The sequence below is a fragment of the Cupriavidus nantongensis genome, assembly GCF_001598055.1.
GTDB classification, from domain to species: domain Bacteria; phylum Pseudomonadota; class Gammaproteobacteria; order Burkholderiales; family Burkholderiaceae; genus Cupriavidus; species Cupriavidus nantongensis.
In genome coordinates this window covers 1-111,383 of the sequence record NZ_CP014844.1, presented here as the reverse complement: position 1 = coordinate 111,383, position 111,383 = coordinate 1, and the positions used below count along the sequence as shown (strand labels likewise).

The window sequence follows — 111,383 nt, the reverse complement described above, 5'->3', positions numbered from 1 at the left end:
CCAACGTTAGCGTGTCGAAGAAGTTGTCGTTGGTACGTGCGAAGCCGAGCGCCTGCAGGCCGGCGGCCAGCGTCGCGGTCAGGCGATGCACACGCTGCGCGATGCGCTTCAGGCCCTGCGGGCCATGGTAGACCGCGTACATCGACGCCATCACCGCCAGCAGCACCTGCGCGGTACAGATATTGGAGGTGGCCTTCTCGCGGCGGATATGCTGCTCGCGCGTCTGCAGCGCCAGGCGGTAGGCCTTGTTGCCCTGCGCGTCGATGGTCACGCCGACCAGGCGCCCCGGCATCGAGCGCTTGAACGCATCCTTCACCGCCATGTAGCCGGCGTGCGGGCCGCCAAAGCCCAGCGGCACGCCGAAGCGCTGCGAGTTGCCCACCGCCACGTCGGCGCCCCATTCGCCCGGCGCGGCGATCAGCGTCAGCGCCAGCAGGTCGGCGGCGGCGACCACCAGGCCGCCGGCGGCGTGCACGGCGTCGGCGATGGCGCGGTAGTCATTGATGTCGCCGTTGACGCCCGGGTACTGCAGCAGCACGCCGAAGGCGCCCGCTGCGGCAGCGTCGGCCGCGGGGCCGACCTTGACTTCGATGCCCAGAGGCAGCGCGCGCGTGCGCACCACTTCCAGCGTCTGCGGCAGCACGTCGTCGGCAACGAAGAAGATATTGGAGTCATGCTTGTTCACGCGCTGCAGCAGCGTCATCGCCTCGGCCGCGGCGGTGCCTTCGTCGAGCATCGACGCATTGGCGATGTCGAGTCCGGTCAGGTCGGTGACCATCTGCTGGAAATTCAGCATCGCTTCCAGCCGGCCCTGCGAGATCTCGGGCTGGTACGGCGTGTAGGCGGTGTACCAGGCCGGGTTCTCGAAGATATTGCGCAGGATGACGCCGGGCGTGATGGTGTTGAAGTAGCCCTGGCCGATAAAGCTCTTCAGCACCTTGTTCTTGCCGGCCAGCGCGCGCAGCTTTGCCAGCGCGGCCTCTTCGCTCAGCGGCTCGGTGAACTCGCCCATCGGCATGCCGTCGCGGCGGCGGATGGCGGCGGGGATGACGGCGTCGATCAGCGCGGCGCGGCTGTCATAGCCGAGCACCTTCAGCATGTGCTGCTGCTCGGGGGTATCGGGGCCGATATGGCGGGCGGCGAAGGCGTCGCGCGCCTCCAGTTCGGCCAGCGTGGGCCGGTTCACTTGGGCGGCTTTCATGGGCAGCGGGGCGTTCATGGGCAAGAACCTCGTGGGAAGCGCTGCGGCAGGTGGTCAGCCGTGCCGCGGCGCTGCAATTTCGCTTGTCATTCCCGCCTGCGCGGGAATGACGAAAATCAGGCGCCGACGCTGGCCTTGTAGGCGTCGGCCGACATCAGGCCGTTGACGTCGTCGCCATTGGCCGGCTTGAGCTTGAACAGCCACGCGTCGAAGGCGTTGGCGTTGACGCTTTCCGGCGCCGCGGTGGCGGCCTCGTTGACGGCGATCACTTCGCCGGCCACGGGTGCGTAGATGTCGGAAGCGGCCTTCACCGATTCCACCACGGCCAGCGCGTCGCCGGCACCGACCGACTTGCCCACTTCGGGCAGTTCCAGGAAGACGATGTCGCCGAGCGCATCCTGTGCGTGGTCGGTGATGCCGATGGTGAGCGTGCCGTCGGCTTCGACGCGCACCCACTCATGCGACTCGGTGTACTTGAGGTCAGCGGGGAAATTCATGAAGGTTCTCCGGATTCAGATCTGTTTCTTGTTTGGGTGATGCCTGCCCGGCAACGCTGCCGGCAGGCGAGGGCGACCGTTGGGTGAGCGGGGGCTTTCCCTTAGCTCACGAGTGCCTTGCCATGACGCACAAACGGCAGTTTAACCACAGTCGCGTTGAGTTTGCGGTCGCGGATCTCCACCTGCACGGTGTCGCCCACGTTCACGCCCACGGGCAGGCGCGCGAACGCGATCGATTGCGACAGCGTGGGGCTGAAGGTGCCGCTGGTGATTTCGCCGTCACCGGCGGGAGTAATGACTTTCTGGTGGGCACGCAGCACGCCGCCCTTGTCACGGAGGATCAGGCCGAGGAACTGCTGGCGCGATCCGGCCGCGGCCAGCGCCGCCTTGCCGGTAAAGTCGCGCTCGCTCTGCAGGTCGACCGTCCACGCCAGGCCCGCGTCCAGCGGCGAGACCTTGATATCCATGTCCTGGCCGTACAGGTTCATGCCGGCTTCCAGGCGCAGCGTGTCGCGCGCACCCAGGCCGGCCGGGCGCACGCCCGCGGCATTCAGTTTTTCCCACAGGCCGGCGACGCTGGCGGCCGGCACCACCAGCTCGAAGCCGTCTTCGCCGGTGTAGCCGGTGCGCGCCACCATCACTTCGCCGAGGGCGGGATCCTGCACCACCACGGCGTTGAACGGCTTGAGCGCATCGGAAGGCTGGGTCGACGGGAAGGTGCTCCACACCTTGGCGCGGGCGTTGGGCCCCTGCACCGCGACGATCGCCAGCGGCTCCACGCCGGCGGGCGCAACGTCCTCGCGGCGCGGCGTGATGGTCACGCCGCTGCCAGTGGCGTCGTTGCGGGCGCGGATCCAGTCGATATCGCCCACCGCGGTGCCGGCGTTGACTACCAGGCGGAAACGGTCCTCGGCAAAGAAATAGACGATCAGGTCGTCGATGACGCCGCCGTTCTCGTCGAGCATGCAGGAATAGAGCGCCTTGCCGGGCGTCTGCAGCTTGTCGACGTTGTTGGCCAGCAGGCCGCGCAGGAAGCTGCGGGTGTTGGCACCGGCGAGGTCGACCACACACATGTGCGAGACGTCGAACATGCCGGCATCGTTGCGCACCGCATGGTGCTCTTCGATCTGCGAGCCGTAGTTGACCGGCATGTCCCAGCCGCCGAAGTCGACCATGCGGGCGCCGAGGGCGCGGTGGATAGCGTTGAGGGGCGTGGCCTGGAGCGTCATGGAATCCTCGGGGGCAGTCTCGGTTGGCGAAAACAAAAAAGGGCCATCCGCCGCAACCATCGCTATGCCAATATGGCAAGCGATCCGCTGCGGCGGATGACCCCTCTGTCCTCGATACCTGAGAGATTACGAGGCGGATCCGGTGGATCCCATCCTCGCGCGCCCCTTCGGTGGGCACGCTCGCCACGAATGGCGGGTGCCGCTCTCCAGAGTGCGGCATGCATCGTGTGCATGTTGCATGCCGATCCGACCGGTCCGTGGTGCCTGAGAGTTTTCGGGTGATACCCCTTCGGCGGCGCAGGCGATGCGCGCTCTCCCGGTCGGATGCGCGCAATGTACGGGAGGGCCCGGTCTTTGTCAAACCACGGCAAAAGGGCCCGTACCCGCCGCTGCGCGCCCGGGCTTTACTTCTTCTTGTCGTCGGTGACGACGTTGCCGATCACGCCGCCCACGGCCGCGCCGCCCAGCGTACCCAGCGCGCTGCCATCGGTCAGGATGGCACCGCCGACCGCGCCGGCACCCGCGCCGATGGCAGTGTTACGTTGTTTCGGGGTCATGTCCGCGCAACCGGCAAAGGCCGCGACCGTCATGCCGATCAGGGTCACCTTGGTCAAAGTTTGCAGGGTTTTCATTGTTGGCTCCGATGTGATGATTCATGCATGCCCAGGCGATCCGGCGGACCGGGGGACACACTGTTTAGAGTGTCGCGTTATGCCATTGGCTCCGCGCTTTACGAAGTGTTACGCCAGTGACACAGCCCGGCCCGCGCGCGCGGCTTGCGCTGACTGACCCGTCGCGGCGCGCGTGTTAACATCGGCAGCTTTGCCGCACGCCCGGGTGACGGGATGCCGGCATTTCCCCGTTTTTCTGTCGATTCGCTGCCGCCCCCGAACACCTGCCCCGCATGACCCATGGCCTGAACCCCGCCCAATCCGAAGCCGTCCGCTACCTGGACGGGCCTTGCCTGGTGCTGGCCGGCGCGGGCTCCGGCAAGACCCGGGTGATCACGCAGAAGATCGCGCATCTGATCGAGGACAAGGGCTTCGAGCCGCGCCATATCGCCGCCGTAACGTTTACCAACAAGGCGGCCAAGGAAATGCAGGAGCGCATCGCCAAGCTGATGGAGGGCAAGACCACGCGCGAGGGCAAGCGCATTCCGCTCAGGCAGCTGACGGTCTGTACCTTCCACTCGCTGGGCGTGCAGATCCTGCGCATGGAAGCCGAGCACGTCGGCCTGAAGCCGCAGTTCTCGATCATGGATTCGGACGACTGCTTCGGCCTGATCCAGGAGCAGCTCGGCACCACCGACAAGAAGCTGATCCGCGGCGTGCAGAGCACGATCTCGCTGTGGAAGAACGGCATGGTCGACCCCGAGGCCGCGATCGCGCAGGCCGCCAATGCCGACGAGCACCAGGCCGCGCTGGTCTACCGCAACTACGTCGCCACGCTGAACGCGTACCAGGCGGTGGATTTCGACGACCTGATCCGACTGCCGGCGGAACTGTTCGCGCGCAATGAAGCGGTGCAGCTGAAGTGGCAGAACCGCCTGCGCTACTTCCTGGTCGACGAATACCAGGACACCAACGCCTGCCAGTACCAGCTGCTCAAGCTGCTGGCGGGCGGCTCGCACCTGCGCGCGCCGGCCTTCACCGCGGTGGGCGACGACGACCAGGCCATCTATGGCTGGCGCGGCGCCACGCTGGACAACCTGCGCGGGCTGCAGACCGACTTCCCCGACCTGAAGGTGATCAAGCTGGAGCAGAACTACCGCTCCACCGTGCGCATCCTGGAAGCGGCCAACGCCGTCATCGCCAACAACCCCAAGCTGTTCGACAAGAAGCTGTGGAGCGAGCACGGCATGGGCGACCCCATCGCCGTCCACCCGATGAACGACGAGGAGCACGAGGCCGAGTCGGTGGTGTTCCGCCTGTCCGCGCACAAGTTCGAGCGCCGCGCGCAGTTCCGCGACTATGCCATCCTGTACCGCGGCAACCACCAGGCGCGGCTGTTCGAGCAGATCCTGCGGCGCGAGCGCATCCCCTACGTGCTGTCGGGCGGCCAGAGCTTCTTCGACAAGGCCGAGATCAAGGACATCTGCGCCTACCTGCGCCTGATCGCCAACCCTGACGACGATCCCGCCTTTATCCGCGCCATCACCACGCCGCGGCGCGGCGTTGGCAACACCACGCTCGAAGTGCTGGGCACCTTCGCCGGCCAGGCCAAGGTGTCGCTGTTCGAGGCGGCGATGATGGGCGGCATCGAGGGCAAGCTGCAGCCGCGCCAGCTGGAGCCGCTGCGCGTGTTTTGCGAATCGATGGTGCGGCTGGCCGAGCGCGCGGCCAAGGACCCGGCCACCGAGGTGCTCGACGACCTGATGGCAGGCATCCACTACGAGGCCTACCTGTACGACAGCTTCGACGAACGGCAGGCGCAGTCGCGCTGGACCAATACGCTGGAATTCCTCGACTGGCTGAAGCGCAAGGGGACCAAGCCCGAGGGCGCGGACGGCGACGAAGCGACCGGCTTCGATACCGCCGACGGCTTCGGCAGCGATGGCAAGAACCTGCTCGAACTGACCCAGACCGTGGCGCTGATGAGCATGCTCGAGGGCCGCGAGGAAGACCCCGACGCGGTGCGGCTGTCCACGCTGCATGCGTCCAAGGGGCTGGAATATCCGCATGTGTTCCTGGTCGGCGTGGAGGAGGGCATCCTGCCCCATTGCCGCGAGGACGAGGACATGAGCGACGAGAAGATCGAGGAAGAGCGGCGCCTGATGTACGTGGGCATCACGCGCGCGCAGCGCAGCCTGCATGTCAGCTGGTGCAAGAAGCGCAAGCGCGCGCGAGAGACCTACTCGTGCCAGCCGTCGCGCTTTATCGGCGAGATGAAGCTGGAAGAGGCGCCCGCGCCGGTCGACGCGACTCCGGCGATGAGCCCCAAGGACCGACTGGGCGCGCTCAAGGCGCTGCTCGGGAACGGAGGCAGCGGCAAGGCGGCCGCCGGCTGAGCCGCGCGCTCGATCGAAGCCCTAGCGCGCGCCCGACACCGCCAGCGTGACGTACTGCGAGCCGCGCTGTCCGCGCGTGAAGTCGAGCGTGAAGTCGCCCACGTCGACGCGGCTCTGCAGCGCGCGCCGCAGTTCCGCCGCGCCGCCGGTGCGGACGCCCTGCAACGCCCGCGCCAGCCAGGCGGCGCCGATATAGCCGGCCAGCGTCGCAGGCGATGGCGGTTCGTCCAGGTACTGCTTCATGCGCGCCACGTGTTCCTTCACCACCCGCAATGTTGCCTGCTGCGGGCCGGGCGCAACCTGGGTCAGCACCATGCCGCCGGCGTAGCCGCGGCCCAGGATCTCGCGCGCGGCATTGGCGCTGACCGCGGACAGTCCGACCAGGAAGCCGTACCACCCCTGCGCCGCCAGCGCCCGGCCCAGCTCGGCATAGGCCAGGGTGTCGCCGGCGACGATCACCGCGCCGGGGCGCGTTGCGGCAATGCGCCGCGCCGCAGCTTCGCCATTGCCTTCCAGCAGCACCGCGCGGGTGCCGGTCTGCGCTTCCAGCCGGGCCAGCGACGACACCGCAAAGTCCGGCGCCACCGCCAGCGCGATCTGCGTCAGCCCGTAGCCGCGCAACTGTTGCGCGGCCGCGTCCAGTTCGGCCTGGTAGTCGGCCCGCGTGTACCAGACATTGTCCGCGGCCAGCGCCAGCCCCGACAGCGGCGCGACGATCTGCATGCCGCGCCGGGCCAGTTCGGTCGATGACGCCAGCACGGGCAGCAGCCGGTCGCCGGGGCCGAACAGCAGCCCCGCATGCTCGGTATCGGCCAGCGACACTGCCTGCGCCAGCGCGCGGCGCGGATCGGGGTCCGCATCGCGCACCACATGCTGGATCCGCACCGGTCCGCCGGCGGCGTTGACGGCGTCGAACAGGACCTTGGCGCCGGCCAGGTAGTCGCGCGCCAGGTCGGACTGCGCGCCGTTGCGGTCGACCAGATGCCCGACCACCACCGTGCGCGGCGCCTGGGCCTGAGGAGCCAACGCAGGCAGCGCCAGCACCAGGCCGGTCGCGGCAAGCAGCCGGCGCCGGCCGGAATGTGCCGGCGGGTGACAGCGCAGCGGTGGGTACGGCGTGGGCGGGTCGGGGCGGCGGGAACTGGGCATGGCTGGCACGGTGACGGATCGCGCGCGGGCGCGGTGGCGCGCAGCGTACCCGGCACCCATGACGCCAATGTGACGTACGCGCGCAGCCCGGCGGCAGCGGCGCCGCTCGGCTCAGGCGCGCCCTTGACGGCGGTCAAGCTGCAGGCGGCGGCCCGGTCCTACGATGACGTGTCGCATACCCATTCCCCCGCGCCCCCATGAACCCGCCTGCCATGACTTCCCCCGCGCTCGACCGTCGCGCACTCTCCGACTTCCGCGCGCTTGCCGGGCGCATCGACGGCAACGGCCCGCGCTATACCTCGTACCCGACCGCCGACCGCTTCCACAACCGTCCCGACCCGTCGCTGTACCACGACGCGCTGGACGCCTGCCGCGCCAACGCGCCGGCACCGCTGTCGCTGTACCTGCATATCCCGTTCTGCGAGAACATCTGCTACTACTGCGGCTGCAACAAGATCATCACCCGCGACCACGGCCGCAGCGCGCGCTACGTCAGCTACCTGGGCCGCGAGATGGCGCTGGTGGCGGGGCGGCTCGGCGAGCGCCGGCAGGTGATCCAGTCGCACTGGGGCGGCGGCACGCCGACCTTCCTGAACCCGGAGGAAATGCGTCGCGTGATGGCGCTGCTGAACACGCACTTCCTGCTGGCGGCCGACGGCGAGCACTCGATCGAGATCGATCCGCGCCGCGTCGACCAGCACCGCATGGCGCTGCTGGCCGAGCTGGGCTTCAACCGCGTCAGCCTGGGCGTGCAGGATTTCGACCCCGAGGTGCAGCAGGCCATCCATCGCATCCAGCCGTTCGCGGAGACCCGCGCCGTGGTCGATGCCGCGCGCGCGCTCGGCTTCCGCTCGGTCAGCCTGGACCTGATCTACGGGCTGCCGCACCAGACCGCGGCGCGCTTCGGCCGCACCATCGACCAGGTGCTGGCGCTGCGGCCCGACCGGCTTTCGGTCTACAGCTACGCCCACCTGCCGCACGTATTCAAGCCGCAGCGCCGCATCGACGAAAACGCGTTGCCGCCGGCCGGCGAGAAGCTCGACATCCTGGTCTCGACCATCGAGCGGCTGACCGCCGAGGGCTATGTCTATATCGGCATGGACCACTTCGCGCTGCCCGACGACGACCTTGCCGTGGCCCAGCGCGAGGGCCGGCTGCAGCGCAACTTCCAGGGCTATTCGACGCACGCCGGCTATGACCAGGTCGGCCTCGGCATCTCGGCGATCGGCGCGATCGCGGGTCGCTACGTGCAGAACGCACGCACGCTCGACGACTACTACGGCGCGCTCGACCAGGGCCGCCTGCCGCTGGCGCGCGGCGTGGCGATGACGGCCGACGACCACCTGCGGCGCGAAATCATCGGCGACCTGATGTGCAATGGCGTGCTCGAACTGCCGGCGATCGAGGCGCGGCATGGCATCGATTTCAACCGGACCTTTGCCGCGGAGCTGGCCGAGCTCGAGCGCCTGGCCGCGGACGGGCTGGTACGCCGCGAGCCCGGCCGCATCACCGTGACGCCGCTGGGCCGGCTGCTGGTGCGGCGCGTGGCGATGGTGTTCGACCGCTACCTGCGCGACGACGCCGCCCGGCCAGTCGACAACGGCGCGCGCGCCGCCAACGACGGCGCCCAGCCGATCCGCATCGTGCCGCGCTACTCGCGCGTGGTGTAAGCCGAAACATCGATCCCGGCAGCAGGGCGAAAAAAAACCCGCGCAGGATGCGCGGGTTTTTTGTTGCGGTCAGCCGGCTTACTTGGCGGCGTTGGCCATGTAGTCCGACGCCGCGATCACGTCAGCGTCCGGGCCGGCATAGCCGCCCTTGGGCGGCATCACGCCCTTGCCCTTGAGCGCGAAGTTGTGGACCGCGTCCATGCCTTCCTTCAGGCGCGGCGCCCAGGCGGCCTTGTCGCCGAACTTGGGCGCACCGGCCACGCCGGCGGCGTGGCAGGCGGCGCAGACCTGCTCATAAACCTTCTTGCCCACTTCGGCCGAGGCCGCGGCGGGAGCGGCAGCAGCAGCGGCCGGAGCCGGTGCGGCAGCGGCTGCCGGAGCCGCGGCGGGAGCCGGCGCTGCCGCGGCAGCCGGGGCGGCCGCATCAGGGGCTGCAGCCGTGGTCGGCGCGGCAGCGGCGGGGGCCGGGGCGGGCGGCTCGGGGAACTTGGCGCCGCCGGCGTCGGCCAGGTAGACCACGGCGCGGGCCAGTTCGTAATCGGTGTAGTCGTCAGGCGTGCTGCCGGCGCGCGGCGGCATCGCGCCCTTGCCGTTGAGCACCGACTTCATCAGGCCGTCGAAGCCCTGGCCGATACGCGCGGCCCAGTCGGCGGCGGCACCGTGCTTGGGCGCACCCGCCGCGCCGGTGGCGTGGCAGGCGGCGCAGATTTCCTTGTAGACCTGTTCGCCGGTCTTGAATACGCGCGGCGCGTTGGGATCCTTGATTTCGAGCGAGGCGACCGGCTTGATGCGGTCGTTGACGGCCTCGGCCGCGGTGTTCGCGCCGGCGCTTTCGGTCGAGCCGTGTCCGACGAAGTTGACCAGCAGGATGATCACGATGATCGGCACCAGGAACGCCGCGATCACGACTGCGATCAGCTGCTTCGGGGTTTTGATGGGAGACTCGTGCTCGGGGTGTTCGTTGTGGACGTCGCTCATACAGAACTCTCAGTTTTGCAGGAAACCTTCTGGCCGCTTACGCTCGGCTTGCTTTTTCTGGCCCTGGTGTGGCCCTTCGCTGACCACTATCCGGCCCCATCCGGACCGCCCGCGCTCCCCTGCGGCCCTTGCCTGACTTGGGTCTGTTGCCATTTGCGTACCTCGGACTGTCTCCCGGACCGGGGCCCGATTGTCGCCGACAACCAGCCGCCCGGATTTGACCCCGGTCGACTCGTTGCGTCGACGGCGCGACGGGCACGATTTGACGCAAATAGCTGGCGATTATAGCGCCAAAGCCCCCCTGCCAGTGCCAAAAAGCGGCGGTTGCGAGACGTTCCCCGGCGCCCGTTTCGGCCCCACATGGACGGCGCCGGGCAAAAGCGGTATCCTATGCGACTTTCCTGCGGCGGCATTCGCCCGCCGCAACCGCTGTACCCGCAAAACCGGTTGCAAAACCGTCCTGTGCGCCCGTAGCTCAATGGATAGAGTACTGCCCTCCGAAGGCAGGGGTTGCTGGTTCGATCCCAGCCGGGCGCGCCAATTTTCCTCCGATGTCCCACGCAGTGTCCGCGTCGCGGCGGGCACGCTTTAACTCGCCGACGAAAACTTTCAGCACGCCTTTGGCGGGTGGCGCGCCCCGGTGCTGATAGATTCACACATTCCACCAAACCGGGCGCGCCGATGGTGCCGCGCCGCAGACCGCCATGGCGATTCCGACGAACCTCCCACGCGGGCTGGCTGCACTGGTGCTGGCCGGCGCCAGCGCCGCAGCCATTGCCACGCCGCTGAGCCTGCCTGGCTCCCTGCCCAACATGGCCGGGCTCGGCATCGGCTCGACCACGGAATTCGCCGGCGGCAAGGACCGCATGGTCGGCGTAGTCCCCGGCCTGCGCTATGTCACGCCGGGCGGGCGGCTGCTGGAGTGGTACGGGCCCTATGCGCAGTTCAATTTCGGCGGGCTGACCGGGTTCCAGTGGGGGCCGGCAGTGGGCCTGCGGCTGGGCCGCAACGACGTGGATGACCCGGTGGTGGCGCGCCTGCACGAGATCGACACCACGGTCGAGGCCGGCGGCTTTATCGGTTATGAATACGTCAATGCGGGCCCCGTCCCGTGGCGGCTGCGCGGCGGCGTCAATGTGATGACCAATGCCGGCATCGTCTATGGCGGCGCGCGCGTCAACGCGACCGGCTCGCTATGGGTGCCGCTGCACCCGCGCCTGTATGCGGGTGCGGGGCTGGGCGCGACCTGGGTCAGCGGCAGCTTCAACCGCACCTATTTCGGCGTGACGCAGGCCGATGCGGCCGCCAGCGGCCTGCCGGCCTACAGCCCGGGCGGCGGGCTCGAGCAGTTCACCGGCTGGCTGGCGCTGATCTGGCAGCTCGACAAGCACTGGTATGGCGGCGCGATGGTGTACGGCCAGCGCCTGGCCGGCGCGGCCGCCGACAGCCCGATCGTGACCCAGCGCGGCACGCGCAACCAGATCACGTATGGCGTCGGCATCGCCTATGCGTGGCGCTAGCCCGGAGCGCGCTTGCTATGATCGAGGCATGACCGACGACCTCGTCATCCCCCATCACGAATACCTGATCACCGCGATCCGGGCCCAGGGGGCGGGCGGCCAGAATATCAACAAGGTTTCGAACGCCGTGCACCTGCGCTACGACGTGCGCGCGTCGTCGCTCGCGCCCGACCACAAGGAGCGGCTGCTGGCGCTGCATGACCATCGCATCACGCGCGACGGCGTGGTGGTGATCAAGGCGCAGCAGTTCCGCAGCCTGGACCAGAACCGCGACGAGGCGGTGCGGCGCCTGCACGAGCTGGTGCGCAGCGTGGCCACGCCGCCGCGCGTGCGCCGGCCGACGCGGCCGACGCTGGCGTCGCGCCAGCGCCGGCTCGAGAGCAAGAGCCAGCGCAGCCAGGTCAAGGCGCTGCGCGGCCGCGTGTTCGACTGAACGCTGGCTTCAGCGCGCCGACTGCAGCGCGGCGATGCGCTGCTCGATCGGCGGGTGGCTCGAGAACAGCGCCATCCACGACTTGCCGCCGGCGATGCCCATGGCCTGCATGTTCTGCGGCAGCCCGTCCGGATCCAGCCCGCCCAGGCGGCGCAGCGCCGCGACCATCGGCGTGGGGGTGCCCATCATGCCGGCGGCGCCGGCATCGGCGCGGAACTCGCGCCGGCGCGAGAACCAGGCCACGATGATGCTGGCCAGGATGCCGAACACGATCTCGCACACGATCACCGTGACCATGTAGCCGATGCCGGGGCCGCTCGATTCCTCGTCGTTCTTGCGCAGCATCGAGTCGACGAAGTAGCCGACCACGCGCGCCAGGAAGATGACGAACGTGTTGACCACGCCCTGGATCAGCGTCAGCGTGACCATGTCGCCGTTGGCGACGTGGGCGACCTCGTGCGCCAGCACGGCCTCGACCTCTTCGTGCGACATCGATTGCAGCAGGCCGGTGGACACCGCCACCAGCGAGCTGTTTTTGGTGGCGCCGGTGGCGAAGGCATTGGGTTCGCCCTCGTAGATGGCCACTTCCGGCATCGGCAGGCCGGCGCGCTGCGCCAGTTTTTCGACGGTCTGCACCAGCCACAGCTCAGTGCTGGTGCTGGGGTGGGTGATGACCTGCGCGCCGGTCGACCACTTGGCGATGGTCTTGGACATCAGCAGCGAGATAAAGGCGCCGCCGAAACCCATCAGCGCGGCAAACGCCAGTAGCATGCCCATGTTGAGCCCGTTGGCGGTCAGGAAGCGGTTCACCCCGAGCACGCTGGCGGTGATGCTGAGGACAAGCATGACGGCGAGGTTGGTCGCCAGGAAAAGCAGTACGCGTTTCATGTGTGTGTGGAGCAGTGGTGGGTCGCGCCTGGAGGCGCAAGGATGCGGTCGGACCGCAGGCGCGCGCCGCACTCGTGCGCGGCACGCGGGTTCGGGCGGGCGCGGCCGGGCCGCGCCGTGGGGATCAGGCGCGCGGCGGTCGCGGTAGCCGCGGCAGGTCGGGTTCGGGCAGCAGGGCGCCGGCATAGCGCGGCGGCCCGGCACGGCCGGCCCAGGGGGCCAGGCGCAAGGGCGTGGCGGGCAGCAGTTGCTCGGCCAGGTCGGCGCCGGGCTGCCATTGCGGCTCGGCAGCTTCGGGAAGCGGTAAAGGATCGCCGGCCGGGTCGCCGGTCACGGCGGCTTGATCCGCTTCGGCGGCATTGTCGGCGCTGTGCGCAGCAGAAGGTACAGCCGTCGCTTCGGTGGTGGACACCACCGCGTGCGCCAATGCGGCCGCCCAGCCCGGCAGGGGCAGGAAGGCCAGCATCATGACCAGCAGGAGCAGCCGCAGGGCGCGCACGAACAGGGGACGGCTTATCGGTGGAAGTGGAAGGAATTCTACAGGATGCCGCAAGGCGCTGGCGGCGCCGTGGCGGCGCTATCACACGGACGACACGGACGACACGGACGATACGGACGGTTCGGCAGCTTCGCCACCGTCTGCAGGATGCGGCCGGCTGGCCTACACTATCATCAACCCTGTAGTCGTTACAGGGTATGGCAAGGAGCAGGCATATGCGTATCGGCGAACTGTCACGGTCGAGCGGCTGCGATGTCGAGACCATCCGTTATTACGAGCGCGAAGGGCTGCTCGACGCCCCCCGGCGCGAGGCCAACGGCTACCGCCGCTATGACGAGGGCCATGTGGTGCAGCTGAACTTCGTGCGCCATTGCCGTTCGCTCGGGATGAGCCTGTCCGACGTCAGGCGGCTGCGCGAGTTCGAGCGCAACCCGTCGCAGGACTGCGACGACATCAACACGCTGCTGGATCGCCAGATCGCCCAGATCCACGCCCAGCGCGTGGCGCTGGAGGCGCTCGAAGGACAGCTGCGCGCGCTGCGCGAAACCTGCCGCCATCACCAGCCCGCCAGCGCGTGCGGCATCCTGCAGAACCTGCAGCAGGCGGCGGCGGGGGCGGGCTGTGAGTGCCATGCCACCAACGGGTGACGACCCCGAGCGCGGCGCTGTGCTACGATGGTTGCTCCGACTTCGCACCAGCACGGTGCACGAAGCGGGGCAGCAAGGCAGGTGAGCCACCACTTCCGGGCTCGCCGTTGCAGCAAGCCATCGGCTGCCGCTTATCCTTTTCCGCAATGACCATGACCGATCGCCTGACGCCGATGCCCGATGCGCCTGTCCGCCCGCTGCGGACCGGCCGCGCGCACGCGTCCGCGCTCGCCCTGGCCCCCAGTCTGCCCCAGCGCGCCAAGCGCGCGATGTCTCCCCGCCGGATCAGCGCACCGCCTGATTCCGCCCGGTTCCCAGCCTGATTCGTCTCCCATAGCGGGGCCCGGGCCGAACCGGGCCCGAGCCAGCGTTTCCGTTGTTGCCGGCGATCGCCGCAACGCTTTTGCCGATCCGTTGATGCGCGCGCCGCTGCGCGGCACGCCAACCCGCAAGACCTGACCGCCGCCGCCCGCCATCGCAGGCCGGCCGCGCCCACCCACGACTGCCGGAGGACCCGCCATGACGGCCACCAAGACCAAGACCCACCAGAATGCCACCCTGTACCTGACCGAACTCGACGTCACCCGCCTGGAGCGCATCGCCAGCCGCGCCGGCTCGGCCCAGCTCGAGGACATGCTCGACAGCCTGCTGGCGCGCGCCACCATCGTCGCGCCCGAAGAGATCCCGACCGACGTGGTCACGATGAACACGCGCGTGGTGTGCACGCTGCCGGGCGAGCAGGCGCCGCGCAACTGGACCCTGGTGTATCCCGACGCCGCCGACTTCGACGCCGGCCGGCTGTCGGTGCTGTCGCCGGTGGGCCAGGCGCTGCTGGGCGCGCGCGCCGGCCAGACCGTCAGCTACCGCCTGCCCGATGGCCGCGAGCAGCAGGTAAGCGTCGCCGAGATCGCGTTCCAGCCCGAAGCCAGCGGCCAGTACACGCTCTGAGCCCGCGCCACGCCCGCCCGGGCGTGCCCTCGCGGGTGCGGTTGCCGCCACGCGCACCCACCCGTGGCGGCGTATCGCCGGCGATCCGCGGACACCATTCATCGGCAAGCGAGTCGTTTCACGACTCGCAACGCACCATTCGTCGCAGCGGTATTTCTGCTCGCGCGGGCCGTGACTAATCTTCAGTCCGTGCTCGCATCGCAACATAGATTGCAGAGCGGCCGGAGTCCCATCCCGGACCGACAAGAAAGAACGACGAAATCAGTTGAAGGAGTCCCAAATGATCGCCAGACGTATCCTTGGCGGCGCGCTCGTGTTCGCGGCAGTGGCCGCGTCCGCTACGGCGATGGCTGCCCCCGCTGCCAGCAAGGTTGGCAAGTTCGATGTGTATGCCGACGCGCTGCGGGTCGGCAAGTACGATGTGTACACGGACGGCGCCAAGCAAGGCAAGTTCGACACCTACACCGACGGCGCCCGCACCGGTCGCTTCGACCCGTACTCGGAAGGCTCGCGCCGCGACGGCAAGTTCGACACCTTCAGCGAAGGGGCGCGCAGCTTCAGCGGCGAGATCTCGAAGCGCGACAAGTTCGATACCTTCAGCGAAGGCACGCACACCTTCACCGGTGACGTGGCCGAACGCGCGCTCGACAACTCGCGCTCCGGCGATGGTTCGCTGTACGGCTATCGCGTCTGATCCCCGGGTCTGCCCCAAGACCCGACGCGGCCACTGCGGTGGCCGCAAGTTTTCTCTCCCGCCTGCCCGGCCGACCTCCTCCTCCTTCTCTCTTCGCCTGGCAGGCGTTTTTCTATTCCGTAGCTGCCGCTGCCGCTTGTTCCGGCGCTTGTTCCGGCGCTGGCTGCGCGCGCTGCAAGCGGCGCGCGATCGCCGCGTACAGCAGCGGCACCGCCAGCGTGCCCAGCACGGTCGCGCCCAGCATGCCGCCCAGCACGCCGGTGCCGACCGCCTGCTGCGCGCCTGCGCCGGGGCCGGTGCTGATGGCCAGCGGCACTACCCCCAGCACGAACGCCAGCGAGGTCATCACCACCGGGCGCAGCCGCTGGCGCGCCGCGCGCGTGGCGGCTTCGACCACGTCCATGGCGCCGGCGGCCCCGCGCCGCAACTGCTCGGCATATTCGACGATCAGGATGGCGTTCTTGGCCGCCAGGCCCATGATCACCACCACGCCCACCTTGAAGTAGACATCGTTGGGCATGCCGCGCAGCCAGATCGCGGCGGCCGCGCCCATCAGGCCGGTCGGCACGATCGCAATCACCGCCAGCGGCAGGGTCCAGCTTTCATACAACGCCACCAGGCACAGGAAGATAAACAGCAGCGACAGCGCGAACAGCCACGGCGCCTGCGTGCCGGTCTGCTGCTGCTCGTAGGCACGCCCGGTCCAGCGCACGTCGAATTCGGGACCCAGCCCGCGCACCAGTTCCGTCAGCCGCGTCATCGCCGCGCCGGTGGTGTATCCCGGCGCCACTTCGGCATTGATCCGCACCGAGCTGAAGCCGTCGAAGCGCTCCAGCGTGACCTCGCCTTGCCCCCATTCCAGCGACGCGAACGCCGCCAGCGACACCATCGCGCCGTGGACGTTGCGCACATGCACGCGCGCCAGCTGGTCCGGCTGCATGCGGAACGGGGCATCGGCCTGCAGGATCACGCGCCGCACCCGGCCTTCGCGCGCGACTTCGTCGATATAGCGCGAGCCCAGCGTCGCCGACAGCGTGTGGTGCACGGCTTCGGCGTCGACGCCGAAGGCCTCGGCCTTGCGGTAGTCGATCTTCAGGTCCAGCGCCGGCACGGGCTGGCCGGTGGTTGCGCGCACCTCGCCCAGCACCGGGTCCTGTCTGGCGCGTTCGATCAGCTTGTCGCGCGCGGCGAACAGCGCCTCGCGGCCGACTGGCTGGCGCGCCACCAGCCGCATGTCCAGGCCGCCGATGCTGCCCAGTTCCGGCAGCGCCGAGCTGTTGTAGGCGAACAGTTGCGCCGCGCCGCGGCCAGACCAGCTTTCGAGGCCGGCCGCAAGCCGCTCCAGCACCGCCTGCGCGCTGTGACCGCGCCCGCGCGCCTTCCAGTCGGTCAGGCCGATAAACAGGCTGGCGCGCTGCTCGCCGCTGCCGCCGCTGGACCAGCCCAGCACGGCAAAGCTCGAATGCACCGGGTAGCGCTGGTCGCGCATCCACTGCTCGAGGCTCGCAACCAAACGCCGCGTGTCGGCCTGCGTGCTGCCGGCGGGCAGTTCCACGTCGACCACGATCTCGCCGGTATCCTCTTCGGGCAGGAAGCCGCTCGGCATCTTCCACAGCGCATAGCCGCACGCCAGCGTCAGCGCCAGGTACACCGCCAGCCAGCGCAGCCGGCGGCGCTGCAGCGCCTGCACCCAGCCGGCATAGCGTGCGGTGAACGCGGCAAAGCGCGCATCGAACCACGCCAGCGGCCCGCGCGCCGGCGCGGCGCTGTGGCGCAGCAGGCTGGCGCACATCGCCGGCGCCAGCGTCAGCGCAAAGAACAGCGAGAACGCGATCGACACCGCCAGCGTCACGGCAAAATGCCGGTAGATCACGCCCACCGCGCTGCCGAAGAACGCCATCGGCACGAACACCGCGCACAGCACCAGCGTTACCGCGATCAGCGCCCCGGAGACTTCGCGCATCGAGCGCGCCGCAGCCTGCATTGCACCGACGCCGTCGCTGCGCATGATGCGCTCGACGTTTTCCACCACCACGATGGCGTCGTCGACCAGGATGCCGATCGCCAGCACCACGCCGAACAGCGTGATCACGTTCAGCGACAGGCCCAGCGCGTACAGGCACGCGACCGTGCCCAGCAGCGACACCGGCACCACGATGCACGGAATCAGCGTGGCGCGCAGGTTGCCGAGGAACAGGTACAGGATCAGGAACACCAGCACCGTGGCCTCGATCAGCGTCAGCACCACGCGCGAGATCGACGCCTGCACGAAGGTGGCGCCGTCATACGAGATCTCGTAGCGCACGTCGCCCGGGAAGCCCTTGCTGGCGGCATCGAGCGCGGCGCGCACGGTGCGCGAGGTCTGCAGCACGTTGGCGCCGTCGGCCAGCTTCAGGCCGATCGACGCGGCGTTGCGCGTGTTCAGCGTGGAGCCGTAGCGGTAGTCGCTGGCGGCCAGTTCCACCCGCGCCACGTCGCGCAGCAGCACCGCCGAACCGTCGGTGGCGGCGCGCACCACGATGCGTCCGAACGCCTGCGCGTCGCTCATCGGCGCGGGCGGGCGCACGATCGCCTGGAACGGCTGCTCCGGCACGGCCGGCGCGCCGCCCAGCTGGCCCGGCGTGACGTTGCCGTTGCGCGCGCGGATGGCGGCCTCGACCTCGGCCGTGGTCAGGTTGAAGGCGTTCAGCTTGTCGGGGTCGAACCAGATCCGCAGCGCGTATTCGGCGCCGTAGGGCTCGGCCTTGCCGATGCCGGGCAGGCGGCGCAGCAGCGGCAGCACCGAGCCGGCGGCGAAGTCGCCCAGCGCGGTTTCGTCGAGCTGGCCGCTGTCCGACACCAGCGACACATACATGAAGGCGCTGCTGCTGGCCTGGTCGACATAGACCCCGCCGCGCCGCACCGCCTCGGGCAGCAGCGGCTCGGCCTGGGCCACGCGGTTGCGCACGTTGACCTGCGCCAGCTGCGGGTCGGTGCCTTGGCGGAAGCCGAGCGTCACCGTGGCGGTGCCGCCCTCGCTGCTGGAATCGAGGTAGAGCAGGCCGGGAATGCCGTGCATCTGCTGCTCCAGCACCGCGGTGACGCGGTCCTCCACCGTGCGCGCGGACGCGCCGGGGTAATCGGCGTAGATGATCACCGTCGGCGGCGCCACCGCCGGATACTGGGCGATGGGGATGCGGTTCAGGGCCAGCAGGCCCGCCACCACGGTCAGGATGGCCAGCACCCAGGCGAACGCCGGGCGCTTCAGGAAAAACGACGCCATGTCAGGTCAGGGCTGGCACGGGCGCACGGCAAGTGAAGATCGGCCGTGGCTCCGGTGCGGTTGGAACGGAACGGCTTGGGTGCGGAGACGCCGCAACGATTGCGGCAAGTTGGCGCGTACCAGAGGTACGGGGGTCCGGCGGGGAAGGACCCGGCGCTGCGGCGGGAAAGACCGGTGAGGATCGACGCCGGCGACCGGCCGTCATACTGCGGCCTTGCCGGCGATTATAGACAGGGAAGCGCGGCCCGGACAACGCAAACGTCACATTGTCGGCCCCCACCGAGGTTGGGGGCGGGACCGGGAACTACAGGTCGCGCGCGGCGAAGGCGTCGCACTTGCGGATGTCGCCGGACTCGAGGCCGCGGCGCAGCCAGCGCACGCGCTGCTCGCTGGAGCCGTGGGTAAACGCTTCCGGCACGACATAGCCCTGCGACTGGCGCTGCAGCCGGTCGTCGCCGATGGCGGCGGCGGCCTTCAGGCCTTCCTCGATATCGCCGGGCTCCAGCAGCTGCTGGTTGGCGCGCTGCGCGGTGGCGGCCCAGACCCCGGCCAGGCAGTCGGCCTGCAGCTCCATGCGCACCGACAGCTGGTTGGCCTGGGCCTCGCCCATGCGGCGGCGCGCGCTGTCGACCTTGTCCGAGACGCCCAGCAGGTTCTGCACATGGTGGCCGATCTCGTGCGCGATCACATAAGCCTGGGCAAAGTCGCCGCCGGCGCCGAAGCGCTGGCGCAGTTCGTCATAGAAGGCCAGGTCGATATAGACCTTCTGGTCGCCCGGGCAGTAGAACGGGCCCATCGCCGACTGGCCGGTGCCGCATGCCGTCGGCGTGGCGCCGGAGAACAGCACCAGCGTCGGCGGTGCATAGCGGCGGTTGAGCTGGGTTTCGAAGATGTGTTGCCAGGTGCGCTCGGTATTGCCCAGCACCTTGCGCGTGAACACCGTCATCTGGTCCGTCGCCGGCGGCCGGTCGGCCTGCTGCTGTTGCTGCTGCGGGCCGGAGCCCTGCAGCACCGACGCGCCCTGCATGATCAGCATCGGGTCGATGCCGAAGAAGTACGACGCCGCCAGCGCGATGATGACCGTGCCGATGCCGATCGACTTGCCGCCAAGGCCGCCGAAGCCCCCGCGGCGGTCTTCAACGTGCTGGCTTTCGGCTTCGTCATCGAGGCGCATGGGGGCTCCGGGCTTGGGGAATAGGTGGAGGAAGTGGAATTCAGTATAGCAATCCGCGCCTGGGCGCTCGTTGCAGCAGCGCGCCGTGCCCGCGGACGCGCGCCGCGGCACGCCAAAAAAAACACCGCCCACTCGCCCTGGAGACGGGCAATGCGGGCGGTGTGCGGCAAAGCGAAGAAACCGGGTTTGCACCCGGTTCCGTGATGGCCTGGAGGTTCCGGAGCGGGAACGCGCGAGCGCGCGCTCAGGCCAGTGCGGCCTCGCGTGCAGCAGGCGCGGCGGCCACCACGCTGGCGCTGACTTCGGCCACGCGCAGCAGGTTGGTGGTGCCGCCCTGGCCGAACGGCATGCCGGCGGCGATGGTGATCTGGTCACCCGGCGCGGCGTAGCCTTCGGCAACGGCGGCGCGCGTGGCGGCTTCGACCATTTCGTCCACGCTCTGCACGTCCGGGCTCACGGTGGAGTGGATGCCCCACGCGATCGCCAGCCGGCGCGCGATCTCCAGGTTCGGCGTGATGCTGACGATCGGTGCGCACGGCCGTTCGCGCGCGGCGCGCAGCGCGGTCGAGCCCGACGAGGTATAGGTCACCGTCGCGGCCGCGCCGATGATGTGCGTGACTTCGCGCAGCGCGGCGCAAATGGCATCCTGGCGCGTGTTCAGCGGGGTCTCGTGCTGGGCGTCGAGCAGGTTGCGGTACAGCGGGTCGCGCTCGACCTCGGTAACGATGCGGTTCATCATCGACACCGCCGGCACCGGGTAGCGGCCGTTGGCCGACTCGGCCGACAGCATCACCGCATCGGCGCCTTCATAGATGGCGCTGGCCACGTCCGACGCTTCGGCGCGGGTCGGCACCGGCGAGTCGATCATCGATTCCAGCATCTGCGTGGCGATCACCACCGGCTTGCCCAGCTGGCGGCACACGCGCAGGATGCGCTTCTGCACGCCGGGCACGCGCTCGGGCGGCAGCTCCACCCCCAGGTCGCCGCGCGCCACCATCACCGAATCGGACACCCGCACGATCTCTTCGAGCTGCTGCAGCGCGGCCGGCTTCTCGATCTTGGACAGGATGCCGGCACGGGTGCCGACGATCTCGCGCGCCTCGACGATGTCTGACGGGCGTTGCACGAACGACAGGCCGATCCAGTCGGCGCCCAGCGACAGCGCGAAGTCCAGGTCCTTGCGGTCCTTCTCGGTCAGCGCGGGGATGGGGATCACCGCGTCGGGCACGTTCACGCCCTTGCGGTCGGACAGCGAGCCGTTGTTGGCCACGCGCGTGGTAATGGTGCCGGTGGTGACCGACTCGATCGCCAGGCGCACCTTGCCGTCGTCGATCAGCAGCGACTGGCCTGGCTGTGCGGCCTGGAACAGCTCGGGGTGCGGCAGGTAGACGCGGGTGCCGTCGCCCGGGGTCGGGTCGCTGTCGAGCACGAACACATCCCCGGTGCGCACCGCGACCTTGCCGGCGGCGAAGGTGCCGATGCGCAGCTTGGGGCCCTGCAGGTCGGCCAGCACGGCGATGGGGCGGCCGGTCTCGGCCTCGACCTGGCGCACCGCGTCGTAGCGCGCGCGGTGGTCGTCGTGCGTGCCGTGGCTGAAGTTCAGCCGGAACACGTCGGCGCCGGCCTCGAACAGCGCGCGGATCACCGCGATGTCGGTGCTGGCGGGGCCGAGCGTGGCCACGATCTTCGCTTTGCGCTGGCGTCTCATGATGTCTCCTCTTCCATTCTCGGTAGCGGCGCGTCGGCGCCGCGAGTCAGTCGGTACTACTGTGCTATGCCACTCCGTCATTCCCGCGCATACCCAAAGGGCACGTGGGCGGGAATCCAGCGTCTTTGAACGTCACTGGGTTCCCTCCTGCGCGGGAACGACAAGAAATCAGGTGATCAAAATCGCGCGGAAATCGTTCACGTTGGTGCGGGTCGGGCCGGTGACGATCAGGTCGTCCAGTCCGGCGAAGAAGCCGTAGCCGTCGTTGTTCTCCAGGTGCGCGCGCGCATGCAGCCCGCGCGCGCCGGCGCGGGTCAGCGTGTCGGGCGACAGCAGCGCGCCGGCGTTGTCCTCGGAGCCATCGATGCCATCGGTGTCGCCGGCGATCGCATGCACGCCGGGCAGGCCGTCGAGCGCCACCGCCAGCGCCAGCAGGAACTCGGCATTGCGTCCGCCGCGGCCCTTGCCGCGCACGGTCACGGTGGTCTCGCCGCCGGACAGGATCACGCACGGCTTGCCGAAGGGCTGGCCGCGCTGCGCCACCTGGCGCGCGATCGCGGCATGCACTTCGGCGACTTCGCGCGCTTCGCCCTCGATGCAGTCGGACAGGATATGGGCCTCGAAGCCCAGTTCGCGCGCGCGCGCCGCGGCGGCTTCCAGCGCCTGCTGCGCGGTGGCCAGCGTCACGCTGCGGTGGCCGTGGAAGCGCGCATCGCCGGGCTTGGGGGTTTCGCCGGCACCGCTCTCCAGGTGCGCGCGCACGTTGGCCGGCACCTCGATGCCGTACTTGGCGATCACCGCCAGCGCGTCGGCGCAGGTGGTTGCGTCGGGCAGCGTCGGGCCGCTGGCGATCAGCGTCGGGTCATCGCCGGGAATATCGGAAATCAGCAGCGTTTCCACGCGTGCCGGCGCGCAATGCAGCGCCAGGCGGCCGCCCTTGAGCGCCGACAGGTGCTTGCGCACGCAGTTCATCTCGCCGATGCTGGCGCCGCTCCTGAGCAGCGCCTTGTTCACGGCTTGCTTGTCGGCCAGCGTCAGGCCCGGCGCGGGCGCCGCCAGCAGCGCGGAGCCGCCGCCGGAGATCAGGCACAGCACTAGGTCGTCGGCGGTGAGGCCCTGCACCAGTTCCACCATGCGCTGCGCGGCGCGCGCGCCGGCTTCGTCGGGAACCGGGTGGGCGGCCTCGACCACTTCGATGCGCTTGCAGTCGGCGCCGTGGCCGTAGCGCGTCACCACCAGGCCCGACAGCTCGCCTGGCCAGTTCGCTTCCACCGCCTGCGCCATCGCCGCGGCGGCCTTGCCGGCGCCGATCACCACGGTGCGGCCCTTGGGCGGCGCGGGCAGGTGCGGCGGCAGGCAGTGGCTGGCGCTGACGGAGGCGACCGCGGTATCGAACAGGTCGCGCAGCAGCGCGCGCGGTTCAGCGCTGGCTGCGGTGCGCTGGGGCGACAGCAGGGCGGCTTGGGGTTCGGTGACGAGCATGAAGAATCCTGGGTGCTGACGGGGAAAGCGAGTCGTCCCCGCGAGGCGGGGACGACAGGTTGCTGCTTACTTGGCGTTGGCGATCTGGTGGTTAGACATGATCTCGATCGCGCGGCACAGGGCCGAGTGGTCCTGCTTGCCCAGGCCGTTGGCCGAGCAGGTGTTGAACAGCTCCTGCGCGGTGGCGGTGTTGGGCAGCGCCACGCCCAGCGCCTTGGCACCCTGCAGCGCCAGGTTCAGGTCCTTCTGGTGCAGCTCGATGCGGAAGCCCGGGTCGAAGGTGCGCTTGACCATGCGCTCGCCGTGCACTTCCAGGATGCGCGATGCGGCAAAGCCGCCCATCAGCGCCTCGCGCACCTTGGCCGGATCGGCGCCGGCCTTGGAGGCGAACAGCAGCGCTTCGGACACGGCCTGGATGTTCAGCGCGACGATGATCTGGTTGGCCACCTTGGTGGTCTGGCCGTCGCCGTTGCCGCCCACCAGCGTGATGTTCTTGCCCATCAGCTCGAACAGCGGCTTGACCTGGTCGAAGGCCTCCTGCGGGCCGCCAACCATGATCGTCAGCGACGCGGCCTTGGCGCCCACTTCACCGCCCGACACCGGCGCGTCCAGGTACGAAGCGCCCAGCTTGTTGATGCGCGCGGCGAAGTCCTTGGTGGCGATCGGCGAGATCGAGCTCATGTCGACCACGATCTTGCTGTAGCTGGCTTCCTTGCCGGCCGCCTTGAACGCGGCGGCCACGCCCTTCTCGCTGAACAGCACCGCTTCCACATGCGGCGTGTCCGGCACCATGATGATGATGATGTCGGCACGCTTGGCGACTTCCTCGGCGCTGGTGCAGACGGTCACGCCTGCATCGACCAGCGCCTGCGGGGCCGGGTTGACGTCATGCACGAACAGCGTGTGGCCGGCGGCGCGCAGGTGGCCCGCCATCGGTGCGCCCATGATGCCCAGGCCGATGAAGCCGACGTTGCGAGTGGTTGCCATGTGATGTCTCCTAAGAATAAGAAAAATGAAATCGAAGCCAGCGGTGTCGGGTGCTCCCAAGCCGCCCGAGCTGGCCAAAGCAAGGTGTTCTCCCTCTCCCCTCATGGGGAGAGGGTTGGGGTGAGGGGTGGGCTAGCTGGGTGCCACATCAAGCGGGGCCAACGGTGTCAACCCACCGGCCTCAGCCTTTGAACCTCCTGCCCTCACCCCCGGCCCCTCTCCCGCAGGCGGGAGAGGGGAGCAAACAAGCGCTTACTGCACGCCGTGCGCGGCGCGCCAGCCCAGGCCCGCTTCGGTGGTGGCCTTCGGCTTGTACTCGCAGCCGATCCAGCCGCTGTAGCCGATCTCGTCCAGGAACTTGAACAGGTACTGGTAGTTCAGCTCGCCCGTGCCCGGCTCGTTGCGGCCCGGGTTGTCGGCCAGCTGGATGTGCTTGATCTTCGGCAGGTTGGCCTTGATGGTGTTGGCGATCTCGCCTTCCATCCGCTGCATGTGATAGATGTCGTACTGCACGTACAGGTTGGGCGCGTTGACCTGGGTGATCAGGTCCAGCGCCTGTTGCGTGCGCGACAGGAAGAAGCCCGGGATGTCGAAGGTGTTGATCGGCTCGACCAGCAGGTCGATATGCTCGGCGGCCAGCGCGCCGGCGGCGAAGCGCAGGTTTTCGACCAGCGTTTCCTGCGCCTGCTCGCGCCTGACGTTCTGCGGCAGGATGCCGACCAGGCAGTTCAGCTGGCGCACGCCCAGCACCTTGGCGTACTTGATGGCCTCGCCGACGCCGTCCTGGAACTCGCCGACGCGGTCCGGGTGGCAGGCAATGCCGCGCTCGCCCGCATCCCACTTGCCGGCGGGCAGGTTGTGCAGCACCAGGTCGAGCTGGAAGCGGTTCAGGCGGTCAGCGATCTGGTCCGCATGGAACGCATACGGGAAGAGGAACTCCACGCCGCGGAAGCCCGCGCGCGCGGCGGCTTCGAAGCGGTCGAGAAAGCCCGCTTCATTGAACAGCATCGTGAGATTGGCCGCAAGTTTGGTCATTTGTCATCTCCTGTGACTTGGTTTTTGTTTGTCGTTCCCGCGAGGGCGGGAACCCAGTGACTTTTTGAAGGACGCTGGATTCCCGCCCACGTGCCCTTTGGGTATGCGCGGGAATGACGTGCAGGACTGCAGGGCGCGATAGCGTCTTACGCCGTTTCCACTTCTTCCTTCAGGATCGCTTCCTCGATGTCCTCGAGGTCTTCGATCGGCTCGAACTCGTTGATGTTGTCGATCTCGGTGCCCATCGCGATATTGGTCACGCGCTCCAGGATCACCTCGACCACCACTGGCACCGAGAACTCGGCCATCAGGTCGCGCGCTTCGGCGAAGGCCGGGGCGATGTCCTCCGGCTTGAACACGCGGATCGCCTTGCAGCCCAGGCCCTCGACCACCTTGACGTGGTCCACGCCATAGCCGTTCAGCTCGGGGGCGTTGACGTTGTCGAAGGCCAGCTGCACGCAGTAGTCCATCTCGAAGTTGCGCTGCGCCTGGCGGATCAGGCCGAGGTAGGAGTTGTTCACCACCACGTGGATGTACGGCACCTTGAACTGCGCGGCCACGGCCAGCTCTTCGATCATGAACTGGAAGTCGTAGTCGCCCGAGATCGCCACCACGTCCGAATCCGGCGAGGCGGTCTTCACGCCGATCGCGGCCGGGATGGTCCAGCCCAGCGGACCAGCCTGGCCGCAGTTGATCCAGTGGCGCGGCTGGTTGACCGACAGGAACTGGGCCGCGGCGATCTGCGACAGGCCGATGGTGCTGACGTAGCGCACGTCGCGCGGGAAGTACTGGTTCATCTCGCGGTACACGCGCTGCGGCTTGACCGGCACGTTGTCGAAGTCGCTCTTGCGCTGCATGGTGCGGCGGCGCTTCTGCACGTCGGCGACCCAGCTCTTGCGGCACGGCAGGCGGCCGGCCATCTTCATTTCGCGCGCGACTTCGACGAACAGTTCCAGCGCGGCCTTGGCGTCGGAGACGATGCCCAGGTCCGGGCCGAACACGCGGCCGATCTGGGTGGGCTCGATATCGACGTGCACGAACTTGCGGCCCTTGGTGTAGACGTCGACGCTGCCGGTGTGGCGGTTGGCCCAGCGGTTGCCGATGCCCATCACGAAGTCCGAGGCCAGCAGCGTGGCGTTGCCGTAGCGGTGCGAGGTCTGCAGGCCGACCATGCCGGCTTGCAGCGGGTGGTCGTCGGCCAGCACGCCCCAGCCCATCAGGGTCGGCACCACCGGCACGTTGACCAGCTCGGCGAACTCGACCAGCAGTTCCGAGGCATCGGCGTTGATCACGCCGCCGCCGCACACGATCAGCGGGCGCTCGGCCGCGTTCAGCATGGCGATGGCCTTCTCGATCTGAGCGCGCGAGGCGGCCGGCTTGTACGGCTGCAGCGACTGGTACGTCTCCGGATCGAATTCGATCTCGGCAACCTGCACGTCGAACGGCAGGTCGATCAGCACCGGGCCCGGGCGGCCCGAGCGCATGATGTGGAAGGCCTGCTGGAACACCTGCGGCACCAGCGCCGGCTCGCGCACGGTCACGGCCCACTTGGTCACGGGCTTGGCGATCGATTCGATGTCGACGGCCTGGAAGTCTTCCTTGTACAGGCGTGCGCGCGGGGCCTGGCCGGTGATGCAGAGGATGGGGATCGAATCGGCCCAGGCCGAATACAGGCCGGTGATCATGTCGGTGCCGGCGGGGCCGGAGGTGCCGACGCAGACGCCGATATTGCCCGGCTCGGCGCGGGTGTAGCCTTCGGCCATGTGCGAGGCGCCTTCGACGTGGCGGGCCAGCACGTGGCTGATGTTGCCCGACTTGCGCATCGCCGAGTAGAACGGGTTGATGGCCGCGCCCGGCACGCCGAACGCGGTGGTCACGCCTTCCTTCTCCAGCACGGCGATTGCCGCGTCGATTGCTCTCATCTTTGCCATGATCTTGTCTCCGGTAATGGTGGGAATTTCGTTGGAGTCGATCCTATTCCCGCAGGCCGGTTGGGATAAACAGAAGGGCGATCAGTTGATTCGATACCTGTAGTACGCAATATGGGCTGGAAAGCCACGCCGGACGGTCGGCGCACGTACGCCGATGCATGCCATTGGATATGCGGTGTGACGGTACGGACACGCCGCGCAGCACTGGGTACGCCAGCGCTGCGGCAAAATGGCGGCATTTCCTGCCATCCGGGCCGACCATGTATTCCAGGCTGCCGTCCACCTATGAACTGCTGGAAGCGCTTGCCGCCGCCGCGCCCGAGGCTGCGCCCGCGCCAGACAGCCGGCTCGGGCGCGCGTTGTGGCTTGGCTTTATTGCGGCGCTGGTCGCGACGATCCTGTGCGGCGCCGGACTGGCGGTATGGCGCCTGGGGCTGAAGCAGGCCGTGCCGCCGTGGTCGCTGCGCGGCTTCGAGGCCCTGCTGGCGCTGGCGGCCGCGTGCTATGTCGGCGCCGGGCTGGCCCGCGCCGGCACGGTGCTGGCGCGGCTGCGCCATCCGCTGCGCTGGCAGGCCGCCGAGCTGGACCGCGACAGCGCCGCCGAAGACGCACTGCTGCGCCGGCTGGCGCGGATCCCGCCGCAGCAGCTGCAGGCGCGCCAGCGGCGCGTGGCGCTGCAGCTGCGGCTATGGGAGGGTGCGGCGCGCACGCTGGCGGTGCTGCTGGCGCTGGCGCCGGCCGCCGCGGTGCTGGCCGCGCTGCCGCGCCAGCAGGCCGTGGGCGGCACGCTGCTGTGGCTCTACGGCGTGATGGTGGTGACCGGCGCAGCCTGCTACCTGTATCTGCATCTGCAATGCAGCCGGCCGCTGCGGCGCCTGGCTCATGTGCTGGGCGAGGCGGCCGAACTGAACGCGCAGCTTGGCAAGCGCACCGCCGGCGCGGGCTGAACCTAGCCGCGCACCGGGTGCCGCCGCGTGCCCGTGGCGGGCCCGGGCAGCAGCCCTTATGCGGCCGCTTCGATCCGGTCCATCAGCCGCGCAGGGATGCCACAACCCCGGCGATGCCGCACAATGGCGCCCGGGAGACCAATATCCGATGGACAAACTCAAGCAAATCGAAGCCTTTATCGCCGTGGTGGAGCACGGCAGCATGGCCGCCGCGGCGCTGACGCAGAACGTCACGCCGGTGATGATCGGCCGCCGCATCAACGCGCTCGAAGCCCGCATCGGCGTCAAGCTGCTGCACCGGTCGACGCGCCGAATCGCCGTGACCGAGCAGGGCGCGGTGTTCATGGAGCAGTGCAAGAAGGCGCTGGCCGACCTCGACCGCGCCGAGATGCTGATCGCCGAGGGCAAGCACAAGGCCACCGGCCACCTGATCGTGTCGGCGCCAGCGGCGTTCGGGCGCAAGCACGTGGCGCCGCACGCGCCGGCGTTCCTGGCCAGCAACCCCGAGGTGCAGATCTCGTTCAACCTGACCGACCGCGTGGTCGACCTGGTGCGCGAGGGCTATGACGTCGGCATCCGCATCGGCGGCGCGATCGATCCGAACTTCGTCGCGATCAAGCTGGCGTCGAACAAGCGCGTGGTGTGCGGCACGCCGGCGTACTTCGCCAAGTACGGCGTGCCGCAGACGCTGGACGACCTGGCCCAGCACAACTGCCTGGCGTTCAACCTGCAGGGCGGCCAGCAGCGCGGCTGGTACTTCAGCCAGAACGGCAAGACCGTGACCGTGCGCGTCAACGGCAACCTCGACTGCAACGACGGCGAGCTGCTGCACCGCTGGACCGGCGAAGGCCTGGGCCTGGGCTGGCGTTCCACCTGGGAGATCCTGCCGCAGCTGGAGAGCGGCGAGCTGATCACGGTGCTGGACGAATACGCGCTGCCCGCCTACGACATCCTCGCCGTGTACCCGCAGCAGCGTCCGGTGCCGGCCAAGATCCGCTTCTTCATCGAGCACCTGAAGGCGCAGTTCGCGCGCCCGGGCTACTGGATGGACACGGCGGGCGGCAACTGAGGCCGCCGCCGCCGCCGCATACCGATACCGATGTCGATGCCGATGCCGATCGCCGCCTGGCTGGCCGACCTCGTCGTCATCGCGCACGCGCTGTTTATCGTATTCGTGGTGGCGGGCGGCCTGATGGTATTGCGCTGGCCGCGCGTCGCATGGGTGCACCTGCCCGCGGCGGTGTGGGGCGTGCTGATCGAATGGGCCGGCTGGATCTGCCCGCTGACGCCGCTGGAAAACACGTTGCGCCGGGCTGCCGGGCAGGCCGGCTACAGCGGCGGCTTTGTCGAGCGCTACCTGTTGCCGCTGATCTATCCGGCGGGGCTGACGCCCGCGGTGCAGCTCTGGCTGGGGCTGGTGGTGCTGGTGGTGAACGTCGCGATCTATGCGCTGTGGTGGCGCCGGCGGCGCCACCACTGAGAGCTGTTTTCAGCCTGCCTGCGTGAAGCGCGGCGCGCGTTTCTCCAGGTTGGCCAGCACCGCTTCGCGCTGGTTGGGCGAGCCCACCAGCCGGTCCTGCTCGTCGGATTCGGCCTGCAGGATGGCGGCGTGGTCGCCGCGCTCCGCCACGGCCATCAGGCGCTTGGCGGCGCGGATCGCATCCGGGTTCTTCTGCGCGACTTCGCGCGCGGCGGCCAGCGCCGCGGCGCGCGGGTCGTCGGCCAGGTAGGTGCCCAGCCCCAGCTCGCACGCCTCGCTGCCGTTCAGCACGCGCGCGCTGTAGATCAGCTCGCGCAGCACGTCGGGCCGCACCAGCCCGCGCGTCAGCACCATGCCCGCCATGTCGGGCACCAGTCCCCACTTCATTTCCATGACCGACAGCCTGGCGTCCGGCGCGACATAGCGGACATCGGCGCCCAGCGCCACCTGCAGACCGCCGCCGAAGGCCACGCCATGCACCGCGGCAAAGACTGGCACCGGCAGCTCGCGCCATACCATGCAGGCGTACTGCGGGCGATTGGAGATGCCATTGGTGCGCTTGCCGAGGCGGCCGGCGCCGATGCTGTCGTCGTGCGATCCGCCGCCATCGGACAACATGCCGGCCATGCGGCCCATGTCCAGTCCCGCGCAGAAGGCGCGGCCTTCGCCGGACAGCACCACCGCGCGCAGGTCCGGCAGGCGCGCGAGCTGTGCGCCGGTCTCGATCAGCGCATCGAACATGGCCTGGTCGAGTGCGTTCATCTTGTCGGGGCGGTTCAGGCGGACGTCGGCGACGCCGCCTTCGATCGTCATGAGGATACGTTCATTGCTGACGCTCATGCGGACTCCTGGAAGTAGTGGCAGTCGCCGCGCTCAGCGGCCCTTGAACTGTGGCTTGCGCTTCTCGACGAAGGCGGCCACGCCTTCCTGGCAGTCTTCGCTGCGGCTGGCGCGCGACTGCAGCGTGGCTTCGACTTCCAGCTGCGCGGCCAGGTCGTTGCCGAAGCTCTGGTTGAGCGCCTGCTTGATCATGGCGTAGGCCATGGTCGGCATGCTCGCCAGGTGGCGGGCCAGCTTGCCGGCCTCGTCCTGCAGCGCGGTGTCGTCATGCACCTTCCACACCAGGCCGATGCGGTGGGCTTCCTCGGCGTCGATCTTCTCGGCCAGGATGGCCAGCGCGCGGGCGCGCATCTCGCCGGCATAGCGCGGCAGGAAGTAGGTGCTGCCGGCATCCGGGATCAGGCCGATCTTCGAGAACGCCTGCAGGAAGCTGGCCGAACGCACCGCCAGCACCACGTCGCCCGCCAGCGCCAGGCTCATGCCGGCACCGGCGGCGACGCCGTTGACTGCGGTGATGACCGGCTTGGGCATCTCGCGCAGCGCCATGATGATCGGGTGGTAGCGCTCGCGCAGCAGCGTGCCGGAATCGGACACGCCGCCGCCCTGGCGCGCGGCCAGGTCGGCGCCGGCGCAGAAGCCGCGGCCGGCGCCGGTCAGCAGCACGGCGCGCACCTCGGCGTCGGCCGCGGCGCGATCGACGGCCTCGCGCAGTTCGCGCAGGATGTCGGCGTTCAGTGCATTGAGCACCTCCGGGCGGTTCAGGGTCAGCGTGGCCACGCCTTCGCTGGCCTGGTAGAGGACGGTTGCCGTCATGGTGGTTCTCCTGGTTTCTGGGTCGTTGCGGGTGCGGATATCCGGTGCAGCCAGGCTATTGCGGCTTCTTCAGCGCGTCGGCCGAGGCGTCGCCCAGCTTGCTGCCGCCGTCGCAGTCGAGGATGGTGCCGGTGACGTAGCTGGCGTTGTCGCTGCTCAGGTACATCGCGGCATCGGCGATGTCGTCCTTGGTGCCGTAGTCGCGCAGCGCCAGGCGCGCCTTGTAGCGGGCCTCGATCTCGGGCGTCGGCGCCAGCCGCGCCATGCCTTCGGTGTCGGCGATCGGGCCGGGCGAGATGCCGTTCACCCGCACGCCGGCCGGGCCCCATTCCATCGCCAGGCACTTGATCAGCATGTTGATGCCGGCCTTGGCGGCGCAGGCATGGGCCTGGAACATCATCGCGTTGACCGCCTGCGGCGCGGTGATCGCGATCAGCGACGCGCCCGGCTTGCTGAGGTGGTCGAAGCTGGCGCGGAACACGTTGAAGGTGCCAAGCAGGTCGATATCGACCACGGTCTTGAAGGCGTTGGCCGACATGCCGACCACGGGCGCGAGGAAATTGCCGGCGGCGCCGGAGATCACCACGTCGATGGGGCCCAGTTCGTCCTGCGCACGCGCAAAGGCGGCCTCGACCGCGGCGTAGTCGCGCACGTCGGCGGCCATGCCGATGGCGGTGCCGCCGGCCGCGGTGATGGTGTCGGCGGCGGCCTGGATGCGCTCGGCGGTGCGGCTGATCAGCGCCAGCCGCGCGCCGGCGCGCGCAAAGCCGTGCGCGATGCCAAGGTTGATGCCGGACGAGGCGCCGGCGACGAAGACGGTCTTGCCGGCAAAGGCGTCGGGGCGGAAGGCGCTGGGCATGGGAAGTCCTTTTCGATTTCGGTCGGGGGCAGGGCGGTGGCAGGCGAGCGCTAGCGCCGGCGGGGCGGCGGCACGGCAGGTATCGCGCGATGGCGCATGGCGGTCTCCCTGTGGTTGTTATCGTGTGCGGCTGCCACCGCAGCGAGGCGGGACGGCGCGGGCCTCTGGCGGGGCCTGCGGCATCCTAACCCGAAGGCGCGATTCGCTTTCACGCGTGCTGGCGCGACGGGGCGCCGCAAACGCGCCTGGCGCGACTACGCCAGGGCAGCGGCAACGTTGGCCGAAACACCGCAACCTGCTGTCGGGAAAGGGAAAAACCGGTGCCGGACGGCACGGGTGAGAGGCCGCGGGGCGCGCGCCATTCGGCGCCGCGGAACCCCGTCCTCAGAAAAAAGAAAGCCCGCACACCGTTGCAGCGTGCGGGCAGCCTGCCGACGATGAGGTGCCGGCAGGCAAGTGCTCATGAAGTGCGCCCCCGCGTCTTCATGGCGAGATGAAGTTTGCGCGCGGGCGGCGCGGGGTGCTTTGACTCACGTCAAGCGGCCGGCACCGGGGCGGAGAGAAGGGGGAAAGGGTGGCGCTGGCGCCTACGCCAGCAGTGCGGCGACGAGGTCCTTGCCGCGCGCCACCGGCGCGGTTTCCTCGAAATGCAGCGCGCCCTCGACGTGGCCCAGGTGGTCCACCATCAGCGTGACGGCGCGCTCGACATCGCCGGCACGGGCGGCCTCGATGAACTCGCGATGCTCGTCTGACGAGCAGGCCGCGTCGCGGCGCGACTGGTACAGCATGGTGATGACCGCGCTGCGCGCCGACAGCTCGCGCATCATCTCGGTCAGCACGCCGTTGCCGACCACCTCGGCCAGCACGATATGGAAGTCGCCCAGCAGCCGGGTGCGCACCTGGGCATCGTTGCCGGCCAGCGACTTACGTTCGGCCGCCAGGTGGCGGTCGATGCGCTTGTAGTCGGCGGCGGTGGCCTTGGCGACGAATTCGCGCGCCAGCGCGGCTTCGAGGATGCGACGCACGGCGAACACCTCGCGCGCTTCCTCGGCGCTGGGCTTGGCCACGAACGCCCCCTTGTCCGGCACGATCTGGATGACCTTGTCCTTGGACAGCATCAGCAGCGCCGCGCGCACCTTGGTGCGGCTGACGCGGTAGACGCTGGCCAGCGCCTCCTCGCGCAGCTTGGTGCCGGGCGGCAGGCGGTGCGAAACGATCGCCGCGACGATGTCGTCGGCGATCGCTTCGGCGGTCATGTCAGGATCGATATGCTCGGGCATGGCAGCGCACTTGCGCAGAGGCTGCGCGGTTGGGGAGATGCGTGATTCTAGCGCCCTGCGACCGGGCCCGGCACGATCGCCGGGGCGGCGGCGTCCTGCGCCATCGCGGCCAGGCCGGCATCGAGGTCGGACGCTTCGATGGTGCCGTTCAGCACCCCGTGCGCCCGGGCGCGGTCGATGTCCTTCTCCCATGCGGCCACCACCACCGTGGCGACGCAGTTGCCGATCAGGTTGCCGAGCGCGCGCGCGATGCCGATGAACCAGTCCACCGACAGCACCAGCACCAGGCCGATCGCCGGGATCGCCGGGTGTGCCGACAGCGTCGCGGCCAGGATCACGATGGCCGAGCCGGGAATGCCGTGCGCGCCCTTGGAGGTGATCAGCGCCACCGCCAGGATGCCGAGCAGGTCGGCCATCGCCAGCGGCGTGTTGGTTGCCTGCGCGATAAAGACCGCGGCCAGCGTCAGGTAGATCGAGAACGCGTCGAGGTTGAACGAGTAGCCGGTCGGAATCACCAGGCCCACCACCGACTTCTTCACGCCCATGAACTCGAGCTTCTTCATCACCTGCGGCAGCACGCTGTCGGACGAGGCGGTGCCCAGCACCACCAGCAACTCGGCGCGCAGGTAGCGGATCAGCTTGATCACCGAGAAACCGCAAGCGCGCATGATGCCGCCCAGCACCACCAGCACGAACACGATCACCGCGCCGTAGAACAGCAGCACCAGGAAGCCCAGCTGCTTGAGCGAGCCGATGCCGTACTTGCCGACCGTAAACGCCACCGCGCCCAGCACGCCCAGCGGCGCCAGCTTGATGATGAATCCCATCATCTTGAACAGCGTGTGCGAGAAGGTATCGATCAGGCTGACCAGCGGCCGGCCCGGCTCGCCCACCAGCGACAGCGCGCAGCCAAACAGGATCGACACCACCAGCACCTGCAGCACGTCGCCGTTGGCGAAGGCGCCGAACACGGTATTGGGGATCAGCTTGAGCAGGAAGTCGACCGTGCCCTGGTCCTTGACCTTGGTCGCGTTGTCGATAAAGCCGGCGATGGCCGAGGCGTCGAGCGAACGGGGATCGACGTTCATGCCCACGCCCGGCTGGAACACATAGGCCAGCAGGATGCCCAGCGCCAGCGCGATGGTGGTGACGACCTCGAAGTACACCACCGCCTTGATGCCGACGCGGCCCACCTTCTTCAGCTCGCCGGCGCCGCAGATGCCGGCCACCACCACGCAGAACACGATCGGGCCGATCAGCATCTTGATCAGCTTGATAAAGGCATCGCCGAGCGGCTTGAGCTTGGCGGCGAACTCCGGGAAGGCGAGGCCGAGCGCGGTGCCGATCACCAGGGCGATCAGCACCTGGCCGAACAGCGAGCGGGTAAAGCGGGTGTGCAGGCGGGGGCTGCCCGGGCGCTGCTGCGAGGGAACTGCGTGCTGCATGGTTGTCTCCGTGCGGGGCCGGTCCTGTGCGCCGGCCGGCCCATTTCGATCCAGGAATCACCGGCGGCCCCGTGCTGCTCTGACGGCTGGGTTGGGCTGCCGGCCTTACGTTCCGGGCGGGACTCCGGGTCGGGAGTACGCCACCGCGCGGGCAGCCCCCCTGTTGGGACGGATCCCGCGCCATCCGCTGTCCGGACCGGATTGTCCGCGGCGGATTGTCTGAACGTGGAACCGAATATAGTGCATATCATTTTTGTATGCAATTTTTGAATTCACTGTGCTACCATGAATCGCACAGAATAGAGCTTCGGCCATGGGCGTCCCAGCCCGCACTGGCACCCCGCCAGCCACGCCGCCGCGGCTTTCACGCACTTCCAGCAGGAGACACGCATGGCAGCAAATCCGTCGCCGTCCGCCGCAGAGACTGGCACGCGCATCATGGCCTGGGCCGACGCCCTGGCCGTCCACACTGAGCAGCCCGGCATGCTCACCCGCACCTACCTGACCGAGGCCCACCACGGCGCCGCCGCGCAGCTGACCGAGTGGATGCAGCAGGCCGGCATGACGGTGCGCCGCGATGCCGCCGGCAACGTGATCGGCCGCTACGAGGGCACCACGCCCGACGCGCCGGCGCTGCTGACCGGCTCGCATTTCGACACCGTGCGCGACGCCGGCCGCTATGACGGCAACCTGGGCGTGATCCTGCCGATCGCCTGCGTGGCGGAATGGAACCGCCAGGGCAAGCGCTTTCCGTTCGCGCTCGAGGTGGTGGGCTTCGCCGAGGAAGAGGGGGTGCGCTTCAAGGCCACGCTGCTGGGCAGCCGCGCCATCGCCGGCACCTTCGACAACAACGTGCTGGACAACCTCGACGACAGCGGCAAGACCATGCGCGAGGTAATGCGCGAGGCCGGCTTCGACGCCGCCGCGCTGCCCGCCGCCAGGCATGACCGCAGCAAGGTGGCGGCCTTTGTCGAGGTGCATATCGAACAAGGCCCGGTGCTGCTGAACGAAGGCCTGCCGGTGGGCGTGGTGACCGCGATTTCCGGCGCGACCCGCTTCCTGGTCGAGCTCGAAGGCCTGGCCGGCCATGCCGGCACCGTGCCGATGGACATGCGCCGCGACGCCGCCATGGCCGGCGCCGAAATCGGCCTCTATATCGAGAAGCGCTGCGGCGGCAAGCCGGGCCTGGTCGGCACCGTGGGCCAGTTCAACGTGCCCAACGGCGCCACCAACGTGGTGCCGGGCCGCGCCGTGTTCTCCATCGACATCCGCGCCGGCGAGGACGCCGAGCGCGAGGCCGCCGTCAACGACGTGTTGGCCGAGATCGAGCGCGTCTGCGCGCGCCGCAACGTGCGCGCACAGATCCGCAAGACCCACGAGGCGAAGAGCGTCCCCTGCGCCCCGTGGCTGCAAGAGCAATGGGCCGCCGCCATCGCCCGCCAGGGCGTGCCGGTGCGCCACCTGCCGTCGGGCGCCGGCCACGACGCCATGGCCATTGCCGCCATCGCCGATGTCGCCATGCTGTTCGTGCGCTGCGGCAACGGCGGCATCAGCCACCATCCCACCGAAACCATGACCGCCGAGGATGCCGCACTGTCCGCGCGCGTGTTCAGCGATTTCGTCGAGCACTTCCGGCTGCCGCAGTAAGCCAGCGCGCCCGGAAGCCCCACCCGAACCTCCTTCAGTTGTTACGAGAACAAGTCATGACCGCACGAGACAATATGAACCCCATCGAAACCACGCTGACGCAGTTCATCGACCAGCACCGTCCGCAGCAGGAAGCCTTCCTGGCCGAGCTGGTCAAGGTGCCGTCGGACAACCCGGCCGGCGATTGCGATGCGCACGGCAAACGCGCCAAGGAACTGCTGGAGGGTCTGGGCTTCACGGTGGAGGCCCACAAGGTGCCCGACGAGCAGGTCAAGGCCGCCGGCATGATCAGCGCCACCAATCTGATCGTGCGCAAGCAGTTCGGCACGGGCGGCCCGGTCATCGCCATGAACGCCCACGGCGACGTGGTGCCCCCCGGCCTGGGCTGGACCAAGGACCCGTACGGCGGCGAGATTGTCGATAGCGCCGACAGCGAGCACGGCCCGGTCATGTACGGCCGCGGCGTGGCGGTGTCCAAGTCGGACTTCGCCACCTACACCTACGCGGTGCTGGCGCTGATGGAAGCCGAGAAGCAGGGCGCGAAGATCAACGGCGCGGTCGAGCTGCAGTTCACCTATGACGAGGAAACCGGCGGCGACATCGGCCCGAAGTTCCTGCTCGACAACAACCTGAGCAAGGCCGACTACGCGATCTCGGCGGGCTTCTCGTACGGCATTACCTCGTCGCACAATGGCTGCCTGCACGTCGAAGTGACGGTCAAGGGCAAGCAGGGCCACGCCGCCATGCCGCACACCGGCGTCGACGCGATCGAGGCCGCCACCCATATCCTGCAGGCCATCTACGGCCTGCGCGCCGAGCTGGCCACGCGCAAGTCGAAGGTGCCGGGCATCGACACCGCCACGCTCAACGTCGGCCTGATCAAGGGCGGCATCAACACCAACGTGGTGCCGGACCTGGTGACCTTCCGCGTCGACCGCCGCATGATCCCCGAGGAAATCGGCTTCGACGCCGAGGGCGAGATCCGCGCCGTGGTCGAGAAGGCCGCCAAGGACCGCCCGGGCATCGAAGTGAAGGTCGAGCGCATCATCCTGGCCGAGCCGCTGTCGGAACTGCCGGGCGTGGAAAAGCTGATCGGCGCGCTGAAGAGCCGTGCCGAGTCCGTCTTCGGCGTCGAGATCCCGGTGCAGGGCGTGCCGCTGTACACCGACGCCCGCCACTACACCAAGCGCGGCATCCCCACCGTGCTGTACGGCGCGGGCCCGCGCACGCTGATGGAAGCCCGCGGCCACAACTCGGACGAGAACCTGCGCCTGAACGACCTGAACCGTGCCACCAAGGTGGTGGCGCTGGCGCTGTCGGACCTGATGCAGTAAGACGAGGCGATTTGCCGGAGCGCCGCCAGGCGCCCGGCTAATGCAAAACGCCACGGGTTTCCGTGGCGTTTTGCATTGTGTTGCGGCTATGACCGGGTGGATTGGTAAGGCTTTTCTGGCTGGCTATAAAGAACGCCGCGATGTGTGTGCGATCCCTATGATCCAGATCACTCCTTCATTGAGTTCGTAAATCAGTCGGTAGTGCTCGTGCGCCACGTACTCACGAGCTCCGGTACAGCGGCTCGCCGTTCCAAGTTCAGGAAAAAGCTGCAGCCGCGCAGCCGCCTCATTGAACCGCCGTTCCATTCGGACTGCGGCAACGGGATCATGCTGTGCGATGAAGCTCCGGATCGCTATACGCTGTTTCAATGCCTGTGGCGTCCATAGCAGCTTCAAGCCTGCCGTAACATCGCGGCACACCAGTCGGCGGATTCGGCTTCCACTTGTTCATTTGGAATGCCGATGCCGGCGCGCATGAAAGTCCTGCCCTGCTCGACCATCTGCCGGAACAGGGCGTCGTCGTCGCGCGACTTCTGGCATTGCTCGAGGTACTGACGTATCAATCCTTCAGCTACCTGCGAGATGGTATGGCCTTCCGCCTCAGCCGCGGCGACGAAGGCGTCACGCAGTTGGCGATTCAGTGTGACAGTGAACTGGATTTCTTCCGACACAAGCATTTCCGGTGTCCTCGTAATGACAAAGTATAGGCATTGTCGTTACCAGGACACCTGCACGGCGATAAGACCCGTCTGAACTTGCTGCAGCCGATTCCGCCTACGCCGGCAGCGTCGTCGCCCCCGCACCCAGCGCCCGCTGCATCAGCACCGTATCGATCCACTGGCCGTGCTTGAACCCCACCGCCTCCAGCCGGCCGACGGTGCGGAAGCCCAGCCGTTCGTGCACGGCCAGCGAGCCCGCGCCTTCGCCGGCGGCGGTGCATGCGATCACGGCGACCATCTGGCGCCACGGACCGTTTTCGCAGCGGGCGATCAGCGCCGCCAGCAGCGCCTGGCCCAGGCCTTCGCCGACGCGGCGGTGGTCGATGTAGATCGAGTCTTCGATGGCGAAGCGGTAGGCGCTGCGCGCGCGGTAGGCCGAGGCATAGGCATAGCCCAGCACCTCGCCGTCGCGCTCGGCGACCAGGTAGGGCAGGCCCTTGCGGTGCACTTCGGCCAGGCGCAGCTGCATCTCGTCGACGCTCGGCGACACTTCCTCGAACGAGGCGCGGCCGTGCTCCACGTGGTGGGCGTAGATGGCGTGGATGGCGGTAATGTCGGCGCGGGTGGCGTCACGCAGCGTAAAGGGCTGGTGCGTGCCATGGCCGCGCGGCGCGGTGGTGGCGTTGGTGGAGGTCATCGGAATTGGCGCCTGGGGCAAGAACCGGTGCAACGCAGGATGCGTGCCGGTGGCGATGCACCGCATGATGCTGCGCGCCGGCCGCGGTCTTGTATATAGTGCGGTTGGATTTGCACCGCATTAGTGCCGATGCCCCGCCGCGGGGCGCGGCCATGACAAGAAAGGACCTGCCATGATCACCATCTACCACAATCCCCGTTGCTCCAAGTCGCGCGAGACCCTCGCCCTGGTCCAGGCTGCCGCCGAGCGGCTAGGCGAGCCGGTGGAGATCGTGGAGTACCTGAAGGACCCGCCGTCGCTGTCGACGCTGCGCCAGTTGCATACCCTGCTGGGCGTGCCGGTGCGCGAGATGCTGCGCGACAACGAAGCCCCCTACGCCGAACTGGGCCTGGCCGACCCCGGCCTGACCGATGCCGAGCTGCTGGCGGCCGTGGCCGACAACCCGATCCTGCTGCAGCGACCGGTGGTGGTGCGCAACCGCCGCGCCGCGATCGGCCGCCCGCCCGAGAACGTCGCGCCGCTGCTGGCCTGAAACAGAACCGGCCCCCACGGTGGTGGGGGCCGGCCGGTCTGCGAGGCAGTCTGCTTCAGGCTGGGTCGTCTAATGAACACCCAGCCAGTGCATGGCCTCCTGACCGAAAGCGATGGCCGCCAGCACCACCAGCAGCACCACCAGCGTCACGGTGCTGACGTAGAGCGTGGCCTTGGCGACTTCGGCGTCCTCATCCGAGGAGTGGCGATGGGTGATGGGCGTGGCGTCGCGCGTGGCATGCGGCCAATGGATCCGGCCGGCCAGGTCTCTCAAGTGCAGGTCGGTAGGGAAACGCATGTTCGACACCTCCTCGGCAGGCGCCGCGCGGTCCGGGCAGGATGGCTCAAACGGCATATGGCGTGGCTGCGCAAGTGCGCCGGTTAGTCATGGCTCGTTTCGCCCGGTAACGCCATATCCGCTTCTACTATAGCCGGGCTGGCGCCAGATGCGAGCAGCGGCCTGCAAGGGACATGCCGCCGCGCTTGACGCGGCGCAACAGCTGGTCAGGGCTGGGCTGGCGGAGGTGAGGGCTCGCTCGCGCTGGTTCCTTCGTCGGGCGTGAGCGTTGCCAGCGCCGCTTCGCGCTCGCGCAGCGTCGCCAGCATGTTGCAGAACAGCGCGCCCTGTTCCATCGCATCGTCGAGCGCCACATGGGTGTGCGGCAGCGGATCCATCCATCCGGCCGGGAAGGCCGCCTTGACGGTCTTGCGATAGGGCCGCCCGGTCAGCGCGAAGCCCAGCGTCTTGACGTCGAGCGCGGCCCAGCCGAATGGCGAGCGCCCGGCGAAGCGCATCATGTACCAGAACATCCAGGTGAAATCGAAACCCGCCGGAAAGGCGACGAAGACCGGCTTGCCGGGCAGCGCCTCGACCCATTCGACATAGCGCACCATGGCGTCCTCGGGGCGCTGCAGGTCGCGCCGGCAGGCGCTCCAGGCTTCGGGCTGGGTTTGCCACCACTGCATCTGCACCGGGTGGCCGGCGGCGCCGGGCAGGGTTTCGAGATTGGCCGAGAAGGTGCCGAGCACGGTCTTGTCCGCCAGCATCGCCACCGAGGCAAAGGACAGCATCGAGTGCGGGCCCGGGATCGGGCCGTCGGCCTCGACGTCGGTGCTGACGTAGATCTCGGGACGGGTGTCGGGCGCCTGTTGCTTGGCCATGGCCTCAGGCCGCGTCGACCACGTGATCGGCGACGAACGGGTTGTTGCGGCGCTCGTCGCCGAAGGTCGAGACCGGGCCGTGCCCGGGGATAAAGGTCACGTCCTCGCCCAGCGGCCACAGCCGCGTGCGGATCGAGCGGATCAGGTCGGCGTGGTTGCCGCGCGGGAAGTCGGTGCGGCCGATCGAGCCGGCGAACAGCACGTCGCCGACCACGGCCAGCCGGTTGGGACGCGAGAAGAACACCACGTGGCCCGGGGTATGGCCGGGGCAGTGATAGACCTCCAGGGTTTCGTTGCCGAACTGCACGGTGTCGCCGTTCTCGAGCCAGCGGTCGGGCTCGAAGCTCTCGGCGTGGCCGAAGCCGAAGCGGCGCGTCTGCTCGGGCAGCTGCTCGATCCAGAAGCGCTCGTCCTGGTGCGGGCCCTCGATCGGGATGCCGAGTTCGCGCGACAGCGCCGCGGCGCCGGCGCAATGGTCGACGTGGCCGTGCGTCAGGAAGATCTTTTCCAGTGTGACGCCTTGCTCTGACACCGCCGCGCGGATGCGGTCGAGATCGCCGCCGGGATCGCAGACCGCGGCGGCGCCGGTGCTTTCATCGATCAGCAGCGAACAGTTCTGCTGGAAGGGCGTGACGGGAATGAGCAGGGCTTTCATGGAAATCTTATGTGGCCGGCGGGTATCGGATCCGGCCTTTTGGTGGCGCGATCGTGGCAGTGCTCAGCATTGTAGCGCCGCGAAGGTCGGGCACGCCCGGCAGCTCCGAAGTGATCGATGCGGCAGCTTCGCGGGCCGCGCCGCATCGGCCGGAATCCCTTGCCACAAGCGGGATCCCGGCCAATTAGGCCCCGATCGTGCGAAATCGCACAGATTTCGTAACAAATTGAAAGAGATAGTCCCAAACAGTCAATGTTAGACTGCCGCCCATGTTACGGATCTCCGCTCTCCCCAAGCGCTGGCAACAGCTGGCCAAGCTCGGCGCCTGCACCGCATGCGCCGTGGTGCTGGCCGCCTGTGCCACGCCGCCCGAAAGCGATATCGCCGGCACCGACGCCGGCGATGCCGTGCCCACGCGCGCGGCAAAAAACAGCAAGCCCGCCCGGACCGAGCGCGCCGAGGCCAAGCCCGCCGCGCGCGCGCCCGACACCGGCAGCTGGAACCTGTTCGGCTATGACCCCGACGAAGGCCGCAGCGGCAACTCGCTCGAAGGGCTGCGCGCCGACATCGGCACGTTCGAGCAGCGCGGCGAGGCCTCGTGGTACGGCAAGGGCTTCCACGGCCGCAAGACCGCCAACGGCGAGCGCTTCGACATGCGCGCCATGACCGCGGCGCATCCGTCGCTGCCGCTGGACAGCTGGGTGCTGGTGCGCAACCTGCGCAACAACAAGGTCGCGGTGCTGCGCATCAATGACCGCGGCCCGTACCACGGCAACCGCGTGCTGGATGTGTCCTACGGCGCGGCGCGCCGCCTGGGCTTTGTCGAGCGCGGTGCCACCAACGTCGAGATCCGCCGCCTGACCCGCACCGAAGTTGCCGCGCTGGGCCCGCAGGTCGATGCCGGCGGCACCGAGGCCGGCGACGGCAGTGGCGATGACGACGTGTCCGTGCCGGAACTGGCCAATTCGCTGGCGCCCGCCAAGGCGGGCAAGGCCAAGGCCAGCGGCAAGACCGTCAAGCGCAAGCGCCGCTGAGCGCGCCAGCGCCGCCGCATGCTGCCGCGCGCTGACACCTACTCCTTACATTCTGGCCTGCAGGCCCGCGCGCGGGCACCGGCATCAATCGTCGGCGTCGCCGGCACGCTGTGCCAGCGCCAGCTGATACAGCGCGCCGGTGTCCGCGCCGGTGATCGCGGCCGCCAGCTTGGCGGCGCGCTTGGCCGGCAGCTCGGCCAGCAGCAGCGCCAGCACGCGCTGCGCTTCGGCATCCGGCTGGCCGTCGGCGGCGGCGCTGCCGGCACCTTCCACCACGAGCACGAATTCCCCCTTGGCCCGGTTCGGGTCGGCCGCGAGCCAGGCCGGCGCCTGCGCCACCGGCATCACCGCGATCTCTTCGAACAGCTTGGTCAGTTCGCGCCCGACCAGCAGCCGGCGCTCGCCCGGCAGGCCCGCGGCCAGCGCCGCGAGGGTGTCGGCGATGCGGTGCGGCGCCTCGTAGCAGACCCAGGCGTGGTCCAGCGCCGCCAGCCGGGCGATGGCTTCGGCACGCGCCTTGGGCTTCGGAGGCAGGAAGCCGGCAAAGGTGAAGCGGCCCGCGCCGGCATCGAGCAGGTCGCCCGCTACCGACAACGCCGCCACCGCCGCACTGGGGCCGGGCAGCGGCACCACCGGATGGCCGGCGGCGCGCACCGCTTCGACGAGGCGCGCGCCGGGGTCGGAGATGCCCGGCGTGCCGGCGTCCGAGACATAGGCAATGCGCTCGCCCGCCGCCAGGCGTTCGGCGATGCGGCCCGCGGCCTCGCGCTCGTTGTGCTCGTGCACTGCCACCAGCGGGCGCTGCAGGCCGACGCGCGACAGCAGCTGGCCGGTATTGCGGGTGTCTTCGCAGGCCACCGCGTCGGCCAGCCCCAGCACATGCAGCGCGCGCAGCGACAGGTCGGCGACATTGCCGATGGGCGTGGCCACGACATAGAGCGTGCCGGCCGGGTACGACTGGCTTGCCGCCAGGGAGATCCAGTCACTCATGCTTGAGAACTTCCGTTGATGCCATCATTCAAATCCACCACGCAGGTGCCGCTCAGGCAGGCCCAGCTCAGGCAGGCGTCAGGCCGGCAGGCACGCGGCGCGCAGGCGGAGGACCGGGCCCTGGCCCACTTGCGGCGCCAGGGCCTGGAGCCCGTGGTGCGCAATTATCGCTGCAAAGGCGGCGAGATCGACCTGGTGATGCGCGCGCCGGACGGCACGCTGGTGTTCGTCGAGGTGCGCCAGCGCAGCGGGCGCGGCTTCGGGGGCGCCGCGGCCAGCGTCACGCCGGCCAAGCAGCGGCGCGTGCTGCTGGCCGCCGGGCACTACCTGGCCACGCTGGCCCGGGTGCCGCCGTGCCGCTTCGACGTGGTGGCGCTGGAGCCCGGCCGGCTGGAGTGGCTGCAGCACGCCTTTGACCTGGATGCCGCCGGGGCTGGGTCATAATGCACGGCAGACATCAGCGGTAGACATGAGCGGCGATTCGCGGATCGCCATGGCAACAGACAGGCCCCCAGAGCCATGAGTATCGACAGTATCCAGCAGCAATTCCTAGACAGTGCCGAGGCCAAGCGACAGGCCGCGGCGGTGATGGCCCCCTATATCGACGCCGCGGTGGAACGCATGGTCGGCGCGCTGACCAGCGGCAACAAGATCCTGGCCTGCGGCAATGGCGGCTCGGCAGCGCAGGCCCAGCATTTCGCCGCCGAGCTGGTCGGGCGCTTCGAGCGCGAACGGCCAGGCCTGGCCGCGATCGCGCTGAGCACCGACAGCTCGATCCTGACCGCGATCGGCAACGACTACGACTTCAGCAAGGTGTTCGCCAAGCAGGTCGAGGCGCTCGGCCAGCCCGGCGACATCCTGCTGGCGATTTCCACGTCGGGCAATTCCGACAACGTGATGGCCGCCGTCGCCGCCGCGCGCCAGCGCGAGATGGCGGTGGTGGCGCTGACCGGCAAGGGCGGCGGGGCCATCGCCGGCCTGCTCGACGAATTCGACATCCGCCTGTGCGTGCCCAGCGAGCGCACCGCGCGCATCCAGGAAGTGCACCTGCTGACGCTGCACTGCCTGTGCAACGGCATCGACGAGGCACTGCTCGGAGAGGCGTGATGCCGCGCATGCGCCGACCCTTTCATTCCCAACATCCCGACACAGCAAGGACCGCATGACCCATCTGCCCACTACGCAAGCCCCCCGCAACGGCGCGGACGCGCGCCATCCTTCCCGCCCCGCGGCCGGCTCCGGTCTCACCGGCTCCGGCCTGGGCCGCGCCGGCCTGGCCGCGGCCGCGCTGGTGTGTGCCACGCAGCTGGCCGGCTGCTTCCCGGTGATCGCCGGCGCCATGGGCACCGGCGTGGCCATGGCCACCGACCGCCGCCCGGCCGCCACCCAGACCATCGACCGCGGCTTGCAGCTCGAGGCCGAGAGCACCATCAACTCGCGCTTCAGCGGCCAGGCGCGCGTCAACGTGACCGTCTTCAACCGCAAGGTGCTGCTGACCGGCGAAGCGAAGAACGACAGCGTCAAGCAGCAGATCGAGCAATACGTGCGCGGCCTGCAGAATGCGCGCGTGGTGATCAACGAGCTGGAGGTGGTCAACTCGCCCGGCTTCATGACGCAGAGCCAGGACGCCTACCTGACCAGCAAGGTCAAGACGCTGCTGATGACCGCCGAAGGCGTGCCGTCCAACTCGATCAAGGTCACCACGGAAAAGAGCGTGGTCTACCTGCTCGGCGTGGTCACCAGCGCCGAGGGCGACCGCGCCACCGACGTGGCGCGCAATGCCTCGGGCGTGACCAAGGTGGTCAAGGCCTTCGACTACGTCAACGACGCCGAGCGCGCGCGCCTGGATGCGGCCTCGACCTCGCAGAACCCGTCGTTCGACGGCAGCGTCGGCACGCCGGCGCCGGTGCAGTCGGTGCCGGGCGTGGGCGGGCCGATCGATGCGCCGGCCGGTGCGGCAGCCGGTACCGCCGGCAGCGCGGGCGCCACCACCGCACCGGTCGCGGCCCCGGTCACTTCGCCGGTGGCGCTGCCGCCCGGCCGCAACCTGCCCTGAAGCGCAGCGCTCAGCCGGCTGGGCCGGCCAGGACGGCGCCCGACGGCGCCCGCATATGCGGGCGCCGTTTTTTGTTCTGCGGATTGCAACGCACACGGGCCCGGCCGATGTGCTACGGTTGCCACGCTGGCTGATGGTGATAACGCTGCGCCAGCCCCAGACGGAGCGAGACCATGACAACAACGACCCCCCGGCCTGCCTGGCGTATGCCCCCGCGATGGGTGCTGCTGGCAGCGATGCTGTGCGCGCAGCCTGCGCTGTCGGCCGAACCCGGCAGCGCGCCGGCCGCTGCCCCGGCCCAGGCCACCGATGCCGCGCTGCGCGCGCGCAGCCACGCCGCCGCCTGCACCAGCTGCCACGGCCCGGCCGGCCGCGCCCCGGCGGGCAGCACGATCCCGCCGCTGGCCGGCCGCCCGCAGGCGGAGCTGGCCGCGCAGATGCAGGCCTTCAAGGCCGGCACGCGCCCGGCCACCGTGATGCATCAGATTGCCAAGGGTTACAGCGACGACCAGATCGCCGCGATCGCGGCGTGGTTTGCCGCGGTGCGCTGACAGGAGCCAGCCATGCAAAGACGAAGCTTCCTCGGCGCCGCGGGCGCCGCAGTACTGGGTACGGCCGGGATCCGGCCGGCGCGCGCCGCGGCCCGCGCCAGGGTGGTGGTGGTCGGCGGCGGCTATGGCGGCGCCACGGCGGCGCGCTACCTGCGCGAATGGAGCGGCCAGGCAATCGAGGTGACGCTGGTTGAACCGAATCCGGCCTTTGTCTCATGCCCCCTGTCGAACCTGGTGCTGGGCGGCAGCCGCCAGCTCGGCGACCTGACGCTGCCGTACGACGCGCTGGTGCGCCGCCACGGCGTGCGGCTCGCGCGCGACACCGCAGTTGCCATCGACCCGGCCAAGCGGACCGTGCGCCTCGCGGGCGGCAGTGTGCTGCCCTATGACCGGCTGCTGCTGTCGCCCGGCGTCGAGATGATGCGCGACGCGCTGCCAGGGCTGAAGCGGCCCGGCGGCGACCAGATCCTGCATGCCTGGAAGGCCGGCCCCGAAACCGTCGCGCTGCGCCGCCAGCTGGAGGCGATGCCAGACGGTGGCACCTACGCCATCAGCGTGCCGCTGGCGCCTTACCGCTGCCCGCCGGGCCCGTACGAGCGCGCCTGCCAGGTGGCGCACTATTTCCGGCAGCACAAGCCGCGCAGCAAGGTGCTGATCCTCGACGCCAATGCCGACATCACCTCCAAGGCCGCGCTGTTCCGCCAGGTGTGGGCCACGCAATACCCGGGCATGGTGGAATACCGGCCGCAGCACGAGGTGGCCGATGTCGACCCCGCCACGCGTACGCTCAAGTTCGAGGTGCAGGACGATGTGCGCGCCGACGTGCTCAACCTGCTGCCGCCGCAGCGGGCCGGCGCGATCGCGGTGTCGGCCGGGCTGGCCACGGCCAATGGCAAGTGGTGCGAGGTGGACTTCGTCAGCTTCGAGTCGCGCGCCGCGGCAAATATTCATGTGATCGGCGACGCCATCCAGATCGCGCCGCTGATGCCCAAGTCCGGCCATATGGCCAACCAGCACGGCAAGGTCGCGGCGGCGGCGCTGGTGGCGCTGCTGTCGGGCCGCGCCCCGGACCCTGAGCCGCTGTACAACAACACCTGCTACAGCTTCACTTCCGACCGCGAGGCGGTGCATGTGTCCAGCGTGCATCGCTACGACCCGGCGCAGAAGACCATGGTCACGGTGCCGGGCTCGGGCGGGCTGTCACCGGCGCCGACGGTGCTGGAAGGTGACTACGCGCTGGCCTGGGCGCGGGGCATCTGGGCGGAGATGCTCGCCTGACACTGCCGGCGGTGCGGGCGGCACGGCTGCCCGCACAAAACCGCAAGAACGTGCAATGCCGCGCGCGCCGGCGCTGCTACGCTAGGCGTCCCGATCGAACTCGCGCGCCCGCGCCCGGCATCCCCCATGCAAGCCAGAGACCGTCTCCTCGCCCTCGCCATCGTCTGCGTCTGGGGTGTCAACTTCGTCGTGATCAAGGTCGGGCTGGCGGGCGTGCCGCCGATGCTGCTGGGGGCGCTGCGCTTCCTGCTGGTGGCGTTCCCGGCCATCTTCTTCGTGCCGCGCCCGCGCGTGCCGTGGCGGCTGCTGCTGGCCTACGGCGCCACCATCAGCCTGGGCCAGTTCGCCTTCCTGTTCTATGCCATGGCGGTCGGCATGCCGGCCGGCCTGGCATCGCTGGTGCTGCAGTCGCAGGCCTTCTTCACGCTGGCGATCGCCGCGCTGTGGCTGAGCGAGCCGGTGCGCTGGCACAACGTCGCCGGCATGGCGGTGGCGGCCGGCGGGCTGGCGCTGATCGGCGCCGGTGCGGGCAGCATGGGCGGCATGAGCGCGGCGGGCTTCGTGCTGACGCTGTGCGCGGCGTTCTGCTGGGCCAGCGGCAATATCGTCAGCAAGAAGATCGGCCCCGTGGACCTGCTCGGGCTGGTAATCTGGGGCGCGCTGGTGCCGATCGTGCCGTTCGCGCTGCTGTCGCTGTGGTTCGAGGGACCCGCGCGCATCGTGCAAAGCGTGACGCAGGTGTCGGGCATGGCGGTGTTCGCGGTGGCGTACCTGGCGTTCGCGGCGACGGTGTTCGGCTACACCATGTGGGGCCGGCTGCTGACGCGCTATCCGGCCAGCCAGGTGGCGCCGCTGACGCTGCTGGTGCCGGTGGTGGGGCTGGTGTCGGCGCACGTGCTGCTGGGCGAGGACCTGTCCGGCAAGCAGTGGATCGGCGCCGCGGTGGTGATGGCGGGGCTGCTGCTCAACGTGTTCGGCCAGCGCCTGTGGGCGGGCAGGGCGCTGGCGCGCCGCTGAGCCGGCGCGCAAGGGGTGCAAGGGGTGCAGCGAGGCAGCATGTTGTGCTGCATCAATGGGTAAACACTATATGCGCATTCACGCATATACGAATATATTAGACGGCATGGAAGAGCTGGATCGCGTGTTCGAAAAGGTATCGGGTTACTTCAGCCTGCTGGCGGAGCCGACGCGGCTGAAGATCCTGCACGCCTTGTGCGATGGCGAGAAGCCGGTCAGCACGGTGGTCGAGACGGTGGGTTCGTCGCAGACCAACGTGTCGCGGCATCTCAACGCGATGTACCGCTCGGGCGTGCTGTCGCGCCGCAAGGAGGCGAACCTGGTGTTCTACGCCATTGCGGACGAAAGCGTGATCGAGCTGTGCCGCACGGTCTGCGTGCAGGTGGCGAGCCGGCTGGAGGACAACGCCTTGCCCTCCGGCGTGGTCGACCGCTTTATGGCACAGCCCGCGCCGGAAACCCCGGCGCGCCGGCGGCGCACGGCAGGCTAGCCGCGCCACCACTCTTCCGGCAACAAACGGCGGCGCCGCACCCGATGCAGCGCCCGGTACAACAGGCACGCCGACCGGTCAGACCGACCGTGGCGAGCGCGCCGGAGGAGACCGCATTGCAGCAACGGAACCGGCCCGGGCGCATCGTGCCCGCGCCCGAGCACTTCGTCAGCGCATCGCTGCAGCAGGACATCGGCCGGCACGGCCTGGACGCGCCGCGGCGCGACTTCCTGCGCAAGAGCTTCCTGGGTGCCGCCGCGGGCATTGCCACGGCGGCGGCGGGCCGGCAGGCGCTGGCCGCGGACGGCGCGGACCGGGCAAATGGCGATCCCGCCATCCTGCAGCCGCAGCCCTGGGCCACGTCGCTGGGACAGCCGGTCGCGGCGCGCCCCTACGGCCAGCCCTCGGTCCATGAGAAGAACCTGATCCGGCGCGAATCGCCCGGCCTGACCCGGGTGTCGGCGGCCTCGGTCGCGTTCGCGCCGCTGCAGGGCTTCTTCGGCATCATCACCCCCAACGGCCTGCACTTCGAGCGCCACCACCAGGGCTGGCACGATATCGACCCGGCCCGCCACCGGCTGATGATCAACGGCCTGGTGCGCACGCCGCGGGTCTACACCATGGACGACCTGATGCGCCTGCCGGCAGTGTCGCGCATGCATTTCATCGAATGCGGCGCCAACACCGGCATGGAGTGGGGCAACGTCGCGGTGCCGACGGTGCAGTACACCCACGGCATGCTGTCGTGCTGCGAATTCACCGGAGTGCCGCTGCGGGTGCTGCTGGACGACGCCGGCGCCGACCTGCGCCGCGGCCGCTACCTGCTGGCCGAAGGCGGCGACGGCTCGTCGATGACGCGCACCATCCCGATGGAGCTGGCCGACGAGATCATCGTCGCCTGGGGCATGAATGGCGAGATGCTGCGCCCCGAGAACGGCTACCCGCTGCGGCTGGTGGTGCCGGGGGTGCAGGGCGTGTCGTGGGTGAAATGGCTGCGCCGGCTGGAGCTGGGTGACCAGCCCTGGAACGCCAAGGACGAGACCATCCACTACGTCGACATGATGCCGGACGGCAAGCTGCGCCAGTACACCTCGATCCAGGAGTGCAAGTCGGTCATCACCACGCCGTCGGGCGGGCAGCAACTGGTGGGCAAGGGCTTCTACAACATCAGCGGCCTGGCATGGTCGGGGCGCGGACGCATCAAGCGGGTCGATGTCTCGACCGACGGCGGCCGCAACTGGCGCACCGCGCGGCTGGAGGCGCCGGTGCTGTCCAAATGCCTGACGCGCTTCAACCTGGACTGGGTCTGGGATGGAGGGGACAGCGGCCCGGCCATCCTGCAAAGCCGCGCCATCGACGAGACCGGCTACGTGCAGCCGAAGCTGGCGCAGTTGCGCGCGGTGCGCGGCACGCGCTCGATCTATCACAACAACGCGATCCAGAGCTGGCAGGTCGCGGCCGGCGGCGAGGTGACCAATGTCCATGTGGGCTGAGCTCAAGGTCGCCGCGGCGCTGCTGCTGGCGGCGGGCTGCGCCGTGCCGGCATCCGCGTTGGCAGCCGCCGGCACGGGCGACGCGCGTGCGGCACTTGGCCGCACCGCCACGCCGGCGGAGGTGGCCGCGTGGGACATCGACGTGCGTCCGGACTTCAAGGGCTTGCCCAGGGGCAGCGGCACGGTCGCGCAGGGCCAGAAGGTCTGGGACGGCAAGTGCGCGTCATGCCACGGCGACTTTGGCGAATCCAACGAGGTGTTCACGCCGCTGGTCGGCGGCACCACCGCCGACGACATCAAGCGCGGGCGCGTCGCCGGCATGACCGGCAACCAGCCGTACCGCACCACGCTGATGAAGGTCAGCACCGTCAGCACGCTGTGGGATTACATCCACCGCGCAATGCCGTGGAACGCGCCCAAGAGCCTGAGCGTGAACGAGGTCTATGCGGTCACCGCCTACCTGCTCCACCTGGGCGAGATCGTGCCGGCCGACTTTGCGCTGTCCGACGCCAATATCGCCGAGGTCCAGCGGCGCATGCCCAACCGCGCCGGCATGACCACCGACCACGGCCTGTGGCCCGGTCGCGGGCGGCCGGATACCCGCAACACCGCGTGCATGTCGCGCTGCGCGGACCAGGTTTCGATCGCTTCGTCGATGCCGGACTATGCGCGCGATGCCCATGGCGACCTGGCGCAGCAGCAGCGCGCGTTCGGCCCGGTGCGCGGCATCGCAGCGGCCGGCGCGGCCAAGCCAGCCGGCGCTGCCGTGGCCGCGGCGGCGCCCCCGCCGGGCGCGCGCCTGGCCAGCCAGTACCAGTGCGTGGCCTGCCACGCGATGGACCGCAAGCTGGTGGGGCCGTCGTTCCTCGACATCGCTGGCAAGTACAAGGGGCAGGATGCGCATGCGGCACTGGCGCGCAAGGTCAAGGCGGGCGGGCAGGGCGCCTGGGGCGCGGTGCCGATGCCGCCGCAGCCGCAAATCCCGGATTCGGACGTGCAGGCCATGGTGGGCTGGATTCTTGAGGCAAAATAGCGGACTGGCCGCCGCAGTGCCCCCAGGCGGCGGCCGGTGTGTGCCGCCAGGCCATTGCAGCACGGCCGCGCGGCCTTTGCCGTCCCCACGGCTTTACAGAGCTTGGAGAGCTTAACAATGAAGCAGTTTGTCATCGCAGCGCTGATGCTGGGCGCCGCCGCATCGGCCCACGCGGTCGATGCCGCCAAGGCACAGGAGATCGCCAACAAGAACGCCTGCATGGGTTGCCACCAGGTCGACAAGAAGCTGGTCGGCCCGTCCTACAAGGAAGTGGCGACCAAGTACAAGGGCGACAAGAACGCCCTGGCGACCCTGAGCAAGAAGGTCAAGGGCGGTGGCTCGGGCGTGTGGGGCCCGGTGCCGATGCCGGCCAACGCCGCCATCAGCGACGCCGACCTGAAGACCGTGGTCGAGTGGGTGCTGGCAGGCGCCCCCGCCAAGTAAGACCGACTGCCATGGCGGGCAGTCCGCCGATGCACCGGGCCGGGCGGTGATTGCCGCGCGGCCTGGGACAACCAGCGGCCGGCCATGTACCGGCCGCATGCAACACCCTGGAACGGTCCACGACCGACTGGAACGGAGTAGCCGGAGAGCAAGCAATGAATTCCAAACGACGAGAAGTGCTGCGGGTTTCCGCTGTCCTGTCGCTGATGGCCGCCACCGGCCTGATCAGCGCAGCGCAGGCGGCCGAGTGGAACAAGAACGCCTTTGACGGCAAGAGCGTTGCCGACGTAATCAAGGCCCTCGGCGGCAGCGGCACCGAGAAAAGCACCGCCATCACCTTCACCGCCCCCGATATCGCCGAGAACGGCGCCGTGGTGCCGGTGGCCGTGACCAGCACCCTGCCGGATACCGAGCAGATCGCGATCCTGGTGGAAAAGAACCCCAACACCCTGGCCGCCGACTTCATCATCCCGGCCGGCACCGAGCCGTTCGTCTCCACGCGCGTGAAGATGGGCCAGACCTCGGTGGTGCACGCCGCGGTCAAGGCCGGCGGCAAGTGGTACGTGGCATCGAAGGAAATCAAGGTCACGCTGGGCGGCTGCGGCGGCTGACGCCGAGCCCCGGACCCCGGACCGAGATTCCCGCCAAACTGCAACAGGAGAAACACATGGCAGACCCGATGCGCGTACGCGCCACCGAAAACGGCGGCGTAGTGGACGTCAAGATTCTGATGAAGCACGACATGGAGACCGGCCAGCGCAAGGATGCGTCCGGCAAGGTCGTCCCGGCCTGGCATATCCAGACCGTGACCGCCCAGTGCAAGGGCAAGGAAGTATTCCGCGCCCAGTTCGGCCCGGCGGTGTCCAAGGACCCGTTCCTGAACTTCAAGTTCAAGGGCGGCGCCAAGGGCGACAAGGTTGCCGTGACCTGGACCGACAACAAGGGCGACAAGCGCACCGACGAGGCCACCATCGCCTGAGGCCGCCCGGCCGCGCTGGCATGACGCCGGCACGCCGCGCCGTCCTCTGCTAAGGTTCGGGGCGGAATGCCGGGACGGACCCGGCCCGAAGGAGCATTATGCGGCGAGCATTTATTCGAGCATCGGCGGCGCTGGCTGCCATCGGCCTGGCGGCGAAGGCCTCGGCGCAGTCCGGCCAGCCAGGGCCGGCCGGGGCGGGCAAGGGCGGGCGCGTGAAGGTGGTGTACCAGCTGTCGGAAGGCATCGACCAGGCGGTGCGCGCGATGGGCAACCTGCGCAACCACCTGAATGGCGCCCCCGGCACCAAACTCGTGGTGGTCGCGTTCGGCTACGGCATCGACTTCCTGGTGGAAGGGGCCAAGGATGCGCGCGGCAACAGCTTCGAGAGCCCGGTGGGCGCGCTGGCTGCCGAAGGCGTGGAGTTCCGCGTGTGCCGCAATACGCTGACCGCGCGCAAGATCAGTGAATCGCAGCTGTTGATGGAAGCCAAGGTGGTCCAGGCCGGCGTGGTCGAGATCGCCCGCCTGCAGGCCGAGGAAGGCTACGCGTATATCAAGCCCTGAGCCGGGCTGACGCGGCCTGACGGCAACACAACATAGAAGAATCGGCCCGTCCCGCAAGGCGCGGCCGCGAGGAGGAAGCCCCATGAAACCGATCCCAAGTCTGGCCCGGCGCGCAGCCCTGGCGCTGGCCGCCACCGCGGCGGCCGCGGGCGCCGCCGCCGTGTACGCGCAGGGCAGCACCGCCGACGAAATCGCCAAATACCGCCAGATGCTGGCCGAAGGCAATCCCGCCGAGCTGTGGGAAGCCGCCGGCGAAGAGCTGTGGAAAAAGCCCGCGGGGCCGAAGAACGCCTCGCTCGAGCAATGCGACCTGGGCAAGGGCCCCGGCGTGACCAAGGGCGCCTACGCCGAGCTGCCGCGCTACTTCAAGGACACCAACAAGGTGATGGACCTGGAGCAGCGGCTGGCCCACTGCCGCATCACGCTGCAGGGGCTGACCAAGGAAGAGGCCACCAAGAACCCGTTCTCGTCGTCGGGCAAGCCGTCCGAGATCGAACGCCTGGTGGCCTACCTGACCGGCGAGTCGCGCGGCGTGAAAATGAACGTGCAGCTCAGCCATCCGGAAGAGAAGCGCACCTACGCGCTGGGCGAGAAGATGTTCTTCTACCGCGGCGGCGCCTATGACTTTGCCTGCGCCACCTGCCATGCGGTGGACGGCCAGCGCATCCGCCTGCAGGACCTGCCCAACCTGCTGACCGACAAGGGCGCGCAGGCGGCCTACACCACCTGGCCGGCGTACCGCGTGTCGCAGGGCGAGGTCCGCACCATGCAGCACCGGCTGTACGACTGCCTGCGCCAGCAGCGCTTTCCCGAACCCGCCTATGGCTCGGACGTGATCACCGCGCTGACCATGTTCCTGGCCAGGAACGCCAACGGCGGCACCTACGACGGCCCGGCGATGAAGCGCTGACCAGTACGGGAGAGAAACCATGCAACGACATACCAAGGCAGTGGCCGTCGCGGCCCTGGCCGCCCTGCTGGCAACCGGCGCCTACGCACAGGACAGCGCCAAGGCCCGCCCCGCCAAGGGCAAGCCCGCTGTCAGCGGCGCCGACATGAAGCACCTGATCGAAGACTCGTTCTCGTCGCGCGGCCCGGCCACGGTCGAGGGCGTGCTGAACCAGGACAGCATGCAGCAGGCCTGCAGCCAGTACCCGGACCGCACCACGGTGCCGGCCAGGGTGGCGAAGAAGATCGAGGCGGCCGAGCTGAAGCAGATCAAGTACCCGGCCGACGACAAATGGCTCGGCGACTGGAAGGAAGGCGAGAAGGTCGCCCAGAACGGCCGCGGCATGCAGTTCACCGATCAGGTCGGCGGCACCAACGGCGGCAACTGCTACGCCTGCCACCAGATGACCAAGGCCGAGATCTCGTTCGGCAATATCGGTCCGTCGCTGTACCAGTACGGCAAGCTGCGCGGCAACTCGCAGGAAGTCATCAAGTACACCTGGGGCAAGATCTGGGATTCCAGTGCCTACGCCGCCTGCTCCAACATGCCGCGCTTCGGCCACAAGGGCATCCTGACCGAGGCCCAGATCCGCGACGTGATGGCGCTGCTGCTCGACCCGGCCTCGCCGGTCAACCAGTAACGCCGATGCGCGCGCCCGCGATGCTGCTGCGCGCGCTGCTGGCCGCAAGCCTGATGCTGGCCGCGGCCGGCGCCGCCGCGCTGGAAGTGGGCGACACCGTGCGCCTGCCCGAGGTCCGCACCCTCGACGGCCGCACGCTGAGTGCGGCCGCGCTGGCCGGCAAGCCGCTGGTGGTCGAATACTGGGCCAGTTGGTGCCCGTTCTGCGCGATGCAGAACCCGCGCCTGCAGAAGCTGTACGAGCGCACGCGCGGCACGCCGCTGCAGGTGCTGGCCATCAGCATCGACAAGGACCCGCGCGAGGCCGCCGACTACATGAAAAAGCGCGGCTACACCTTCCCCGCGACCATGGACTCGCCCGCGCTGCAGGCGGTGTTCGGCAAGCGCAAGGGGCTGCCGGAGCTATACGTGATCGACGCGCGCGGCCGCGTGGTGCAGAAGGAAGTGGGCGAAATGCTCGAGGAAGACGTGGCCGCGCTGGAGCGCTACGCAAAGCCATAGCCATGCGCTGCCGGCAGCCCCGCGCCCGCCGGCACGCACTTATCCACAGGAAGAGACATGAACCGACGCGAGTTCCTGCAGGTGCTGGCCATCGCCGGCGCCGGCGGCATGACGTTCCCCCACCAGGATGCGCACGCCGCGCAGGCCGCCGAGGCCATGTACGACCTGCCGCGCTTCGGCAACGTCCACCTGCTGCATTTCACCGACTGCCATGCGCAGCTGCGGCCGGTGTACTTCCGCGAACCCAACGTCAACCTCGGCATCGGCGACTATGCCGGCAAGCCGCCGCACCTGGTCGGCGAGGCGCTGCTGCGCCATTACGGCATCCGCCCCGGTACCGCCGAGGCGCATGCGTTCACCTATCTCGATTTCAGCGAGGCGGCGCGCCGCTATGGCAAGGTCGGCGGGTTTGCGCACCTGGCGACGCTGGTGAAGCGGCTCAAGGCCGGTCGCCCGGGTGCGCTGCTGCTCGACGGCGGCGACACCTGGCAGGGCTCGGCCACCGCGCTGTGGACCAGGGGCCAGGACATGGTCGATGCCGCGCTGGCGCTGGGCGTGGACGTGATGACGCCGCACTGGGAAATGACCTTGGGCGCCGAGCGCGTCAAAGAGATTGTCGACAAGGACTTCAAGGGCAAGGTTGCGTTCCTGGCGCAGAACATCAAGACCAACGATTTCGGCGACCCGGTGTTCGATCCGTACGTGATCCGCGAGATCAACGGCGTACCGGTGGCCATCATCGGCCAGGCGTTCCCATACACCCCGATCGCCAACCCGCGCTATTTCGTGCCGGACTGGACCTTCGGCATTCAGGAAGAGAACCTGCAGCAGGTCATCGACGCCGCGCGCGGCAAGGGCGCGCAGGCGGTGGTGCTGCTGTCGCACAACGGCATGGACGTCGACCTGAAACTGGCCTCGCGCGTGCGCGGCCTCGACGCCATCCTCGGCGGCCACACCCATGACGGCGTGCCCGCGCCGGTGGCGGTGAAGAACGCCGGGGGCACCACGCTGGTGACCAATGCGGGCTCCAACGGCAAGTTCCTCGGCGTGCTCGATTTCGACGTCAGGAACGGCAAGGTCGCCGACTTCCGCTACCGGCTGCTGCCGGTCTTCGCCAACTATCTGCCGGCCGATCCGGCCATGGATGCGCTGATCCAAAAGGTACGGGCGCCGTATGAAAAGAAGCTGTCCGAAGTCCTCGCCGTCAACCGTGGCCTGCTGTACCGCCGCGGCAATTTCAACGGCACCTTCGACCAGCTGATCCTCGACGGCCTGATGCAGGTGCAGGGCGCGCAGATCGCGTTCTCGCCCGGTTTCCGCTGGGGCACCACGCTGCTGCCGGGGCAGGCCATCACCATGGAGCACCTGATGGACCAGACCGCCATCACCTATCCGTACACCACGGTGACGCAGATGAGTGGCGCGACCATCAAGACCATCCTCGAAGACGTCGCCGACAACCTGTTCAATCCCGATCCGTACTACCAGCAAGGCGGCGACATGGTGCGCGTCGGCGGCCTGCAGTACACCATCGATCCCGCCGCCGGCATGGGCAAGCGCATCACCGACCTGCGCCTGGCGGGCAAGCCGCTCGAGGCCGGCAAGACCTACAAGGTGGCCGGCTGGGCCCCGGTGGCGGAGGAAGCGCGCGAAGCCGGCGGGGCGCCGGTCTGGGACGTGATGGCGCAGTGGCTGCGCAGCACCCGCGAAGTCAGCGCGCGCCCGCTGAACCTGCCGCGCGTGCGCGGCATGGACGGCAACGCCGGCATCGCGGCGTGATGTGGCAAACAGCACTGATGTGGCAAACAGCACGCATGGGGGCGCGGAGGATTGAAGCGCGCCGCCCAAGTACGTTACAATCCCCCGCGACGGGCCGATAGCTCAGCTGGGAGAGCGCTGCGTTCGCAATGCAGAGGTCGGGAGTTCGATCCTCCTTCGGTCCACCAGAATTCTTCGCAACATCCCGTCATTCGAACGAATACCCCGGAGCCGCCAGGCTGCCGGGGTTTTTTGTTGGTGTTCGACTGGGGCCCGGCTTGGGAAAATTCGGGCCCAAACAGCGAAAAAGCCATCTCCGGTTAGGAATTGTTCGATTGAAACCCGTGCCGATCTGAGCACAAATGCATACTTGGCTTCCGCTCACTGAGGTTGTCGGGTATGGACGTAAGCACGTTGTTTCGCAATCCTTATTCCCCGGCTCATCGGCTCTATGTGCTGGCGGGTGAAGGCCCACTCGACGAGTTGGCAGTCGAAGCCTGGATCGGCCGCGAAGCCATCTCGGCGCTGTTCGAATGGCGCGTCGTTGCGGTCAGCGCCAATGTCGATATCGCACTGGACAGTCTGATGGGCCAGCGCGTCACGTTGCTGACTACGCTTGCCGGCGGTGGTCAGTCACGCCGCACCGGCCTGATCCGGCAGGCCGAGAAGCTTGGTGCCGACGGCAGCCTCGCGCGCTATCGCCTGACCGTGATCCCCTGGCTGTGGCTGACCACGCAGCAGCGCCACAGCCAGGTGTTCCAGCACCGCACGCTCGACAGCATCATCGAAGCCGTTCTGCAGGACTATGCGCCGTATGCCCACTGGCGTTACGCCGCCGGAGCCGAAGCCCGCATCGCCGCGTTCGGTGAACGCGACCACATCGCGCAATTCCGCGAGACCGACTACCAATTCTTGTCGCGCCTGCTGGCTGAGGCCGGTCTCGGATATACCGTGGTGGAAGACGACGAATCTCCCTTCGGCCATGCCGTGGTGATCTTCGCCGACAGCGCGGAATTGCCGGAAGACCCCGAATCTGCGGCCGGCGGCGGCATCCGCTACCACCGTGCGCATAGCCAGGAATCGGCCGATGCGATCCAGCAGTTGATCTGTGAGACGCGTGCCGCGGTCGGCGGCGTGGCAGTGAGCGCCTGGGACCCGGAAGCCAAGCGCGCGATCCGTGGGCATGCGCCGTCGCGCTACGGCGTCTTTTCCGGCCGTGCCGTGAGCCCGGATCCCTATTTTTCAGTCAGCCTGTCGCTGGCGCCGGACGCGGCCAGCGCGCAGCGCGTCGCCGAACAGGTGATGGAAGCGATCGAGGTCCGCGCGCTGGTCTTCACCGGCAGCGGCTCCGTACGCACGCTGCGCAGCGGCACGCGCCTGACCGTCACGGATTGCCCGCATCTGCCGCCCCAACCGGACGATACGGCGGGGTACCCGCTGCTGCTCGATGCGGTAGAACACTGCGGCATCAATAATCTCGCCGTGGAAACGCGTGCCGCGCTCGCCGACCGGATCGGGCCGCTGGAAGCGGCATTGTGCTTCGACACGCCGCCGCCGGCTCCAGATGCCGTGGCGACCACCGCCGGCCTGATGAACAGCTTCTTCGACGACGCCGCCGAGCGGCTGGTACCGGCCGCATCCCTGCCCACGGCCGCACGGGAACACGGCTATGCGGCGCTTTTCCGTGCCTTTGATGCGCGCCGCCCATGGCGCGCCGCTGTGCTGGAGGGCGATTGCCCGCGCCTCTATAGCCGGGCTACTCCGCTTGGCGCCCACACCGCGATCGTGGTCGGCCCGGACGGGCAGACCCGGGCCGATGGCAACGCCGAACACCACGCCAGCCCGCGCGGGCAGATCCGCGTGCGCTTCCCGTGGCAGCGCGGCGAGCGCGCGGACGACCGCGGCAGCCGCTGGATCCGTGTCGCGCAGCGCCAGGCCGGTGCCGGCATGGGCTGGCAATGGCTGCCGCGTATCGGCCAGGAGGTGCTGGTCAAGTTCACGGACAACGACATCGACCAGCCGTTCGTGATCGGGGCGCTATACAACGGCCAGGGCGAAGCCGGTATCGCCGCTACGCCGGGCGGCAGGTCCATGAGTGGCACTACGTTCTCCCAGCCCTATGACGCCAGCGGCATCTATGCAATGGGCTCCGACAGCCAGCCCAGCGCGCAGGGCAACCTTGCGGGCGGCAACAGCCCGGCGTGGCACGGCATGGGCGCGGACCCGGACGGTCATCGCAACGCCGCCGCGCTGACCGGCTTCAAGAGCCAGGAGCACGGTGGCAAGGGCTACAACCAGCTGGTGTTCGACGACTCCGATGACCAACTGCGCACGCAACTTGCCACGACGGAACAAACCACCCAGCTCAATCTCGGCCACGTAATCCACCAGCAGGACAACCGCCGCGGCAGCTTCCGGGGCCAGGGGTTCGAGTTGCGCACCGATGGCTACGCCGCGGTACGTGGCCAAGCCGGGCTGCTGCTGACGACCTATCGCGACGCCGTCACGGGTCACGTGTTGCCAACCGGCGACAACGCCGCCGGCATCGCGCTACTTCGACAGGCGGGCGATCTGGTCAGGACGCTGAGCGACGGCGCCGTCACGCACCAGACCCAAGCCCTGTCGACCGGCAAGGGTGTCGATTCGCCGCTGGCGAAGCAAGCCAAAGCGGCAGCCGGCATGGTCAATGGGCAATCGCTGGAAGCGGCGAAGGAGGATGCGGCTATTGGCAATACCAGCCCGCTGGGAAAGGTGCCGCACCAGGGCGAGCCGATGGTCCACCTCAACGGCAGGGCTGGCGTCGCTATGGTGGCAGGCCAGGACTTGCAAATCGCCAGTGGGGAAAGCGTCGTGCTCGCCAGCGGCCAGGACAACAATGTCGCCGTCGCGGGACAAGGCCGTGTCCATGCGGGACAGGCGATTGGCGTGGCCGCAGGACTGTCTTCGGCCGGCGACGGCAACGTCGGCCTGCAACTGACGGCAGGCCAAGGCGATATCGATCTCCAGGCGCAGCACGATTTGCTGAAGCTGGCGGCGCGGGAGGACCTGACCATTGTGTCGGCCAACATGAATGTGGACTTTGCCGCGGCCAAGCGGATTCGCATTGCGACCGCGGGCGGGGCAGCCATCACGATCGAGGGCGGGAATATCACCTTCGAATGTCCGGGGCCGATTACCTATAAGGCGGCGCAGAGAAAGTTCGAGGGGCCGTCAAACACCAACCGAGACCTTCCCCAATTTCCCGATACGCCATCTTCTCTCGACGACGACTATCCGTTCTCCATTTGATCGAGAAGGACGGTACCTTATGCTAATAAGTCCCCCTTTCCTACCGCCACGAACATCCAATCAGACTGAAAACCAATGGCTCGACAAGGCAATGGCCGGGGATATGCCTGGCGATGGTGCCTATCCGGTTAGCCATAACTTGGAATGGCATGGTGGCATTCATCTGGAAGCCCCGACTCGGGGGCATGATCGGGAACCAGTTCGAGCGATCGCCGATGGCACCGTTGTCTTTCGACGGGGATCAAGCCAGGTGCCGGAGCCGCCAGCGCCGGGAGCTCCGTTGAGTTATGGGGGCAGAACCAGCGATGGCGTTGTTATCATCCGACATGAAACAGAAATCGGTGCCGCGCGACAAAATGGGGTAGCGACCCGCGTTGTCTTCTTTTCTATCTATATGCATTTGCATACGGTGCGCAATACCGTACTTCAAGGTCGATCTATCTGCCGCAAAGACGAGTTGGGCCAGGCCGGATACATACGGGGACGGCCAAATCGGATCCACCTGGAGATCATTTGCGATGATACCAATCTACGCCAACTCATCGGGCGAAGTAGCGGCGATGTTGCATTGAACAGTGACGGGCGTTCCGATGCGGTTTTCGGAGAACTGTATTTCCATCTTCCCGTCGGAACGCAGCTACACGCGGAATGTCCTCCTCGAAATGCTTCTCTGCTGCCAGGCGGAACCCCTCTTGGCGAAGAGCTATTTGTCGGCTTGCGCTACGCCGAAGGCGAGGGTGGCAAGGACACCGGCGGACACGCGTATCTCACGACGTATCGTTCGACCGGAAGCCCTTTGGGGCGCCTCACCGAGCCTGACGCAGAATACAATCTTTACCGTGACGCTAACGAAATATGCGCCGCGTACCCTTCAAATGCACGGCCATGTCCAAGCGCCGTATACGAACTCCTCCGTTTCGGCCGTGTGATTGGTGTCGATGCTCTGGACCCCAACGATGTACCGCATTGGCGGCGTATCAGCACGCCCGATGGGGCGGCCTGGGTCAACCTCAATGCTTCGGATGTTCGAAAATTCAGCGATGCTGATTTTCCGCAATGGCGTGGATGGCATCTTATCGAGGATGCAAAAGACGGAAACTCTTTGTGCAACGAACCGCTCATTCTTCAAAAGGCGGATGTGAACCGAGACGGAACTGCTACTGCCGATGAGGCTCGTTCAAGCCTCGCGTCTCCTGAGGCTCAAGATTTCCTGAGGCGGCTGCTCTGTAAGTTTCCTACTGAATGGGATAGCACAGCCATCGAGACGCGTTGGGGCTGGCTCAAATTGCAGAACCGTGCCAAGCCGGTGCCAACGACCGAGAGCGAGTTCAAAAGGTTCCGAGCTCATGTTGAGGCATTAGCTTTTTGGCGGCAAGCGAACTTGCGAGTGCCGCTGTACGATGCACAGGGAACGCTGATCTCGGAGCAAGCCCTTTCCTCCAGACATTGGAGATTCAACCCGCGTGAGTTCATAAGGATCTTTCGAAAATGCGGTTGGCTGTGCGCGCGCGATCTTGCGCAGGTTTACCCAGATAATAAATATCCAACAACCGCCTTGCGGCTCGAAGGGAGGGGACGAACGCCAGCATCGGTCCGGGAACGTTATAGAAAGGAAATAAATCGCGTCATACGGAAATATCTCATCACCACTCCCGTTCGAATGAGCCACTTCTTTGGGCAAGGGGCGATCGAATCCATGTTTCTGTGCCTGATGACAGAGGGTTCGGTAGATTTTTACCGTAACCCTTCCCACGCCAGCTTTCAGCCGGAAGACGATGGATTCTACATGCCAATCAACAGGAATGACTATCTATACTATCTTGAGGGGCGGCTTGGAAACGTCGAAGCCGGAGATGGCCCGAAATTCCGTGGGCGCGGCATGAAGCAACTGACTGGAAGGGAGAATTATGCGAAATACTGGGTATACCGAGGGTGGTTGAATGCCAGCACATTTATACGCCCTTGGTGGAATCCAACACGCTTGCAGCGCGCTCCTCGGATAGATCAACCCCAGGCAATTTCTGTGGATCCATATAATGCGATAGACGCAGGCGGTTGGTATTGGCTAGCCGGTGCTGCCAGCAATTTTTTTGTCACGATCAACTCTACCATCATCACCGATGAAATCGATCGCCAATCTGTTCGTGCGGTAGCTATGGCAATCAATGGGACCAATCGAAGGACTGGCGAGCCAAACCAATTGAATGAGCGATTACGGGAATCCGCGGCGGTTGCAGAAATCATAATGGATAGAACTTGAGGCCAGCATGGCGAGAGCTTTAGCAACATCTACCGTATTGGCTTTGGTCAGTCTTCTTTCGATTACCACGTCATGGGCGGAGGGTGCGCCCTGGTCGGAAATTATAGCCAAAATCAGGTCGCCAGCGGCATTCAGCGTACACGCAGAAAATAAGCTGTCCCGGCACTACCGCAACACCGCCTGCCTTGCCTTCCTGTTAAAGAAGACGAAGAAAGAGGTCGGATATCTTTGCTCCACGAGGAACGAGGACTTCTTGAGGAACTTCGGTGTCTCCGCTGGGCCGCAAGGTAACCCGAGCGAAAATTCTTTTCCACGCCGAAATGTCAGCATATCAAGTGGGGTCACATCATATCCTGCTACACCGCTTGAGTTAAAATCAGGCGCAACGCTCTATGTAGCAGAGGTGGATTGTGATCTGAATAACGGCGCCGTCTATCGGCCCACAGGAACCTGTCACGTGGCCATTCATTACCTTCGGCAGGGCGGGATTTTATATAGCAACTTTATCCTTGAAGATCACGTTGGCAAAAAAAAGTGGGCAAAGAATGATGACATTATCGCCCTGTGGGAGTCGCTACCCCTCGCCAATTGATTTCAGAATTAGTAATGCCAATTTCACTCAGTGGGTGCAGCCGCCGGCGACGTTTGCGGCTCGGAAATCGAGAATCTTCTCAGCAATTCCCTGAACCCGGCCTCGTGATGCCGTAGCGCATGCGGCGCATACCAGGCGTTGGCCGCCCGGCCGATGCGCCAGGCGTGGTCCAGGTCCGGCGTCATGGCCTCGATCGAAGGCAGGTAGTGCGCGGGCGTGATGCCATCGTGCACGCCGCTGCTGCGGGACAGCAGCACCGGGCAGACCGCGTGCGCGCAATACGCGGCGAAGACCCCGCTCTTGGCCGCATAGTCGACGGGATAGGCCAGCACGCCGTAGGTCGACACCGATAGCAACCGCGCCGCTTCGGCGGCGTCGACGCGGCCGTGCACGACCGCGCCGCGTGCGGCGATGCGGGCGGCCAGGCCGGTATCGCCCAGCGCTGGGCCGACGTCATGCAGCGTGAAGCCGGCCCGGCCGACCCAGTCGAACAGGGCGTCGCCCGCTTCCTGATAGGTCTGCGCGCGCAGCGCGGAGCCCCCGAGCACCACCACGGCCGCCTGCCGGTCCCGCTGCGGCGCGCCGCTTTCGCCCAGGTTGGAGAACACCGGCAGCACCCGGTGCGGCCGCGCCGGCGCGTGGGCGTTGAGCCAGCGCGCCGAACCCTCGCGGTTCGTGACCCAGAAGTCGGCCAGCGCTGCCAGTTCGGCGGCAATGTAGCGCTGCACTGGTGAGAGCCAGAACGCCGAGCGCCAGGGCGCGCCGTCAGCATACAGTTCGTGGAAGAAGATGCCGAGGCGGCGCATGTGCGGCCGCGCCTCGCGCAGGCGCCGCAGCAGCCACAGCGGCGTGCCGCGCCGGGCGTAGCCGTAGCCGACGTAATGGAGGATCACGTCGGCGCCGGCCAGCGCGGCGGCCGGCAGGTCGGGCGTGGCTTCGACCAGCTGTCCCTGCAGCAGCCCGTTGAGCGTCGCGGCATAGTCCCTGACGCCGCCCTCGCCGGGCGCGACCAGGCTGATGGGGGCGCCGGTGCCGCGGGCGTTCAGGTCGTGGGCGGATGGACTCGGCATTGTCGCGGGCTCCTTGCGCATATGGCGAGGTTGTCATGGCCCTTGGTGGGCAATCTGTGCTCCAGCGCACGCCGCGTCACCGCATGGCCGGCGTCGGCCCAATGGAAAAGGCCCGCACGGCGAACCGTGCGGGCCTTGGACAAGCGCTGTCAGGGGGAGAAGCTTGCCGGGATCAACCGGCGCGCTTCAGGCTGGCATGGCGCTCAGGGTACATTGCTCTGGGTGAAGTTGAACGGCTTGCCGGCCACTGCATAGGAACCGCCGAACTCGAACTCTTCATTGCCCGACTGGCCCACGCCGATATACATCGGGGTGTTGCCGCCCTGCAGGTTGATCGGTGCATAGCGATAGTTCAGCACCTGCTTGCCCGAATAGTCGGTCAGCGAGATCACGCTGGTCAGCAGCGGGCTTTGCTGGGTTTCAGACACCGTGATCGGGTCGACGATGCGCGAATCCTGCAGCGTCTTTTCGACCGTCAGCGTTGCCATGTCGACCAGCTGGACCTTCTGCTCGCCGCGCGACACCACCCACAGCTTGGTGTTGGAGTTGCCGAAGCTCTCGCGATTCACCTGGTGGATCATGCTGGTCGGGTTCTTGCCCACTTGCAGGCTGGTCACTTCCTTGATCAGTTCCGGATCGAGGTTGGTACCCGACTGCACGCCAGCCACCGAGATCGCGTGGATCACGCCGTCTTCCGTCGCCACCCAGGCCTGGCCGGGGTTGGCCAGCATCGAGACCCTCACCGCGGTCGGCTTTTCGGCCAGGCTCATGGTCTTGACGATGGTCGGAGCGTAGTTGTCCACCGAGAACGTCTGCGGCCATTGCGAGTCTTCCAGGCCGGTATTGTTCAGGGTGTTCTGCAGATCGTTGAAGCTGCCTTCGAAGTAGGTCTTGTTGACCTTGTCGAACAGCGGCTTCAGGTCCAGGAACACCACCTTCTTTTCCGACTTCGAGATCACTGCGGCCACGCCGGCGCGGGAGATCAGGTCGGCGTTGACGCCACCCGGGGCGTAGCTCTTCTGGTTGGCTTCGCTCAGGCCAGGCGTCGCTTCGTCGCGACCCAGGCTCGCGCCGCGGTCACCCACCGGGTCACGCATCCAGCCCTGGGTGGTGTTGTCCTGCATGACGCTGAAGTCGGTCACGGCGGAAATCTCCGTCGGGGCCTTCATATCCGGCAGGTCAACGAAGCCCAGCAGCTTCATGAAGACGAAGTTCGACATGTTGCGGAAGCCCGGATAGAGGCCATGCCACGACATATCGCTGGAGTCATACGGACCGCCCACCTGGCTGCCGTCGGCGAGGCTGCCCAGCGCAATCACCGCCACCTGGCCCTTCAGGTTCTTGGTGTCCCAGATGGTCACCAGGGCAAATTCGGAATTCGACGTAATGGCGATGGCCGTGGGGACCTTGCCCTCCGGCAGCTTCACCGAAGCGGAGTGCGAAGCCGTATTCATGCCGACCGAGGCAATCAGGCCGTTCTGGAAAGCCACCAGCGATTGTGCACAATCGTGCTCGCTGCAGCGACCCATGGCGATCGGCTGCGTCGGCATCGCGCCGCCGTTGGCCGTGACGTGTTCCTTCAGCAGCGGATTGGTGGTGGTATGGCCCCAGAACCACGGGGTCTGCGGCTTTTCGGCAATGGTGCCGGCGCTCAGCGCAAGCGTCAGCAGCGGCGTAACGCCGGAGTCCGAAGCGGAGTCCGCGCGGAAAATCACGTCGCCCATGTTGCTGCCGTAGTCATTGCGGGCGCAGTCGATGTCACCCAGCTGATAGATCACGTTGGTGCTGGTATCCATCGCGGCGCCCGGGTAATCCTGCTGGAAACAGGTATTGCCGTGCGGGTAAAAGGTCTTGTCCTCGGGTTTCCATACCGTACCAACTGCGGCGGCGGCGGAATTACTCGGGCCGTAGCGATAAGCCATGGCTTTTTCGCCGGAATAATCCGAAGCAATGGCGACATATTCGTCGGCATTCAAATTGCCGGAGCTGTCGAAAATCTCGTCGGCAACCTGGGTGGATTCGGCCGGCGTGGTCGGGCTGCGCGAAGCTTCGCTCGACGAGGTGCTACCGGAGGTGGTTGCATCGCTGCCGTCGCCACCACCGCCGCATGCCGTAAGCACCACAGCGGCGCAGGCAGCAGCCAGGAAGTTCAGGCTCGGCAGAATGTAAGAATTGCGCGCCCGGCGCAGGTCGGATGGGTTGTCGCGAGGTAGATTTTTCCCAGTCATTGATTTTTAAGTAAATGGATAAAAGATGAAAGTGAATAAACATCACCACGCCCGTTCTTGTGCCGGTTTGCAGTGTGCACGACCAATTGCAGTGGCATAAAAAGCGGATCGGGTTAACCCCTTGGAAAACCCGGCAGCGGCGATACTAGGGGTACCCGTCCGACACCGTACAGGCCGGTAACAATGGGTTACGTGTGATTTTCGGGCGGGGCACCTGTGCACTATTGCGGTGCGTGCGTGCGACGTAACGATTACGCGCGGCTGAATCACATGTAAGGATTTGTTCGATTTGTGGACAGCCTTACGTACGCGGAAATATCATCGCGCGCGATTTTCGTGGCTCGCAGAACGGGTAATTAAGCGGATTTGGAACAGGTCGGGGCGGGGATTTAATGCCGGCGCAACGCCAGCGGGGCGAGGGTTAATGCCACCTGAATTCCACATGAATGCCAGCGACGCCGGGCATTAAGCGCCACGCGCTGCGGTGACGCAGGCCGGCGCCCGCGACTGCTGCGTGCGTCGCGCAGCAGCGACCGGCACGCCTTGCCGGAGGGGCGTGATGGGGGTGCTTTCGGGGAACCGGGCCTGAGCCCGGCGCGCGCAGTTGACCGTCTGAGGCGCGCTAGGCCACGCGCGTCGGCCGCCTGGCCTTCATTGCCGACGGGCGTACCTGTTGCAGCGCGCGCAGTGACTGCAGGGCATCCTCGACTGCTTCGATACCGTCGCGCAGGCGGCCGGTGGCATAGCCCAGGCGGCTTTGCGCATCGGCGTCCGGGGTGGAAAGATTTTCGAGTGCGTCGACTTCCGCCTGCATCTGTCCGATCAGGCGGCGTAGCTGGGATGTGCTGTGCGAGGCCAGCGAACGGATCGCCATCGTGAGAGCCCTCCTTGCAAAGACCGGGTGCGCCCAATGGCGCTGCGCCGCACCCTTCGTGCGGTGCCCGTCCTTTCTACGGTAAAGGTGGCGCAATCAGTTAGCCAGCGCTGTTACGAAATCGGCACGATCGCGGCCAGGGACAGCGCCGTGCCTCGCTGTGCCGGGCTGCCCGCAGGTTCGGCTATAGTCACCCGATGGATTCGCACTCCCCCCGCATACGCGCAAAGCCGGGCGGCCTGCCCGCCGACGACACCACTCCCGCGGCGCAAGCCGAGGCGCGCCATCGCGCCGGGCGGAACAGCACGCTGGTAAGCGTGGCGGTCAATATCGGCCTGACCGCGGTGCAGGCGGTCGCCGGGGTGATCTCCGGCTCGCAGGCGCTGCTCGCCGACGCCGCGCATTCGCTGTCCGACCTGCTTTCTGACTTTGTCGTGCTGGCCGCCGGCTGGCAGAGCCGCAAGGATCCGGATGCCGATCACCAGTACGGACACCTGCGCTTCGAGACCGGCGCCTCGCTGGCGCTGGGCGTGCTGCTGCTGACGGTGGGGGGCGGCATGCTGTGGGCGGCGCTGGGCAAGCTGCAGGCCACCGGTGGTGCGCAGCCGGTGCAGCCGGTCGCGCTGTGGGTGGCGCTGGCGACGCTGGCGTCCAAGGAGCTGCTGTTCCGCTACATGCTGTCCGTGGCGCGGCGGGTGCGGTCGAGCATGCTGGTGGCCAACGCCTGGCATGCGCGCTCGGACGCGGCGTCGTCGCTGGTGGTGGCGCTCGGCATCGGCGGCAACCTGCTGGGCTACCACGTGCTCGACCCGATCGCGGCGATCGTGGTCGGGCTGATGGTGGCGCGCATGGGGCTGCGCTTTGGGTGGGACGCGCTCAACGACCTGATGGACCGCGCCGCCGACGAAGAGACCGTCGCCGCGATTCGCGCCACCATGCTGGCCACGCCCGGCGTGCTCGGCCTGCACGACCTGCGCACGCGCAAGATGGGCGACCAGGTCCTGGTCGACGTGCACCTCGAGATCGACGCTACCCTGACCGTGGCGCAGGGCCATGCCATCGCGGTGGAAGCGCGGCGCCGCACGCTGGAACACCACCATGTGCTGAACGTGATGACGCACGTCGACCCGGTATACGTGGGCGCTCCCACCGCCGATGGCTGAACCGGGCTGTGGACAGCCTGGCCCAACGCTGGGGATAACCGGCCGGACAAGCTGTGTCACGCCTGGGGACGCGCTGTGGGATGTATACGGAAAACTCGCCGGGTCGCGCGGCAGATGTATACCTCGCCGCCGTCTTGTCCCGGCAAATCAGGGTTATCCCGGAGCCGTTATCTTTCCTGCAAGTCACTGAGCCGAAAAGGAAAAGGTGACTTATCCACGGCCCGGAGCCTGGTTTACCTACTACTACTATGTTTACATACGTAAACAATATAAAGACGACAGCCAGTACCTTTGCGCGTGACGGTGGTATCTGGCTGGCACGGCTCGCATGTATACGCGGCGGCGGCCCGTATACCGCCTAGCGCGGCACCTTGAACGCCTTGCGCGCCGCCAGCACCTGCGCGCGCGTGGCGCAGCCCTCCTGGTGGTCGTTGACCAGGCCCATCGCCTGCATCAGCGCATACATCGTGGTGGGCCCGACAAAGCGCCAGCCGCGCTTCTTCAGGTCCTTGGACAGCGCGGTGGACTCGGGCGAAATGGCCATGGTGCGCAGTACCTCCGGCGTCAGCACCTTGGGCCGGCTGGCCGGATCGGGCTCGAAGCGCCAGAAGTAGGCCGCCAGCGAGGACTCCGATTCCAGCAGTTCGCGCGCCCTCCGGGCATTGTTGATCGCGGCCTCGATCTTGCCGCGATGGCGCACGATGCCGGCATCGCCCAGCAGGCGCGCGATATCGCGCTCGGTGAAGCGCGCGACTTTCTCGATGTCGAAATTAGCAAACGCCTTGCGGAAGGCTTCGCGCTTGCGCAGGATGGTCAGCCAGCTGAGGCCGGACTGGAACCCCTCCAGGCACAGCTTCTCGAACAGCCGGCGGTCGTCGGCGACCGGAAAGCCCCACTCGGTGTCGTGGTAGTGGCAATAGTCCTCCAGCGTGCCGCACCAGCCGCAGCGCACCGGTGCGGCCAGCGCTTCCTTGTTGCTCGTCATGCGTACCTTTCCAGTCTTGAATGAATGGGGCGCCGCTCCGGGTCTCGCCGGCCGGCGCATTTGCTGCGATCATGCCCGCACCTGAGAGATTGCGGAAGGCTGAAAATGGACATGCGATTGACCACCCTGGACGAGGACGGATGGGAGCTCGACGACGCCGAGCCCATCGCCGCCGCCCACCCCGACACCTTCTGGATGCCCCCGCGCCCGGAACGCGATGCGCTTGCCGCCGGCCAGCAGGTCAAGCTTATCTTCCGCATTCTCGTCGCGGACGAGGAAGGCAACGAGGAAGTCCACGTCGAGCGGATGTGGGTCAACGTGACCGGGCGCGAAGGCGCGCTCTATACCGGCGAACTCGACAACCAGCCGTACTGCACCGACGAGATGAATCCCGGCATGCCGCTGTGTTTCGAGGCCCGGCACGTGATCAATATCTATCGGGAAGGCGACGAGGAGGCTTGAGCCACACTCGAGCGGCCAGCCGCCGGCCAAAAAAAAGCCAGCCGGTGCGGCTGGCTTTTTCGATGGAAACGCGCGGCGCGCTCAGGCCAGCCGCTTGCCGGTCCGGTCGTGCATGAACACCAGCGCGACAAAGCTGACCGCGGCGGCGGCGATCACATAGTAGGCCGGCGCCAGCTTGTTCTGGGTCGACTCGATCAGCCACGTCACGATCAGCGGGGCGAAGCCGCCGAAGATGGTCACGGCGAAGTTATAGGCCAGCGACAGGCCGGTGGAGCGCACTTCGGTCGGGAACTGCTCGGCCAGCACCGCCGGCGCCGGGCCGGTAAAGGCTGCCAGCAGGATGCCCAGCACGATCTGCACCTGCAGCAGCGTCTGCGTGGTCGGTGCCACGTTGAGCCAGTGGAACAGCGGATAGGCGAGCACGCCGATCAGCAGCGCCACCACGCCCAGCATGCGCTTGCGGCCGAGGCGGTCCGACAGCATGCCCATCAGCGGGCACAGCACCAGGATGATGGCACCGCACAGCGCGGTCGACTGGAACGTCGCGCCCAGCGGCAGGCCCAGCTGCTGCTTGGCGTACGACGGCATGTAGAACACCAGCACGTAGGTGCAGACTGTCCACAGGATGGTCACGCCCAGGCCCGCCAGCACTTCGCGCGGGTGGTCGCGCAGCACCTGCGACAGCGGCGAGAACTTCACCTGCGCGGCCTGGCGGGCGGCCTGGCGCGCCTCGAACTCGGGCGGCTCGTGCAGGTGCGAGCGGATATACATGCCCACCGGGCCGATCAGCAGGCCGAACAGGAACGGGATGCGCCAGCCCCAGGCATCGATCTGCTCCGGCGACAGGCCGTTGGTGACCAGCGCGCCCATGGCGGCGCCCAGCATGAACGAGATGCCCTGGCTTGCCTGCTGCCAGCTGGCGTAGGCGCCGCGCTCGGCGTCGGGCGCGTGCTCGATCAGGAAGGCGGTGGCGCCGCCGACTTCGCCACCGGCGGAAAAGCCCTGGATCAGCCGCGCGACCACGATCAGCGCCGGGGCCCACAGGCCGATCTGGTCGTAGGTCGGGGCCAGGCCGATGATGGCCGTGCCCAGCGCCATCAGCAGGATGGTCAGCGTCAGCGCGGCCTTGCGGCCGACGCGGTCGGCATAGACGCCCAGCACGATGGCGCCGACCGGGCGCATGAAGAAGCCTACGCCGAAGGTGGCGACGGTCAGCAGGAACGAGGTCAGGTCATTGCCGGTGGGAAAGAACAGCTTGGCGATGATGACGGCAAAGAAGCTGTAGACGGTGAAGTCGAACCACTCCAGGCCATTGCCGATGGTGGCGGCGATGATCGCCTTGCGTCGGGTGGCGTTGGTCAGTTCTGGAACGGGGGCGGTAGTCGCGGTCATGAAGCGTGGGTCTTGCGGGGAAACCGCCATATTAAGCGATTCCTTAATCCCGGACCTCGGCGCTAGTCGTGCCACTCAGTTGCGGCGTGCGGGTTCAGGCATCCGACGGCCTGGGCTGCGGCTGGCTTGGGGCAGCTTCGCCGGGGCCTGGCGGAGCCAGGGCGGACTCCGCGGCAGGGGCAGGGCGGTGGCGGCTGAGCCACAGCAGTACGGCGCTGGCGACCCAGCCGGCCACGAACACGGTGTCGCCGGCCCGGTTCAGCCAGGCCGACGCGGCCGGCATGCCGGTCACGGACAGCAGCAGGCCGGCCGGCAGCCGCGCCAGGATCCACAGCGCGACGGCGGGCAGGCTGCCGTAGACGCCCGGCTGCCACCATTGGCCGGGAATGCGGTGGTGCCGTCCGGTGCGGCGCGGATTGCGCGATGCCACCTGAGTCTCCTCATGTTGCGAAAGCCCCCGCGCAGCGCCTGCAGGGCGGGCTTCCGGCTGCAGCATAAGCCCCTTGCGCCGGCCGCAGGGCGGCCTCAGCGCGAGTTGTGTGGGCCGCGCCACGGATGGCCCCGCGATTCAATTTTTTTGCATGAGGTGTCCGCAAACGGCGTCCGCGAGCGTCGTCGTTCTTTGCCAAACTGGAAGCCAGTACACAAACCGTTTGAAGGCGGTGTTGCCATGCTTCCCTCGCTCTATATCTCCCACGGCTCGCCGATGCTGGCCATCGATCCAGGCCCCACCGGTGCCGCGTTCGAGGCCTTGGGCGCGCGGCTGCGCGCGCTGCGCCCGCGCGCGGTGCTGGTGATTTCGGCGCACTGGATCTACAGCACGCTGGCGGTCACCAGCCGTGAACGCCAGGAGGCCTGGCACGATTTCGGCGGCTTCCCGCGCGAGTTGTACGCCTTGCGCTACGACGCCCCGGGTTCGCCGGAACTGGCGGCGCGGGTAAAGGTGCTGGTGGAGTCGGCGGCGATTCCCGGCGCGGGCTTTGTCGGCCACGACGACGAGCGCCCGCTGGACCATGGCGCCTGGATGCCGATGCGCCACTTCTTCCCCGATGCCGACATGCCGGTGGTGCAGCTGGCGCTGAATCCCTACCTGCCGCCCGCGACCCAGATCGCGATCGGGCGCGCGCTGGCGCCGCTGCGCGACGAGGGCGTGCTGGTGCTGGCCTCGGGCAGCTTCACCCACAACCTGCAGGAAGTGTTTGGCGGCGGCCGGCGCGAACAGCACGGCCCGCAGGCGGAGCCGTACGTCGAAGCGTTCCGCAAGTGGATGGCCGACGCGCTGGACCAGGCCCTGGCCAGCGGCGACACCCGCCTGATTGCCGACTACCGTGCCCAGGCGCCCTATGCGCGCCGCGCACATCCGACCGACGAGCACCTGCTGCCGTTCTATGTGGCGCTGGGCGCGGCGCTCGGCCCGGAGGGTACGGGCCCGGCCTTGCCGGAGCCAGCCACGGTGTCCCGGGTGGCGGACGAGGTCACCTATGGCGTGCTGGCGATGGACAGCTTCGTGTTCGAAGGCATGGGTGCCGGGGCGCCGCTGCGTGCCGCGGCCTGAAGGTCTGAAGGCTTACCGGCCCGACGGCGCGCGCGGCGGCAGGTAGCGCCGCGCCGAGCGCGCTCCCGCCACTGCGATCCAGCCCATGGTCAGCGCCACCAGCGCCAGGCCGGCGCGCAGGCTGGCCAGGTGCGCCACGCCGCCGATCAGCACCGGGCCCAGCAGCAGCCCGACGTAGGCGAAGCGCGCCACGCGCGCAATCGCTTCCGCCGGCGCCACGCCCGGCAGCCGCGACGCGGCGACAAAGAAGATCGGCACCATATTGGCCGCGCCCAGCCCCATCAGCGCAAAGCCTGCCAGCGCGGCCAGCGGCAGCGGCACGGCCAGCGCCAGCGCAATGCCGGCAAAGCCCAGCCAGGCGCTGCCGGTCAGCGTGGCGCTGTCGCCCAGGCGCGCGCGCAGACGGTCGCCGCCGAAGCGCCCGCACGCCATGCCGCCCGAGAACGCGGCATAGCCCAGGCTGATCCAGCCGTCGGGGGCGCGTGCCACGTCGCGCATGTAGACGCTGGTCCAGTCGTACATCGCGCCTTCGCCGATCAGCCCGAGAAAGGCCAGCAGCCCCAGCAGCCATAGCGCCCGCACCGCATGGTCGCGATGGTGGGGCGCGGAAGGCGGCACCGGATGGTCGGCCAGCAGCCCCGGCAGCGTGGCCACCGCCACCGCCGCGGTCACGCCGGCCATCATGGCCGCATGCGCCAGCGGCGGCACGTCCCAGGCCAGCATCACGCCGCCAAAGCCCGCGCCTGCCATGCCGCCCAGGCTGAACATGCCGTGCAGCGACGACATCACCGGCCGCGTGCGGCTGGCCTCGACCGTGGCGGCCTGCGCGTTCATGGCGACATCGAACGCCGCGTTGGTCATGCCGAAGGCCAGCAGCGCGGGCAGCAGCAGCCAGAACGACGGCATCGCCAGGATCGCCACCGTGGCCAGCGCGAACAGCAGCCCGCCGGCCATCGAGGCGCGCGCGCTGCCGGCGCGCGCCACCCAGCGGCCCCCCGGGCCCATTGCCAGGATGGCGCCGCCCGCCACCGCGAGCATCGCCAGCGACAGCATCGCGTCGGACAGGCCGAAGCGCGCCTTGATGGTGGGGATATGCACGCCCCAGGTGGCGAAGGTGGCGCCGTTGACGAAGAACAGCGCCATGGTGCCGCGCGTGGCGCGCGCAACCTGGCCGGCAGGCAGCGCGGCGGCGGACGCCGGGGAGCCGGTCATGGACGCGCCGCCTCCAAGCGCAGCAGCCCGCGCCGGTGCAGCGCGTAGCCGAACGCCAGCAGCGCGGCCAGCGCCAGCGCCAGCATCACCCACAGCATCAGCCAGTAGCCCCCGGCCGCGCGCCACAGCAGCGCGCCCAGCCACGGCGCCGCCGCCTGCATCAGCAGCACCGGCGTCATCATCAGCCCGTTGAGGGTCGCATAGTGGTGGCGCGAGATCAGTTCCGGCATCGCCATCGCGCGCAGCATGGTGTTGACGCCGTTGGCGCAGCCGTACAGCACGGCCGCCACCATCAGCCAGGCGCCATGCCCCAGCGCAAAGCACAGCAGGCCGACGCTCATCAGCGCATAGACGGGCAGCGACAGCCGCACCGGGTGGCGCACGCCAGCGCGCATCATCAGCATGCGGCCCGCCACCTGGGCCGGCCCGATCAGCGCCGCGACCGCCAGCTGCTGCGCCACCGGCATGCCCTTCTCGGTCAGCATCGGGATCAGGTGTGCGCCCAGCAGCGACGCCACCACCGCGGTCGCGGTAAAGGCCAGCACCACCGCCCAGAACACCGGCTGGCGCAGCGTGGCGCGGGCAATGTCGCGGCCGCCGGCGGCGGCCGTGCCGGCGCCTGCGCCAGAGTACGAGGGATGCAGGGCGTAGCGCATGCGCGCATGCAGCGGCGCGCAGACCAGCAGGTTCAGCAGGGCAAAGCCGACCAGCGTCGGGCGCCAGCCGACATGCAGCACCAGCCATTGCGCCAGCGGCACGAAGATCGTGCTGGCAAAGCCGGCCATCAGCGTGACCGCGACGATCGGCTTCTGGTACTGGTCGCCATAGGCCTGGCGCAGCACCACGAAGGCGGGCTCGTACAGCGTGGTCGCCATGGCCAGCCCGAGCGGCACCCACATCAGCAGGAACACGGACTGCGATGGCGTCCACGCCCACAGCAGCAGGCCCAGCCCGGCCAGCACCGAGCCCGCGCCCATCACCTTGCGCGCCGGCGCGCGGTCCAGCAGCCGCCCGACCGCGAACGAGCACAGCGCCCACACCAGCAGCCCCAGCGAGTAGCCGCCCGCCAGGAAGGGCTTGGACCAGCCCAGGCTGCGGATCATCGGGTCGATGAAGACGGTGAAGGCGAAGAACAGCGTGCCCCAGGAGATGGTCTCGGTCAGGCCGAGGATCCACACCAGCCGGCGCGGCGGCGTGGCGGGCTGCGCGGGCCCGGCGCGGGCCGGGCTGGCGTCAGGATCAGAGTCGGCAGCGTCCGTGCCGGGGCTGGCTTCGAGAGTGGTCATGGCGGGCCCGGCGGGGGATGGCCGCCACGGTAGCGGCGCGCCTGGGGCCAGTCGGAAATTGTAGCGATGCTGCGCGCCGGCTGCTCGCGGCGCAGGGGGCGCGACGCGCGTTACTGTGCGGTCACCGGCGTGGGCGGGCCTTTCAGCTCGACCACGTTGCCGTCCGGGTCCTGCACATAGAGCGAGGGTCCCTTGCCTTCGGCGCCGAAGCGCTGCGCCACTTCGCCGGCGTCGACGCCATGCCGCGCCAGGTGCGCGCGCAGCGCCTGCGCGTCGAACGGGTCGATGCGCAGGCAGAAATGGTCGAGGTTGCGGCCCTGCGCGCCCGGCCCGGCGCCGCCCGCGCGGCCCAGCGGACCATCGAGCGTGACCAGGTCGATCAGGCTGGCACCGGCGCGCAGCTGGGTCAGGCCCAGGTCGGCCTGCTCGCGCTCGACGCTGCAGCCGAGCACGTCGACATAGAAGCGGCGCAGCGCGTCCACATCGGCGCTGCGCAGCACCAGGTGGTCGATGCCGAGGATGCGGAAAGCCGCGTCAGTGGTGCAGTCCGTCATAGTCGATGATCTTGAGCTTATCCAGGTCGACATTGTCGAGGCAGCGCACATTGACCGCGGCCATCGGCTTGCCGTCCTTGTCCTGGCCATCCGCATACGGGCCGCAGCCGCACACCGGGCAGAAGCGGTGCGCGATCTTCATGGTGTTGAAGCGGTAGGTGGAGGCGTTGCTTTCGGGCGTCTCCAGCTTGAACGACGCGCGCGGCACGAACCACAGCAGGTGCCCGCGCCGGCGGCAGATCGAGCAGTTGCAGCGGATCACGCTGGGGATGCTGTCGGCCTCGACCGCGAAGGCGATGTTGCCGCAATGGCAGCTTCCGTTGAAGGTCATGTCACTCTCCTTGCGACTGGGTCCGTGCGTACCGGCATCGCAGCAACGCTGCTGCGCCGCAATATGCCGGCACATTGTTCGGTTTTTGACAGTGTAGTCCGGTCACGGGTGCCACAATGCCAGCACCCACAAGAGGAGACCAGCATGAGCGACCCCCATACGCCGGCACGCGCCACCTTCAGCCATATGGAACACGGCACCCGCGACGACTGGGCCGCGATCTCGGCCGAGTTCATGCCGTTCGCCCGGGCGCTGCCTGACCGCGTGCTGGCGCACCTGCGCCTGCTCGACGGCGACTGCGGCGGCTTCCCGGTGGACCGGCTCACGCATTCGCTGCAGACCGCGACGCTGGCCCACCGCGACGGCCAGAACGAGGAATACGTGGTCTGCGCGCTGCTGCACGATATCGGCGATACGCTGGGCAGCTTCAACCATCCCGACATCGCCGCCGCCATCCTCAAGCCCTTCGTCAGCGCCGAGAACCTGTGGATGGTGGAAAAACACGGCGTGTTCCAGGGCTACTACTTCTTCCATCATCTCGGCCTCGACCGCAACCTGCGCGAGCAATACCGCAACCAGCCCGAGCTGTTCGAGCGCACCGCGGAGTTCTGCCGCAAGTACGACGCCGCCGCCTTCATGACCGACTACGACACGCTGCCGCTGTCGTTCTTCGAGCCGATGGTGCGAAGGGTGCTGGCGCAGCCGAGGAACTCGATGTATGTGAAGCCGGGAGAGACGACGCTGGCGCAGGCGTAAGCCGACGACGCACGTCTGCCGATGGTGTTTCCCTCTCCCCGCATGGGGAGAGGGCAGGGTGAGGGGTGGTTTGGCTAGGAAACACGCATCCAGACGCTCCCGCCCTCACCCCCGGCCCCTCTCCCGCACGCGGGAGAGGGGAGCAAACAGCGGGGTTTGCAAAAGCACTCGCCGTCAAGCCGCCCGCTGCGCCGTCTCCGGATGCCGGAACTGCTCCAGCAGCTTCGCCCAGCGCGCCCGCACCGCCTTCAGGTTGTTTTCCTTCACGTGGCCGAAGCCGCGGATATCGTCGGGCAGATTGGCCAGCGCCACCGCGGTGTCGTGGTTGGCGGCATTCAGGCCAGCCACCACCTCATCCAGCAAGGCGCGGTACTCGCCGATCAGCGCGCGCTCGGTGCGGCGTTCCTCGGTCTTGCCGAAGATGTCGAAGATGCCGCCACGCAGTCCCTTCAGCTTTGCCAGCACGCGGAACAGCTTCATCGTCGACGGGCCGAACTTGCGCTTGACCAGCTGGCCCTTGTCGTCGCGCTTCGCGTTCAGCGGCGGCGCCAGCCAGAAGTTGAGCTGGTAGTCGCGGCCGGGTTCGCCCTCGAACTGCGCGCGCAGCTTGTCGAGGAAGGCCGGGTCCGTATAGAGGCGCGCCACTTCGTACTCGTCCTTGTACGCCATCAGCTTGGCCAGGTTGCGTGCCGCCGCCTCGGTCAGCGGCAGGGCCTTGCCGCTGCCCAGCAGCGCGCTCTCGGCCGCGCGCACGCGCTCGATCGCTTCGCGGTAGCGGCCGGCATAAGCCGCATCCTGGTACGCCGTCAGGTGTTCCACGCGGCGCGCGATCAGCTTGTCGAGCAGGGCGCCGGTCGATGCCGGCAGCTTGACCACGGCCGCGCCTTCGGCGGTGCTCCTGAGCTTGCCGCTCAGCGACAGCACGTGCTCCGGGTCGTGCGCCATATGGCGGCCCCAGTCGAACGCGGCCTTGTTCTTTTCCACCGCCACCCCGTTCAGCTCGATGGCGCGCTCCAGCGCCTGCAGCGTCAGCGGGATCCAGCCCTTCTGCCAGGCGTATCCGAGCACCAGCGGGTTGGTGTAGATGGCATCGCCCAGCAGTGCCACGGCCAGGCCCGAGGCATTGATGAAGTCGCACTTCTCGCCCACCGCATTGCGCACGTCCTGCTCGGCCGACAGGCCCGGGAACTGCCACTTCGGGTTCTTGATGAAGTCGGCGGTCGGGGTTTGCGCGGTGTTGACCACGGCGCGGGTGCGGCCGGCCTGGGTTTTGGAGATGACCTCGTCGGAGGCCGACACGATGGCGTCGCAGCCGATCACCAGGTCGGCCTCACCCATGGCGATGCGGGTGGCATGCAGGTCGTCGGGGCGCGCGGCCAGCTGCACGTGCGACAGAACTGCGCCGCCCTTCTGCGCCAGCCCGGCCATGTCGAGTACGGTGACGCCCTTGTTCTCCAGATGCGCGGCCATGCCGAGCAGGCCGCCGATGGTCACCACGCCGGTGCCGCCGACGCCGGTGACCAGGATGCCGTAGGCGCGGCGGATCGCCGGCAGTTGCGGCTCAGGCAGCGGCGGCAGGCTGTCCATCGACACGCCGTGCTGCTCGGGCTTGCGCACCTGCGCGCCCTCGGCCGTGACAAAGCTGGGGCAGAAGCCGTTCACGCACGAGAAGTCCTTGTTGCACGACGACTGGTTGATCTGCCGCTTGGTGCCGAACTCGGTTTCCAGCGGTTCCACCGACAGGCAGTTGGACTTGACCGAGCAGTCGCCGCAGCCCTCGCACACCGCGTCATTGATAAAGGCGCGGCGCGGCGGGTCTTCCATCGTGCCGCGCTTGCGGCGGCGGCGCTTCTCGGTGGCGCAGGTCTGGTCGTAGATCAGGATGGTGCAGCCCGGCACCTCGCGCAATTCGCGCTGCACGCGGTCGAGCTGGTCGCGGTGGTGGATGTCGATGCCTGCCGGCAGCTTGATCGCCGCGTTGTACTTCTCGGGCTGGTCGCTGACGATGACGATCTGCTTCGCGCCCTCGCTGTGCACCTGCCAGGCGATGTCCTGCACCGACAGCTGGCCGTCGACCGGCTGGCCACCGGTCATCGCCACCGCGTCGTTGTACAGGATCTTGTAGGTGATGTTGACGCCCGCGGCGATCGACGCGCGGATCGCCAGCAGCCCGGAATGGAAGTAGGTGCCGTCGCCCAGGTTGGCGAACACATGCTTGTCGCCGGCAAACGGCGCCTGGCCGATCCACGCCACGCCTTCGCCGCCCATCTGGCTGAAGGTGCTGGTGCTGCGGTCCATCCATACCGTCATGTAGTGGCAGCCGATGCCAGCCAGCGCGCGCGAGCCCTCGGGCACGTTGGTCGAGGTATTGTGCGGGCAGCCCGAGCAGAACCACGGCTTGCGCTCGGCCTTCGGCTGGTCCTTGCCCTGGCCGACCACGCGCGGCGTGGCCAGCGCCTTTTCCTTGGCCTCGATGATGGCCAGGCGCGCGGTGATGCGCGCGCGCACGTCCACCGGCAGGTCGAACTTGTCCAGGCGCGTGGCGATGGCCTTGGCGATGATCGCCGGCGACAGCTCATAATGCGCCGGCAGCAGCCAGTGGCCCTGCGGGATCGACCATTCGCCGCCGGCGTTGTCCTTCTCGTCGAACTTGCCGTAGACCTTGGGGCGGACATCGTCGCGCCAGTTGTACAGCTCTTCCTTGAGCGCGTACTCCATGATCTGGCGCTTCTCTTCGACCACCAGGATTTCCTGCAGCCCCTCGGCAAAGGCGCGCGCGCCATGCGCTTCCAGCGGCCACACGCAGCCCACCTTGTACAGCCGGATGCCGATCTGCGCGCAGGTGGCATCGTCCAGGCCCAGGTCGGCCAGCGCCTGGCGCGTGTCCAGGTAGGCTTTGCCGCCGGTCATGATGCCGAAGCGCGCATGCGGCGAGTCGATCTCGATGCGGTCCAGCTTGTTGGCACGCACATAGGCCAGCCCGGCGTACCACTTGTAGTCGAGCAGCCGCGCTTCCTGCTCCAGCGGCGGATCGGGCCAGCGGATGTTGAGGCCGCCCGGCGGCATGATGAAGTCCCCCGGCAGCGCGATCTGCACGCGATGCGGGTCCAGCTCTACCGAGGCCGACGATTCGACCACGTCGGTGACGCACTTCATCGCCACCCATAGCCCGGAGTAGCGGCTCATGGCCCAGCCATGCAGGCCGTAGTCCAGGTACTCCTGCACGTTGGACGGATACAGCACTGGCAGGCCGCAGGCCTTGAAGATGTGCTCGGACTGGTGGGCGAGCGTCGACGACTTGGCCGAATGGTCGTCGCCGGCCAGCACCAGCACGCCGCCGTGCTGCGAGGAACCCGCGGAATTGGCGTGCTTGAACACGTCGCCGGTGCGGTCCACGCCCGGCCCCTTGCCGTACCACATGCCGAAGACCCCGTCGAACTTTGCGTCGGGGTACATGTTGACCTGCTGCGAGCCCCACACCGAGGTCGCGGCGAGGTCTTCATTCAGGCCGGCCTGGAACACGATATTGTGCGCGGCGAGGTGCTTCTTGGCCTTCCACAGCGACTGGTCGAGCGCGCCCAGCGGCGAGCCGCGATAGCCGGAGATAAAGCCGGCGGTATTCAGCCCGGCGGCGTGGTCGCGCTCCTGCTGCAGCATCGGCAGGCGCACCAGCGCCTGCGTGCCGCTGATATAGATGCGGCCGCGTTCGAGCGTGTATTTATCTTCGAGGGAAACGTTGGCGAGCGCCTGGCGGATGGCGTCGCTGACCGGCGAGGTCAGGGGGGCATTCATGCGTGCTCCTCTATGGGCGTGCTGTCGGGATCACCGAAACCTGCAGTTGTGGGCAACCGCCGCGTCGCCTCTTGTGAAGGCTCCGGGTGGCTGTGTCTCTGCGCGGCATGGTAGCACCGCCACAAAATGGGCGGTACCTTGCAATGCAGCACAAAGCGTGCCGGTTGCGCCGGTGATTTCCCGTATGGACAGGCCTTGGCGTGTACACTGCGTTGCATCGAGACCGCCCGTGCCGACGCCGGGCCGTCTCCCATGAGTCATATCTGCGTTGCCATCCTGGTGCAACCCGATCTCTTGACCGCCCGCGCCGGTGCGCGGCTTGCCAGCGAATATCGAACATGACCAATTCCCCCCGCCAGGGCACAGCGACCCTGGCCGTGCTGATCGACGCCGACAACGCGGCGCCCGCCATCGTCGAAGGCCTGCTGGCCGAGGTCGCCAAGTACGGCGTGGCCGCCGTCAAGCGCATCTACGGCGACTGGACCCGGCCCAACCTGGCCGGCTGGAAGGAGCGGCTGCTGTCGCACTCGATCCAGCCGATCCAGCAGTTCCGCTACACCGTCGGCAAGAACGCGACCGACAGCGCGATGATCATCGATGCCATGGACCTGCTCTACACCGGGCGCTTCGATGGCTTCTGCATCGTCTCCAGCGACAGCGACTTCACCCGGCTGGCCTCGCGCATCCGCGAGCAGGGCCTGATCGTGTACGGCTTTGGCGAGCGCAAGACGCCCAAGCCGTTCGTCACCGCGTGCGACAAGTTCATCTATTCCGACGTGCTGCGCGCCGAAGTCGACACCGACGGCGCTGACGGGACCGACGGCGCCGCCGCGCCCACGCGCAAGCGTAGCACCGGCGAGCTGCGCCAGGATTCGCGCCTGGTGCGCCTGCTGCAGAACGCGGCGCAGGCGGTGTCGGACGAAGACGGCTGGCTGACGCTGGGCAGCATGGGCAACCACATCGCCAAGCAGGCGCCGGAATTCGACTCGCGCAACTACGGCTACGGCAAGCTGTCGGAGCTGGTCGTGGCGACCGGCCTGTTCGAGGTCGAGACCCGCAACGGCGGCAACAACAAGACCATCTGGGTGCGGCTGAAGAAGCGCGCCAAGGGCGGCGAGCCGCAGCAGCAACAGCGTGCGGCGCAGCCGCCGGCCCAGCACGCCGAGCCGGCGCGCCGCCAGCCCGCCCCGGCGCCGGCCGAAGCGCCGGAACCTGCGCGCGGGGTCGAACCGCTGCCCACGCCGGAGACCGTTACCCCCGAAGCCGAGGCGCCGGCGCAAGCCGAGCCGCCCTTTGTCGCGGCCGACGCGGTGCAGTCAGAGCCCGAGCCGCAACCAGTGCCGCCGCTGGAAGCCGCGCCGCAGCCGGATCCGCAACCGCAGGCGGGCAGCCGCACCAGCGCGCGCAAGCGCGCGGCGCGACGCCCGGAGGTGACGCTGAGCGAGACGCCGTGGCCGATCGACCAGTCGGTATTCGCCGCGCCGGGCACGACCGTGCTGACGGCGACCGTGGAGGCGGAACCGCAGCCGGCCGCTGTCGAACCCGAAGCCGCACCGGCGCCGGCACCGGCGCGCAAGACGCGCAAGCGTCCGAGCAAGAAGGCAGAGTAAAACCGGCTGTGGGTCTTCTCCCTCTCCCGTTTGCGTGAGAAGGGAGCCTGCACCAGCGGCGTCAGGCAATGCGAGCGTTGCTGGTTGCCGGCGCAGCGCCCTTACCGCACCAGCTGGTTGATCTCGATGATCGGCATCAGCACCGCCAGCACGATCAGCAGCACCACCACGCCCATGGTCAGGATCAGCAGCGGTTCCAGCAGGCTGGTCAGGAACAGCGTGCGCCGTTCCAGTTCCTGCGCTTCGCCCTGCGCGGCGCGCTCCAGCATGATCGGCAGGTTGCCGGTGGCTTCGCCCGAGCGGATCAGGTGCACCAGCACTGGCGGAAACTGGTTCTGCGCCGCCAGCGCGCGCGCCAGCGAGGCGCCTTCGCGCACGCGGGTGTTGGCGTCTTCGACGTTGGCGCGCAGCGCCTCGTTGGTCAGGGTTTCGCCGGCGGCCTGCAGGCTGCGCAGGATCGGCACGCCCGCGGAGACCAGGATCGCGAGCGTGCCGGCAAAGCGCGCGGTGTTGTAGCCGCGCACCAGCTTGCCCAGCAGCGGCGCGGTCAGCAGCCAGCGGTGCCATTCCAGCCGCACCGCGGGCTGGCGCAGCAGCCGGCGGATGCTGAACGCGGCCACCGCGATCACCGCCAGCGCAGCCCACCACCAGTTGCGCACGAAATCCGACAGCCACAGCATGACGATGGTCAGCGTGGGCAGCTTCTGCTTGGTGTTGGCGAACACACTCACCACCTGCGGCACCACGTACGACAGCAGGAAGATCACGATCGCGAACGCCACCACGGTGACGATGGCCGGATAGGTGAAGGCCAGCCGGATCTTGGAGGTCAGCGTGTTGCGCGACTCGATATAGCCGGCCAGCCGCTCCAGCACCACGCCCAGGTGGCCGGAGTGCTCGCCGGCCGAGACCAGCGCGCGGTAGATGTCCGGAAAATCGCGCGGATGCTGCGCCAGCGCGACCGACAGCGCGCTGCCGCCCATCACCTCGGCGCGGATGCCGGCCAGCAGTTCATGCACATAGGGCCGCTCGGCCTGGTCGGCCAGCGCGCCGAGCGCCTCGTCCAGCGGCAGGCCGGCCACGATCAGGCTGGCCAGCTGGCGCGTGAACAGCGCCTGCTCCTGCGTCGACAGCTTGCGCGCGAACAGCTGGCTGCCGGCGCGCGGCGCCAGGCCGGCGCCGGCGAGCGCATCGACGGTCAGCGGCGTCAGCCCGCGCGCGCGCAACTGGGTGCGGGCCTGGCGCGCGCTGTCGGCCTCGATCACGCCGCGATCGGTCTTGCCGGCGGCGTCGGCGGCTTCATAGCGGAAAGCTGGCATGCGGGCGGCTCCGCGTCAGTCGCGCGTGACCCGCAGCACTTCCTCGAGCGAGGTCGCGCCGCTGTCGATCCAGCGCTGCGCGTCGCCGCGCATGGTGTGCATGCCGTGCGCCAGCGCCACCTGCTTGATTTCCGATTCGGGCGCCTGGCGGTGGATCATGGTGCGGATTTCATCGTCGACCGTGAGCAGCTCGTAGACGCCCATGCGCCCCTGGTAGCCCGACTGGCCGCACTTGTCGCAGCCGACCGGATGCCAGACCGTCTGCAGCGGCTTGCCCTGCGCGTGCAGCACCTCGGCCTCGGCCGGCGTGACCTCGATCACTTCCTCGCGCTTGCAGTGCGGGCACAGGCGCCGTACCAGCCGCTGCGCCAGCACCCCCAGCAGCGACGACGACAGCAGGAACGGCTCGATGCCCATGTCGACCAGCCGCGTCACCGCCGAGGCCGAGTCGTTGGTGTGCAGCGTGGCCAGCACCAGGTGGCCAGTCAGCGACGCCTGCACCGCGATCTGCGCGGTTTCCAGGTCGCGGATCTCGCCGATCATGACGACGTCCGGGTCCTGGCGCAGGATTGCGCGCAGGGCCTTGCCGAAGGTCATGTCGATGCGCGGGTTGACCTGGGTCTGGCCGATGCCGTCGAGGTCATACTCGACCGGGTCTTCCACCGTCATGATGTTGGTGGTGCGCGCATCCAGCCGCGACAGCGCGGCATACAGCGTGGTGGTCTTGCCCGAGCCGGTCGGCCCGGTCACCAGCACGATGCCGTGCGGCTGGCGGATCAGGTGGTCGAAGCCGCGCAGCGTGTCGGGCGCCATGCCAAGCTTGGCCAGGTCGAGCCGGCCGGCTTCCTTGTCGAGCAGGCGCAGCACCGCGCGCTCGCCGTGGCCGGTGGGCAGCGTCGAGACCCGCACGTCGACCGGCCGACCGCCCACGCGCAGCGTGATGCGGCCATCCTGCGGCAGGCGCTTCTCGGCGATGTCGAGCTGCGCCATGATCTTGATGCGCGAGATCAGCGCGCCGTGCAGCGCCTTCTTGGGCCGCACCACGTCGCGCAGCGTGCCGTCGACACGGAAGCGCACCACCGACGACGATTCGAACGGCTCGATATGGATATCCGAGGCGCCTTCGCGCGCGGCCTGCGTCAGCAGCGCGTTGATCATGCGGATGATCGGCGCATCGTCTTCGGATTCCAGCAGGTCTTCCACCGCGGGAATGTCCTGCATCAGGCGCGACAGGTCGACCTCGCCCTCGACCTCGCCCACCACCTGCGCGGCGCTGCCGTCCTGGCGGTTATAGGCGTCGGACATGGCGTGCTCCAGCGCCTCGGGTTCCAGCACGCGCAGGCGCAGCGCGCCATGCACGCGCGCCACTTCGGCCAGCGCGGTGGGCGAGGTGGCGCGGCTGACCCACACCTCTAGCCCGTCGGGGCGCTGGTGCGCGATCAGCAGCGGCGCTTCGCGCGCAAAGCCGTAGGAGACCAGCCGCGCCGCCATCGGCGAGGGCGGCTCGAGCTCGGCCGGCGGGTTGATGCCGGCGGCTGCGGCGGGTGGGGTGGAGAGGGCGGTTTGGACTTCGCTGGCCATGACGGGCCTCAGTACGGGAGTGCGGCTTCGCCGCGCTGGTTGAGCGGCTGCGTGGGGCTAACCGGCGCTTGCGGCGCGGGTTGGGGCGCGGGTTGCGGGACCGGTTCGGGCAGCGGCTGCGGCACCGCCTGCGGCGGCTGTGGCTGACCCGGCACGCCCGGCTGCGGCGCGCTCTGCGGCGCGCTCTGCGGCAGCGTCTGGGGCAGCGGCAGCGGTCCGGCCACGGGGCCGTTGGTGCGCGGATTGACGAACGGCGTGCTCGGCGCGTCGGCCGGCGGCAGCATCGGCGTGTTGGTGTCCCGCACCATGATGTTAGGCGATACGAAGCCCTGCTGCTGCGCGCGCATATAGTCGTAGCGGTCCGCCGTCAGGCGGTCGGTGGCGCCGCTCGTGCGCATCACATAGGGCCGCAGGAACACCAGCAGGTTGGTCTTGGAGCGGTTCTTGTTCTCGTAGCGGAACAGCCCGCCGATCAGCGGGATGTCGCCCAGCAGCGGCACCTTCTGCACGCCGTCGCCATAGTTGTCCTCGATCAGGCCGCCCAGCACGATGATCTGGCCGTCGTCGACCAGCACGTTGGTCTCGATCGACCGCACATTGGTGGTCGGGCCCTGGATCAGGTTGGCGGTGGCCTGCACCACGTTCGACGATTCCTGGAAGATCTGCATCTTCACCAGCCCGCCGTCGGTGATCTGCGGCTTCACGCGCAGCGTGATGCCGACGTCCTTGCGGTCGAAGGTCTGGAACGGCGTGACCGAGGCCGCGCCGCCGGTCTGGGCATAGGAGCCGGTGGTGATCGGGATGTTCTGGCCGATCAGGATCTTGGCTTCCTCGTTCTCGAGCGTGATCAGGTTCGGCGTCGACAGCAGGTTGACGCTGCCGTTGCTGCCCAGCGCGCGCAGCAGGGCGCCCAGGCCCATGGCCCGGTTGACGATGCCCAGGTTCAGGCCGCCGATGTCCTGCACCAGCCCCTGCGCCGCGGCGATGCCGGCGGTGCGGTTGCTGTCGGCCAGCGCGCCGGCCAGGGTCAGGTTCAGGATGTTCTGTCCGCCGGTGCCGAAGTTGGTGCCGGCGAAGACGTTGTTGTTGCCGCCGGGCGAGCTGATCAGGCCCTGCCACTGGATCCCCAGCTCGCTCGCCTGGGTCGCGGTCACCTCGACGATCATCGACTCGATGTAGACCTGCGCGCGGCGTGCGTCGAGGTCGTCGATCACGCCGCGCAGGTTGCGGTAGACCGGTTCGCTGGCGGTGATGATCAGCGAGTTGGTGGACGGGTCCGCCTGGATGATGCCGCCGGTGGTGGGCTGGGTGTTGGTGCCGAACGAGGCGGAGAAGGCCGAGTTGCCATAGGCGCCGCCGGTGCCGCCGCCGGTGCCGGTGCCGCTGCGCATGCCGGTCTGGGTGGTGGTGGCGCCGCCGGTGAACTGGCCGCCGGTCGGCGTCGAGACATTGGTCATGCCCGCCGCGCCGCCGATGCCGCCGGCCTGCCCGCCGGGCTGGGTGGTGGTGGCGAAGCTGCTGTCGGCGGCGACGATGGCGCGCAGCGTGGCGGCCAGCTTGATCGCATCGGCGTTCTTCAGCGGCACCACCCAGATGTTGCCGGGGCGCGCGTAGGGCTGGTCGAGCTTCTCGATCAGCTGGCGCGCCTGCTGCAGGCGCGCGCGGCTGGTGGCGCGGATCATCAGCGAATTGCTGCGCGGCTCGGCCACCACCGAGGTGCGCAGGCTGGCATCGACCGCCGCGCCGCCGCCGCCGGCGGCACCTGCGGCGGCCGGGTCCAGCAGCCGCTGCAGCACCGTGGCGGTATCGCTGGCGAGCGCATGCTTGAGCGGCACCAGCTCGACCTCGCCCGAGGCCGGCGCATCGACCGCGGCGATGATGCGGGCGATGCGGCGCAGGTTGTCGGCGTAGTCGGTGATGACCAGGGTGTTGTTGGCCGGATAGGCGGTGATGGTGTTGTTGGGCGCGATCATCGGCCGCAGCACCGGCACCAGGTTGTTGGCCGACTCGTAGTTCAGCCGGAACACCTGCGTCACCACCTGGTCGCCGCGGCTGGGGCTGCCGCCGATCACGGTGGGCGAGCCCTGCAGCTTGGCGTCGGCCTCGGGCACGACCTTGGTGAAGCCGTTGCTCTCGACCATGGCATAGCCCTGCATGCGCAGCACCGACCCCAGCGTCTGCAGCGCCTGCGCGCGCGAGACCGGCTGCTCGGTGACGAGGTTGACGGTGCCCTTCACGCGCGGGTCGATGACGAAATTCTTGCCGGTGGCCTGGCCGACCGCCCTGATCACGGCGTCGAGATCGGCGTTGACGAAGTTCAGCACCACCTGGTCGCGGTTGGCGGGGGTGACGTCGGGCGGCGCTGGCGGAGTGCCTTGCGTACGCGAGCCCGGCGCGCCGGGCTGGGCCCACAGCGGCGCGGGCGCCAGCAAGGAGAGCCCGCAGAGCAATGCCACGGCGCGGGCGCAGGCGGTCTTGAAAACAGGTCGGTTGGCGTGGGTGGTCATAGTCATTTCCGTGGGCTGTGCGCTCTGCGTGGCATCAGAAACGCAGCCTAGTCACATTGTTGTCTCGTCGTCCCAGCAGGCTCAGCAGGCTGGCCAGTTGCGTGGCGGCCTCGGGTTCGGCATGCGCGGTTCCCTCGAAGCGCGCCTGGCGCCCGAGCGTGCCGCTGCCCTCCAGGTGCAGCGGACCATCGATGGTGCTCAGCTGCAGCTTGCCGCCGCCTGCGCCGGTCCAGTCGATCTCGGCGCGGTAGCTGCCAAGCGGGCGCAGCCGGCTGACCGCGGCCGATACCTGCTCGATGCGCAGCGTCATATGGCCGGTCATGCCCTGGCCGGAAAACCGGCCCTGCAGCGTGGACCAGTCCACCCGCATCAGGCCGTCCGGGCGCAGCGTGTTGAACGGCGCGCCCACGCCCTCGAGCAGCGACGCGGGCAGCCGCATCGCGCCCGACTGCGCGCTCCAGCCCACCGGCGTGGCGGTGACCGCGACCGGCGCGGCCATGGCCTCCGAATGGGTCAGCACCAGCCGCGCGCGGCCGGTCAGCAGCGGCCAGAACGCCAGCGTCCAGTGCAGCCGGCCGGGCAGCACGGTGGCGGTCTGGCTGCCGGCACCGGCCGACAGTGCCAGCGTGGCACTGCCGCGCCACAGCGAGCCGCTGGCATCGGCGAGCAGCACGCGTCCCTGCGTCTGCGTGGCGACGCGCGCGGCGATCCATGTCGCCGGCAGCATCGCCACCGTGGTCACCGCGGCCGTGGCCAGGCCCAGCCCGAGCCAGCGCAAACGCCGCGCGGCGGCCGGCTGGCGCAGCGCGCGCCGCGGCAGGCGCAGGGTTTCCAGCCGCACCATCAGCTGCGGCCACCCGGACCCTGCAGGGTCGCGGTAACGTTCACCAGCGCGGTGGCGCCGACATAGACCACGCGCGCATCGATCACCTTCATGCGCTGCTGCTGGCGCACGTCCTGCAGCCAGGTGCTGACCGCCCCGAACGGGACCTTGTCCAGCTGCACCTGCACGCTGTTGTCGGCGGCGGCCGCCAGCCGCGTCGCTTTCAGGCCGTACTGGCCCAGGCTTTCCTGCAGCGCCTGGGTCAGTTCATCGCCGCGCAGCGACGGCGCCGGCGTGGCCTTGAGGCCGCGGGCTTCCTGCGCCAGCGTTTCCATCTCGGCCAGGTCGGCACGCAGCTGCGGCAGGTTGCGCGCGGCGCGCTCGCGGCCGTCGGCGGCCGGCTCCCACAGCAGCATGTAGCCGAGCACCAGTGCCAGCACCGCGGCGCCGCCGCCCAGGATGGCCTGCTCGCGCGGGTTGCGCGCCGACCAGAAGGCGTCGAAGCGTTCGCGCCAGGCCTGCGGCACCGACGGGCGCAGCCGCGCCATGCGCGTGCGCAGCGTGGCGGCGCCGACGCGGCGTGCGGCGGGCGAAGGGCTGCGGGTGGAGTTCTTGAATGGGTTCATGTCGGGCATGCGCCGGTCACAGGCCGGGCTTGATGGTCCAGCGCGAGCCGGGTGTCACAGGCGTGCCTGCGCTGGAGCCGGTGCTGCCCGCGGCATTGCCGGCCTTGTCCTCTTCCATCTGCAGTCCGGCCTGGCGCGCCGCGCTGCGCAGGCCGGCGGTGTCGGTGCCGGGCTTGAGCGTCACCACCAGCATGCGGCCGCGGTACTCGAGCGCCTGCAGCGCATCGGGCGCGAGCCGGCGCGCGGCCTGGGCGAAGCGGTCGGCCAGCGGCAGGAAGTCATCGGGCGTGCTGCGGCCGCTGGCGATGCGCAGCTGCTCGACCTGCCGGCGCATCTGCAGCGGCGGGTCGATCACCGTCGGCGTCTGCGGGAAGGTGCCGCGCAGCGTTTGCGCCTGCGCGGCTTCGAGCCGTTGCTGTTCGTTGCGCAGCAGCAGCCAGTGCGTGTTCATGCCGATCAGCTGGACCAGCACCAGGCCGGCGGCCAGCGCCAGCGGCAGGCGCCACGCCACCAGGTTCCAGCGATCGGCGCGGCCCTGTGCGAATTCGAACTGTGCCAGGTCCAGCCCCGGCTCGCGCAGGCAGTCCTGCGCACCGTCGATCCACAGCCGCCAGCCGGTGCGGCCGGCCTGGCGCAGGCCGGGGACCGGCGCCATCGCCGCGGCGTCGGTATCGGCATACCAGTTGCCTTCAGGCGCCAGCGCCTGCCATGCGGCCAGCGCGTCGTCGCCCAGCAGCAGGCCGTAGCCGGCGTGTGCGCCGGTGCGCACGGTCAGCTGCCACTGGCGTGCGGTGCTGCCGGCGGTGGCCGGCAGGGCTTCGCCCAATGCATCGCCGAGGGCACCGCCTTCGGCGAATGCGCCGGCGGCGGCCTCGACCACCAGTGTGGCCGGCTGCACCGTTGCCGGTGCCGCGCCGGGCGGCGCCAGCGTCGGCTCGGCGCCGGCTTCCTCTTGCGCGGGCGCGGCCAGCGGCACGCACAGCTGCGCGGCCAGCACGTGGCGGCGGCGATGGCGGTGCTCGGCAAAGGCATCGAGCACCGCGCGCAGCCAGGCGCGGTCCGCCACCATCAGCAGACGCTGGCGCGGCCCGCGCGCGGGCGCGGCGGCGTCGAGGGCGGGGCCGATGCCGATATGGCAGGGCTGCGCATCGGTGGCGAGGGCATCCTCGACCAGGTTGGGCAGCGCCTGCTTCAAACGTGCGGGCGGCAGCGGCGGCACGCTGGCGCTGGTCAGCAGTACGTCGCTGGCGGCGAGGATCAGCACCAGCCGCTCGGCCGCGGGCAGGTCGGCGATGCGGGCGTGGCCTTCTCGCAACACTTCCGGTGCGGCACGGGGCAAGCCGCGCCGCGCGGCATCGGCAGCCGCCGTGCGCACCAGCGCAAACGGCAGGGCGCCGAACTGCCACGGTTGCGGCTGGTCATGCGGCCGGTGCGGCAAGCGCACGTACAGAGTGGTGCTCAAGGTGTCCTTGCTTTGGCTTCAGTAGAACGGCTCGATAAGGCGCATGGCCCATGGGGGTGCGCCCGGGAACGCCCCGGCGCAGGAAACTTGCCGGAGTGCGGGGATGCCGGCGGGCGGCCTGGGAGGCCGATCAGCGGCGAGCGGGCTGGTGTCAGGCTCGCGCCAGCGCCGCAGCATACCTTGCCTGCGTGACAAAATCGCGTCAATACCATTCTCCCCGGTTGCTGCGGTGTGCTGTTTTCACATGTGCGCCAGGCCGCCTTGCCATGCTCAGCGCAGGTCCGGCAGCCGGTCCGCGTCCTGGATCCAGACCACGCGGGTGGTGTTGGCCGCACCGAGCGGTTCGCCGCGGTAGATCAGCGACACCTGCAGCCGGCTGGCGCGCTCGTGCCGCACCAGCCCGTAGACCAGGAAGTAATGCGAGCGCACGTCGAGCAGGTTGCCGAGGTTGCCGCTGCTCGCCTGCGGCGCCAGCGCGGACAGCTGCGTCTGCAGGTTGCCGATGTTGTTGAAGTAGGCGCGGTCGCGCTGGCGCACCAGCTCGCGCGCACGCTCCAGCGGCAGCTTGTCGATCATCGCGGCCAGCACCTCGGCCTCGGCGGTGTTGGCATTGACCAGCGTGCGCTCGGGCAGCACGATCACGAAGGGCTCCAGCACCGCCACCATCTCGGGCGTATAGCCGGGCAGCGCCAGCAGGCCCTGCACGCTGTCGAGCGGGCGCGGCGCCTGGCGGCCCGTGCCCTCGCCGCCGTGGCCACCCTGCGCGGCCTGCAGCATGTGGCGCGCGGTGGTCTCGGCCAGCGCCGGGTTCAGGCCCACGGTGCGCAGCAGCCGGCCATAGGCCGCCTGCGCCGACTGGTCGATATTGGCGACGCGCCCGGCCGGCGCGCCCTGGCCGCCGGTGGCGGACCATGTCACCAGGTTGGCAAGGTTGAAGCGCGCCTGCGCATCGAGGATGCGCCCGGACAAAAACGAGGTCTCGCCCGCCACGTCGGTGCGCAGCGACGCGCCCAGGAAATCCGACAGGCGGGTCTCGGCGATCGGCACCGCCCACGGCTCGCCCAGCTCATCGACGTTGCTGCGGCGCTGGTCGTCGCGCAGGATCAGCCGCGCCCAGTCGACCGCGGCGCGCTCGATCCAGGTGGCCTGGGCCAGCAGCCGCTGGTTCTCGATGGCGCGGATCTGCACCTGCTGCCGCCACAGCATGCCCGACACCACCACCACCGCCAGCGTCACCATCAGCAGCGCGGTGACCACGGCGGCGCCGCGCGCGCGGCGCTGCGCGAAAAGGCGGGGGCGGGGGCGGCGGGGGCGCTCGGGGTGGCGTGCGTGCGTCATAGCCCCGACATGCAGATCTTCTGGAACTGCCGCGGCGCGTCGCCGTCGCCCATGCGGGCGAGGATGGTCAGTTCCACCGCGCGCACCGCGGTATTGGGCACCGCCGCGCCGGCCTCCGACGCCTGCACCGCGCTGGCCGCGTTGCCGCTGAACAGCACGTTGCGGATGCGGTTGCTGTCGGCCTGCCAGCCGCCGGGCTCGACCCAGGCGCGCGCGCTCATGCCGTCGACGTTGCCCAGCACGCGCCGCACCTGTGCGCCGTTGCCGCCGCCCTGGCGCAGCGCCAGCAGCGACGACTGCAGCGCGGCGCGGTTGCTCACCGGCGGCGCGGCCACGCGCACCAGCGTGTTGCCGTCAAGCTGGTACGACAGCGCCTGCCATGCCGGCGGCTGGCCTTCGTCGCGGCGGTCGCGCACCAGCAGCACGCGGTTCTGGCCGATCTCGACCGGGCTGCCCTGCAGCAGCGTGGGATTGGCCAGGTGCTCGCAATCGGCCTGCAGCTGGCCGTACAGCACCTTCAGCGCATCCAGCCGGGCGTCATGGTCGATCAGCCGTTCGCGGCCGCGCGTCAGGCTGTCCAGCGCGCGCCAGCCGATCACCGCCATCACCGCCAGCAGCGTGATGGCGACCAGCATTTCCAGCAGCGTGAAGCCGCCGGCGGAGCGGCGCGCGCGCCGGCGCTCAGAGCACGTTGCGGATTTCATTGGGAACGATGGTGACGAGCCACGCCAGCCGCACCGACTTGTCGGTGGCCGACGGATAGACCGCGATCTCGACGCGGCGGAACACCGGATTGGGCGTGGCCGACACGGACTGCTCGCAGTACAGCGGCGTGCCGCCCTGCGGGCAGGCATAGCCGCTGACGCCGGGCTCGGGCCAGGTCTTGGCCAGGCGCAGCGCGGCCAGGTGGTTCTCGGCGCTCCATTCGGCCAGCATCCGGGTCTGCAGCGACGCGCTGGCATCGACCATCGAGCCCATCGCGCGCATCGCCGCGGTCAGCGCCACCGCCAGGATGGTCAGCGCCACCAGCACTTCGATCAGCGTGAAACCGGCCGCGCGGGCGCGCCGGCGTGCAGGCAAGCGGGCGCGCGTCATGGCGTGCTGGCGAAATAGCGGCCGCTGCCGTCGCCGGCCACGTCGACACGGATATCGCCGCGCACCAGCACCAGCCGCTGCGGGGCATCGATCAGCTCGCGCCCGAAGATCAGCCGCGGCGGGCTGTTGGTGCCGGTGCTGCGGCCGCCTTCGGCGACGATGACCTGGTCCAGCGCCAGGCGCCAGGTGCCGGGCGCGAACACGTCGGTGCGCAGCGGGATCCAGCCGTTGGGGGTCGATTCGAGGAAGCGCCAGCCGCCGGCGTCGCCTTCCCAGGCGATCGGGCGCGCGCCCAGCTGCGCTTCTTCCTGCGCCAGCTCGAACAGCCGCGCGATGCGCTGGCCGTCGTCAAGCACGCGGCCGCGCTCGTTGGGCGAGGCATTGACCGCGACCAGCGAAATCACGATGCCGGCGATCACCATCACCACCAGCAGTTCCAGCAGCGTAAAGCCGGAATGCCTGTAGCCGGAGTGCCGCTGCCGCAGGGCGCGGCGGCGCGGCGCCGTGATCATGATGGAAGCGGCAAGGGCGGGCGGCAGGAGCGCTTACTCCCAGTTGCCGATATCGGCGTCGTTGGCGTTGCCGCCGGCCTGGCCGTCGGCACCGAAGCTGAATACGTCGATTTCGCCGCGCACGCCGGGGTTCAGGTACTGGTACGGATGGCCCCACGGATCCTTGGGCAGCTTTTCCAGGTAGCCGCCGCCCTTCCAGTTGTTGGGCACCGGCTCGGTGGTAGGCTTGGCGACCAGCGCGCCCAGGCCCTGCTCGGTGGTCGGATAGCGGCTGTTGTCCAGGCGGTACAGCTTGAGCGCCTGCATGATCGATGAGATATCCTGGCGCGCCGCGACGATGCGGGCTTCGTCCGGACGGCTCATGATCTTGGGCACCACCAGTGCCGCCAGCACGCCGAGGATCACGATCACGACCATGATCTCGATCAGGGTAAAGCCACGCGCGCGGCGGGCAGGACGGGCGGGGCGGGCAAGCTGGGAAGTGAATCTGCGCATTGTTGGTAAGACCTCGTTGCTGGAATGGCGGGACCCGCGCCAGGGCGCTGGCGGGGCCGGGTTCGCCAATCAGTATAACCGGCGCCTTATGACTCTTTTATGGGCGGTCCCTCCACGGGCCGCAGGGAAGTTTGCTGTGAATCACAAAGTGCGCCAGCACCTTTTGGCGACCCCGAACCGTAGCATGCCCGCGCAAAAAATAACTTGCATCTAGGATGCATCTTTTCTTAACATAGTGCCACGATGCAACTGACCCGCTTCTCCGACTATGCACTGCGCCTGCTGATGTACGTCGCCCGTGGCGACGGCAGCCGGCCGATCACGATCGCCGAGGTCGGCCAGCAGTTCGGCATCTCGCACAACCACCTGGTCAAGGTGGCGGCGCGGTTGTCGAAGCTGGGCTGGGTCAGCGCCACGCGCGGCCGCCATGGCGGCCTGCAGCTGGGCCCCGGCGCCGAGCGCCTCACCATCGGCACCATCCTGCGCGAGCTGGAAGGGCACCGGCCGGTGATCGACTGCGACAACCCGCCCTGCGCGCTGCACGGCAACTGCCGCCTGAAACGCGCGCTGGACGTGGCCGAGCAAGCCTTCTACCGCGCGCTCGACGACGTCACGCTGGCCGATGTCACCGGCAGCCACACCGCCGAATCGATCATCCGCCTGCATCGTGATTTCCTGAACCGGCGTTCGGCCTGAGCGGATGGGATCCGCGCGTGGCCGGCGAATGCCGGTTTTTTGTTGTCCAAAAACATGCATCTTGCTTGCATGAATAAAACGGAGTGATACCTGATGCTGTCCGCCGCTTCCCGCCCCTATATCGATGCAAGCGTGCCCGTGCTGCGCGAGCATGGCCTGGCCATCACCACGCATTTCTACCGCGAGATGTTCGCCGACCGGCCCGAGCTGACACAGCTGTTCAACATGGGCAACCAGGCCAACGGCAGCCAGCAGCAGTCGCTGGCGTCGGCCGTGTTCGCCTACGCGGCCAACATCGACAACGCGGCGGCGCTGGGGCCGGTGGTCGAGCGCATCGTGCACAAGCATGCGGCGGTGGGCATCACGCCCGCGCACTACCCGATCGTCGGCCGCCACCTGCTCGGCGCGATCTCCGCGGTGCTGGGCGAAGCCGCCACGCCGCCGCTGCTGGCGGCCTGGGACGAGGCCTACTGGCTGCTGGCGGGCGAGCTGATCGCCGCCGAGGCGCGCCTGTACCAGCGCACCGGCGTCGCCGCCGGCGAACTGATGCCGGTGCGCGTGGTGCGCCGCGAGGCGCAGGGCGGCCAGGTGGTGGCGCTGACGCTGGCAGCGGCCGACGGCCGGCCGCTGCGTGATTTCCGCCCGGGCCAGTACATCAGCGTCGAGGCGCGCCTGGACAACGGCACGCGCCAGCTGCGCCAGTATTCGCTGTCGGCCGAGGCCGGCCTGCCGACCTGGCGCATCTCGGTCAAGCGCGAGGACGGCGACCAGGCCACGCCGGCCGGCGCGGTCTCCAACTGGCTGCACGCCAACGCCCACGAGGGCGCCGAGCTCAAGGTGAGCGCGCCGTTCGGCGAATTCACGCCGGCGCTGGAAAGCCGCCGTCCGCTGGTGCTGCTTTCGGGCGGGATCGGCATCACGCCGATGCTGTCGGTGCTGCGCACGCTGGCCGCGCAAGGCTCCGAACGGCCGGTGCTGTTCGCCCACGCTGCCCGCGACGGCCGCCACCATGCCCATCGCGCCGACCTGCAATGGGCGCGCGAGCGCCTGCCGGGGCTGGTCACGCACATCAGCTATGAGTTCCCGCAGGCGGAAGACGTGGCGGGCCGCGACTACGACCACGCCGGCACCATGCCGCTGGCCGAGATACTGGGCCAGCCCGGGCTGCAACGCTTTGTCGATGGCCGCTTCTACCTGTGCGGGCCGCTCGGCTTCATGCAGGCGCAGCGTCACGCGCTGCTCAGCACGGGCGTGCCGGTGGCGCATATCGAGCGCGAAGTGTTCGGTCCCGACCTGCTGGACGACCTGCTGTAAGGGTCCCGGCCGGGCCGGCGGCGGCAGCGCCGGCCCGGCAGACAGCGTCATGGGGCTCTGGTACGCTTGGCGCGTCCGCGCTCTCGCGCCATGACCCGCCGCGGCGGGTATCCAGGATCCCGATCCATGCAATTGTCCCTCCGGCCTTCGTTCCGCTTCGATGCCTCCGCGCTGTGGCTGCCGCGCCTGGCCAGCGTGGCGCTGTTTATCGCGCTGTGCGCGCTGGTCACCTACTGGGTGCTGACGTTCAGTGCGATGCGGACCATCCCGGTGCCCAAGAGTGCGCGCGTGGCGCAGACCGAGGCGGTCGAGACCGGCGCGATCGCGACGCTGTTCGGCGGCTCGGCCCAGGCCGGCCCCAGCAATGTGCAGCTGCTCGGCGTGGTGGCCGAGCTTGGCGGTGGCGCCAGCGCGGCAATCGTCTCCATCGATGGCGGCCCGCCCAAGGCGGTGCGCATGGGTGCCGACCTGGCGCCCCAGATCCGGCTGATGGAAGTGCGCCAGCGCGGCGTAGTGATCGAGCGCAATGGCGTACGGCAGGAGATCGCCCTGCCGCTGCAGACGCCTGCCACGCGCGGCGCGCCGCGTGCCGCCAGCCCGCTGCCGACGCCGCCCGCAGGCGCGGCGGCGCCGATGGCAACGCCCATGCCGCCGCCGGCGCAGGCCGCTGCGCAACCCGCGCCGGCCCAGCCGCCGCGCAGCCAGCCGCCCGGTCAACAGGCCCAGCCGCAGCCGCAAGCCCAGCCCCAAATCCAGCCCCAAATCCAGCCTCAGCCCCAGCCCCAGCCCCAGCCACAACCGGTTCAGGCGGCACCATCGGTCCAGCCGGCCCAGCCCCAGCCGCAACCCGTCGATCCGCGCCAGTACCAGCCCGGAGTCCCGCCCGAGGCCGCCGAGGAAGGCCAGCTCGTGCCGAAAGCGCAGCCCTAGGCTGCCGGCGCCTCGAATATTCGCGCTTGCTTGCGTTCCCTTACGACCCGCCCGGCTTTCTGTGAGGCGGGTAACATCGTATTAAAAGCGCCAACTCCGCTGCATCGTCTGCGTTCTAATCCGTACATGCCAACGTGATGACAAGGAGCAAGACATGCAACGCAATCACAAGCCGCAGATCCTGAAACAGTTCCTGGCCGCCTCAGCCGCGCTGCTGGTTGCCGGCGGCGCCTTTGCCCAGGCCAGCGCTCCCGCTGCGCCGGGTGCAGCCCCGGCCGGCAAGCCCGGCATGGGCCACCACCACCGCCACCACGGCGGCGGCATGTGGATGAAGGCGATCGATACCGACGGCGACGGCGCCATCTCCAAGGCCGAGGCCGACGCGTGGTTCAACAAGCTCGACACCAACCGCGACGGCAAAATCGACAAGGCCGAGATGGACGCGCAGCGCAAGGCCGCCATGGCCGAGCACCACGCGCGCATGCAGGCCGCCTTCGACGAGAAGTTCAAGGCCGCCGACAAGAACGGCGACGGCGCGCTGACCAAGGCCGAGGCCAACGCCGGCCTGCCGCGCCTGGGCAAGCGCTTCGACCAGCTCGACGCCAACCGCGACGGCAAGCTGACCCGCGACGAGATCCGCGCGGGCATGGAGAAGATGCACCGCGATCGTCACCATCGCGGCGAGCGTGGCGAACGCAGTCCGCGCGGCCAGGCCGCCCCGGACAACCAGCCCGCACCGCTCAACCCGGCCGCGCCGTCGACCAGCGGCGGCTGAGCGGTCCCCGGCAGCGCCGCCTGAGCGCCGCTGCCAGCGTACCGACCAAGCGCGCGAGCCTGAGGGCAGCGCGCTTTTTTTGTCCGTTCAGCGGACAACGTGGAAGGAACGCAGTGGCGCGGACACAAACGCCCGTAGAATGCCGCTTCCCTGTTTGCCGGAACCTGCGCACCACCTCGCCGGTTCACCGGTCAGCGCGCGTCCGCGACACCCGTCAGCGCCTCCAGACTGGGATTTGCCCGGCCCGAACGGCTGACGCTCGAGTGACCGATAAGGCCGCCCACTCCACAAAATCGGGCGCACATCGGAGGTAATTTCACAAAAAATTGCGTACTTGTGCACGGCTTGCTAAATTTGCGCAAAAAAATTGCCAATAAACATATTGCGGAGCAACAATATCGTGAGCAAGGTGGAGTTGGACAAGATCGACCGGAAGATCCTGGAAGTGCTGCAGACCAACGGCCGGTTGACCAACCTGGAGGTGGCCGAGCGCGTGAACCTGTCGCCCAGCCCCTGCCTGCGCCGCATCCGGCGGCTGGAAGAGATCGGCGTGATCCGGCAGTACGCGGCGCTGCTGGAGCCCAACAAGATTGGGCTCGGCCTGCTGGCCTATATCAATGTGCGGCTGGAAAAGCATGGCGGCGCGCCCAAGGGCAAGGCTCCGCTGGACCTGTTCCGCGCCTCGATTGCCGTGTGGCCGGAAGTGGCGGCGTGCCACGCCATGACCGGCGAGATGGACCTGCTGCTCAAGGTCTATGTCGAGGACATGGAGCACTTCGCGCGCTTCATGCAGGAACAGCTGCTGGCGCATCCGTCGGTGATCGACGTGCGTTCGAGCTTCGCGCTGGAAAGCATCAAGGACACCACGGCGCTGCCGGTGGGCGGCGCGGCCTGATCGGCGCGGTTTGAACGGCGCGACCCGGGCCGGCAAAGCAAAACGGCGCATCGTTGCGATGCGCCGTTTTTGTCGATGCCGCGCGAACCGGGGTCCCGGCCGCTCAGGCGGTATGCTTCTGCGGCACCATGGTGCGCCAGAAGCGCAGGCCGAAGCGGCGTGCGTCGCGCAGGTTGCGGCGCACCGCGTAGTCCAGGTCGGCGAGCTGCTCGTCGAGCGCTTCGCTCAGGCGGCTCGCGGTATCGGCCGGCGGCAGTTCCAGGTAGGCGTCGGCTTCGCCGTAGGCATACTGGACCTTCATGCCGGCCTTCTTGGCGATATGCATCATCGCGGCGTTGCGCGACAGGCAGTGCATGTAGAGTGTGCGCACATTGGTATTGCGGCCATGGATGGCAGCACGCTCGAACAGCGCGCTGCCGATGCCGCGGCCGCGGGCGCTGCCGGACACCGACACGCCGAACTCCGCCACGCGACCCTGGGCGTTGTCGCGCAGGTTGGCGAAATGGCCGACGCCGATCAGCTCGAGCTTGTCGTCGTAGACGCCGAACACGCTGTCATGGTCGAAGTCGATGCTGTCGACATAGGCCTCGATCACGTGGTCACCGACCGACTGGCCGAAACGGAGCAGGCGATCCTCCTCGCCCAGGGCGAGGAAATGCTTCAGCAGGCGCGAGCGGTGGTGGGCCGACAGTTCGCGCACCAGGACGGTGGCGCGGTGAGCGGCTTGGGCGGCTTCGGCTGCCTTGCGCAGATCTTCGTCGGTCAGTGCGCCGACGGCCTTGCTCAGTTCGAGCGGGTTCACGATGATTCCTTCCGGTGCTGTCAGATAAAAAATAGGCACTGCGGTGGTGTTTTTCCAGGCACTTTTCCCCGCAACCGTGCGAGACTCGGGGAAACACCAACTTGATGCAGCACGAAAAGTATTGTAGTGGAATTGTCAGTTTGACGTAAGCTTCCCGCGCCGCAGCAGAAGCCCTTGCGGCCTGGATGGAGAATAAAAAGTAATTAAAACAAAGACTTATAAAAATGTGATGAATTGTTGCGCGCGATCAAGTGTGGATTTGGTGCAACGCGGCAATTCATCGGCATCCCGCCGAATTTTCCGATCACCCAGACAGCCCCGACGTCTTTCAATGAGCGAGCCTCCTATCGTTGTGATCTACGCGCACCCGACGCCCAGCCGCTCGCGCGTGAACCGGCCGCTGGCCGACGCGCTGGACGCGCTGCCGCAGGTCCAGGTACGCGATCTTTACCGCAGCTATGTCGACTACGACATCGATGTGGTGGCCGAGCAGCGCGTGCTGTCGGTGTCGGACACCATCGTGCTGCAGTTTCCGGTGCGCTGGTACAGCGTGCCGGCCCTGCTCAAGCTGTGGCTGGATGAAGTGCTGGAGCCGGGCTGGGCCTATGGGCCGGGCGGCACCGCGCTGCGCGGCAAGTCGCTGCTGGCGGTGGTCACCACCGGCGGCACGGCCGACGCGTACGGGCCGGACGGCACGCATGGCCACCCGATCGGCGAATTCCTGCTGCCGCTGGAGCAGACCGCCCTGTTGTGCGGCATGACCTGGCTGCCGCCGGTGGTGCTGCACGACGCCCACAATGCCGACGCCCAGGCGCTGGCCGACCATATCGCCCACGTCTGCGGGCGGCTGGGTACCCACTCGGCGCCGGCGGAGGTGCAGGCATGAACCAGCATGATTTCCTGATTGCGCTGCTGGTGTTCCTGTTCGCGGCAGTGGTGGCGGTGCCGCTGGCGCGGCGCGGCGGGCTGGGTGCGGTGCTGGGCTACCTGCTGGCCGGGGCGGCGATCGGGCCGTTCGCGCTGCGCCTGGTGACCGATGTCGAATCGATCCTGCACTTCTCCGAGTTCGGCGTGGTGCTGATGATGTTCGTGATCGGCCTGGAACTGGAGCCGCGCAAGCTGTGGGCGCTGCGGCATAGCATCTTCGGCTACGGCGGCGCGCAGCTTGCCGCCTGTGCGCTGGTGATCGGCGTGGCCGCGGCGCTGGCGGGCGCGCCCTGGCAGGTGGCGCTGGTGGCGGGGCTGGGGCTGGCGCTGTCGTCGACCGCGATCGCGCTGGCAACGCTGACCGAGCGCAACCTGTTCGGGACGCCGGCGGGGGCCGCCAGCTTCGGCATCCTGCTGTTCCAGGACATTGCCGCGATCCCGATGATCGCGCTGCTGCCGCTGCTGGCCACGCAAGGCGCCGAAGGGGCCGGCGCCGGCGCGACCGGCTGGCTCGCGGCCGGCAAGGCGGTGGCGGTGATCGGCGCGGTGGTGGCCGGCGGCCGCTACCTGGTGCGGCCGGCGCTGCGGTTCATCGCCCGCACCGACATGCGCGAGATGTTCACCGCCTTTGCGCTGCTGCTGGTGGTCGGCATCGCGCTGATGATGGACGCGGTGGGCCTGTCGATGGCGCTGGGCACCTTCCTGGCCGGCGTGCTGCTGGCCGATTCGGAATACCGCCACGCGCTCGAGGCCGACCTGGAGCCGTTCAAGGGCCTGCTGCTGGGGCTGTTCTTCATGGCGGTCGGGATGTCGATCGACTTTGCCGTGCTGGCGCGCTCGCCCTGGCTGGTGCTGGGCCTGGTGGCGGCCTTCGTGGTGGCCAAGACCGCGGTGCTGGCGCTGCTGGCGCGGTATTTCGGCATTGCCCGCGGCCAGCGCCTGCTGTTCGCGCTGCTGATCTCGCAGGGCGGCGAGTTCGCCTTCGTGGTGTTCGGCGTCGCCGGTGGCGCCGGGCTGCTGCCGCGCGCGACCGAGGCCTTGCTGGTGCTGGTGGTGGCGCTGTCGATGGTGGCCACGCCGTTGCTGCTGCTGGCCTATGACCGGCTGGTGGCGCCGCGCATCGGTGCCGGCAGGGCGCGCCCGGACGAAGTCATCACGCCGCAGCACAACCCGGTGCTGATCGCCGGCTTCGGGCGCTTTGGCCAGATCATCGGGCGCCTGCTGTACACCCAGGGCGTGGGCGTGACGGTGCTGGACCACGATCCCGACCAGATCGAATTCCTGCGCCAGTACGGCTTCAAGGTCTTCTATGGCGACGCCACCCGGCTGGACCTGCTGGAGGCCGCCGGCATTGCCGACGCGCGCATCCTGGTGGTGGCCATCGACAGCATGGACGACAGCCTGGCGCTGATCGACCGGGTGCGCGAGCGCTTCCCCGATCTGCAGATCTACGCCCGCGCGCGCCATGTGTCGCATGTCTACCAGCTCAAGGACCGCGGCGTGCAGCTGTTCGAGCGCGAGATGTTCGAGGGCTCGCTGATGCTGGGCCGGCGCGTGCTGGAAGGGCTGGGCTTCGACCCCGGCGAGGCGCGCAACGTGGCGCTGCGCTTCCGCCGCCACAACATCGAGGCGATCGACCGCTTCTACCCGCACTATACCGATCAGAAGAAGCTGGTCTCGCTGGCGCGCCAGGCGCGCGAAGAGCTGGAAGAGATGTTCCGCCAGGACCGCGAGCAGCGGCGCCAGCGCGAAGAGGCGGAGTGGATGTAGGCCCGGGCGGCTCAGCGCCCGGCGGCAGCGCGCCCCGGCAGGCCGCCTTCGAGCAAATCGACCACCATCTCGGCAAAGTCGGCGTATGACAGCCGGCCGCCCGGCTTTAGCCAGGTGAAGGTCCAGTTGATCATGCCGAAGATGGTCATGGTCAGCGCGGTCTGGTTCTCGCGCGTGACGCGCTCCGGGTAGGCGCGGCGCAGCAGCCGCGAGAACGCCGCGACCACGTCGCGCTCGCGGCCCAGGATCAGGTCGCGCTGGGTCTCGGCCAGGAACTTGACGTCGTTGATCAGCGCGATATGGCGCGTCTGCGAGGTTTCGTACTCGGCCAGGAAGGCGCGGATCAGGTTGCCGAAGGCGTCCTTGTCGGTGCGCGCGTGGCGCTCGGCGTCGGCTTCGACTTCGGTGACGAGCAGCATCAGCCGGCGCGTGTAGCGGTCGAGCAGGTCGAACAGGATCGCTTCCTTGCTCTCGTAGTAGTGATACAGCCGCGCCTTGGAGGTGCCGCAGGCGGCGGCCAGGTCGGCCATCGAGGTGCTGGGGTAGCTGCTGTTGGCAAAGGCGGCGGCGGCCAGGTCCAGGATCTGCTCGCGCTGCGCCTCGAAATCGGGTGCCTTGGTACGGGCCATATATTCTTGTTTATTCGCCCCCGCCGCCGGCATGGCGGCGCAGCTCACAGGTATCGAGCGAGTCGGCGTTGCCGCGCAGCACCAGCTGGCCCATGGCGATCAGTTCGCGGCAGCGCCAGAACACGAACCAGTCGCTGGCCAGCAGGCCCTCGATCGCGCCCATCACGCTGCCGACCACCTGTGCCGCGGGGGTCCAGTCGGCCGGGGCGCGTTCCATGATGATGTCGTCGATGGTGCGGTAGGCCGCCGGCACCAGCGTGTTGCCCTTCCACAGCCGTACGTCGGCGTTTTCCTTGACGTTCTGCTGCCACTCGTAGCCCAGGCGCCCCAGCCGCAGCACCGAGACCGGCGCGATGGTGGAGAAGCGGCGCGCCAGCCGCGCCGGCGAGTACATGCCGATCGCCGCCAGGTTGCCCTGCGCGGGCATTTCCAGTTCGCGCAGGTCCATTGCGACCTCGTTGATCCGCTGCGGCGCCTGGTACAGGTGGAACACCACCCGGCGCAGCATCAGCTGGTCCGCCGCGCTCTGGCCGTGCCAGATCGCCACTTCCATGTCGTCCTGCCGCAGCGCCAGCAGCTGGTCCAGCGCCTGGCGCATCTCGGCGGCGAAGTCGATGTCGGTGTGCGGGGCGACGCGCTGCCAGAAGCCGGAGCGGATCATCCCGGTGCTGTCGATGTCCGCCAGCGGACCGACCGCGAGATCGTCGCGCAGCACCACCACAGGATCCGGCCGCGCCGCCTGGGCCAGCGCCTGGCGCAGGGTCGTGCCTGCTACATCACCGTTGACGACGTGGATATATTGCATGGCCGTGATTGTATATGGGTGGGGCGGTTCGCTGGCGCCGCCGCGGCGGCGGCGCGACAGCTTTCCGCACCGCGCGCCCGATCACCCGCCTGCAAGCATCGCGCCAGCAGGGCGCCGCCTGCCGCCATTGTAGTCACGGCCTGTGCTGGCCAATGTCGGCGATTGTCTGACGACGCACGCGCGGCGGCGCGCCGGGATCAGCGTTCGTCGTAGCTGACCACCACCCGCGGCGTCAGCGCGCGTGCCTGGCAGGTGAGCACGAAGCCCTTGTCCATCTCCCAGGGCTCGAGCGTGTAGTTCTTTTCCATCTCCACCTTGCCTTCCAGCACCTTGGCGCGGCAGGTGCAACAGACGCCGCCCTTGCAGGCGTAGGGCAGGTCCAGCCCGGCGGCCAGCGCGGTGTCGAGCACGTTGGCGTCCTCCAGCGGCAGGCGCATGCTGTGCTGCTTGCCATCGAGCACTACCACCAGCTCGGCCGTGCCGGCATGGTCCGCGGGCGCGGCATGGGCGGCGGCCGGCTTGCGCCGGGTCGGTGCCAGCGGCACCCCGAAGCGCTCGGCGTGGATGCGGTGCGGGTCCAGGCCCGCATCGCGCAGCGCCGCCTCGACCTCGTCGATCATCGAGGCCGGGCCGCAGACAAAGGCCGCGTCGATATCGTCGACCGGGATCAGCGTCTGCAGGAAGGCGCTCACGCGCGCGTGGTCGAGCCGGCCGTGCAGCAGGTCGACCTCCTGCGGCTGGCGCGACAGCACGTGGTAGAGCGTGAAGCGCGCCAGGTACTGGTTCTTCAGGTCCTCCAGCGCTTCGGAAAAGATGATGCTGTCGACATTGCGGTTGCCGTAGACCAGCGTGAAGCGGCTGTGCGGCTCGGCCTGCAGCGTGGTGCGGACCAGCGACAGCACCGGCGTGATGCCGCTGCCGGCGGCGAAGGCGACGTAGTGGCGCGCGGCCTTGGCGTCGAGCGGCACGTGGAAGCGCCCGTCGGGCGTCATCACATCGATGACCTGCCCGGGGGCGATGGAATCGTGCAGATGGCTTGAAAACAACCCGTCCTCCACCAGCTTGACCGCCACACGCAATTCGCCGTGCGCGTCGTAGTCCTGCACCGCCGAGCAGATCGAGTAGGAGCGCCGCAGGTCCTTGCCGTCGACCGGCGCCCTCAGCGTCAGGAACTGCCCTTGCGTGAAGCGGTAGGCCTCGCGCAGCGCGTCCGGAACCTCGAACGCGATCGAGATGGTGTCGGCGGTCTCGGGGCGCACCTGCGCCACGCGCAGCGGGTGGAACTGTGGAGTCATGGCAGCCTGGCTCGGCCCGGGGGCTCAGTAGGGTTTGAAATAGTCGAACGGCTCGCGGCAGTCCAGGCACCGGTACAGCGCCTTGCAGGCGGTCGAGGCAAAGCGCGAGATCTCCTGCGTATGGACGCTGCCGCAGCGCGGGCAGGCCACGGCATCGGGCGCGCCGGCGCGCGCGGCGCGCGGCACGAAGCGCAGCGGCTGCGTCCCGGCCGGCGCACTGCACGGTCCCGGCGGCGCGATGCCGAACGCGCGCAGCCGCTCGCGCGCGGCCGGCGTGATCCAGTCCGTGGTCCAGGCCGGCGCCAGCACGGTGCGGATGCGCCACGGCGCCAGCCCGGCGCGGTCCAGCGCCTGGCCGATGTCCTCACCGATCTGCGACATCGCCGGGCAGCCGGAGTAGGTGGGCGTGATGACGATCTCCAGCACCCCGTCCGGCGCGGCCACGACCTCGCGCAGGATGCCCAGCTCGCGGATCGACACCACCGGGATCTCCGGGTCCGGCACCGCCTCGAGCGCCGCCCACGCGCGCGCGACGCGCGCGTCGGTGGCGCCTGCGTTGTCCACGTGATGGGACGGAAGGGCAGTGACGTTCATGTGGATCAAGCCTTTGGACTGAAGCGTGCGCTCACCAGTAAGCTTACTAGTGTGCTCACCACTGCGCGCCCGGATGGGCTCGCGCCAGCCCCTGCATCTCGCCCAGCAGGTAGCTCATGTGTTCCGAATGCACGCCGTGCTTGCCGGCCGAGACAAAGCCGGTGGCTGGCGGCAAGGCCAACGTGGCCGCCTGCAGCGTCTCGGCGACGGTGGCGTCCCAGGCCGGCCGCAGCGTGGCGGTGACCACGCCGATGCCCTGCGCGGCGGCCTCGCTTTCGACCGCGTCTTCCGCAAAACACTCGTTCATGTACGGCAGCAAGTGCTCCAGCGCGCGCTGCATGCGCGCGTGCGAAGCCTCGGTGCCGTCGCCCAGCCGCACCATCCAGCCGGCCGCGTGGTGCAGGTGATAGCGCGCCTCCTTGATCGCCTTGGCGGCGATCGCGGCCAGCTGTTCGTCCCGGCTGGCGTGCAAGGCCTGCCACAGCTCGACCATCAGCGCGCTGTACAGGAAGTTGCGCACGATGGTGACGGCGTAGTCGCGTTCGGCGGCCGCGTTGCCGGCCAGCGGGCCGCGATGCGGCAGTTCCAGCAGCGTCCAGTTGCGGAACTCGCGCTCCGCGCGCCAGTAGGCGTAGTCATCTTCATGGCGGGGCAGGCCGGTCAGCTCGCCCTCGAGTTCGCCGGCGCGGCCATACAGCAGTCGCGCCTGGCCAATCAGGTCGAGGCTGATATTGGCCAGCGCGATGTCTTCTTCCAGCACTGGCCCATGGCCGCACCATTCGGCATTGCGCTGGCCGAGGATCAGGGCGTTGTCGGCCAGGCGCAGCACGTAGCGCAGCGCGGCGGTGCGCGCCGGCGGCAGGTGATCGAGCAAGGCAGGCACGGCAGGCTGTGGGGACGCGGTCATCGTACGGCCTTACATGTGGTTGACTTCGTCGGGCAGCTGGTAGAACGTCGGGTGCCGGTAGATCTTGTCGGCCATCGGGTCGAACAGCTCCGGCTTTTCTTCCGGCACGCTCGCGGTGATGGCCGCGGACGGCACCACCCAGATCGACACGCCTTCCTGGCGCCGCGTATAGACGTCGCGCGCCATGTGCAGCGCCTGCTGCGCGTCGGCGGCGTGCAGGCTGCCGCAATGCTTGTGTTCCAGGCCCTGCTTGCTGCGCACGAACACTTCCCACAGCGGCCATTCCTTGCGTTGCATCGTGGTCTCCTCGGCGAGGTCAGGGGTCAGGCGGCGGCGCGGGCGGCGCCGGATTCGCGTTCGGCCAGCTTGGCGGCGTGCGCCAGCGCGGCTTCGCGCACCCAGGCGCCGTCCTCGTGCGCCTTCACGCGGGTGGCCAGGCGTTCCTTGTTGCACGGGCCGTCGCCGTTGATGACACGCCAGAACTCATCCCAGTCGAGCGGGCTGTAGTCGTAATGGCCGCGCTCGGCATTCCATTGCAGGCCGGGGTCAGGCAGGGTCACGCCGAGCACGCGCGCCTGCTCGACGGTGGCGTCGACGAACTTCTGGCGCAAGTCGTCGTTGGAGATGCGCTTGATGCCCCAGGCCATGGTCTGGGCGCTGTTGGTCGAGGCCGCATCGGGCGGGCCGAACATCATCAGCACCGGGAACCACCAGCGGTTGACCGCGTCCTGCACCATCTCGCGCTGCGCGTCAGTGCCGCGCATCATGGCCAGCAGCGCGTCGAAGCCCTGGCGCTGGTGGAACGACTCTTCCTTGCAGATGCGGATCATGGCGCGCGCATACGGCCCGTACGAGCAGCGGCACAACGGAATCTGGTTCATGATCGCGGCGCCGTCGACCAGCCAGCCGATCACCCCGACGTCGGCCCAGGTCAGCGTCGGGTAATTGAAGATCGACGAATACTTGGCCTTGCCGCTGTGCAGCGCATCGACCAGCTCGTCGCGCGAGGCGTCCAGGGTCTCGGCCGCCGAATACAGGTAGAGGCCGTGGCCGCCTTCATCCTGCACCTTGGCCAGCAGGATCGCCTTGCGCTTGAGCGACGGCGCCCGGCTGATCCAGTTGCCCTCCGGCAGCATGCCGACGATTTCGGAGTGCGCATGCTGCGAGATCTGCCGCACCAGCGTCTTGCGGTAGGCCTGCGGCATCCAGTCCTGCGGCTCGATCTTGCCGTCGGCAGCCATGCAAGCATCGAACGCTGCCTGGCGGGCGGCTTCATCGGGGGGCGCGCTGGCCTGCGCTGCATCGGCGTGCTGGCCGGGCAGGTCAAGACTCTGCGTGTACATAGCGTCTCCTCTGGCGGGGCGCCGCGGCAATCTGGTCCGGCGCGGCTGGCCCTATTATATATAAGCCGACCGGTCGGTCAATTAAAGCGAACATGCTTGCCAATGGGTTTGTGTCGGCGCATGACGCCGGCTTTGCCTGATGTGTACTATCCAAGACAGGCGGCAACCGCGCCGCATCCCATTTTCGTTGACGGAGGTACGCTCATGACAAGCGCGGCATACAGCAAGATCGTGGTAGCGGTGGACGGCAGCAGCACGTCAGACCTGGCGGTCAATGAGGCCATTCGCGTGGCATCGCCCGGCGCAGCCACCGTGCTGGCGCTCTATGTCGTCGATACCGGCACGCCGATGTTCGACGCCGGCTACTACGATCCCAGCCAGTTGCAGAAAGCCTTCGAGGAAAGCGGGCAGCGCGCGCTGCAGGATGCAGCGCAGCGGCTGGCTGGTGCCGGTGTCACGCATGAAACCCAGCTCGTGACCGCGGCTGCGGTGCCTGGGGACATCGGCGCTTCCATCAATGAGGCCGCGCGCCAATGGGGAGCCGACCTGCTGGTGATCGGCACGCATGGCCGCCGCGGCGTGCGCCGGCTGGTGCTGGGCAGCGTTGCCGAGGCGGTGATCCGCCAGTCCACCGTGCCGGTGCTGCTGGTGCGCGGCGAAGCGAAAGCGGACTGAAGCTCCCGCGGCAGCTGCCGCTAGCCTGCAAAGCGGAAGTGGCCGCTGCGCAGTACGATTTCGCGCGCCTCGGTCAGCTCGAACAGGCTTTCGGCCAGGCGCTCGATGCGCTGGCGGTTATTAGTGAAGGCCGCCACCAGGTCCTCTTCGCGCGGTGAGCGCGCGCCGAAATGGGCTTCGAGCGCCTCGGCGGTGACGGAATACAAGGTGGGACTGCCGTTGACCGTCGCGGGGCAGGACAGCGTCAGGCTGGCTGCACAGTAGGTGGGGAGGCTGCGAGGGAACGTGATGTCTGGCATGGCGTGCCTCGTGCTGGCGGCGGACGTCTCCAATCAATATAGGCCAAGTGCGCATTCCGTAAAGCCCGCGCGGCAAGTGGCCCGTCCATACGAGGTTTCCCTTCGTCGCCAATTTCCTGCTGAACTGCCGCGCCTTTCGCCTTTGCGCCCCGTTGTTGCGATGCGGAAATCCATCGCGGCAGCGGCCGTATACGGGCGAAAAAAAACCCACGCAGGTTGTGCGTGGGTTGGAATCCACCGAGGTGGTGGAGGAGACAGACTTCACTATACATGCTTTGTTGCGACGCACCAAGTGCAATGTGTCAATGTACGACGATGTGCACATTGTTGTTGTAAGGGTGCAACAAATCGGCAGCCTTGGGCCGGTTAGCGGAAAAGGTATGCGGCGCCAACGGCACAAACAATCCCGGCAGCATCCGCAACCAGCGCACAGCCAAGCGCATGGCGCGTATTGCGCACATTGATGCTGCCGAAATAGACCGCCAGCACATAGAAGGTCGTTTCAGTCGAGCCCTGGATGATTGCTGCCAGGCGCCCCTGGAACGAGTCGACGCCGTAGGTCGTCATCACGTCGACCATCAAGCCGCGCGCACCCGCGCCGGAAAGGATCTTCATCAGCCCGACCGGCAGCGCCGGGACAAAATCGGTATTGACGCCCAGCATCGCGAAGCCGTGCATCAGCCAGCTCATCAGCACGTCCATGCAGCCCGCGGCGCGGAACAGGCCAATGGCGATCAGGATCGCAACCAGATAGGGAATGATCTGCACCGCGACGCCGAAGCCTTCCTTGGCACCATCGATAAACGCCTCATACACATTGATCCGGCGCAGCGCCCCGCAAATCAGGAAGAGGGTGATCAGGGACAGGATGAAACCGGCGCCAGCCAGCGCCGTCACGGTGCCGACCTGCTCGGGCGGCGCATGCTGCAACCACGCGAACATTGCCCCAAGCAACCCGATCACCAGTCCGAACGTAATCAGCACTGCTGGCCGCAGCAGGTTGATCCGCTGGACCCACGCCACCGCGAGCAATCCGGCCAGGCAGGCTCCGCCTGTGGCCAGCAGCGTGGGCAAGAAGATATCGGCGGCGTTGAAGCCGACCAGCCCCTGCTTGACCGCGATGGCCTGGCGGATGGCGATGACCGAAGTCGGGATCAGCGTCAGCCCGGCAGAGTTCAGCACGATGAACATGATCTGCGCGTCGGTGGCGACGTCCGGGCGCCGGTTCAGCGTCTGCAGCTCGCGCATCGCATTCAGGCCCAGCGGCGTGGCGGCATTGTCCAGCCCGAGCAGGTTGGCCGACACGTTCATCATCATCGCGCCCTGCGCCGGGTGGCCCTGGGGTACTCCGGGGAAGAAGTGCCGCAGCAGCGGGTTCACCAGCCGGGCGAAGGCGTCGACCACGCCGGCGCGCTCGCCGATGCGCATGATGCCGAGCCACAGGCTCATTACCCCGGCCAGTCCGAGCGCGATCTCGAAGGCGGTGCGGGCGCTGTCGAACAGGCTGCTCAGCATCGCCGGGAACACGGCGAGGTCGCCCTGCGCCACGCGGACACAGGCGGCGCAGAAGGAAATCAGGAAAAAGCCGAGCCAGACTACGTTCAGCGCCATCGGAAAAGGGAAGCGGGAAAGCGGGAAGATAAAGCCGGGAAAGATCCCGGCACGTCGCGCAACTCAGTCGATCGCGGCCCCGCGTTCGGCGAGCAACTCGCGTAAGACGGAGCGGTGGCAACGCGCTTCGTCCTCGCAATAGCAGCCCACCGAGAAATTGGTCTGGTGCGACAGCGCCGCCAGCAGGTCCAGCGTGCGGCTGGCGTCCGGTTCGGCCATTTCTTTGCGGAAATGCCGCACGAAGGCGCGCCATTGTTTATCGTCGGTCGCGTGCAGTGCCTGGGCGACCAGCTCTGGCGACGGCGAAAGCGCCGGATACCAGACATCATAGTAGTCGCGGCTGGCAAACTCCGATTTGGGCACGCCCCGCGGCGGCCGGCGCACGGTGCCGACGCGCAGGCCTTCGTCAGATGCCCGCGGTGTACCCAATCTTACGATTCTGATGGTCATAAGGATCCCGGTTCGGCTCTGGCCGCCATGCGGGGCCGCGGCGGCGGTGTGCCTGGTTCGCTCCAGCCCCAGATCATGAATCATGGGGCTGCGGCTGACAAACTGTGTTCATTGGGGGGGCGCATTGGGGTGGACTTTCCGGCGTCATCGAATTATTTCGTGGAATCGCTTGCCAACCCCGCCGCGCTCGCTTACTATTCGCCCCCTCGCAACACAACGCGGCCCCTGCAAGGCAGGCGCAGCAACGGTTGCGAGGTCGGCCGGAAGGTCGGCGCAGCGAGGTTCGCAGCGCCGGCGGCAGCAAAAAAGATTGCTGCAAACGGTTGACGAAACGAAGAAAGCTCCGCATAATCTCGTTTCTCTGCTGCAGACAACGCAGCGCGCTGAACGGCAAAGCCGGGTGGCGAAGTTCTTTAACAAACAAACAACCGATAAG

Annotated in this window: 107 protein-coding genes, 2 tRNA genes and 2 riboswitches (1 of these 111 running past the window's edge); of the genes, 49 read left to right on the top strand and 60 right to left on the bottom strand. The window is 68.4% G+C overall.

The features are described from left to right. From gcvP to A2G96_RS00515, 4 genes are all read right to left on the bottom strand, one after another. On the bottom strand, positions 1-1,219 hold the start of the coding sequence (gene gcvP / locus A2G96_RS00530; protein ID WP_062795816.1) for an aminomethyl-transferring glycine dehydrogenase. 1,712 nt of this gene lie to the left of the window's left edge; the window shows 1,219 of its 2,931 coding nt (coding positions 1-1,219); it begins with the start codon at positions 1,217-1,219; its stop codon lies beyond the left edge, outside the window. Positions 1,220-1,317: 98 nt separating this feature from the next. Next, on the bottom strand, positions 1,318-1,698 hold the full coding sequence (gene gcvH, locus A2G96_RS00525; protein WP_018006183.1) for a glycine cleavage system protein GcvH: 381 nt from the start codon (positions 1,696-1,698) through the stop codon (positions 1,318-1,320). A gap of 101 nt (positions 1,699-1,799) precedes the next feature. After that, positions 1,800-2,927, bottom strand: coding sequence for a glycine cleavage system aminomethyltransferase GcvT (gcvT, locus tag A2G96_RS00520; protein ID WP_062795814.1), 1,128 nt, complete (start codon positions 2,925-2,927; stop codon positions 1,800-1,802). Between the two features lie 95 nt (positions 2,928-3,022). Then, a riboswitch (glycine riboswitch) is annotated at positions 3,023-3,147 on the bottom strand. A gap of 21 nt (positions 3,148-3,168) precedes the next feature. Continuing rightward, positions 3,169-3,256: riboswitch (glycine riboswitch) on the bottom strand. 75 nt (positions 3,257-3,331) lie between these two features. After that, positions 3,332-3,559, bottom strand: coding sequence for a glycine zipper 2TM domain-containing protein (locus tag A2G96_RS00515; protein WP_062795812.1), 228 nt, complete (start codon positions 3,557-3,559; stop codon positions 3,332-3,334). A gap of 272 nt (positions 3,560-3,831) precedes the next feature. Here A2G96_RS00515 and A2G96_RS00510 point away from each other — a divergent pair, with 272 nt between their 5' ends. Continuing rightward, positions 3,832-5,934 (top strand): UvrD-helicase domain-containing protein, encoded by a 2,103-nt coding sequence (locus A2G96_RS00510; protein WP_062795810.1) that lies wholly within the window; start codon positions 3,832-3,834, stop codon positions 5,932-5,934. 21 nt (positions 5,935-5,955) lie between these two features. Here A2G96_RS00510 and A2G96_RS00505 read toward each other — a convergent pair whose 3' ends face one another. Next, positions 5,956-7,083, bottom strand: coding sequence for an ABC transporter substrate-binding protein (locus tag A2G96_RS00505; RefSeq protein WP_062795808.1), 1,128 nt, complete (start codon positions 7,081-7,083; stop codon positions 5,956-5,958). A gap of 197 nt (positions 7,084-7,280) precedes the next feature. Here A2G96_RS00505 and hemN point away from each other — a divergent pair, with 197 nt between their 5' ends. Further along, positions 7,281-8,753 carry an oxygen-independent coproporphyrinogen III oxidase gene (gene hemN, locus A2G96_RS00500; RefSeq protein ID WP_062795806.1) on the top strand — a complete coding sequence of 491 codons (1,473 nt, stop codon included), beginning with the start codon at positions 7,281-7,283 and terminating at the stop codon, positions 8,751-8,753. A 78-nt stretch (positions 8,754-8,831) separates the two neighbouring features. Here the strand turns inward: hemN and A2G96_RS00495 are convergent, their stop codons facing one another. Next, the gene (locus A2G96_RS00495; RefSeq protein WP_062795804.1) at positions 8,832-9,731 is read right to left on the bottom strand and encodes a c-type cytochrome; all 900 of its coding nucleotides are present in this window, start codon (positions 9,729-9,731) and stop codon (positions 8,832-8,834) included. A 464-nt stretch (positions 9,732-10,195) separates the two neighbouring features. On the opposite strand from A2G96_RS00495, the gene A2G96_RS00490 reads away from it, so the two are divergent. The 3 genes from A2G96_RS00490 to arfB all read left to right on the top strand — a co-directional run bounded on the left by A2G96_RS00490 (position 10,196) and on the right by arfB (position 11,684). Then, positions 10,196-10,271, top strand: a tRNA-Arg gene (locus A2G96_RS00490). A 164-nt stretch (positions 10,272-10,435) separates the two neighbouring features. Further along, the gene (locus A2G96_RS00485) at positions 10,436-11,251 is read left to right on the top strand and encodes a MipA/OmpV family protein (RefSeq protein WP_062795802.1); all 816 of its coding nucleotides are present in this window, start codon (positions 10,436-10,438) and stop codon (positions 11,249-11,251) included. A 28-nt stretch (positions 11,252-11,279) separates the two neighbouring features. After that, positions 11,280-11,684, top strand: coding sequence for an alternative ribosome rescue aminoacyl-tRNA hydrolase ArfB (arfB, locus tag A2G96_RS00480; protein WP_062795800.1), 405 nt, complete (start codon positions 11,280-11,282; stop codon positions 11,682-11,684). Between the two features lie 9 nt (positions 11,685-11,693). Here arfB and htpX read toward each other — a convergent pair whose 3' ends face one another. Both htpX and A2G96_RS00470 read right to left on the bottom strand, forming a co-directional pair. Continuing rightward, a complete protein-coding gene (gene htpX / locus A2G96_RS00475) occupies positions 11,694-12,572 on the bottom strand; it encodes a protease HtpX (RefSeq protein WP_062795798.1) in 879 nt (292 codons plus the stop codon). A 124-nt stretch (positions 12,573-12,696) separates the two neighbouring features. Beyond that, the gene (locus A2G96_RS00470) at positions 12,697-13,041 is read right to left on the bottom strand and encodes a hypothetical protein (RefSeq protein WP_062801983.1); all 345 of its coding nucleotides are present in this window, start codon (positions 13,039-13,041) and stop codon (positions 12,697-12,699) included. A 245-nt stretch (positions 13,042-13,286) separates the two neighbouring features. Between A2G96_RS00470 and A2G96_RS00465 the strand changes: the two genes are divergently transcribed. From A2G96_RS00465 to A2G96_RS00455, 3 genes are all read left to right on the top strand, one after another. Next, complete coding sequence (locus tag A2G96_RS00465; protein ID WP_062795796.1) at positions 13,287-13,718, top strand: Cd(II)/Pb(II)-responsive transcriptional regulator; 432 nt, start codon at positions 13,287-13,289, stop codon at positions 13,716-13,718. A 519-nt stretch (positions 13,719-14,237) separates the two neighbouring features. Continuing rightward, complete coding sequence (gene rnk, locus A2G96_RS00460) at positions 14,238-14,666, top strand: nucleoside diphosphate kinase regulator (RefSeq protein WP_062795794.1); 429 nt, start codon at positions 14,238-14,240, stop codon at positions 14,664-14,666. Between the two features lie 280 nt (positions 14,667-14,946). Further along, positions 14,947-15,360, top strand: coding sequence for a hypothetical protein (locus A2G96_RS00455; protein ID WP_062795792.1), 414 nt, complete (start codon positions 14,947-14,949; stop codon positions 15,358-15,360). 112 nt (positions 15,361-15,472) lie between these two features. On the opposite strand, the gene A2G96_RS00450 is transcribed toward A2G96_RS00455, so the two are convergent. The 7 genes from A2G96_RS00450 to gcl all read right to left on the bottom strand — a co-directional run bounded on the left by A2G96_RS00450 (position 15,473) and on the right by gcl (position 26,939). After that, positions 15,473-18,622 carry a multidrug efflux RND transporter permease subunit gene (locus A2G96_RS00450; protein WP_062795790.1) on the bottom strand — a complete coding sequence of 1,050 codons (3,150 nt, stop codon included), beginning with the start codon at positions 18,620-18,622 and terminating at the stop codon, positions 15,473-15,475. Between the two features lie 304 nt (positions 18,623-18,926). Beyond that, complete coding sequence (ypfJ, locus tag A2G96_RS00445; RefSeq protein ID WP_062795788.1) at positions 18,927-19,796, bottom strand: KPN_02809 family neutral zinc metallopeptidase; 870 nt, start codon at positions 19,794-19,796, stop codon at positions 18,927-18,929. Positions 19,797-20,040: 244 nt separating this feature from the next. After that, positions 20,041-21,504 (bottom strand): pyruvate kinase, encoded by a 1,464-nt coding sequence (gene pyk, locus A2G96_RS00440; protein WP_062795786.1) that lies wholly within the window; start codon positions 21,502-21,504, stop codon positions 20,041-20,043. A gap of 168 nt (positions 21,505-21,672) precedes the next feature. Then, positions 21,673-22,986, bottom strand: coding sequence for a glycerate kinase type-2 family protein (locus A2G96_RS00435; RefSeq protein ID WP_062795784.1), 1,314 nt, complete (start codon positions 22,984-22,986; stop codon positions 21,673-21,675). Positions 22,987-23,052: 66 nt separating this feature from the next. After that, a complete protein-coding gene (glxR, locus tag A2G96_RS00430) occupies positions 23,053-23,973 on the bottom strand; it encodes a 2-hydroxy-3-oxopropionate reductase (RefSeq protein WP_062795782.1) in 921 nt (306 codons plus the stop codon). Between the two features lie 252 nt (positions 23,974-24,225). Further along, complete coding sequence (hyi, locus tag A2G96_RS00425; protein WP_062795780.1) at positions 24,226-25,008, bottom strand: hydroxypyruvate isomerase; 783 nt, start codon at positions 25,006-25,008, stop codon at positions 24,226-24,228. Between the two features lie 146 nt (positions 25,009-25,154). Beyond that, complete coding sequence (gcl, locus tag A2G96_RS00420; RefSeq protein ID WP_062795778.1) at positions 25,155-26,939, bottom strand: glyoxylate carboligase; 1,785 nt, start codon at positions 26,937-26,939, stop codon at positions 25,155-25,157. A 260-nt stretch (positions 26,940-27,199) separates the two neighbouring features. Here gcl and A2G96_RS00415 point away from each other — a divergent pair, with 260 nt between their 5' ends. The 3 genes from A2G96_RS00415 (at position 27,200) to A2G96_RS00405 (ending at position 29,366) form a co-directional block, all read left to right on the top strand. Beyond that, a complete protein-coding gene (locus tag A2G96_RS00415; RefSeq protein WP_062795776.1) occupies positions 27,200-27,886 on the top strand; it encodes a hypothetical protein in 687 nt (228 codons plus the stop codon). A gap of 148 nt (positions 27,887-28,034) precedes the next feature. Continuing rightward, positions 28,035-28,955, top strand: a complete 921-nt coding sequence (locus A2G96_RS00410) for a LysR family transcriptional regulator (RefSeq protein WP_025586057.1) — start codon at positions 28,035-28,037, stop codon at positions 28,953-28,955. A gap of 42 nt (positions 28,956-28,997) precedes the next feature. Further along, the gene (locus tag A2G96_RS00405; RefSeq protein ID WP_062801982.1) at positions 28,998-29,366 is read left to right on the top strand and encodes a DUF2784 domain-containing protein; all 369 of its coding nucleotides are present in this window, start codon (positions 28,998-29,000) and stop codon (positions 29,364-29,366) included. A 9-nt stretch (positions 29,367-29,375) separates the two neighbouring features. Here A2G96_RS00405 and A2G96_RS00400 read toward each other — a convergent pair whose 3' ends face one another. The 5 genes from A2G96_RS00400 to A2G96_RS00380 form a co-directional block, all read right to left on the bottom strand. After that, a complete protein-coding gene (locus A2G96_RS00400) occupies positions 29,376-30,206 on the bottom strand; it encodes a crotonase/enoyl-CoA hydratase family protein (RefSeq protein WP_062795774.1) in 831 nt (276 codons plus the stop codon). A 33-nt stretch (positions 30,207-30,239) separates the two neighbouring features. Further along, complete coding sequence (locus A2G96_RS00395) at positions 30,240-31,019, bottom strand: enoyl-CoA hydratase-related protein (protein WP_062795772.1); 780 nt, start codon at positions 31,017-31,019, stop codon at positions 30,240-30,242. A 55-nt stretch (positions 31,020-31,074) separates the two neighbouring features. Next, complete coding sequence (locus A2G96_RS00390) at positions 31,075-31,878, bottom strand: SDR family oxidoreductase (protein WP_062795770.1); 804 nt, start codon at positions 31,876-31,878, stop codon at positions 31,075-31,077. 587 nt (positions 31,879-32,465) lie between these two features. Beyond that, positions 32,466-33,158 carry a GntR family transcriptional regulator gene (locus A2G96_RS00385; protein WP_012354232.1) on the bottom strand — a complete coding sequence of 231 codons (693 nt, stop codon included), beginning with the start codon at positions 33,156-33,158 and terminating at the stop codon, positions 32,466-32,468. A 47-nt stretch (positions 33,159-33,205) separates the two neighbouring features. Then, positions 33,206-34,603 (bottom strand): C4-dicarboxylate transporter DctA, encoded by a 1,398-nt coding sequence (locus A2G96_RS00380; RefSeq protein WP_062795768.1) that lies wholly within the window; start codon positions 34,601-34,603, stop codon positions 33,206-33,208. Between the two features lie 390 nt (positions 34,604-34,993). Between A2G96_RS00380 and A2G96_RS00375 the strand changes: the two genes are divergently transcribed. Continuing rightward, positions 34,994-36,250: an allantoate amidohydrolase gene (locus tag A2G96_RS00375; protein WP_062795766.1), complete on the top strand. Its 1,257-nt coding sequence runs from the start codon at positions 34,994-34,996 to the stop codon at positions 36,248-36,250. Positions 36,251-36,306: 56 nt separating this feature from the next. Then, positions 36,307-37,584, top strand: coding sequence for a M20/M25/M40 family metallo-hydrolase (locus tag A2G96_RS00370; protein WP_062795764.1), 1,278 nt, complete (start codon positions 36,307-36,309; stop codon positions 37,582-37,584). A 123-nt stretch (positions 37,585-37,707) separates the two neighbouring features. Here A2G96_RS00370 and A2G96_RS34355 read toward each other — a convergent pair whose 3' ends face one another. From A2G96_RS34355 to A2G96_RS00360, 3 genes are all read right to left on the bottom strand, one after another. Further along, the gene (locus tag A2G96_RS34355) at positions 37,708-38,004 is read right to left on the bottom strand and encodes a type II toxin-antitoxin system RelE/ParE family toxin (protein WP_417926419.1); all 297 of its coding nucleotides are present in this window, start codon (positions 38,002-38,004) and stop codon (positions 37,708-37,710) included. Further along, a complete protein-coding gene (locus A2G96_RS00365) occupies positions 37,977-38,261 on the bottom strand; it encodes a hypothetical protein (protein ID WP_062795762.1) in 285 nt (94 codons plus the stop codon). The genes A2G96_RS34355 and A2G96_RS00365 overlap by 28 nt, the downstream gene beginning before the upstream one ends. A gap of 97 nt (positions 38,262-38,358) precedes the next feature. After that, positions 38,359-38,940 carry a GNAT family N-acetyltransferase gene (locus tag A2G96_RS00360; RefSeq protein ID WP_062795760.1) on the bottom strand — a complete coding sequence of 194 codons (582 nt, stop codon included), beginning with the start codon at positions 38,938-38,940 and terminating at the stop codon, positions 38,359-38,361. A gap of 172 nt (positions 38,941-39,112) precedes the next feature. On the opposite strand from A2G96_RS00360, the gene arsC reads away from it, so the two are divergent. Next, a complete protein-coding gene (arsC, locus tag A2G96_RS00355) occupies positions 39,113-39,472 on the top strand; it encodes an arsenate reductase (glutaredoxin) (RefSeq protein WP_062795758.1) in 360 nt (119 codons plus the stop codon). A 69-nt stretch (positions 39,473-39,541) separates the two neighbouring features. Here arsC and A2G96_RS00350 read toward each other — a convergent pair whose 3' ends face one another. From A2G96_RS00350 to A2G96_RS00340, 3 genes are all read right to left on the bottom strand, one after another. Continuing rightward, a complete protein-coding gene (locus A2G96_RS00350) occupies positions 39,542-39,769 on the bottom strand; it encodes a hypothetical protein (protein WP_012354224.1) in 228 nt (75 codons plus the stop codon). 206 nt (positions 39,770-39,975) lie between these two features. Continuing rightward, complete coding sequence (locus tag A2G96_RS00345) at positions 39,976-40,632, bottom strand: 3'-5' exonuclease family protein (RefSeq protein ID WP_062795756.1); 657 nt, start codon at positions 40,630-40,632, stop codon at positions 39,976-39,978. A gap of 4 nt (positions 40,633-40,636) precedes the next feature. After that, positions 40,637-41,287 carry an MBL fold metallo-hydrolase gene (locus tag A2G96_RS00340; RefSeq protein WP_062795754.1) on the bottom strand — a complete coding sequence of 217 codons (651 nt, stop codon included), beginning with the start codon at positions 41,285-41,287 and terminating at the stop codon, positions 40,637-40,639. Positions 41,288-41,556: 269 nt separating this feature from the next. Between A2G96_RS00340 and A2G96_RS00335 the strand changes: the two genes are divergently transcribed. Continuing rightward, the gene (locus tag A2G96_RS00335; protein ID WP_082818804.1) at positions 41,557-42,321 is read left to right on the top strand and encodes a septal ring lytic transglycosylase RlpA family protein; all 765 of its coding nucleotides are present in this window, start codon (positions 41,557-41,559) and stop codon (positions 42,319-42,321) included. A gap of 84 nt (positions 42,322-42,405) precedes the next feature. Here A2G96_RS00335 and rsmI read toward each other — a convergent pair whose 3' ends face one another. Further along, positions 42,406-43,311: a 16S rRNA (cytidine(1402)-2'-O)-methyltransferase gene (gene rsmI / locus A2G96_RS00330; RefSeq protein WP_062795752.1), complete on the bottom strand. Its 906-nt coding sequence runs from the start codon at positions 43,309-43,311 to the stop codon at positions 42,406-42,408. A gap of 18 nt (positions 43,312-43,329) precedes the next feature. On the opposite strand from rsmI, the gene A2G96_RS00325 reads away from it, so the two are divergent. From A2G96_RS00325 to A2G96_RS33010, 21 genes are all read left to right on the top strand, one after another. Next, the gene (locus tag A2G96_RS00325; RefSeq protein ID WP_062795749.1) at positions 43,330-43,755 is read left to right on the top strand and encodes a YraN family protein; all 426 of its coding nucleotides are present in this window, start codon (positions 43,330-43,332) and stop codon (positions 43,753-43,755) included. Between the two features lie 75 nt (positions 43,756-43,830). Then, a complete protein-coding gene (locus tag A2G96_RS00320) occupies positions 43,831-44,418 on the top strand; it encodes a phosphoheptose isomerase (RefSeq protein ID WP_062795747.1) in 588 nt (195 codons plus the stop codon). Between the two features lie 55 nt (positions 44,419-44,473). Then, positions 44,474-45,367 (top strand): BON domain-containing protein, encoded by an 894-nt coding sequence (locus A2G96_RS00315; protein WP_062795745.1) that lies wholly within the window; start codon positions 44,474-44,476, stop codon positions 45,365-45,367. A gap of 173 nt (positions 45,368-45,540) precedes the next feature. After that, entirely contained in the window at positions 45,541-45,918 is a 378-nt protein-coding gene (locus A2G96_RS00310) for a c-type cytochrome (protein WP_150124033.1), read from the top strand. Between the two features lie 12 nt (positions 45,919-45,930). Further along, entirely contained in the window at positions 45,931-47,196 is a 1,266-nt protein-coding gene (locus tag A2G96_RS00305; RefSeq protein WP_062795743.1) for an NAD(P)/FAD-dependent oxidoreductase, read from the top strand. A 126-nt stretch (positions 47,197-47,322) separates the two neighbouring features. Then, positions 47,323-48,213: an EamA family transporter gene (locus A2G96_RS00300; protein WP_062795741.1), complete on the top strand. Its 891-nt coding sequence runs from the start codon at positions 47,323-47,325 to the stop codon at positions 48,211-48,213. A 70-nt stretch (positions 48,214-48,283) separates the two neighbouring features. Continuing rightward, positions 48,284-48,703 (top strand): ArsR/SmtB family transcription factor, encoded by a 420-nt coding sequence (locus tag A2G96_RS00295; RefSeq protein WP_062795739.1) that lies wholly within the window; start codon positions 48,284-48,286, stop codon positions 48,701-48,703. A gap of 116 nt (positions 48,704-48,819) precedes the next feature. After that, positions 48,820-50,196 carry a sulfite dehydrogenase gene (gene soxC, locus A2G96_RS00290; protein ID WP_062795738.1) on the top strand — a complete coding sequence of 459 codons (1,377 nt, stop codon included), beginning with the start codon at positions 48,820-48,822 and terminating at the stop codon, positions 50,194-50,196. Further along, positions 50,180-51,229, top strand: coding sequence for a c-type cytochrome (locus A2G96_RS00285; protein ID WP_062795736.1), 1,050 nt, complete (start codon positions 50,180-50,182; stop codon positions 51,227-51,229). The genes soxC and A2G96_RS00285 overlap by 17 nt, the downstream gene beginning before the upstream one ends. A gap of 117 nt (positions 51,230-51,346) precedes the next feature. Beyond that, the gene (locus tag A2G96_RS00280) at positions 51,347-51,673 is read left to right on the top strand and encodes a c-type cytochrome (protein WP_062795734.1); all 327 of its coding nucleotides are present in this window, start codon (positions 51,347-51,349) and stop codon (positions 51,671-51,673) included. A gap of 155 nt (positions 51,674-51,828) precedes the next feature. After that, entirely contained in the window at positions 51,829-52,284 is a 456-nt protein-coding gene (gene soxY / locus A2G96_RS00275) for a thiosulfate oxidation carrier protein SoxY (protein ID WP_062795731.1), read from the top strand. A gap of 56 nt (positions 52,285-52,340) precedes the next feature. Then, positions 52,341-52,652 (top strand): thiosulfate oxidation carrier complex protein SoxZ, encoded by a 312-nt coding sequence (gene soxZ / locus A2G96_RS00270; RefSeq protein WP_025586032.1) that lies wholly within the window; start codon positions 52,341-52,343, stop codon positions 52,650-52,652. Positions 52,653-52,750: 98 nt separating this feature from the next. Then, on the top strand, positions 52,751-53,215 hold the full coding sequence (locus A2G96_RS00265) for a DsrE family protein (protein ID WP_062795729.1): 465 nt from the start codon (positions 52,751-52,753) through the stop codon (positions 53,213-53,215). An 82-nt stretch (positions 53,216-53,297) separates the two neighbouring features. Then, positions 53,298-54,125: a sulfur oxidation c-type cytochrome SoxA gene (gene soxA, locus A2G96_RS00260; protein ID WP_062795727.1), complete on the top strand. Its 828-nt coding sequence runs from the start codon at positions 53,298-53,300 to the stop codon at positions 54,123-54,125. Positions 54,126-54,144: 19 nt separating this feature from the next. Beyond that, positions 54,145-54,804: a sulfur oxidation c-type cytochrome SoxX gene (soxX, locus tag A2G96_RS00255; protein WP_062795725.1), complete on the top strand. Its 660-nt coding sequence runs from the start codon at positions 54,145-54,147 to the stop codon at positions 54,802-54,804. Between the two features lie 5 nt (positions 54,805-54,809). Further along, positions 54,810-55,304 (top strand): TlpA family protein disulfide reductase, encoded by a 495-nt coding sequence (locus A2G96_RS00250; protein ID WP_062795723.1) that lies wholly within the window; start codon positions 54,810-54,812, stop codon positions 55,302-55,304. A 57-nt stretch (positions 55,305-55,361) separates the two neighbouring features. After that, on the top strand, positions 55,362-57,083 hold the full coding sequence (gene soxB / locus A2G96_RS00245) for a thiosulfohydrolase SoxB (RefSeq protein ID WP_062795721.1): 1,722 nt from the start codon (positions 55,362-55,364) through the stop codon (positions 57,081-57,083). Between the two features lie 91 nt (positions 57,084-57,174). Then, a tRNA-Ala gene (locus tag A2G96_RS00240) sits at positions 57,175-57,250 on the top strand. A gap of 211 nt (positions 57,251-57,461) precedes the next feature. Next, complete coding sequence (locus tag A2G96_RS00235; RefSeq protein WP_062795719.1) at positions 57,462-60,350, top strand: type VI secretion system Vgr family protein; 2,889 nt, start codon at positions 57,462-57,464, stop codon at positions 60,348-60,350. 91 nt (positions 60,351-60,441) lie between these two features. Beyond that, positions 60,442-62,610, top strand: coding sequence for a M23 family metallopeptidase (locus tag A2G96_RS32140; RefSeq protein WP_150124032.1), 2,169 nt, complete (start codon positions 60,442-60,444; stop codon positions 62,608-62,610). 7 nt (positions 62,611-62,617) lie between these two features. After that, positions 62,618-63,202 (top strand): hypothetical protein, encoded by a 585-nt coding sequence (locus tag A2G96_RS33010; protein WP_150124031.1) that lies wholly within the window; start codon positions 62,618-62,620, stop codon positions 63,200-63,202. Positions 63,203-63,225: 23 nt separating this feature from the next. Here A2G96_RS33010 and A2G96_RS00230 read toward each other — a convergent pair whose 3' ends face one another. The 3 genes from A2G96_RS00230 to A2G96_RS00220 form a co-directional block, all read right to left on the bottom strand. Beyond that, complete coding sequence (locus A2G96_RS00230) at positions 63,226-64,272, bottom strand: hypothetical protein (protein ID WP_062795717.1); 1,047 nt, start codon at positions 64,270-64,272, stop codon at positions 63,226-63,228. 203 nt (positions 64,273-64,475) lie between these two features. Then, the gene (locus A2G96_RS00225) at positions 64,476-66,392 is read right to left on the bottom strand and encodes a hypothetical protein (RefSeq protein ID WP_231909604.1); all 1,917 of its coding nucleotides are present in this window, start codon (positions 66,390-66,392) and stop codon (positions 64,476-64,478) included. Positions 66,393-67,122: 730 nt separating this feature from the next. After that, on the bottom strand, positions 67,123-67,374 hold the full coding sequence (locus A2G96_RS00220; protein ID WP_012354199.1) for a hypothetical protein: 252 nt from the start codon (positions 67,372-67,374) through the stop codon (positions 67,123-67,125). 197 nt (positions 67,375-67,571) lie between these two features. Here A2G96_RS00220 and A2G96_RS00215 point away from each other — a divergent pair, with 197 nt between their 5' ends. Next, a complete protein-coding gene (locus A2G96_RS00215) occupies positions 67,572-68,537 on the top strand; it encodes a cation diffusion facilitator family transporter (protein ID WP_062795715.1) in 966 nt (321 codons plus the stop codon). A gap of 358 nt (positions 68,538-68,895) precedes the next feature. On the opposite strand, the gene A2G96_RS00210 is transcribed toward A2G96_RS00215, so the two are convergent. Beyond that, positions 68,896-69,522, bottom strand: a complete 627-nt coding sequence (locus A2G96_RS00210) for a DNA-3-methyladenine glycosylase I (RefSeq protein ID WP_062795713.1) — start codon at positions 69,520-69,522, stop codon at positions 68,896-68,898. Between the two features lie 105 nt (positions 69,523-69,627). Here A2G96_RS00210 and A2G96_RS00205 point away from each other — a divergent pair, with 105 nt between their 5' ends. Beyond that, positions 69,628-69,984, top strand: coding sequence for a DUF2314 domain-containing protein (locus A2G96_RS00205; protein WP_062795711.1), 357 nt, complete (start codon positions 69,628-69,630; stop codon positions 69,982-69,984). 81 nt (positions 69,985-70,065) lie between these two features. On the opposite strand, the gene A2G96_RS00200 is transcribed toward A2G96_RS00205, so the two are convergent. After that, positions 70,066-71,376, bottom strand: a complete 1,311-nt coding sequence (locus A2G96_RS00200; RefSeq protein ID WP_062801978.1) for an MFS transporter — start codon at positions 71,374-71,376, stop codon at positions 70,066-70,068. 94 nt (positions 71,377-71,470) lie between these two features. After that, entirely contained in the window at positions 71,471-71,806 is a 336-nt protein-coding gene (locus A2G96_RS00195; RefSeq protein ID WP_062795709.1) for a hypothetical protein, read from the bottom strand. 240 nt (positions 71,807-72,046) lie between these two features. On the opposite strand from A2G96_RS00195, the gene A2G96_RS00190 reads away from it, so the two are divergent. Beyond that, a complete protein-coding gene (locus A2G96_RS00190; protein WP_062795707.1) occupies positions 72,047-72,931 on the top strand; it encodes a DODA-type extradiol aromatic ring-opening family dioxygenase in 885 nt (294 codons plus the stop codon). Between the two features lie 12 nt (positions 72,932-72,943). On the opposite strand, the gene A2G96_RS00185 is transcribed toward A2G96_RS00190, so the two are convergent. From A2G96_RS00185 to A2G96_RS00170, 4 genes are all read right to left on the bottom strand, one after another. Beyond that, positions 72,944-74,143, bottom strand: coding sequence for an MFS transporter (locus A2G96_RS00185; RefSeq protein ID WP_062795705.1), 1,200 nt, complete (start codon positions 74,141-74,143; stop codon positions 72,944-72,946). Further along, complete coding sequence (locus tag A2G96_RS00180; protein ID WP_062795703.1) at positions 74,140-75,429, bottom strand: MFS transporter; 1,290 nt, start codon at positions 75,427-75,429, stop codon at positions 74,140-74,142. The genes A2G96_RS00185 and A2G96_RS00180 overlap by 4 nt, the downstream gene beginning before the upstream one ends. 110 nt (positions 75,430-75,539) lie before the next feature. Continuing rightward, positions 75,540-75,983: a VOC family protein gene (locus A2G96_RS00175; RefSeq protein ID WP_062795700.1), complete on the bottom strand. Its 444-nt coding sequence runs from the start codon at positions 75,981-75,983 to the stop codon at positions 75,540-75,542. After that, on the bottom strand, positions 75,964-76,314 hold the full coding sequence (locus A2G96_RS00170) for a GFA family protein (protein WP_062795698.1): 351 nt from the start codon (positions 76,312-76,314) through the stop codon (positions 75,964-75,966). The genes A2G96_RS00175 and A2G96_RS00170 overlap by 20 nt, the downstream gene beginning before the upstream one ends. A 144-nt stretch (positions 76,315-76,458) precedes the next feature. Between A2G96_RS00170 and A2G96_RS00165 the strand changes: the two genes are divergently transcribed. Beyond that, positions 76,459-77,070, top strand: coding sequence for an HD domain-containing protein (locus A2G96_RS00165; protein ID WP_062795696.1), 612 nt, complete (start codon positions 76,459-76,461; stop codon positions 77,068-77,070). A gap of 174 nt (positions 77,071-77,244) precedes the next feature. Here A2G96_RS00165 and A2G96_RS00160 read toward each other — a convergent pair whose 3' ends face one another. Continuing rightward, entirely contained in the window at positions 77,245-80,862 is a 3,618-nt protein-coding gene (locus A2G96_RS00160) for an indolepyruvate ferredoxin oxidoreductase family protein (protein WP_062795694.1), read from the bottom strand. A 338-nt stretch (positions 80,863-81,200) separates the two neighbouring features. On the opposite strand from A2G96_RS00160, the gene A2G96_RS00155 reads away from it, so the two are divergent. After that, positions 81,201-82,472, top strand: coding sequence for an NYN domain-containing protein (locus A2G96_RS00155; RefSeq protein WP_062795692.1), 1,272 nt, complete (start codon positions 81,201-81,203; stop codon positions 82,470-82,472). Positions 82,473-82,573: 101 nt separating this feature from the next. On the opposite strand, the gene gspF is transcribed toward A2G96_RS00155, so the two are convergent. The 11 genes from gspF to gspG form a co-directional block, all read right to left on the bottom strand. Then, positions 82,574-83,791 (bottom strand): type II secretion system inner membrane protein GspF, encoded by a 1,218-nt coding sequence (gene gspF / locus A2G96_RS00150; protein WP_062795690.1) that lies wholly within the window; start codon positions 83,789-83,791, stop codon positions 82,574-82,576. 15 nt (positions 83,792-83,806) lie between these two features. Further along, positions 83,807-85,282: a type II secretion system ATPase GspE gene (gene gspE, locus A2G96_RS00145; RefSeq protein WP_062801977.1), complete on the bottom strand. Its 1,476-nt coding sequence runs from the start codon at positions 85,280-85,282 to the stop codon at positions 83,807-83,809. Positions 85,283-85,380: 98 nt separating this feature from the next. Beyond that, positions 85,381-87,879: a type II secretion system secretin GspD gene (gene gspD / locus A2G96_RS00140; protein ID WP_062795688.1), complete on the bottom strand. Its 2,499-nt coding sequence runs from the start codon at positions 87,877-87,879 to the stop codon at positions 85,381-85,383. A gap of 34 nt (positions 87,880-87,913) precedes the next feature. Continuing rightward, positions 87,914-88,723: a type II secretion system protein N gene (locus tag A2G96_RS00135; RefSeq protein WP_062795686.1), complete on the bottom strand. Its 810-nt coding sequence runs from the start codon at positions 88,721-88,723 to the stop codon at positions 87,914-87,916. Further along, entirely contained in the window at positions 88,723-89,328 is a 606-nt protein-coding gene (locus tag A2G96_RS00130) for a type II secretion system protein M (protein ID WP_062801976.1), read from the bottom strand. The genes A2G96_RS00135 and A2G96_RS00130 overlap by 1 nt, the downstream gene beginning before the upstream one ends. A 16-nt stretch (positions 89,329-89,344) precedes the next feature. Next, a complete protein-coding gene (gene gspL / locus A2G96_RS00125) occupies positions 89,345-90,790 on the bottom strand; it encodes a type II secretion system protein GspL (protein ID WP_062795685.1) in 1,446 nt (481 codons plus the stop codon). 270 nt (positions 90,791-91,060) lie between these two features. Beyond that, positions 91,061-92,128 carry a type II secretion system minor pseudopilin GspK gene (gene gspK, locus A2G96_RS00120; RefSeq protein ID WP_062795684.1) on the bottom strand — a complete coding sequence of 356 codons (1,068 nt, stop codon included), beginning with the start codon at positions 92,126-92,128 and terminating at the stop codon, positions 91,061-91,063. Continuing rightward, the gene (locus tag A2G96_RS00115) at positions 92,125-92,832 is read right to left on the bottom strand and encodes a PulJ/GspJ family protein (protein ID WP_062795681.1); all 708 of its coding nucleotides are present in this window, start codon (positions 92,830-92,832) and stop codon (positions 92,125-92,127) included. Before A2G96_RS00115 ends, gspK begins: the two co-directional genes overlap by 4 nt. After that, a complete protein-coding gene (gene gspI, locus A2G96_RS00110) occupies positions 92,810-93,223 on the bottom strand; it encodes a type II secretion system minor pseudopilin GspI (protein WP_062795679.1) in 414 nt (137 codons plus the stop codon). Before gspI ends, A2G96_RS00115 begins: the two co-directional genes overlap by 23 nt. Next, on the bottom strand, positions 93,220-93,735 hold the full coding sequence (locus tag A2G96_RS00105) for a GspH/FimT family pseudopilin (RefSeq protein ID WP_062795677.1): 516 nt from the start codon (positions 93,733-93,735) through the stop codon (positions 93,220-93,222). The genes gspI and A2G96_RS00105 overlap by 4 nt, the downstream gene beginning before the upstream one ends. Before the next feature lie 33 nt (positions 93,736-93,768). Next, complete coding sequence (gene gspG, locus A2G96_RS00100; RefSeq protein WP_012354175.1) at positions 93,769-94,230, bottom strand: type II secretion system major pseudopilin GspG; 462 nt, start codon at positions 94,228-94,230, stop codon at positions 93,769-93,771. Between the two features lie 243 nt (positions 94,231-94,473). On the opposite strand from gspG, the gene A2G96_RS00095 reads away from it, so the two are divergent. The 5 genes from A2G96_RS00095 (at position 94,474) to A2G96_RS00075 (ending at position 98,840) form a co-directional block, all read left to right on the top strand. Continuing rightward, positions 94,474-94,926: an RrF2 family transcriptional regulator gene (locus tag A2G96_RS00095; RefSeq protein WP_062795675.1), complete on the top strand. Its 453-nt coding sequence runs from the start codon at positions 94,474-94,476 to the stop codon at positions 94,924-94,926. A gap of 93 nt (positions 94,927-95,019) precedes the next feature. Continuing rightward, positions 95,020-96,240, top strand: a complete 1,221-nt coding sequence (locus tag A2G96_RS00090) for a globin domain-containing protein (RefSeq protein ID WP_062795673.1) — start codon at positions 95,020-95,022, stop codon at positions 96,238-96,240. Positions 96,241-96,366: 126 nt separating this feature from the next. Then, positions 96,367-97,170: a type II secretion system protein N gene (locus A2G96_RS00085; protein ID WP_062795672.1), complete on the top strand. Its 804-nt coding sequence runs from the start codon at positions 96,367-96,369 to the stop codon at positions 97,168-97,170. A 154-nt stretch (positions 97,171-97,324) separates the two neighbouring features. Further along, complete coding sequence (locus A2G96_RS00080) at positions 97,325-97,945, top strand: EF-hand domain-containing protein (RefSeq protein WP_062795671.1); 621 nt, start codon at positions 97,325-97,327, stop codon at positions 97,943-97,945. A gap of 400 nt (positions 97,946-98,345) precedes the next feature. Next, positions 98,346-98,840: an Lrp/AsnC family transcriptional regulator gene (locus A2G96_RS00075; RefSeq protein ID WP_010813460.1), complete on the top strand. Its 495-nt coding sequence runs from the start codon at positions 98,346-98,348 to the stop codon at positions 98,838-98,840. Between the two features lie 103 nt (positions 98,841-98,943). Here the strand turns inward: A2G96_RS00075 and A2G96_RS00070 are convergent, their stop codons facing one another. Then, a complete protein-coding gene (locus tag A2G96_RS00070; protein WP_012354170.1) occupies positions 98,944-99,642 on the bottom strand; it encodes a GNAT family N-acetyltransferase in 699 nt (232 codons plus the stop codon). 331 nt (positions 99,643-99,973) lie between these two features. Between A2G96_RS00070 and kefF the strand changes: the two genes are divergently transcribed. Together kefF and kefC are read left to right on the top strand one after the other, a co-directional pair. Beyond that, complete coding sequence (gene kefF / locus A2G96_RS00065; protein WP_150124030.1) at positions 99,974-100,528, top strand: glutathione-regulated potassium-efflux system oxidoreductase KefF; 555 nt, start codon at positions 99,974-99,976, stop codon at positions 100,526-100,528. Beyond that, positions 100,525-102,339, top strand: a complete 1,815-nt coding sequence (kefC, locus tag A2G96_RS00060; protein ID WP_062795669.1) for a glutathione-regulated potassium-efflux system protein KefC — start codon at positions 100,525-100,527, stop codon at positions 102,337-102,339. The genes kefF and kefC overlap by 4 nt, the downstream gene beginning before the upstream one ends. A gap of 11 nt (positions 102,340-102,350) precedes the next feature. Here the strand turns inward: kefC and A2G96_RS00055 are convergent, their stop codons facing one another. The 7 genes from A2G96_RS00055 to paaA all read right to left on the bottom strand — a co-directional run bounded on the left by A2G96_RS00055 (position 102,351) and on the right by paaA (position 107,912). Continuing rightward, positions 102,351-102,968, bottom strand: a complete 618-nt coding sequence (locus A2G96_RS00055; RefSeq protein ID WP_018006092.1) for a TetR/AcrR family transcriptional regulator — start codon at positions 102,966-102,968, stop codon at positions 102,351-102,353. A gap of 10 nt (positions 102,969-102,978) precedes the next feature. Then, positions 102,979-103,773 carry a DUF1835 domain-containing protein gene (locus A2G96_RS00050; protein ID WP_062795666.1) on the bottom strand — a complete coding sequence of 265 codons (795 nt, stop codon included), beginning with the start codon at positions 103,771-103,773 and terminating at the stop codon, positions 102,979-102,981. 197 nt (positions 103,774-103,970) lie between these two features. After that, positions 103,971-105,068 carry a 1,2-phenylacetyl-CoA epoxidase subunit PaaE gene (paaE, locus tag A2G96_RS00045; RefSeq protein ID WP_062795664.1) on the bottom strand — a complete coding sequence of 366 codons (1,098 nt, stop codon included), beginning with the start codon at positions 105,066-105,068 and terminating at the stop codon, positions 103,971-103,973. A gap of 24 nt (positions 105,069-105,092) precedes the next feature. Then, positions 105,093-105,662 carry a 1,2-phenylacetyl-CoA epoxidase subunit PaaD gene (gene paaD, locus A2G96_RS00040; protein ID WP_062795662.1) on the bottom strand — a complete coding sequence of 190 codons (570 nt, stop codon included), beginning with the start codon at positions 105,660-105,662 and terminating at the stop codon, positions 105,093-105,095. A 55-nt stretch (positions 105,663-105,717) separates the two neighbouring features. Next, positions 105,718-106,569: a 1,2-phenylacetyl-CoA epoxidase subunit PaaC gene (gene paaC, locus A2G96_RS00035; RefSeq protein WP_062795659.1), complete on the bottom strand. Its 852-nt coding sequence runs from the start codon at positions 106,567-106,569 to the stop codon at positions 105,718-105,720. Positions 106,570-106,578: 9 nt separating this feature from the next. Further along, positions 106,579-106,866, bottom strand: coding sequence for a 1,2-phenylacetyl-CoA epoxidase subunit PaaB (gene paaB, locus A2G96_RS00030; protein ID WP_012354162.1), 288 nt, complete (start codon positions 106,864-106,866; stop codon positions 106,579-106,581). 26 nt (positions 106,867-106,892) lie between these two features. Next, entirely contained in the window at positions 106,893-107,912 is a 1,020-nt protein-coding gene (paaA, locus tag A2G96_RS00025; protein ID WP_062795657.1) for a 1,2-phenylacetyl-CoA epoxidase subunit PaaA, read from the bottom strand. Positions 107,913-108,116: 204 nt separating this feature from the next. Between paaA and A2G96_RS00020 the strand changes: the two genes are divergently transcribed. Continuing rightward, entirely contained in the window at positions 108,117-108,587 is a 471-nt protein-coding gene (locus tag A2G96_RS00020) for a universal stress protein (protein WP_062795655.1), read from the top strand. Between the two features lie 20 nt (positions 108,588-108,607). Here the strand turns inward: A2G96_RS00020 and A2G96_RS00015 are convergent, their stop codons facing one another. The 3 genes from A2G96_RS00015 to A2G96_RS00005 all read right to left on the bottom strand — a co-directional run bounded on the left by A2G96_RS00015 (position 108,608) and on the right by A2G96_RS00005 (position 110,947). Beyond that, the gene (locus A2G96_RS00015; protein WP_018006086.1) at positions 108,608-108,886 is read right to left on the bottom strand and encodes a DUF1488 family protein; all 279 of its coding nucleotides are present in this window, start codon (positions 108,884-108,886) and stop codon (positions 108,608-108,610) included. A gap of 366 nt (positions 108,887-109,252) precedes the next feature. Further along, the gene (locus tag A2G96_RS00010) at positions 109,253-110,497 is read right to left on the bottom strand and encodes a nucleoside recognition domain-containing protein (RefSeq protein WP_062795653.1); all 1,245 of its coding nucleotides are present in this window, start codon (positions 110,495-110,497) and stop codon (positions 109,253-109,255) included. Positions 110,498-110,560: 63 nt separating this feature from the next. Next, entirely contained in the window at positions 110,561-110,947 is a 387-nt protein-coding gene (locus tag A2G96_RS00005) for a DUF488 domain-containing protein (protein ID WP_062795651.1), read from the bottom strand. Positions 110,948-111,383 lie beyond the last annotated feature (436 nt).

Excerpts from the sequence above, each read along its gene's own strand:
- A2G96_RS00400 (WP_062795774.1), bottom strand. The coding sequence starts at position 30,206 with ATGAGCGTCAGCAATGAACGTATCCTCATGACGATCGAAGGCGGCGTC.
- soxB (WP_062795721.1), top strand. The coding sequence starts at position 55,362 with ATGAACCGACGCGAGTTCCTGCAGGTGCTGGCCATCGCCGGCGCCGGC.
- glxR (WP_062795782.1), bottom strand. The coding sequence starts at position 23,973 with ATGGCAACCACTCGCAACGTCGGCTTCATCGGCCTGGGCATCATGGGC.
- A2G96_RS00055 (WP_018006092.1), bottom strand. The coding sequence starts at position 102,968 with ATGGCCCGTACCAAGGCACCCGATTTCGAGGCGCAGCGCGAGCAGATC.
- A2G96_RS00325 (WP_062795749.1), top strand. The coding sequence starts at position 43,330 with ATGCCATCATTCAAATCCACCACGCAGGTGCCGCTCAGGCAGGCCCAG.
- gspI (WP_062795679.1), bottom strand. The coding sequence starts at position 93,223 with ATGACGCGCGCCCGCTTGCCTGCACGCCGGCGCGCCCGCGCGGCCGGT.
- gspG (WP_012354175.1), bottom strand. The coding sequence starts at position 94,230 with ATGCGCAGATTCACTTCCCAGCTTGCCCGCCCCGCCCGTCCTGCCCGC.
- paaB (WP_012354162.1), bottom strand. The coding sequence starts at position 106,866 with ATGCAACGCAAGGAATGGCCGCTGTGGGAAGTGTTCGTGCGCAGCAAG.
- gcl (WP_062795778.1), bottom strand. The coding sequence starts at position 26,939 with ATGGCAAAGATGAGAGCAATCGACGCGGCAATCGCCGTGCTGGAGAAG.
- kefF (WP_150124030.1), top strand. The coding sequence starts at position 99,974 with ATGAGCGAGCCTCCTATCGTTGTGATCTACGCGCACCCGACGCCCAGC.
- A2G96_RS00375 (WP_062795766.1), top strand. The coding sequence starts at position 34,994 with ATGGCAGCAAATCCGTCGCCGTCCGCCGCAGAGACTGGCACGCGCATC.
- arfB (WP_062795800.1), top strand. The coding sequence starts at position 11,280 with ATGACCGACGACCTCGTCATCCCCCATCACGAATACCTGATCACCGCG.
- A2G96_RS00190 (WP_062795707.1), top strand. The coding sequence starts at position 72,047 with ATGCTTCCCTCGCTCTATATCTCCCACGGCTCGCCGATGCTGGCCATC.
- A2G96_RS00080 (WP_062795671.1), top strand. The coding sequence starts at position 97,325 with ATGCAACGCAATCACAAGCCGCAGATCCTGAAACAGTTCCTGGCCGCC.
- A2G96_RS00095 (WP_062795675.1), top strand. The coding sequence starts at position 94,474 with ATGCAACTGACCCGCTTCTCCGACTATGCACTGCGCCTGCTGATGTAC.
- A2G96_RS00250 (WP_062795723.1), top strand. The coding sequence starts at position 54,810 with ATGCGCGCGCCCGCGATGCTGCTGCGCGCGCTGCTGGCCGCAAGCCTG.
- A2G96_RS00010 (WP_062795653.1), bottom strand. The coding sequence starts at position 110,497 with ATGGCGCTGAACGTAGTCTGGCTCGGCTTTTTCCTGATTTCCTTCTGC.
- A2G96_RS00005 (WP_062795651.1), bottom strand. The coding sequence starts at position 110,947 with ATGACCATCAGAATCGTAAGATTGGGTACACCGCGGGCATCTGACGAA.
- A2G96_RS00470 (WP_062801983.1), bottom strand. The coding sequence starts at position 13,041 with ATGATGCTGGCCTTCCTGCCCCTGCCGGGCTGGGCGGCCGCATTGGCG.
- A2G96_RS00505 (WP_062795808.1), bottom strand. The coding sequence starts at position 7,083 with ATGCCCAGTTCCCGCCGCCCCGACCCGCCCACGCCGTACCCACCGCTG.
- hyi (WP_062795780.1), bottom strand. The coding sequence starts at position 25,008 with ATGACCAAACTTGCGGCCAATCTCACGATGCTGTTCAATGAAGCGGGC.
- rsmI (WP_062795752.1), bottom strand. The coding sequence starts at position 43,311 with ATGAGTGACTGGATCTCCCTGGCGGCAAGCCAGTCGTACCCGGCCGGC.
- A2G96_RS00305 (WP_062795743.1), top strand. The coding sequence starts at position 45,931 with ATGCAAAGACGAAGCTTCCTCGGCGCCGCGGGCGCCGCAGTACTGGGT.
- paaD (WP_062795662.1), bottom strand. The coding sequence starts at position 105,662 with ATGAACGTCACTGCCCTTCCGTCCCATCACGTGGACAACGCAGGCGCC.
- A2G96_RS00180 (WP_062795703.1), bottom strand. The coding sequence starts at position 75,429 with ATGACCACTCTCGAAGCCAGCCCCGGCACGGACGCTGCCGACTCTGAT.
- A2G96_RS00310 (WP_150124033.1), top strand. The coding sequence starts at position 45,541 with ATGACAACAACGACCCCCCGGCCTGCCTGGCGTATGCCCCCGCGATGG.
- A2G96_RS00205 (WP_062795711.1), top strand. The coding sequence starts at position 69,628 with ATGGACATGCGATTGACCACCCTGGACGAGGACGGATGGGAGCTCGAC.
- paaA (WP_062795657.1), bottom strand. The coding sequence starts at position 107,912 with ATGTACACGCAGAGTCTTGACCTGCCCGGCCAGCACGCCGATGCAGCG.
- rnk (WP_062795794.1), top strand. The coding sequence starts at position 14,238 with ATGACGGCCACCAAGACCAAGACCCACCAGAATGCCACCCTGTACCTG.
- A2G96_RS00495 (WP_062795804.1), bottom strand. The coding sequence starts at position 9,731 with ATGAGCGACGTCCACAACGAACACCCCGAGCACGAGTCTCCCATCAAA.
- A2G96_RS00085 (WP_062795672.1), top strand. The coding sequence starts at position 96,367 with ATGCAATTGTCCCTCCGGCCTTCGTTCCGCTTCGATGCCTCCGCGCTG.
- A2G96_RS00295 (WP_062795739.1), top strand. The coding sequence starts at position 48,284 with ATGCGCATTCACGCATATACGAATATATTAGACGGCATGGAAGAGCTG.
- A2G96_RS00090 (WP_062795673.1), top strand. The coding sequence starts at position 95,020 with ATGCTGTCCGCCGCTTCCCGCCCCTATATCGATGCAAGCGTGCCCGTG.
- A2G96_RS00210 (WP_062795713.1), bottom strand. The coding sequence starts at position 69,522 with ATGACGAGCAACAAGGAAGCGCTGGCCGCACCGGTGCGCTGCGGCTGG.
- A2G96_RS00405 (WP_062801982.1), top strand. The coding sequence starts at position 28,998 with ATGCCGATCGCCGCCTGGCTGGCCGACCTCGTCGTCATCGCGCACGCG.
- A2G96_RS00220 (WP_012354199.1), bottom strand. The coding sequence starts at position 67,374 with ATGGCGATCCGTTCGCTGGCCTCGCACAGCACATCCCAGCTACGCCGC.
- A2G96_RS00020 (WP_062795655.1), top strand. The coding sequence starts at position 108,117 with ATGACAAGCGCGGCATACAGCAAGATCGTGGTAGCGGTGGACGGCAGC.
- A2G96_RS00315 (WP_062795745.1), top strand. The coding sequence starts at position 44,474 with ATGACCCATCTGCCCACTACGCAAGCCCCCCGCAACGGCGCGGACGCG.
- soxX (WP_062795725.1), top strand. The coding sequence starts at position 54,145 with ATGCAACGACATACCAAGGCAGTGGCCGTCGCGGCCCTGGCCGCCCTG.
- soxA (WP_062795727.1), top strand. The coding sequence starts at position 53,298 with ATGAAACCGATCCCAAGTCTGGCCCGGCGCGCAGCCCTGGCGCTGGCC.
- A2G96_RS00320 (WP_062795747.1), top strand. The coding sequence starts at position 43,831 with ATGAGTATCGACAGTATCCAGCAGCAATTCCTAGACAGTGCCGAGGCC.
- A2G96_RS00015 (WP_018006086.1), bottom strand. The coding sequence starts at position 108,886 with ATGCCAGACATCACGTTCCCTCGCAGCCTCCCCACCTACTGTGCAGCC.
- hemN (WP_062795806.1), top strand. The coding sequence starts at position 7,281 with ATGAACCCGCCTGCCATGACTTCCCCCGCGCTCGACCGTCGCGCACTC.
- A2G96_RS00050 (WP_062795666.1), bottom strand. The coding sequence starts at position 103,773 with ATGCAATATATCCACGTCGTCAACGGTGATGTAGCAGGCACGACCCTG.
- A2G96_RS00390 (WP_062795770.1), bottom strand. The coding sequence starts at position 31,878 with ATGCCCAGCGCCTTCCGCCCCGACGCCTTTGCCGGCAAGACCGTCTTC.
- A2G96_RS00385 (WP_012354232.1), bottom strand. The coding sequence starts at position 33,158 with ATGCCCGAGCATATCGATCCTGACATGACCGCCGAAGCGATCGCCGAC.
- A2G96_RS00435 (WP_062795784.1), bottom strand. The coding sequence starts at position 22,986 with ATGCTCGTCACCGAACCCCAAGCCGCCCTGCTGTCGCCCCAGCGCACC.
- A2G96_RS00265 (WP_062795729.1), top strand. The coding sequence starts at position 52,751 with ATGCGGCGAGCATTTATTCGAGCATCGGCGGCGCTGGCTGCCATCGGC.
- A2G96_RS00365 (WP_062795762.1), bottom strand. The coding sequence starts at position 38,261 with ATGCTTGTGTCGGAAGAAATCCAGTTCACTGTCACACTGAATCGCCAA.
- htpX (WP_062795798.1), bottom strand. The coding sequence starts at position 12,572 with ATGAAACGCGTACTGCTTTTCCTGGCGACCAACCTCGCCGTCATGCTT.
- A2G96_RS00285 (WP_062795736.1), top strand. The coding sequence starts at position 50,180 with ATGTCCATGTGGGCTGAGCTCAAGGTCGCCGCGGCGCTGCTGCTGGCG.
- A2G96_RS00340 (WP_062795754.1), bottom strand. The coding sequence starts at position 41,287 with ATGAAAGCCCTGCTCATTCCCGTCACGCCCTTCCAGCAGAACTGTTCG.
- A2G96_RS00105 (WP_062795677.1), bottom strand. The coding sequence starts at position 93,735 with ATGATCACGGCGCCGCGCCGCCGCGCCCTGCGGCAGCGGCACTCCGGC.
- A2G96_RS00335 (WP_082818804.1), top strand. The coding sequence starts at position 41,557 with ATGTTACGGATCTCCGCTCTCCCCAAGCGCTGGCAACAGCTGGCCAAG.
- A2G96_RS00370 (WP_062795764.1), top strand. The coding sequence starts at position 36,307 with ATGACCGCACGAGACAATATGAACCCCATCGAAACCACGCTGACGCAG.
- A2G96_RS32140 (WP_150124032.1), top strand. The coding sequence starts at position 60,442 with ATGGCCGGGGATATGCCTGGCGATGGTGCCTATCCGGTTAGCCATAAC.
- A2G96_RS00160 (WP_062795694.1), bottom strand. The coding sequence starts at position 80,862 with ATGAATGCCCCCCTGACCTCGCCGGTCAGCGACGCCATCCGCCAGGCG.
- A2G96_RS00135 (WP_062795686.1), bottom strand. The coding sequence starts at position 88,723 with ATGGTGCGGCTGGAAACCCTGCGCCTGCCGCGGCGCGCGCTGCGCCAG.
- gcvH (WP_018006183.1), bottom strand. The coding sequence starts at position 1,698 with ATGAATTTCCCCGCTGACCTCAAGTACACCGAGTCGCATGAGTGGGTG.
- gcvT (WP_062795814.1), bottom strand. The coding sequence starts at position 2,927 with ATGACGCTCCAGGCCACGCCCCTCAACGCTATCCACCGCGCCCTCGGC.
- A2G96_RS00215 (WP_062795715.1), top strand. The coding sequence starts at position 67,572 with ATGGATTCGCACTCCCCCCGCATACGCGCAAAGCCGGGCGGCCTGCCC.
- paaC (WP_062795659.1), bottom strand. The coding sequence starts at position 106,569 with ATGACCGCGTCCCCACAGCCTGCCGTGCCTGCCTTGCTCGATCACCTG.
- A2G96_RS00115 (WP_062795681.1), bottom strand. The coding sequence starts at position 92,832 with ATGAAATCCGCAACGTGCTCTGAGCGCCGGCGCGCGCGCCGCTCCGCC.
- paaE (WP_062795664.1), bottom strand. The coding sequence starts at position 105,068 with ATGACTCCACAGTTCCACCCGCTGCGCGTGGCGCAGGTGCGCCCCGAG.
- A2G96_RS00300 (WP_062795741.1), top strand. The coding sequence starts at position 47,323 with ATGCAAGCCAGAGACCGTCTCCTCGCCCTCGCCATCGTCTGCGTCTGG.
- gspK (WP_062795684.1), bottom strand. The coding sequence starts at position 92,128 with ATGACGCACGCACGCCACCCCGAGCGCCCCCGCCGCCCCCGCCCCCGC.
- gspE (WP_062801977.1), bottom strand. The coding sequence starts at position 85,282 with ATGGCGGCGCGGCTGGTCTCCTACGGCTTTGCGCGCGAAGCGCCGCTG.
- A2G96_RS00175 (WP_062795700.1), bottom strand. The coding sequence starts at position 75,983 with ATGACGGACTGCACCACTGACGCGGCTTTCCGCATCCTCGGCATCGAC.
- ypfJ (WP_062795788.1), bottom strand. The coding sequence starts at position 19,796 with ATGCGCCTCGATGACGAAGCCGAAAGCCAGCACGTTGAAGACCGCCGC.
- gspD (WP_062795688.1), bottom strand. The coding sequence starts at position 87,879 with ATGACCACCCACGCCAACCGACCTGTTTTCAAGACCGCCTGCGCCCGC.
- A2G96_RS00415 (WP_062795776.1), top strand. The coding sequence starts at position 27,200 with ATGTATTCCAGGCTGCCGTCCACCTATGAACTGCTGGAAGCGCTTGCC.
- A2G96_RS00485 (WP_062795802.1), top strand. The coding sequence starts at position 10,436 with ATGGCGATTCCGACGAACCTCCCACGCGGGCTGGCTGCACTGGTGCTG.
- soxZ (WP_025586032.1), top strand. The coding sequence starts at position 52,341 with ATGGCAGACCCGATGCGCGTACGCGCCACCGAAAACGGCGGCGTAGTG.
- A2G96_RS33010 (WP_150124031.1), top strand. The coding sequence starts at position 62,618 with ATGGCGAGAGCTTTAGCAACATCTACCGTATTGGCTTTGGTCAGTCTT.
- A2G96_RS00455 (WP_062795792.1), top strand. The coding sequence starts at position 14,947 with ATGATCGCCAGACGTATCCTTGGCGGCGCGCTCGTGTTCGCGGCAGTG.
- A2G96_RS00395 (WP_062795772.1), bottom strand. The coding sequence starts at position 31,019 with ATGACGGCAACCGTCCTCTACCAGGCCAGCGAAGGCGTGGCCACGCTG.
- A2G96_RS00360 (WP_062795760.1), bottom strand. The coding sequence starts at position 38,940 with ATGACCTCCACCAACGCCACCACCGCGCCGCGCGGCCATGGCACGCAC.
- A2G96_RS00280 (WP_062795734.1), top strand. The coding sequence starts at position 51,347 with ATGAAGCAGTTTGTCATCGCAGCGCTGATGCTGGGCGCCGCCGCATCG.
- kefC (WP_062795669.1), top strand. The coding sequence starts at position 100,525 with ATGAACCAGCATGATTTCCTGATTGCGCTGCTGGTGTTCCTGTTCGCG.
- A2G96_RS00230 (WP_062795717.1), bottom strand. The coding sequence starts at position 64,272 with ATGCCGAGTCCATCCGCCCACGACCTGAACGCCCGCGGCACCGGCGCC.
- A2G96_RS00450 (WP_062795790.1), bottom strand. The coding sequence starts at position 18,622 with ATGGCGTCGTTTTTCCTGAAGCGCCCGGCGTTCGCCTGGGTGCTGGCC.
- A2G96_RS00235 (WP_062795719.1), top strand. The coding sequence starts at position 57,462 with ATGGACGTAAGCACGTTGTTTCGCAATCCTTATTCCCCGGCTCATCGG.
- A2G96_RS00350 (WP_012354224.1), bottom strand. The coding sequence starts at position 39,769 with ATGCGTTTCCCTACCGACCTGCACTTGAGAGACCTGGCCGGCCGGATC.
- arsC (WP_062795758.1), top strand. The coding sequence starts at position 39,113 with ATGATCACCATCTACCACAATCCCCGTTGCTCCAAGTCGCGCGAGACC.
- A2G96_RS00170 (WP_062795698.1), bottom strand. The coding sequence starts at position 76,314 with ATGACCTTCAACGGAAGCTGCCATTGCGGCAACATCGCCTTCGCGGTC.
- A2G96_RS00380 (WP_062795768.1), bottom strand. The coding sequence starts at position 34,603 with ATGCAGCACGCAGTTCCCTCGCAGCAGCGCCCGGGCAGCCCCCGCCTG.
- A2G96_RS00510 (WP_062795810.1), top strand. The coding sequence starts at position 3,832 with ATGACCCATGGCCTGAACCCCGCCCAATCCGAAGCCGTCCGCTACCTG.
- A2G96_RS00130 (WP_062801976.1), bottom strand. The coding sequence starts at position 89,328 with ATGAACCCATTCAAGAACTCCACCCGCAGCCCTTCGCCCGCCGCACGC.
- A2G96_RS00410 (WP_025586057.1), top strand. The coding sequence starts at position 28,035 with ATGGACAAACTCAAGCAAATCGAAGCCTTTATCGCCGTGGTGGAGCAC.
- A2G96_RS00165 (WP_062795696.1), top strand. The coding sequence starts at position 76,459 with ATGAGCGACCCCCATACGCCGGCACGCGCCACCTTCAGCCATATGGAA.
- A2G96_RS00515 (WP_062795812.1), bottom strand. The coding sequence starts at position 3,559 with ATGAAAACCCTGCAAACTTTGACCAAGGTGACCCTGATCGGCATGACG.
- A2G96_RS00200 (WP_062801978.1), bottom strand. The coding sequence starts at position 71,376 with ATGACCGCGACTACCGCCCCCGTTCCAGAACTGACCAACGCCACCCGA.
- soxY (WP_062795731.1), top strand. The coding sequence starts at position 51,829 with ATGAATTCCAAACGACGAGAAGTGCTGCGGGTTTCCGCTGTCCTGTCG.
- A2G96_RS00465 (WP_062795796.1), top strand. The coding sequence starts at position 13,287 with ATGCGTATCGGCGAACTGTCACGGTCGAGCGGCTGCGATGTCGAGACC.
- A2G96_RS00345 (WP_062795756.1), bottom strand. The coding sequence starts at position 40,632 with ATGGCCAAGCAACAGGCGCCCGACACCCGTCCCGAGATCTACGTCAGC.
- gspF (WP_062795690.1), bottom strand. The coding sequence starts at position 83,791 with ATGCCAGCTTTCCGCTATGAAGCCGCCGACGCCGCCGGCAAGACCGAT.
- A2G96_RS00155 (WP_062795692.1), top strand. The coding sequence starts at position 81,201 with ATGACCAATTCCCCCCGCCAGGGCACAGCGACCCTGGCCGTGCTGATC.
- pyk (WP_062795786.1), bottom strand. The coding sequence starts at position 21,504 with ATGAGACGCCAGCGCAAAGCGAAGATCGTGGCCACGCTCGGCCCCGCC.
- A2G96_RS00185 (WP_062795705.1), bottom strand. The coding sequence starts at position 74,143 with ATGACCGGCTCCCCGGCGTCCGCCGCCGCGCTGCCTGCCGGCCAGGTT.